Origin of the sequence: Tomitella fengzijianii (assembly GCF_007559025.1) — a bacterium.
Taxonomy (GTDB): domain Bacteria; phylum Actinomycetota; class Actinomycetes; order Mycobacteriales; family Mycobacteriaceae; genus Tomitella; species Tomitella fengzijianii.
The window spans coordinates 2,235,323-2,349,476 of the sequence record NZ_CP041765.1; the positions used below are offsets into that span (position 1 = coordinate 2,235,323).

Annotated in this window: 108 protein-coding genes and 1 pseudogene (1 of these 109 only partly in view); 30 read left to right on the plus strand and 79 right to left on the minus strand. The window is 71.3% G+C overall.

All coding sequences use genetic code 11. The features are described from left to right. On the plus strand, window positions 1-741 hold the end of the coding sequence (locus tag FO059_RS10140; RefSeq protein WP_143908483.1) for a DEAD/DEAH box helicase. It extends 1,785 nt beyond the left edge of the window; the window shows 741 of its 2,526 coding nt (coding positions 1,786-2,526); its start codon lies beyond the left edge, outside the window; the stop codon is at window positions 739-741. Between the two features lie 18 nt (window positions 742-759). On the opposite strand, the gene FO059_RS10145 is transcribed toward FO059_RS10140, so the two are convergent. Then, on the minus strand, window positions 760-1,137 hold the full coding sequence (locus FO059_RS10145) for a DUF5997 family protein (RefSeq protein WP_143908485.1): 378 nt from the start codon (window positions 1,135-1,137) through the stop codon (window positions 760-762). Between the two features lie 63 nt (window positions 1,138-1,200). On the opposite strand from FO059_RS10145, the gene FO059_RS10150 reads away from it, so the two are divergent. Further along, window positions 1,201-1,836: a DUF4203 domain-containing protein gene (locus FO059_RS10150; RefSeq protein ID WP_143908488.1), complete on the plus strand. Its 636-nt coding sequence runs from the start codon at window positions 1,201-1,203 to the stop codon at window positions 1,834-1,836. An 18-nt stretch (window positions 1,837-1,854) separates the two neighbouring features. Here the strand turns inward: FO059_RS10150 and FO059_RS10155 are convergent, their stop codons facing one another. Beyond that, window positions 1,855-2,658: an enoyl-CoA hydratase gene (locus tag FO059_RS10155; RefSeq protein WP_143908491.1), complete on the minus strand. Its 804-nt coding sequence runs from the start codon at window positions 2,656-2,658 to the stop codon at window positions 1,855-1,857. Between the two features lie 105 nt (window positions 2,659-2,763). On the opposite strand from FO059_RS10155, the gene FO059_RS10160 reads away from it, so the two are divergent. Then, window positions 2,764-3,729, plus strand: a complete 966-nt coding sequence (locus tag FO059_RS10160; protein ID WP_308339565.1) for a LysR family substrate-binding domain-containing protein — start codon at window positions 2,764-2,766, stop codon at window positions 3,727-3,729. Window positions 3,730-3,740: 11 nt separating this feature from the next. Here the strand turns inward: FO059_RS10160 and FO059_RS10165 are convergent, their stop codons facing one another. After that, the gene (locus FO059_RS10165) at window positions 3,741-4,727 is read right to left on the minus strand and encodes a hydrogen peroxide-inducible genes activator (RefSeq protein WP_282451427.1); all 987 of its coding nucleotides are present in this window, start codon (window positions 4,725-4,727) and stop codon (window positions 3,741-3,743) included. Window positions 4,728-4,896: 169 nt separating this feature from the next. Between FO059_RS10165 and FO059_RS10170 the strand changes: the two genes are divergently transcribed. Then, a complete protein-coding gene (locus FO059_RS10170) occupies window positions 4,897-5,484 on the plus strand; it encodes a peroxiredoxin (RefSeq protein WP_143908495.1) in 588 nt (195 codons plus the stop codon). 2 nt (window positions 5,485-5,486) lie between these two features. Further along, entirely contained in the window at window positions 5,487-6,011 is a 525-nt protein-coding gene (locus tag FO059_RS10175) for a carboxymuconolactone decarboxylase family protein (protein WP_143908496.1), read from the plus strand. Between the two features lie 57 nt (window positions 6,012-6,068). Here the strand turns inward: FO059_RS10175 and FO059_RS10180 are convergent, their stop codons facing one another. The 5 genes and pseudogenes from FO059_RS10180 to FO059_RS10205 form a co-directional block, all read right to left on the minus strand. Continuing rightward, a complete protein-coding gene (locus FO059_RS10180) occupies window positions 6,069-6,803 on the minus strand; it encodes a hypothetical protein (RefSeq protein ID WP_233266946.1) in 735 nt (244 codons plus the stop codon). 227 nt (window positions 6,804-7,030) lie between these two features. Next, complete coding sequence (locus tag FO059_RS18755; RefSeq protein WP_233266960.1) at window positions 7,031-8,104, minus strand: substrate-binding domain-containing protein; 1,074 nt, start codon at window positions 8,102-8,104, stop codon at window positions 7,031-7,033. A 147-nt stretch (window positions 8,105-8,251) separates the two neighbouring features. Next, window positions 8,252-8,590: pseudogene (locus FO059_RS18760) on the minus strand (ABC transporter permease); the annotation flags it as partial. Between the two features lie 73 nt (window positions 8,591-8,663). Next, window positions 8,664-10,040 (minus strand): sugar ABC transporter ATP-binding protein, encoded by a 1,377-nt coding sequence (locus FO059_RS10200; RefSeq protein ID WP_143908502.1) that lies wholly within the window; start codon window positions 10,038-10,040, stop codon window positions 8,664-8,666. Next, window positions 9,988-10,911 (minus strand): ribokinase, encoded by a 924-nt coding sequence (locus FO059_RS10205; protein ID WP_143908504.1) that lies wholly within the window; start codon window positions 10,909-10,911, stop codon window positions 9,988-9,990. The genes FO059_RS10200 and FO059_RS10205 overlap by 53 nt, the downstream gene beginning before the upstream one ends. A 446-nt stretch (window positions 10,912-11,357) precedes the next feature. Here FO059_RS10205 and hrpA point away from each other — a divergent pair, with 446 nt between their 5' ends. Continuing rightward, entirely contained in the window at window positions 11,358-15,254 is a 3,897-nt protein-coding gene (gene hrpA / locus FO059_RS10210) for an ATP-dependent RNA helicase HrpA (protein ID WP_233266959.1), read from the plus strand. A 15-nt stretch (window positions 15,255-15,269) separates the two neighbouring features. Here hrpA and nrdR read toward each other — a convergent pair whose 3' ends face one another. Further along, complete coding sequence (gene nrdR, locus FO059_RS10215; RefSeq protein ID WP_143910639.1) at window positions 15,270-15,761, minus strand: transcriptional regulator NrdR; 492 nt, start codon at window positions 15,759-15,761, stop codon at window positions 15,270-15,272. 193 nt (window positions 15,762-15,954) lie between these two features. Beyond that, window positions 15,955-16,242, minus strand: coding sequence for a LysM peptidoglycan-binding domain-containing protein (locus FO059_RS18370; RefSeq protein WP_158726614.1), 288 nt, complete (start codon window positions 16,240-16,242; stop codon window positions 15,955-15,957). 865 nt (window positions 16,243-17,107) lie between these two features. Between FO059_RS18370 and lexA the strand changes: the two genes are divergently transcribed. Together lexA and FO059_RS10230 are read left to right on the plus strand one after the other, a co-directional pair. Continuing rightward, window positions 17,108-17,818 (plus strand): transcriptional repressor LexA, encoded by a 711-nt coding sequence (lexA, locus tag FO059_RS10225; RefSeq protein ID WP_168226610.1) that lies wholly within the window; start codon window positions 17,108-17,110, stop codon window positions 17,816-17,818. 4 nt (window positions 17,819-17,822) lie between these two features. Next, the gene (locus FO059_RS10230; RefSeq protein WP_143908510.1) at window positions 17,823-18,335 is read left to right on the plus strand and encodes an acyl-CoA thioesterase; all 513 of its coding nucleotides are present in this window, start codon (window positions 17,823-17,825) and stop codon (window positions 18,333-18,335) included. On the opposite strand, the gene hflX is transcribed toward FO059_RS10230, so the two are convergent. Both hflX and dapF read right to left on the minus strand, forming a co-directional pair. Continuing rightward, window positions 18,332-19,699, minus strand: coding sequence for a GTPase HflX (hflX, locus tag FO059_RS10235; protein ID WP_233266958.1), 1,368 nt, complete (start codon window positions 19,697-19,699; stop codon window positions 18,332-18,334). The two genes, FO059_RS10230 and hflX, sit on opposite strands and share 4 nt — an antisense overlap. A 131-nt stretch (window positions 19,700-19,830) precedes the next feature. Further along, window positions 19,831-20,757 carry a diaminopimelate epimerase gene (dapF, locus tag FO059_RS10240; RefSeq protein WP_143908514.1) on the minus strand — a complete coding sequence of 309 codons (927 nt, stop codon included), beginning with the start codon at window positions 20,755-20,757 and terminating at the stop codon, window positions 19,831-19,833. Between the two features lie 217 nt (window positions 20,758-20,974). Here dapF and FO059_RS10245 point away from each other — a divergent pair, with 217 nt between their 5' ends. Beyond that, window positions 20,975-23,149 (plus strand): malate synthase G, encoded by a 2,175-nt coding sequence (locus FO059_RS10245; protein ID WP_143908517.1) that lies wholly within the window; start codon window positions 20,975-20,977, stop codon window positions 23,147-23,149. Between the two features lie 102 nt (window positions 23,150-23,251). On the opposite strand, the gene FO059_RS10250 is transcribed toward FO059_RS10245, so the two are convergent. From FO059_RS10250 to FO059_RS10260, 3 genes are all read right to left on the minus strand, one after another. After that, window positions 23,252-24,016: an IclR family transcriptional regulator gene (locus FO059_RS10250; RefSeq protein ID WP_143908519.1), complete on the minus strand. Its 765-nt coding sequence runs from the start codon at window positions 24,014-24,016 to the stop codon at window positions 23,252-23,254. A gap of 135 nt (window positions 24,017-24,151) precedes the next feature. Beyond that, window positions 24,152-25,087, minus strand: coding sequence for a tRNA (adenosine(37)-N6)-dimethylallyltransferase MiaA (miaA, locus tag FO059_RS10255; RefSeq protein WP_143910641.1), 936 nt, complete (start codon window positions 25,085-25,087; stop codon window positions 24,152-24,154). Window positions 25,088-25,131: 44 nt separating this feature from the next. Further along, on the minus strand, window positions 25,132-25,875 hold the full coding sequence (locus FO059_RS10260) for a class III extradiol ring-cleavage dioxygenase family protein (protein ID WP_143908521.1): 744 nt from the start codon (window positions 25,873-25,875) through the stop codon (window positions 25,132-25,134). 310 nt (window positions 25,876-26,185) lie between these two features. Between FO059_RS10260 and FO059_RS10265 the strand changes: the two genes are divergently transcribed. Further along, window positions 26,186-27,655, plus strand: a complete 1,470-nt coding sequence (locus FO059_RS10265; protein ID WP_143908524.1) for a DUF349 domain-containing protein — start codon at window positions 26,186-26,188, stop codon at window positions 27,653-27,655. A gap of 91 nt (window positions 27,656-27,746) precedes the next feature. Here FO059_RS10265 and FO059_RS10270 read toward each other — a convergent pair whose 3' ends face one another. Together FO059_RS10270 and miaB are read right to left on the minus strand one after the other, a co-directional pair. Next, window positions 27,747-28,367, minus strand: coding sequence for an Rv2732c family membrane protein (locus tag FO059_RS10270; RefSeq protein ID WP_143908526.1), 621 nt, complete (start codon window positions 28,365-28,367; stop codon window positions 27,747-27,749). 147 nt (window positions 28,368-28,514) lie between these two features. Continuing rightward, complete coding sequence (miaB, locus tag FO059_RS10275; protein ID WP_143908528.1) at window positions 28,515-30,089, minus strand: tRNA (N6-isopentenyl adenosine(37)-C2)-methylthiotransferase MiaB; 1,575 nt, start codon at window positions 30,087-30,089, stop codon at window positions 28,515-28,517. A 214-nt stretch (window positions 30,090-30,303) separates the two neighbouring features. On the opposite strand from miaB, the gene FO059_RS10280 reads away from it, so the two are divergent. From FO059_RS10280 to FO059_RS10295, 4 genes are all read left to right on the plus strand, one after another. Further along, window positions 30,304-31,032: an amino acid ABC transporter ATP-binding protein gene (locus tag FO059_RS10280; RefSeq protein ID WP_143910642.1), complete on the plus strand. Its 729-nt coding sequence runs from the start codon at window positions 30,304-30,306 to the stop codon at window positions 31,030-31,032. Between the two features lie 168 nt (window positions 31,033-31,200). Further along, on the plus strand, window positions 31,201-31,986 hold the full coding sequence (locus FO059_RS10285; RefSeq protein WP_199257092.1) for a glutamate ABC transporter substrate-binding protein: 786 nt from the start codon (window positions 31,201-31,203) through the stop codon (window positions 31,984-31,986). 46 nt (window positions 31,987-32,032) lie between these two features. Further along, entirely contained in the window at window positions 32,033-32,719 is a 687-nt protein-coding gene (locus FO059_RS10290; RefSeq protein WP_168226611.1) for an amino acid ABC transporter permease, read from the plus strand. Continuing rightward, window positions 32,716-33,648 carry an amino acid ABC transporter permease gene (locus FO059_RS10295; RefSeq protein WP_143908532.1) on the plus strand — a complete coding sequence of 311 codons (933 nt, stop codon included), beginning with the start codon at window positions 32,716-32,718 and terminating at the stop codon, window positions 33,646-33,648. Before FO059_RS10290 ends, FO059_RS10295 begins: the two co-directional genes overlap by 4 nt. A 15-nt stretch (window positions 33,649-33,663) precedes the next feature. Here FO059_RS10295 and FO059_RS10300 read toward each other — a convergent pair whose 3' ends face one another. From FO059_RS10300 to FO059_RS18375, 5 genes are all read right to left on the minus strand, one after another. Further along, entirely contained in the window at window positions 33,664-34,227 is a 564-nt protein-coding gene (locus FO059_RS10300; protein ID WP_143908534.1) for a regulatory protein RecX, read from the minus strand. Window positions 34,228-34,232: 5 nt separating this feature from the next. After that, window positions 34,233-35,273: a recombinase RecA gene (gene recA, locus FO059_RS10305; protein WP_143908536.1), complete on the minus strand. Its 1,041-nt coding sequence runs from the start codon at window positions 35,271-35,273 to the stop codon at window positions 34,233-34,235. Between the two features lie 362 nt (window positions 35,274-35,635). Next, entirely contained in the window at window positions 35,636-35,830 is a 195-nt protein-coding gene (locus tag FO059_RS10310) for a DUF3046 domain-containing protein (protein WP_143908538.1), read from the minus strand. A 72-nt stretch (window positions 35,831-35,902) separates the two neighbouring features. Beyond that, window positions 35,903-37,093: a glycosyltransferase gene (locus FO059_RS10315; protein ID WP_143910644.1), complete on the minus strand. Its 1,191-nt coding sequence runs from the start codon at window positions 37,091-37,093 to the stop codon at window positions 35,903-35,905. A 145-nt stretch (window positions 37,094-37,238) separates the two neighbouring features. Then, a complete protein-coding gene (locus FO059_RS18375) occupies window positions 37,239-37,415 on the minus strand; it encodes a hypothetical protein (protein WP_168226612.1) in 177 nt (58 codons plus the stop codon). A gap of 262 nt (window positions 37,416-37,677) precedes the next feature. Here FO059_RS18375 and FO059_RS10320 point away from each other — a divergent pair, with 262 nt between their 5' ends. From FO059_RS10320 to FO059_RS10330, 3 genes are read left to right on the plus strand one after another with little or no spacing between them, the layout of a single operon-like run. Next, window positions 37,678-38,298, plus strand: a complete 621-nt coding sequence (locus tag FO059_RS10320) for a biotin transporter BioY (RefSeq protein WP_233266944.1) — start codon at window positions 37,678-37,680, stop codon at window positions 38,296-38,298. Between the two features lie 5 nt (window positions 38,299-38,303). Continuing rightward, complete coding sequence (locus FO059_RS10325; protein ID WP_143908542.1) at window positions 38,304-38,984, plus strand: energy-coupling factor ABC transporter ATP-binding protein; 681 nt, start codon at window positions 38,304-38,306, stop codon at window positions 38,982-38,984. Then, complete coding sequence (locus tag FO059_RS10330; protein WP_143908544.1) at window positions 38,981-39,628, plus strand: energy-coupling factor transporter transmembrane component T family protein; 648 nt, start codon at window positions 38,981-38,983, stop codon at window positions 39,626-39,628. The genes FO059_RS10325 and FO059_RS10330 overlap by 4 nt, the downstream gene beginning before the upstream one ends. 56 nt (window positions 39,629-39,684) lie before the next feature. Here FO059_RS10330 and FO059_RS10335 read toward each other — a convergent pair whose 3' ends face one another. The 4 genes from FO059_RS10335 to pgsA form a co-directional block, all read right to left on the minus strand. After that, complete coding sequence (locus FO059_RS10335) at window positions 39,685-40,446, minus strand: PspA/IM30 family protein (protein ID WP_143908546.1); 762 nt, start codon at window positions 40,444-40,446, stop codon at window positions 39,685-39,687. Window positions 40,447-40,632: 186 nt separating this feature from the next. Next, entirely contained in the window at window positions 40,633-40,971 is a 339-nt protein-coding gene (locus tag FO059_RS10340; protein WP_143908548.1) for a helix-turn-helix domain-containing protein, read from the minus strand. A 29-nt stretch (window positions 40,972-41,000) separates the two neighbouring features. Then, the gene (locus FO059_RS10345; RefSeq protein ID WP_233266943.1) at window positions 41,001-41,564 is read right to left on the minus strand and encodes a CinA family protein; all 564 of its coding nucleotides are present in this window, start codon (window positions 41,562-41,564) and stop codon (window positions 41,001-41,003) included. Then, complete coding sequence (gene pgsA, locus FO059_RS10350; protein WP_143908551.1) at window positions 41,561-42,301, minus strand: CDP-diacylglycerol--glycerol-3-phosphate 3-phosphatidyltransferase; 741 nt, start codon at window positions 42,299-42,301, stop codon at window positions 41,561-41,563. The genes FO059_RS10345 and pgsA overlap by 4 nt, the downstream gene beginning before the upstream one ends. Window positions 42,302-42,420: 119 nt before the next feature. Here pgsA and FO059_RS10355 point away from each other — a divergent pair, with 119 nt between their 5' ends. Beyond that, window positions 42,421-42,996, plus strand: coding sequence for an amino-acid N-acetyltransferase (locus FO059_RS10355; RefSeq protein WP_143908553.1), 576 nt, complete (start codon window positions 42,421-42,423; stop codon window positions 42,994-42,996). 101 nt (window positions 42,997-43,097) lie between these two features. Here the strand turns inward: FO059_RS10355 and FO059_RS10360 are convergent, their stop codons facing one another. The 5 genes from FO059_RS10360 to thyX form a co-directional block, all read right to left on the minus strand. After that, window positions 43,098-44,249, minus strand: coding sequence for a TerC family protein (locus FO059_RS10360; RefSeq protein WP_143908555.1), 1,152 nt, complete (start codon window positions 44,247-44,249; stop codon window positions 43,098-43,100). A 256-nt stretch (window positions 44,250-44,505) separates the two neighbouring features. Then, window positions 44,506-47,148, minus strand: coding sequence for a DNA translocase FtsK (locus FO059_RS10365; protein WP_143908557.1), 2,643 nt, complete (start codon window positions 47,146-47,148; stop codon window positions 44,506-44,508). Window positions 47,149-47,262: 114 nt separating this feature from the next. Then, window positions 47,263-49,167, minus strand: a complete 1,905-nt coding sequence (locus FO059_RS10370) for a ribonuclease J (RefSeq protein ID WP_233266942.1) — start codon at window positions 49,165-49,167, stop codon at window positions 47,263-47,265. After that, window positions 49,164-50,072, minus strand: coding sequence for a 4-hydroxy-tetrahydrodipicolinate synthase (dapA, locus tag FO059_RS10375; RefSeq protein WP_143908559.1), 909 nt, complete (start codon window positions 50,070-50,072; stop codon window positions 49,164-49,166). Before dapA ends, FO059_RS10370 begins: the two co-directional genes overlap by 4 nt. Before the next feature lie 58 nt (window positions 50,073-50,130). Beyond that, window positions 50,131-50,883, minus strand: coding sequence for an FAD-dependent thymidylate synthase (gene thyX, locus FO059_RS10380; RefSeq protein ID WP_143908561.1), 753 nt, complete (start codon window positions 50,881-50,883; stop codon window positions 50,131-50,133). A 207-nt stretch (window positions 50,884-51,090) separates the two neighbouring features. On the opposite strand from thyX, the gene FO059_RS10385 reads away from it, so the two are divergent. After that, a complete protein-coding gene (locus FO059_RS10385) occupies window positions 51,091-51,525 on the plus strand; it encodes an SRPBCC family protein (RefSeq protein ID WP_143908563.1) in 435 nt (144 codons plus the stop codon). Between the two features lie 24 nt (window positions 51,526-51,549). Here the strand turns inward: FO059_RS10385 and FO059_RS10390 are convergent, their stop codons facing one another. From FO059_RS10390 to FO059_RS10420, 7 genes are all read right to left on the minus strand, one after another. Further along, window positions 51,550-52,008, minus strand: a complete 459-nt coding sequence (locus tag FO059_RS10390) for a flavodoxin family protein (protein ID WP_143908566.1) — start codon at window positions 52,006-52,008, stop codon at window positions 51,550-51,552. A 98-nt stretch (window positions 52,009-52,106) separates the two neighbouring features. Then, a complete protein-coding gene (locus FO059_RS10395; protein ID WP_143910647.1) occupies window positions 52,107-52,583 on the minus strand; it encodes a hypothetical protein in 477 nt (158 codons plus the stop codon). A gap of 55 nt (window positions 52,584-52,638) precedes the next feature. Further along, window positions 52,639-53,388, minus strand: a complete 750-nt coding sequence (dapB, locus tag FO059_RS10400; RefSeq protein WP_143908567.1) for a 4-hydroxy-tetrahydrodipicolinate reductase — start codon at window positions 53,386-53,388, stop codon at window positions 52,639-52,641. Between the two features lie 131 nt (window positions 53,389-53,519). Next, complete coding sequence (locus tag FO059_RS10405) at window positions 53,520-54,794, minus strand: M16 family metallopeptidase (protein ID WP_233266941.1); 1,275 nt, start codon at window positions 54,792-54,794, stop codon at window positions 53,520-53,522. An 85-nt stretch (window positions 54,795-54,879) separates the two neighbouring features. Continuing rightward, window positions 54,880-57,153, minus strand: a complete 2,274-nt coding sequence (locus tag FO059_RS10410; protein WP_143908571.1) for a polyribonucleotide nucleotidyltransferase — start codon at window positions 57,151-57,153, stop codon at window positions 54,880-54,882. 808 nt (window positions 57,154-57,961) lie between these two features. After that, window positions 57,962-58,231, minus strand: a complete 270-nt coding sequence (gene rpsO, locus FO059_RS10415; RefSeq protein ID WP_143908573.1) for a 30S ribosomal protein S15 — start codon at window positions 58,229-58,231, stop codon at window positions 57,962-57,964. A gap of 170 nt (window positions 58,232-58,401) precedes the next feature. Further along, a complete protein-coding gene (locus FO059_RS10420) occupies window positions 58,402-59,376 on the minus strand; it encodes a bifunctional riboflavin kinase/FAD synthetase (protein WP_199257084.1) in 975 nt (324 codons plus the stop codon). An 85-nt stretch (window positions 59,377-59,461) separates the two neighbouring features. On the opposite strand from FO059_RS10420, the gene FO059_RS10425 reads away from it, so the two are divergent. Next, the gene (locus FO059_RS10425) at window positions 59,462-60,268 is read left to right on the plus strand and encodes a metal-dependent transcriptional regulator (RefSeq protein WP_143908577.1); all 807 of its coding nucleotides are present in this window, start codon (window positions 59,462-59,464) and stop codon (window positions 60,266-60,268) included. A 46-nt stretch (window positions 60,269-60,314) separates the two neighbouring features. On the opposite strand, the gene truB is transcribed toward FO059_RS10425, so the two are convergent. The 10 genes from truB to rimP form a co-directional block, all read right to left on the minus strand. Continuing rightward, a complete protein-coding gene (truB, locus tag FO059_RS10430; RefSeq protein WP_143908579.1) occupies window positions 60,315-61,229 on the minus strand; it encodes a tRNA pseudouridine(55) synthase TruB in 915 nt (304 codons plus the stop codon). Window positions 61,230-61,238: 9 nt separating this feature from the next. Continuing rightward, complete coding sequence (locus FO059_RS10435) at window positions 61,239-61,931, minus strand: 4'-phosphopantetheinyl transferase family protein (RefSeq protein ID WP_143908580.1); 693 nt, start codon at window positions 61,929-61,931, stop codon at window positions 61,239-61,241. Then, on the minus strand, window positions 61,928-62,854 hold the full coding sequence (locus FO059_RS10440; protein WP_143908582.1) for a metallophosphoesterase family protein: 927 nt from the start codon (window positions 62,852-62,854) through the stop codon (window positions 61,928-61,930). Before FO059_RS10440 ends, FO059_RS10435 begins: the two co-directional genes overlap by 4 nt. Window positions 62,855-62,890: 36 nt before the next feature. Further along, window positions 62,891-64,264, minus strand: a complete 1,374-nt coding sequence (locus tag FO059_RS10445) for an MATE family efflux transporter (RefSeq protein ID WP_143908584.1) — start codon at window positions 64,262-64,264, stop codon at window positions 62,891-62,893. Further along, on the minus strand, window positions 64,254-65,252 hold the full coding sequence (locus FO059_RS10450) for a DHH family phosphoesterase (RefSeq protein ID WP_233266940.1): 999 nt from the start codon (window positions 65,250-65,252) through the stop codon (window positions 64,254-64,256). Before FO059_RS10450 ends, FO059_RS10445 begins: the two co-directional genes overlap by 11 nt. A gap of 3 nt (window positions 65,253-65,255) precedes the next feature. Then, entirely contained in the window at window positions 65,256-65,732 is a 477-nt protein-coding gene (gene rbfA / locus FO059_RS10455; protein WP_143908586.1) for a 30S ribosome-binding factor RbfA, read from the minus strand. 215 nt (window positions 65,733-65,947) lie between these two features. Continuing rightward, entirely contained in the window at window positions 65,948-68,782 is a 2,835-nt protein-coding gene (infB, locus tag FO059_RS10460; protein WP_143908588.1) for a translation initiation factor IF-2, read from the minus strand. A 198-nt stretch (window positions 68,783-68,980) separates the two neighbouring features. Then, window positions 68,981-69,352 (minus strand): YlxR family protein, encoded by a 372-nt coding sequence (locus FO059_RS10465; protein WP_143908590.1) that lies wholly within the window; start codon window positions 69,350-69,352, stop codon window positions 68,981-68,983. Between the two features lie 8 nt (window positions 69,353-69,360). After that, window positions 69,361-70,476, minus strand: coding sequence for a transcription termination factor NusA (gene nusA / locus FO059_RS10470; RefSeq protein WP_143908592.1), 1,116 nt, complete (start codon window positions 70,474-70,476; stop codon window positions 69,361-69,363). Next, on the minus strand, window positions 70,473-71,039 hold the full coding sequence (gene rimP, locus FO059_RS10475) for a ribosome maturation factor RimP (protein WP_143908594.1): 567 nt from the start codon (window positions 71,037-71,039) through the stop codon (window positions 70,473-70,475). The genes nusA and rimP overlap by 4 nt, the downstream gene beginning before the upstream one ends. Window positions 71,040-71,184: 145 nt before the next feature. Between rimP and FO059_RS10480 the strand changes: the two genes are divergently transcribed. Continuing rightward, window positions 71,185-71,805 carry a hypothetical protein gene (locus tag FO059_RS10480; protein ID WP_233266939.1) on the plus strand — a complete coding sequence of 207 codons (621 nt, stop codon included), beginning with the start codon at window positions 71,185-71,187 and terminating at the stop codon, window positions 71,803-71,805. 50 nt (window positions 71,806-71,855) lie between these two features. Then, on the plus strand, window positions 71,856-72,311 hold the full coding sequence (locus tag FO059_RS10485; RefSeq protein WP_143908596.1) for a ferritin-like domain-containing protein: 456 nt from the start codon (window positions 71,856-71,858) through the stop codon (window positions 72,309-72,311). A gap of 42 nt (window positions 72,312-72,353) precedes the next feature. Here FO059_RS10485 and FO059_RS10490 read toward each other — a convergent pair whose 3' ends face one another. Continuing rightward, complete coding sequence (locus FO059_RS10490; RefSeq protein ID WP_143908598.1) at window positions 72,354-74,114, minus strand: proline--tRNA ligase; 1,761 nt, start codon at window positions 74,112-74,114, stop codon at window positions 72,354-72,356. Between the two features lie 92 nt (window positions 74,115-74,206). Between FO059_RS10490 and yaaA the strand changes: the two genes are divergently transcribed. Next, the gene (gene yaaA, locus FO059_RS10495) at window positions 74,207-74,953 is read left to right on the plus strand and encodes a peroxide stress protein YaaA (RefSeq protein WP_143908600.1); all 747 of its coding nucleotides are present in this window, start codon (window positions 74,207-74,209) and stop codon (window positions 74,951-74,953) included. 60 nt (window positions 74,954-75,013) lie between these two features. Here yaaA and cobA read toward each other — a convergent pair whose 3' ends face one another. Further along, the gene (gene cobA / locus FO059_RS10500; protein WP_168226613.1) at window positions 75,014-76,285 is read right to left on the minus strand and encodes a uroporphyrinogen-III C-methyltransferase; all 1,272 of its coding nucleotides are present in this window, start codon (window positions 76,283-76,285) and stop codon (window positions 75,014-75,016) included. A 22-nt stretch (window positions 76,286-76,307) separates the two neighbouring features. Beyond that, a complete protein-coding gene (gene mqo / locus FO059_RS10505; protein WP_268892880.1) occupies window positions 76,308-77,804 on the minus strand; it encodes a malate dehydrogenase (quinone) in 1,497 nt (498 codons plus the stop codon). A 182-nt stretch (window positions 77,805-77,986) separates the two neighbouring features. On the opposite strand from mqo, the gene FO059_RS10510 reads away from it, so the two are divergent. Both FO059_RS10510 and FO059_RS10515 read left to right on the plus strand, forming a co-directional pair. Further along, window positions 77,987-79,156 carry an alpha/beta hydrolase gene (locus tag FO059_RS10510; protein WP_143908602.1) on the plus strand — a complete coding sequence of 390 codons (1,170 nt, stop codon included), beginning with the start codon at window positions 77,987-77,989 and terminating at the stop codon, window positions 79,154-79,156. Beyond that, a complete protein-coding gene (locus tag FO059_RS10515) occupies window positions 79,153-80,574 on the plus strand; it encodes a mycothione reductase (RefSeq protein WP_143908604.1) in 1,422 nt (473 codons plus the stop codon). Before FO059_RS10510 ends, FO059_RS10515 begins: the two co-directional genes overlap by 4 nt. A 32-nt stretch (window positions 80,575-80,606) precedes the next feature. Here FO059_RS10515 and FO059_RS10520 read toward each other — a convergent pair whose 3' ends face one another. Together FO059_RS10520 and map are read right to left on the minus strand one after the other, a co-directional pair. Next, window positions 80,607-81,221 carry an alpha/beta hydrolase gene (locus tag FO059_RS10520; protein WP_143908606.1) on the minus strand — a complete coding sequence of 205 codons (615 nt, stop codon included), beginning with the start codon at window positions 81,219-81,221 and terminating at the stop codon, window positions 80,607-80,609. Window positions 81,222-81,366: 145 nt separating this feature from the next. Further along, on the minus strand, window positions 81,367-82,224 hold the full coding sequence (gene map / locus FO059_RS10525) for a type I methionyl aminopeptidase (protein WP_143908608.1): 858 nt from the start codon (window positions 82,222-82,224) through the stop codon (window positions 81,367-81,369). A gap of 55 nt (window positions 82,225-82,279) precedes the next feature. Between map and galT the strand changes: the two genes are divergently transcribed. Together galT and FO059_RS10535 are read left to right on the plus strand one after the other, a co-directional pair. Next, window positions 82,280-83,356 carry a galactose-1-phosphate uridylyltransferase gene (galT, locus tag FO059_RS10530; RefSeq protein WP_143908610.1) on the plus strand — a complete coding sequence of 359 codons (1,077 nt, stop codon included), beginning with the start codon at window positions 82,280-82,282 and terminating at the stop codon, window positions 83,354-83,356. Continuing rightward, window positions 83,353-84,609: a galactokinase gene (locus tag FO059_RS10535; protein WP_199257083.1), complete on the plus strand. Its 1,257-nt coding sequence runs from the start codon at window positions 83,353-83,355 to the stop codon at window positions 84,607-84,609. The genes galT and FO059_RS10535 overlap by 4 nt, the downstream gene beginning before the upstream one ends. A gap of 34 nt (window positions 84,610-84,643) precedes the next feature. Here the strand turns inward: FO059_RS10535 and FO059_RS10540 are convergent, their stop codons facing one another. From FO059_RS10540 to dxr, 5 genes are all read right to left on the minus strand, one after another. Beyond that, complete coding sequence (locus tag FO059_RS10540; RefSeq protein ID WP_143908612.1) at window positions 84,644-86,485, minus strand: penicillin-binding transpeptidase domain-containing protein; 1,842 nt, start codon at window positions 86,483-86,485, stop codon at window positions 84,644-84,646. 106 nt (window positions 86,486-86,591) lie between these two features. Beyond that, window positions 86,592-87,428: a GNAT family N-acetyltransferase gene (locus tag FO059_RS10545; protein WP_143908614.1), complete on the minus strand. Its 837-nt coding sequence runs from the start codon at window positions 87,426-87,428 to the stop codon at window positions 86,592-86,594. A 132-nt stretch (window positions 87,429-87,560) separates the two neighbouring features. Then, window positions 87,561-88,730, minus strand: a complete 1,170-nt coding sequence (gene ispG / locus FO059_RS10550; RefSeq protein WP_143908616.1) for a flavodoxin-dependent (E)-4-hydroxy-3-methylbut-2-enyl-diphosphate synthase — start codon at window positions 88,728-88,730, stop codon at window positions 87,561-87,563. A gap of 159 nt (window positions 88,731-88,889) precedes the next feature. Continuing rightward, window positions 88,890-90,101 carry a M50 family metallopeptidase gene (locus tag FO059_RS10555; RefSeq protein WP_143908618.1) on the minus strand — a complete coding sequence of 404 codons (1,212 nt, stop codon included), beginning with the start codon at window positions 90,099-90,101 and terminating at the stop codon, window positions 88,890-88,892. Window positions 90,102-90,107: 6 nt separating this feature from the next. After that, the gene (gene dxr / locus FO059_RS10560; RefSeq protein WP_143908620.1) at window positions 90,108-91,274 is read right to left on the minus strand and encodes a 1-deoxy-D-xylulose-5-phosphate reductoisomerase; all 1,167 of its coding nucleotides are present in this window, start codon (window positions 91,272-91,274) and stop codon (window positions 90,108-90,110) included. 147 nt (window positions 91,275-91,421) lie between these two features. Between dxr and FO059_RS10565 the strand changes: the two genes are divergently transcribed. Continuing rightward, the gene (locus tag FO059_RS10565) at window positions 91,422-91,700 is read left to right on the plus strand and encodes a DUF2631 domain-containing protein (RefSeq protein ID WP_233266937.1); all 279 of its coding nucleotides are present in this window, start codon (window positions 91,422-91,424) and stop codon (window positions 91,698-91,700) included. A 105-nt stretch (window positions 91,701-91,805) separates the two neighbouring features. On the opposite strand, the gene rlmN is transcribed toward FO059_RS10565, so the two are convergent. Further along, on the minus strand, window positions 91,806-93,044 hold the full coding sequence (rlmN, locus tag FO059_RS10570) for a 23S rRNA (adenine(2503)-C(2))-methyltransferase RlmN (protein ID WP_143908622.1): 1,239 nt from the start codon (window positions 93,042-93,044) through the stop codon (window positions 91,806-91,808). Window positions 93,045-93,160: 116 nt separating this feature from the next. On the opposite strand from rlmN, the gene FO059_RS10575 reads away from it, so the two are divergent. Beyond that, window positions 93,161-93,556, plus strand: a complete 396-nt coding sequence (locus tag FO059_RS10575; RefSeq protein WP_143908624.1) for a LapA family protein — start codon at window positions 93,161-93,163, stop codon at window positions 93,554-93,556. A gap of 50 nt (window positions 93,557-93,606) precedes the next feature. Here FO059_RS10575 and FO059_RS10580 read toward each other — a convergent pair whose 3' ends face one another. The 5 genes from FO059_RS10580 to rpsB all read right to left on the minus strand — a co-directional run bounded on the left by FO059_RS10580 (window position 93,607) and on the right by rpsB (window position 97,874). Beyond that, window positions 93,607-94,506 (minus strand): phosphatidate cytidylyltransferase, encoded by a 900-nt coding sequence (locus FO059_RS10580; RefSeq protein WP_143908626.1) that lies wholly within the window; start codon window positions 94,504-94,506, stop codon window positions 93,607-93,609. A 50-nt stretch (window positions 94,507-94,556) separates the two neighbouring features. Beyond that, complete coding sequence (gene frr / locus FO059_RS10585; protein WP_143908628.1) at window positions 94,557-95,114, minus strand: ribosome recycling factor; 558 nt, start codon at window positions 95,112-95,114, stop codon at window positions 94,557-94,559. A 118-nt stretch (window positions 95,115-95,232) separates the two neighbouring features. Further along, window positions 95,233-95,952, minus strand: coding sequence for a UMP kinase (pyrH, locus tag FO059_RS10590; RefSeq protein ID WP_143908630.1), 720 nt, complete (start codon window positions 95,950-95,952; stop codon window positions 95,233-95,235). 135 nt (window positions 95,953-96,087) lie between these two features. Continuing rightward, window positions 96,088-96,912, minus strand: a complete 825-nt coding sequence (gene tsf, locus FO059_RS10595; RefSeq protein ID WP_143908632.1) for a translation elongation factor Ts — start codon at window positions 96,910-96,912, stop codon at window positions 96,088-96,090. A gap of 50 nt (window positions 96,913-96,962) precedes the next feature. Then, window positions 96,963-97,874 carry a 30S ribosomal protein S2 gene (rpsB, locus tag FO059_RS10600; RefSeq protein WP_143908634.1) on the minus strand — a complete coding sequence of 304 codons (912 nt, stop codon included), beginning with the start codon at window positions 97,872-97,874 and terminating at the stop codon, window positions 96,963-96,965. Between the two features lie 414 nt (window positions 97,875-98,288). Here rpsB and FO059_RS10605 point away from each other — a divergent pair, with 414 nt between their 5' ends. After that, window positions 98,289-98,918, plus strand: a complete 630-nt coding sequence (locus FO059_RS10605) for a M23 family metallopeptidase (protein ID WP_233266936.1) — start codon at window positions 98,289-98,291, stop codon at window positions 98,916-98,918. A 33-nt stretch (window positions 98,919-98,951) separates the two neighbouring features. On the opposite strand, the gene FO059_RS10610 is transcribed toward FO059_RS10605, so the two are convergent. From FO059_RS10610 to ffh, 15 genes are all read right to left on the minus strand, one after another. Then, the gene (locus tag FO059_RS10610; protein ID WP_143908638.1) at window positions 98,952-99,938 is read right to left on the minus strand and encodes a tyrosine recombinase XerC; all 987 of its coding nucleotides are present in this window, start codon (window positions 99,936-99,938) and stop codon (window positions 98,952-98,954) included. An 84-nt stretch (window positions 99,939-100,022) separates the two neighbouring features. After that, entirely contained in the window at window positions 100,023-101,231 is a 1,209-nt protein-coding gene (gene dprA, locus FO059_RS10615; protein ID WP_143908640.1) for a DNA-processing protein DprA, read from the minus strand. Beyond that, window positions 101,228-102,736 carry a YifB family Mg chelatase-like AAA ATPase gene (locus FO059_RS10620; protein ID WP_143908642.1) on the minus strand — a complete coding sequence of 503 codons (1,509 nt, stop codon included), beginning with the start codon at window positions 102,734-102,736 and terminating at the stop codon, window positions 101,228-101,230. The genes dprA and FO059_RS10620 overlap by 4 nt, the downstream gene beginning before the upstream one ends. Then, a complete protein-coding gene (locus tag FO059_RS10625; RefSeq protein WP_233266955.1) occupies window positions 102,736-103,071 on the minus strand; it encodes a YraN family protein in 336 nt (111 codons plus the stop codon). Before FO059_RS10625 ends, FO059_RS10620 begins: the two co-directional genes overlap by 1 nt. Window positions 103,072-103,534: 463 nt before the next feature. Further along, on the minus strand, window positions 103,535-103,858 hold the full coding sequence (locus FO059_RS10630) for a DUF2469 domain-containing protein (RefSeq protein ID WP_143908646.1): 324 nt from the start codon (window positions 103,856-103,858) through the stop codon (window positions 103,535-103,537). 83 nt (window positions 103,859-103,941) lie between these two features. Continuing rightward, window positions 103,942-104,586 (minus strand): ribonuclease HII, encoded by a 645-nt coding sequence (locus FO059_RS10635; RefSeq protein WP_143910654.1) that lies wholly within the window; start codon window positions 104,584-104,586, stop codon window positions 103,942-103,944. A 114-nt stretch (window positions 104,587-104,700) separates the two neighbouring features. Beyond that, complete coding sequence (lepB, locus tag FO059_RS10640; protein WP_233266954.1) at window positions 104,701-105,384, minus strand: signal peptidase I; 684 nt, start codon at window positions 105,382-105,384, stop codon at window positions 104,701-104,703. Between the two features lie 281 nt (window positions 105,385-105,665). Next, on the minus strand, window positions 105,666-106,007 hold the full coding sequence (gene rplS, locus FO059_RS10645) for a 50S ribosomal protein L19 (protein WP_143908650.1): 342 nt from the start codon (window positions 106,005-106,007) through the stop codon (window positions 105,666-105,668). Between the two features lie 295 nt (window positions 106,008-106,302). Next, the gene (locus FO059_RS10650) at window positions 106,303-108,879 is read right to left on the minus strand and encodes a Tex family protein (RefSeq protein ID WP_233266935.1); all 2,577 of its coding nucleotides are present in this window, start codon (window positions 108,877-108,879) and stop codon (window positions 106,303-106,305) included. Between the two features lie 60 nt (window positions 108,880-108,939). After that, the gene (gene trmD / locus FO059_RS10655) at window positions 108,940-109,719 is read right to left on the minus strand and encodes a tRNA (guanosine(37)-N1)-methyltransferase TrmD (protein ID WP_143910656.1); all 780 of its coding nucleotides are present in this window, start codon (window positions 109,717-109,719) and stop codon (window positions 108,940-108,942) included. Between the two features lie 62 nt (window positions 109,720-109,781). Beyond that, window positions 109,782-110,372, minus strand: coding sequence for a ribosome maturation factor RimM (gene rimM, locus FO059_RS10660; protein WP_143908652.1), 591 nt, complete (start codon window positions 110,370-110,372; stop codon window positions 109,782-109,784). Between the two features lie 96 nt (window positions 110,373-110,468). Next, window positions 110,469-110,714, minus strand: a complete 246-nt coding sequence (locus tag FO059_RS10665; RefSeq protein WP_143908654.1) for an RNA-binding protein — start codon at window positions 110,712-110,714, stop codon at window positions 110,469-110,471. Then, window positions 110,711-111,166: a 30S ribosomal protein S16 gene (rpsP, locus tag FO059_RS10670; protein ID WP_143908656.1), complete on the minus strand. Its 456-nt coding sequence runs from the start codon at window positions 111,164-111,166 to the stop codon at window positions 110,711-110,713. Before rpsP ends, FO059_RS10665 begins: the two co-directional genes overlap by 4 nt. Window positions 111,167-111,336: 170 nt before the next feature. Beyond that, entirely contained in the window at window positions 111,337-112,488 is a 1,152-nt protein-coding gene (locus tag FO059_RS10675; RefSeq protein ID WP_233266934.1) for an amidohydrolase family protein, read from the minus strand. Beyond that, window positions 112,485-114,080 (minus strand): signal recognition particle protein, encoded by a 1,596-nt coding sequence (ffh, locus tag FO059_RS10680; RefSeq protein ID WP_143908658.1) that lies wholly within the window; start codon window positions 114,078-114,080, stop codon window positions 112,485-112,487. Before ffh ends, FO059_RS10675 begins: the two co-directional genes overlap by 4 nt. Window positions 114,081-114,154 lie beyond the last annotated feature (74 nt).

Below are 114,154 nucleotides of genomic sequence, written 5' to 3' on the forward strand. Positions count from 1 at the left end.
CCCGCCTACGAGACCTACCGGGAGACGCACCCGTGGCTCAGCGAGTTCGCGCTGTCACCCAAATCGGTGGTGCGCGACATGATCGAGAACGCCATGACGTTCTCCGACCTGATCTCCCGCTACGGCCTCTCCCGTTCCGAAGGCACCGTGCTGCGCTACCTCGCCGACGCCTACCGGGCGCTGCGCCAGACGGTCCCCGTGGAGATGCGCAGCGACGAGCTCGACGACATCATCGAATGGCTCGGCGAGCTGATCCGCCAGGTCGATTCCAGCCTTCTCGACGAGTGGGAGGAGCTGGTGGACCCCTCCGCCGCATCCCAGGAGGCGGCGGAGAAGGCCTTCCACGGCGAGACCACGCGGTCGATCACCGCCAACCCCCGCGCGTTCCGGATCATGCTGCGCAACGCCATGTTCCAGCTGGTCCAGACGATCGCGCGCCGGGACTGGGCGGCGCTGGAGCAGTGGGAGTTCGACCCCACGGCCGACGAATGGGCCGAGGCGTTCGCCCCGTTCTTCGCCGAATACGGCGAGATGCTCACCGGCCCCGAGGCGCGCGGGCCGCAGATGTTCAACGCCACCGAGACCACGAACGAGGACGGCGAGCCCACCTGGCGCCTGCGGCAGACGCTCGACGACCCCGACGGAGACCACGGCTGGGCCCTGATCGCCGAGGTGGACCTGGACGCCTCCGAGGACGCCGGCGAGGTGGTGCTGGACACGCTGTCCGTCATCGCAGGGTGAGCGGACGGGCGCGGGTCGCTACTCGGCGTCGCGCCGGCGGCTGATCCGCCGGTTCTCGGCGCGCACGCCCGCCTGCACCTCGCGCTCCGCGCGCAGCCACTCGGGCCTGTCGGCGAGCAGCGCGTCGATCTGCTCGGTGGTGAGCACCTCGTCGACCCCCGCACGGGCCAGGCCCGCGATCGACACGCCCAGCTTCTCCGCGACCACCGGCCGCGGGTGCGGCCCCTGCGCACGCAGATCGGTGAGCCACTGCGGCGGGTTCTGCAGCAGCGCAGCCATTTCCTCACGCGAGACCGTGCCCTCCCGGAACTCGTCGGGCGTGGCTGGAAGGTGGATGCCGAGTTTCTTCGCGGCAGTCGACGGCTTGAGCATCTGGGGTTTCTTGCGCGCGGTCATACCGCAGAGCTTATCCGCCCGCTTCGATCCCGCCCGGGCGCCCGGCCCGGATATCCTCGCCCCATGGCCGACATCGTCGTGGGGATCCTCGCCCTGATCGTGGGCGCCGTGTTCTGCTTCCGCGGGCTCGCCGCCATGCGCGTGGTCATCGCGCTGTGGGGCGCGTTCGCCGGCTTCGCGCTGGGGGCCGGCGTGGTGGCCTCCGCCACCGGCGAGGAGTTCCTCGACACCGGGTGGGGGTGGGCGGTCGGCATCGCCGTGGGGATCGTGTTCCTGCTGCTCGCCTACCTCTACTACGCCGTCGCCGTGATCATCACGATGGCCGCCGTCGGATTCGCGATCGGCGCCGCGGCCATGGTCGCCGCGGGCGCGGAGTGGAATTGGGTCGTGATCCTCATAGGCGTCCTGCTGGGCCTGCTGCTCGCCGCGGTGGCGCTGGCGGTGAGCCTTCCGGCCATCCTTCTCGTGGTGGTCAGCGTGCTCAGCGGCGCGGTGACCATCGTCGGCGGCGTGTTGCTTCTCACCGGCACGCTCGACACCGCCGACTTCCACCAGGCCGCCATCACCGCCGCCATCGACGACGACTGGTGGTGGTTCGTGCTGTACGCGGCGCTGGTCGTGCTCGGTGGGATCGCCCAGGCGCGCGCCTTCAGCCGCTCCCCCGCCACGCGCGAGCAGTGGCGGTCCCGCCGCCCGTGACGGGCGGCGGGGACGCCGTCAATCCCGGAACACCGGCGCCCGGCCCTCTTTGCGCGCCGCCGTGGCCTCCTCGAAGTTCCCGGTGAGCAGGCGGATCAGCAGCTGGCCCAGCCCCTCCTGGTTCATGTGCCGGCCCAGGCTCCCGGCGTCCATGCCCGACCACAACGTGCGCTTGGTCAGCTCGATGCCCGGCCGCGAGAACCCGGCGATCGCCTCCCCCATCGCGAAGCACGTCTCGAGAAGGTCGCCGGGCGGAGTGAGACGCGAGACCAGACCGATCCGCTCGGCCTCCTCGGCGCCCACGTCGCGGCCGGTGAGCATGATCTCCGACGCGCGCGAGGTGCCGATCGCGCGCGGCAGCAGATAGCTCAGGCCGAGCTCGCTGGCGGTGAGCCCGTTGTTGATGCCCGCCGCGCGGAAGTACGCCTCCGTGGAGGCGACGCGGATGTCGGTGGCGAGCGACAGGCACAGTCCGCCGCCGATCGCGGCGCCGTTGATCGCCGAGATCACCGGCTGATGCATCGACCGCAACGTGTTCACCACCTGGTCGAGGATCTCCATGGACCGCAGCGCGATGGTGGCCCGCGTCAGTCCCTCGGTGTGCGGGATGCGGCCCGCGGACTGCTGGTCGGCGCCCGAGCAGAACCCCGTGCCGGCCCCGGTGAGCACCACCGCGCGCACCGAGTTGTCGTTGCTGATGCGTTCGAGCTCCTCCCGCAGCGGGACCATGACATCGAACGCCATCGCGTTCATGCGTTCCGGGCGATTGAGGGTGACGAGGGCGATCTCCGGGCGCGGGCGATCGACGAGGACGAATTCCATTCCCCGACACTACGAAAACGGGGCGCGGATGCGGGTGGTTTCGGCGGCCGGGGATGGCCCCGTCGCGCCCGAAGTCCGAACGCGACGCGGCGGTACGCTGGCCTGGTGCACGACGACACCTCGAGCCCGAGCGGCGGCGCCGCAGACGATGGATCGCTGGAGACGGGCGCCCCTGGCGGCAGCACGCCCGACTCCCCCGCCGGGCCGCGGTTCCGCCTCGCGTTCGTCCCCGGCGCCACCCCGGGCAAGTGGGCACGCGTGTGGGAGGCGCGCTTTCCCGACGTGCCCCTGGACCTGGCCCCCGCCGACACCGGCCCCGCAGTGCAGTCCGTCCGCGCCGGGGAGGCCGACGCCGCGTTGGTGCGCCTGCCCATCGACCGCGAGGGGCTGCACGTGATCCCCCTCTACACCGAGGCCACGGTGGTGGTGATGCCGAAGGATCACGTGCTGACGCTCGACGAGTCGCTCACCCCCGATGACCTCGCCGACGAGATCGTCCATCATCCGCTCGACGACGTGCTCGACTGGAACTCTCCGCCCGGGATCCCGTCGTATCAGCGCCCCGAGACCACACAGGACGCACTCGACCTGGTGCTGGCCGGTGTCGGCCTGGTGGCGCTCCCCCAGTCGCTCGCTCGTCTGCTCCACCGGAAGGGCCTCGTGCACCGCCCGCTCGAGGAGGACGCGAACCCAGTGCCGGACCTCGTGAGCGGCCCCGGAGACGCCGGCGGGGCGCCCGGCGACGATCGCGGACGTATTGCGCACTCCCCGGTGGCCCTTGTGTGGCGCGAGGACCGCTCGACGGAGTTGATGGACGAGTTCATCGGGATCGTCCGCGGACGCACCGCCAACAGTTCACGCGGCACCGGCGGCCGTGCCCAGCGTGCCCGCGACGACACCGGCGGCAAGGGCTCCACCGGCGGCACGGGCTCCGCCGGCCGTAAAAAGACCGGCGGCGGCAAGGCGGCCGCGGGCGGTGCCAAATCCGGAGGCGGAAAGCGGGCCACCGGCCCGCGGCGGGGCAGGCCGGCGGGGCGGCCGAAACGCGGTCGCCCGCGGGGACGCCGCTGAGCGGGATTCCGTCAGTCCACGCTGTGCGCCCGGCCCGCGGGCGTGCAGGAAGCCAATTCGGTTGCCAGAGAGCGGAAGTCGTCGTGTCTGCCGGTCGATTTCCGGTACACGAGCCCGACGGTGCGGCCCGGCGCCGGATGTGCGAACCGGGCCGTCGCCAGGCCGCCGCGCGTCGTCTCCGCCGACACCGCCGACTCCGGCACCAACGTGACTCCGAGCCCGCCCGCGACGCACTGCACGACGGTGGCGAGCGACGTGGCGCGGGTATCACCCAGCGCGGGTGTGGCGCCCACGAGCCGGCACAGGTCCAGCGTCTGATCACGCAGGCAGTGCCCCTCGTCGAGCAACAGCAGCGGCAGGTCGTCGAGCACGTCGGCGGACAGATCGTCCCGGCCCGCCAGCGGATGGTCCCGGGGAACGACGAGCACGAAGTCCTCGTCGAACAGCGGGATCTCCACCAGACCTGCGGCGCCGGACGGGAGGGCGATCACCGCGACGTCCAATCCGCCGCCCCGCAAGGCGTCGAGAAGCCGCTCGGTCTGGTCCTCCACCAGGTGCGGGTGCAGGTCCGGGTAGGCGGCACCGAGCGCGGGCAGCGCCGCGGGCAAGACGTACGGCGCCACCGTGGGGATCATCCCGATGCGCAGGCCGCCCACCATGCCGCTGCCGATCCCCGCGGCGGCGGTCACGAACCCGTCCACCGCCTCCAGCGCGGCGAGCGCCTTGCCGAGGAGCTCACGGCCCGCGTCGGTGACGAGGACTCTACGGGTGCTTCGTTCCATGAGCACAACGCCGAGACCCGCCTCCAGGGACGCGAGCGCCTGCGACAGAGTGGGCTGACTCACGCCCAGACGCTGTGCCGCTGTGCTGAAGTGGCGGTACTCGGCCACCGCGACGAACGCCCGTAGCTGGGCCACCGTGGGGCGATAGGATTCATCGATCACGCCAATGAGTGTACATGCACCTAGAGGCTTTACCTTTTCGCATTTCTGATGCATAGTGGTGAAGGGAGTTCGGAGCAGGTCGGACGACCAGGAAAGTCTGCGACGTGTTGTGCACGTCGCGGCGGACCCCGTCCTCCGATCCCGAACCTTCGCCCGGCGCACCCACGTCGGCACCGACGCGGCGGACACCCCGCCGCACCACAACGACAAAGGAGTTATCCCAGTGGCTCTCCTCACCATCGGCGACCAGTTCCCCTCCTACAGCCTCACCGCGCTCATCGGTGGCGATCTGTCCCAGGTCGACGCGCAGCAGCCCGAGGACTACTTCTCCACCGTCACCAGCGACGATCACGCCGGCAAGTGGCGCGTGGTCTTCTTCTGGCCCAAGGACTTCACCTTCGTGTGCCCCACCGAGATCGCCGCCTTCGGCAAGCTCAACGACGAGTTCGCCGACCGCGACGCGCAGGTTTTGGGCGCCTCGGTGGACAACGAGTTCGTTCACTTCCAGTGGCGTGCACAGCACGACGACCTCAAGACCCTCCCCTTCCCCATGCTCTCGGACCTCAAGCGCGAGCTGGTCGAGGCCACGGGCGTGCTCAACGCCGACGGCGTCGCGGACCGGGCGACCTTCATCGTCGACCCCAACAACGAGATCCAGTTCGTCTCCGTGACGGCCGGCTCGGTGGGCCGCAACGTCGACGAGGTTCTGCGCGTCCTCGACGCCCTGCAGTCCGACGAGCTGTGCGCCTGCAACTGGAAGAAGGGCGACCCGACCATCGACGCCGGCGAGCTGGTCAAGGAAGCGCTCTGAGCATGAGCATCGACAACCTGAAGAACTCACTGCCCGAGTACGCCAAGGACCTCAAGCTCAACCTGAGTTCCCTGTCACGTTCCACGGAGCTCACCGAGCAGCAGCTGTGGGGCACCATGCTCGCCACTGCGGCGGCGAGCAAGTCGGCCACCGTGTTCTCCGAGATCTCCGACGAGGCGCGCGGGCACCTCTCGGACACCGCGTTCGACGCGGCCCTCGGCGCCGCCACCATCATGGGCATGAACAACGTGGCCTACCGTGCCAAGTCGTTCCTCGGGAACGACTACACGCAGGTGAAGATGGGGCTGCGGATGAACATCATCGGCAACCCCGGCGTGGAGAAGGCCGACTTCGAGCTGTGGTCGCTCGCGGTCTCCACCATCAACGGCTGCCACGACTGCACTGCCGCGCACGACGCCACCGTCCGCAAGGAGGGGCTCACCAAGGAGCAGGTCTGGGAGGCCGTCAAGGTCGCCGCGACCATGGCGGGCGTCGCCCAGGCCATCGAGATCGAGGCGGCCAAGTAGCGCCTGCCGCGCGGCGCCGCCACCAGGCGTCGCGCACGGCGCCGACGGCCCCGCACCTCACGAGGGTGCGGGGCCGTCGGCGTCTCCGCGTCCGCCGCGACGTGTACGCGCCTCGTCGTCCGCGTCGGCCGGATCGACGGAGGTGACCCGCACCGCGATCTCCTCGCCCAGCTCCACGCCGGGCACCAACGGCAGCCTGTCCCCGCTCCAGAACCTCCCCGGGTCGTACCAGCCCGCGTCCCGCGCGCCGCGCAGCAGACCCATCTGCTCATAGGTGTGCGCGACGACCTGCGCGCAGTAGGCGCTCTCCCAGGTCGCGCTCTGCGAGTCCCCGCCGCTGCCGCGGAAAGGCCGGCGCGGCACGCGGCCGCGGAACCAACGCGAGGCCAACCGGGCCGTCGACGGGAACGGCGTGCCGTCGAGCCGTGCGATGGTGCGCAGCAGCGCATCCTCCTGCGTATCCGTCACGTCCACGCTGATCTGCCGGAGCCACGCGCGCTGCCCGTAGCGGTGCGCCCACACCCGGACGGCGTCCCGCAGGTCGTGCAATTGGACTCCGCGGTGGCGCGTGCCGGTCCACATGTCCGGGAGCGACCTGCCCATCTCGGCGTGCCACAGCAGCGGCGGAAGATCTTCGAGCACCACCGCCATGCCGACGTGATTGACCGGGCTGTTGGTGAGCGCGCGGATCGCTTTGTCCGCGCCGGAGGCGCCGCGGAAGATCCAGATGTCGCCGGTGCGGGCGGCCCCGGCGGCGTCCTCGACGGAGATGCCGTTCTCGTGCAGTGCCATTCCGCGATCCTGCCACGGCTCCGGGCCACCGGCGGCGTGGCGACCGGAAAACCTGCGGCCCCACGACCTGCGGTCCGGTTAACCTACGCATGCGGCAACGGCATCGGATTCGGATTCGGATTCGGCTTCGGCTTCGGCTTCGGCTTCGGCTTCATCGTCGACGGCCATCGACGGCCGGCGAGCACCACAGGAGGGCGGCAATGCGCAAGGGCACTGTGTGGAAGGCGCTAGGGCTGGCGGGCGCGGCCGGCGTCGTGGCGTCGGGCGTGCTGGTCGTCCGATCGGAACGGTCCCGGCGCGCCTACTCCCCCGACGAGATCCGCGAGCGCCTCCATCAACGGCACGCGCGTGCGGCGGCTTCGGAGACGGCCGCGGTGCCGCTTGTCGCCGAAAGGCGCCGGCCCCTGACCGCGGCGCGCCGGGCCCTGACCGCCCTGCGCCGGCGGCGCCGCTGACCAACGGCGACCTGCCGCGCTCCCCCGGTGATCACGAGTCCCCGGTGACCACGCGCACGGGGGGACCTTGTGCGGGGCGCCCGATTCCTCCGGCGGCTCCTCGCCCGCCGCGGCCACGGCCTGCCATATCGCCTCGGCGCCGAGCTCCTCCGGCTGCTGTGCGACGTCCGCGTTGATCGTCCCGCCTTCCACCGCGGCCAGCCCCTGCGGTGTGCCGTCGAATCCGACCACCTTCACGTCAGTCCCGGCACGCCCGCCCAGGGCCTTGACGGCGCCCAGCGCCATCTCGTCGTTCGCCGCGAACACGCCCCGGACATCCGGGTGCGCCTGCAGCAGGTTGGACATCACGTTGAGCGCCTTCGTCCGGTCGAAGTCCGCGGGCTGGCGCGCCACCACCTGGATCTGCGGGAACTTCGCGATCTCGGAGTCGAAGCCCTCGCTTCGTTCACGCGCGGCCGACGTGCCCGGCGTGCCCTCGAGCACCACCACCGGGCCCGACCCGACCACCCGTGCCAGCTGCTGCGCGGCCAGACGTCCGCCCTCGACGTTGTCCGAGGCGACGGTGGTGACCACGACCCCTCCGCTCGGAGCCCGGTCCAGCGCGATCACCGGGATGCCGGCGGCGCTGGCGGCGCTGACGGAAGGCACGACGGCGTCGGAGTCGACCGGGTTGACGATGATGACGTCGCTGCTACGGGCGATCGCATTCTGCACGTCGTTGGCCTGCCGGGTGGCGTCCGAGCCCGCATCGGTCACCGACAGCTCCACGCCCTGGGCCGCCGCCTCCCGCTGCGCGCCGTCCCGCACCCCGACGAAGAACGGGTTGTTGAGCGTGGACAGGGACATCGCGATCCGCACCTGGCCGCCCGCGCCCGAGCCCTGCCTGGCCACGGCTCCCCAGATCGCGCCGATCAGCACCAGCACCAGCACGATCGCGCCGCCGCGGCGGACCGCCTTGGTCCGCAGAATACCGCCGCGCGCGCCCGACCGACGGCGGCGGCGCAACGTGTCGAACAGCACCGCCAGAGCGATCACCGCGCCGATCACGAACTGCTGCCAGAACGCCGAGACCTCCAGCAGGTTCAGGCCGTTGCGGAGCACAGCGAGGATCAGCGCGCCGACCAGGGTGCCGATGGCCGTGCCCGCCCCGCCGACCAGGCTGGCGCCGCCGATGACCACGGCGGCGATCGCGTCGAGTTCGTAGCCGGTACCGGCCTCCGGCTGGGCGGACGCCAGCCTGGCCGCCAGCAGGATGCCGGCGACCGCGGCGAACAGCCCGGACAGCGCGTAGATGAGCAGCTGCTGGCGCGACACGCGGATGCCCGCCAGCCGCGGATCCGGTCCAGCGTCCCGCGCCCCGGGTCTGCGGGCGGAGCGGGGTCGTTCGGGTTCTCCGGCACCGTCGTCATCCTTCCGTCACCGCGAGCGCCATGACCCGCTCCTGGGTTGCGTCAGCGCCGGAGAGCTCCCCGCGGATGCGCCCGTCCGCCATCACGAGCACGCGGTCGCTGAGCCCCAGCAGCTCCGGAAGGTCGCTGGAGATCACCAGGATCGCTGCGCCCTGCGCGGCGAGCTCGCCGATGAGCGAATAGATCTCGGCCCGCGCGCCCACGTCGATCCCGCGGCTCGGCTCGTCGAGGATCAGCACGCGCGGGCGTGCCATCAGCCACTTGCCGATCACGATCTTCTGCTGGTTGCCGCCGGAGAGCGTCATCGCGGGCTGGACCATGCTGTGCACCTTGATGCCCATCCGCCGCACCGATGCGATGGCCTGACCGCGCTGCCCGCGGCGGTCCACCAGCCCCATGCGGGTGCGCTCGGCCAGCGTGGCCAGGCACAGGTTCTCCTGCACGGACGCGCCGAGCACGAGCCCCTGCCCGGCGCGGTCCTCGGGAACCAAGGCGATGCCCGCCCGGTAGGCGGCGACGACGTCGCCGCCGCGCACCGGAACGCCGGCCACGGAGACGCTCCCCTCGTCGTAGTGGTCGGCGCTGAAGACGGCACGCGCCACCTCCGTGCGGCCGGAGCCGACGAGCCCGCCGATGCCGACCACCTCACCGGCCCGCACCTCCAGTTCCACGCCCTCGAACCGGCCGGCGCTGGACAGCCCGGCGACCCGCAGCACCGGACCACCCACCGGGTTCTCCCGCGGCGGGTACTGCTGATCGATGGTCCTGCCCACCATCAGCCGCACCAGCTCGGCCACGCCGGTGTCGGCCGGCACCTCGCCCACCTTCCCCCCGTCCCGGAGCACCGTGACCCTGTCGCCGATCCGGGCGACCTCGTCGAGCAGATGCGAGATGAACACGACGCCGACGCCGCGCGCGCGGAGGTCCTCGACGATCGCGAACAGCGCGTCGACCTCGCCCGCGCTGAGGACCGCCGTCGGTTCGTCCATGACGAGGACGCGCGTGTCGATGCTGAGGGCCTTGGCGATCTCCACCAGCTGCCGCTGCGCCACGCCCAGGTCCGACACGGTGGCATCCGCGTCGATCGCCAGGCCGGCCTCGTCGAGGAGTTCCCGGGCCCGGCGGTGCATGGTCCGCACATCGATGATCCCCAGCCTGCGCGGCTGCCTCCCCAGAAAGATGTTCTCGGCGACGGTGAGCTGCGGGACCAGCGACATCTCCTGGTGGATCGTGGAGATGCCCAGCGCCTCGGCGTCCCCCGGCCCGCGCAGGCGCACCGGGCGCCCGTCCACACGCACCTCGCCCCTGTCCGGCCCCGCATCACGCCGTCTCCAGCTGCGCGGCGGTGGGCATGGCGGACTGCGCCCCGGCACCCGTCACCGCGAAGGCCGCCGCGCGCACCGCCCAGCGCACCGCGTCGTCCAGCGTCGCGCCGCGCACGAGGGCGTCGGTGAGGGCTCCGCAGAAGGTGTCGCCGGCGCCTGTCGGGTCCACCACCGCCGGGACCCGCACCGCCGGCACGTGCACCCGCGTGTCTCGCTCCACGAGCAGCGCACCGTCGGCGCCGAGCGTCACCACCACCGCGCGGGGGCCGTCCACGCCCGAGGCGAGCGCCGCGGCACCGTCGACGGACTCCGGTTCGGGCGCCCCGGCGATCGCGCCGAGCTCGGAGCGGTTGACGATGAGCACGTCCACCCGCGCCATCACCTCCGGCGGCACCGGCCGCACCGGCGACGGATTGAGGATCACCCGGCCCCCGGCGAGACGGACGGCCTCGACCACCGCTTCCTCCGGGATCTCCAGTTGGCACACGACCGCGGCCGCCCGCGCCAGCGACTCCCGCGCCGCGCGCACGTGCGACGCGGTGAGCAGGCTGTTCGCCCCCGGGGAGACGACGATCATGTTCTCTCCGGACTCGTCGACCACGATGAGCGCCGCCCCCGACCCGCTGCGCGCGGTGGAACCGAGATGGTCGACCTGGACGCCCTGCGCGGTCAGCGCCGCCCGGATGCGCCGGCCCGCCGGATCATCGCCGACGCTCCCCACGAGCGCGACGCGGCGCCCCAGCCGCGCGGCGGCGACCGCCTGATTGGCGCCCTTGCCACCGACCGACTCGCCGGTGTCCCCGCCCAGCACCGTCTCCCCCGGCGTCGGCAGCCTGGGCACGCGCGCCGTCGTGTCGAGGTTCGCCGAGCCGACGACCACGATCTCCGCTGTCCGTCCCGGGTGCTTGTTCTCGGCCATGCGGTGCACCTCCAGCCTCACCCCGTTCGGCGCGTGCTCCGCGGCCGCCCGGCGTCGGTAGACGAGTCGGCCGTAGTCAAACACGGATCCGGCTCCCGCGCGCGCGTCTCACGTCAGTTCGCATGCACCATGCACGCCGCCGCCCCGCCCGGCGCACGCGGCGCCGCGCCGATCACGTCACACGCGGGCACGGCCGATCACCACCGGTCGCCCGGCACCGTTAGCCTGGAATGGAGATGACTCCGAAGCAATCGCCGCCCGCCGGCGCCCCAGCATCACGCCGCCGCCGCGGCGGACGCCGGCGGCGCGGCCCGCAGGGAGCCTCCGGCGCCCCGGACGCCCCGTCCCGCGACCAGGGAGCCCGCGACCAGGGAGCCCAGCCCCGTGACGACGGCCCCGAGGCCACCGCGCTCAGGCGCGAGCTCCGCGCGCGACTCGATTCGGTGATGCTGCGCGACGAGCGCCGACTGCGCCGCCGCATCGATTCCGCGCCGGCCATCGCGGACCTGGCCGCCGCGGAAGAGCAGGTCACCGCCTCGCAGCACCGCGTCGAGCGCCGCCGCGCCTCGGTTCCCGCTGTCACCTACCCCGAGGCGCTACCGGTGAGCGCACGGCGCGAGGACGTCAAGAAGGCGATAGCGGACAACCAGGTGGTCATCGTCGCCGGCGAGACCGGCTCCGGCAAGACCACCCAGCTGCCGAAGATGTGCCTGGAGCTGGGCCTGGGCGTCCGCGGCCTGATCGGGCACACCCAGCCGCGCCGCATCGCGGCGCGCACGGTCGCGGAGCGGGTGGCCGAAGAACTGGACCGGCCGCCGGGCGACACCGTCGGATACACCGTGCGCTTCACCGACCACGTCACCGACGACACCCTGATCAAGGTGATGACGGACGGCATCCTCCTCAACGAGATCCAGCGCGACCGGATGCTGCGGCGCTACGACGTCCTCATCATCGACGAGGCCCACGAGCGCAGCCTCAACATCGACTTCATCCTCGGGTACCTCAAGCAGCTGCTGCCCCGGCGCCCCGACCTCAAGGTCATCATCACCTCGGCCACCATCGATCCCGAGCGGTTCGCCGAGCACTTCGCCGTCGATGGCGCACCGGCGCCCATCATCGAAGTCTCCGGGCGCACCTTCCCCGTCGAAATGCGGTACCGCCCGCTCACAGTGGAGCGCGGCACCACCGATGCACCGATGCTCGTCGACCGCGATCCGCTCGACGCGATCGGCGAGGCCGTGGACGAGCTCGTCGCCGCCGGGCCGGGCGACATCCTGGTGTTCCTCGCCGGGGAGCGGGAGATCCGCGACACCGCCGACGCCCTGCGCGACCGCCGATACCGCAACACCGAGATCCTGCCCCTGTACTCGCGGCTCTCGGCCGCCGAGCAGCACCGCGTGTTCTCCGCCCACACCGGGCGGCGCATCGTGTTGTCCACCAACGTGGCCGAGACCTCGCTGACCGTCCCCGGGATCCGGTATGTCATCGACCCTGGCACGGCCCGGATCTCCCGGTACTCGGTGCGGACCAAAGTCCAACGGCTGCCGATCGAGCCGATCTCCCAGGCATCCGCGCGCCAGCGCGCCGGCCGGTGCGGGCGCGTCGCGGACGGAATCTGCATCCGCCTGTACTCCGAGGAGGACTTCGAGGCGCGGCCGGCCTTCACCGAGCCGGAGATCCTGCGCACCAACCTCGCCGCGGTCATCCTGCAGATGACCGCGTTGGGCCTCGGCGACCTCGCCGCGTTCCCCTTCGTCGAACCCCCCGACCCCCGCGCCGTCCGCGACGGCTTGACGTTGCTGGAAGAGCTGGGTGCCATCGTCCGCACCACAGGGGCCGGGTCCGGGGCGCCGCAACGGCTCACCGACACCGGCCGTGCTCTCGCGCGGCTGCCGGTGGATCCCCGGATGGGCCGCATGCTGCTCGAGGCACAGCGCACCGGCTGCCTTCGCGAGCTGCTGGTCATCGTCTCCGCGATCTCGATGCAGGACGTACGGGAGAGGCCTGCGGACCATCAGCAGGACGCCGATGCCAAGCACGCCAGGTTCGCCGTCAAGGGGTCCGATTTCCTCGCCAGGCTGCGTCTCTGGGAGTACCTGGGTGAGCAGCGCAGAGCGCTCGGCTCGAGCGCATACCGCAGGATGTGCAAGTCGGAGTACCTGCATTTCATGCGCATCCGCGAATGGCAGGACCTGCACGGTCAGCTGCGCCAGATCGCGCGCGAGATGGGGTGGCAGGCCAACGAGGCACCCGCGTCGGAGGACACGATCCACCAGGCACTGCTGTCCGGCCTGCTCTCGCACATCGGCGCCCGCGACGGCGACAAGCGCGACTACCTGGGTGCCCGCGGAGCACGGTTCGCGATCTTCCCGGGGTCGAGCCTGTTCAAGGGCCAGCCGCGGTGGGTGATGGCCGGCGAACTGGTGGAGACGTCCCGGTTGTGGGCGCGCGAGGTGGCGCGCATCGAGCCCGAATGGGTCGAGAAGCTGGCACCGGACCTGGTCAAGCACGCCTACTCCGAGCCGCATTGGTCGATCAAGCACGCCGCGCCGATGGCCTACGAGAAGGTCACGCTCTACGGAGTCCCCCTGGTGGCGCGGCGGCTCGCCCCATACGGCCGCGTGGACCGGGAGGCCTCGCGCGATCTGTTCATCCGCCACGCACTGGTCGAAGGCGAGTGGCGGACCGATCACGCCTTCCTCGAACACAACAGGTCGCTGCTCGAGGACGCGCTGGACCTGGAGGACCGGGCACGGCGGCGCGACATCGTCGTCCGCGACGACGACCTCTTCGACTTCTACGACCGCAGGCTGCCCGCCGACATCGTCTCCGGACGCCATTTCGACTCCTGGTGGAAGAAGGCGCGGCGGACCGATCCGACGCTCCTGGACTTCACCGCGGACACCGTCACCAACGAGGACGCCGGAGCCGTCGCGGGCGCCGACTATCCCGACGCGTGGCAGCAGGGGCAGATCCGCCTGGACCTGGACTACAGGTTCGAGCCCGGCCACCCGGAAGACGGTGTGACGGTGCGGATACCCGTGGAACTCCTCCCCCAGGTCCGATCGGCGGGCTTCGACTGGCTTGTGCCGGGGATGCGCGAGGAACTGGCGACCACGCTGATCCGATCACTGCCCAAACAATTGCGGCGGTCCGTGGTACCCGCCCCGGACTTCGCCGCGGCGGCCCTCGCGCGTGTCAGGCCCCGGTCCGAACCTTTGGTCAATGCGCTGGCGCGGGAGCTCTCGCAGCTCGGATCCTGCCGTATCGCGCCCGGCGACTTCCGGACCGACTCCCTGCCGGACCACCTGCGCGTCAGCTTCGCCGCGGTCGACCGTCGGGGCCGCGAACTCGGACGTTCCACCAGCCTCGCCGAGCTGCGCGGCAGCCTGGCGGGCCACATCCGCGACACCACCGTGCGGGACGGCCAGGAACACGCCCGGCCGGCGGCGACGGTGTGGACGTCCGAGACTCTCGGCGAAGTGCCCGAGCAGGTGGTCAGCGAGGTCGCGGGCCAGAAGGTAGTCGGCTTCCCGACGTTGAGTGTCGACACCCCGGCGACGCCGGGCGCGCCCGCCGCGGTTGCGGTGACCGTGGTGTCGACTCGCCCGGAACAGGCGGCGGCGATGCGCACCGGTACGCGCCGGCTCCTGCTCAACTCCGTTCCGGGGCTGGGCAAGCGCCTGCTTTCTGTCTTGTCGACGGCGGACCGGCTGGTCGCCGGGCAGTACCCGTTCGGCGGGCCCGACGGGCTGGTCGACGATGTGCACGAGTGCGCTGTGGACGAGGCGATGATGCGCGCGGGCGGGCCGGTCCGTGATCCGGATGCGTTCGAACGGCTGAAGGCCGCCGTAGGACCGAGTGCGCGTGCGGCCGCGCCGGGGATCGCCGCGTCAGCCGTGGAGATCGTCCGCTGCTGGGGAAATCTGCAGTTGACGATCGACGAAGCGGCGGCTTCCCCGGCGGTGGCCGAGGCGACGGTGGAGGACGTGCGCCAACAGCGTGCCGATCTGGTCCGGCCTGGCTTTCTTCTGGAGGCGGGTAGTGCGCGGGCGGCGCAGATCCCGCGGTACCTGCGGGCCGCGGCGATGCGCCTGGAATCCGCGCCGTCCGCCGGTGGACGTGAGAACCAGGGCATGGACGTCCTCGACCGGGTCTACGGCGCGCTGGAACGCTACCTCGAGAGCTGCCCGCCCGGGGTCGCCGAGTCGTCGGCGGTCCAGGACGTGTTCTGGATGATCGAGGAGCTGCGCGTGGGTCTTTTCGCGCAGAAAATGGGGACTGCGCGGCAGGTGAGCGAGAAGCGCATCATGCGCGTCATCGGCACGCTGCCGCGGTGACGACCGCCGCCGGGGTCACCGCGCGGGCGCCGGCGCCTCGGTTGCGGAATCGCCGACGCCTTCACGGTGCTGCCGCAACTCTTCGATGGCGGTTTCGAAGTCTTCCGCCGAGCTGAACGACCGGTAGACGGACGCGAACCTGAGGAATGCGACTTCGTCGAGGTCGCGGAGCGGGCCGAGGATCGCCAGTCCCACTTCTTGGCTCGGGACCTCCGGCGAGCCGGTCGCACGGATCGTCTCTTCAACCGTCTGCGCGAGAAGGTGCAACGCGTCGTCGTCGACATGCCTGCCCCGGCAGGCGCTTCGGACGCCGCGCACGACCTTGGCCCGGCTGAACGGCTCCTTCACACCGCTGCGCTTCACGACGTATAGAACGGCGGTCTCCACAGTCGTGAACCGTCGTCCGCAATCCTGGCACTGCCGTCGGCGTCGAATGGCCTGGCCCTCGTCGGCTTCGCGCGAATCGACCACACGGGACTCGGGGTTCCGGCAGAACGGACAGTGCATGGGGGCTCCTTCGTCGCTGCACTCCATGCGCGACGCAGTCACACTGCCCCGGGGACGCCCTTCCTGGTGCACGCGCATATCAGCTAGCGGTCACTTTCTCCACGCCGATAATACGGGAAGGCCCGGAGCAGACCGACGCCGCCGATAGTCCGGGTGCAACGACACCGCCACGCACTGCACCCTGCATGCGGTTTCACTGCGCATGCGCCCACGGCACAACGAGGCTCTGGCCCGCACGGACCGCCGCACCGTCGAGTCCGTTGAGCGCGATGATGCGCTCCACCATCCGACCGACGGGGACCTCCGGCGCCGCATCCCGTGCTATCGAACTGAGCGTGTCACCGCCGGCGACCTCTACCGTGGTCACGTCGTCGGGCATCGTGGTCGCATCGATCGACCGCACCTGCGCCGCCACGAAGATGACCACAGCGAGCAGCAGTGCGATCGCAACCGCCGCCGCCAGCCCGCGCCTCTCCGTCACCCCGGCTGCCGGGGCATGCCGCGCCGTCGACATCCGAACGGCGCGCCGCGGCAACGCTGCCGGAGTACCGGCGGGACGCCGCCACGCATCCGTCCTGTCGATGCCCCGCCGGCGGCCGGTCCGCGGACGCTCAGGTGGTGCAGTCCGTACCGGCACCGGGTACCCGCCCAACACGCGCCCCGACGTACCCCGACGCTCCGCCACAGCATTCATGCCAGCCTCCCGTTTCCGCCGTAGGTGCATCCGCACCGGCTTCTGCGTACCGATCCGGTCGTCCATCGCCGCGAGTCCTGGGAGATCCTGCGTGCGACGCCGGAGATGTTTAGCACTGTCGTTCGTTCGCATGTGCATTCTATCGCCTTTGCATTCGATAGATCAACTGTTCGATCGGATTCGATGCCCACGCACCGCACACCGCGCACCGCGCACCCCGCCGCACGCCCGATCGCGCACCCCGCCGGACGCGGTCGCGACAGACGATTCGAGACTCCGTTCGATGTACACACGTTCGGGTTGTATCAGCCAGAGCCGACAGATCCTGACCTGCACGCCCGCCACCTGCAGCGACGCATACGAATCCGACGACGGACGACGGTCCCGCCGTAACGGGACACGCGTCGAACAGATGTTTGTCGATTCGAGCGATCGGCGCTACATTCGAATCAGGCCGGAGCTTCTCCGTGGGGCGAAATACTCCGTGGGGTCGAGCGGGGATCGACCGGAGGGATCCTCGCAATGGATCCGCAGCTGGGACCGCACGCCGCACCGAACACGTACGGACGCCGTGCGGAACCGGGGCGGATCCCGAACGGGAGCACACCGGCGGATTGGGATTGCCGCGAAACAGCAGGGAGGACCTGGATCAATGCCTAAGAGAGACTTCAATGTGGCGATGGACGGCGGGCGGCCGTCCATCGAATCACTCACCGACCGTCAGCGCCGGGTGCTCGAGGTGATCCAGACATCGGTCCGCGAGCGCGGCTACCCACCGAGCATCCGCGAGATCGGCGACGCGGTGGGGCTGGCCTCCACATCATCGGTGGCGCACCAGCTGCAATCACTCGAGAAGAAGGGCTTCCTGCGCCGGGACCCCAATCGTCCGCGCGCGGTGGACGTCCGAGGGATCACACCGCTCCGGTCGGCGGAGGATTCAGCGGACTCCGGCGGCGCGGCCGACGGCGCCGAGGCACCCTCGCGGCCCGAGCCCACCTTCGTTCCGCTGGTGGGCCGGATCGCCGCCGGCGGACCGATCCTCGCCGAGCAGAATCAGGAGGACGTCTTCCCGCTGCCCAAGGAGCTGGTGGGCAACGGAACATTGTTCATGCTCAAGGTCGTCGGCGAGTCGATGGTGGATGCGGCGATCTGCGACGGCGACTGGGTGGTGGTGCGTCAGCAGAGCGTCGCCGACAACGGCGACATCGTCGCGGCGATGCTCGACGGCGAGGCCACAGTGAAGACCTTCAAGCGGGACCGGAAGAACGTCTGGCTGATGCCGCACAATCCTCATTTCACCCCGATCCACGGCAACGACGCGACCATTCTCGGCAAGGTCGTCACCGTGATGCGGAAGGTGTGACCCGTTGACGAGATCGAGTGCATCGTCCGGCGGCGAGCCAGGCGACTCGGCAGTGGACGTGATCGAACAGGCCGCGCGCGAGGGCCGGCCCACGGTGACGATCCGCCGCCAGCTGCAGTGGCCGGACACCGACGCGTCGGGACACCAGCACTTTTCGATAGTGCGCCAGTGGGCGGAGGAGGCCGAGGGAGAGTTCCTCGAGTCGATCGGCCGTCCGGAACTGCTCAAACGCCTTCCGCGCGTACGGTATGAGGCCGACTTCCGGCAGCGCATGTGGCTGCGTGAAACCCTCGAGGTGCGCTTCGCCGTGGTCGCGGTGGGCACCACTTCGGTGACCTATCGATTCGCGATGACCGGGGCACGGGGAACGGCCGCCGACGGAACCATGATCGCCGTCCACACCGACGGAAGCGAGGGCGGCCCCGTGCCGTGGCCCGACGACCTGCGCGCGGCATTCTCCGGGCCCCACCGCGCGGACCGCGGCAGGACGGGGGTACCGGGAACCTCCGAAGGCTAGCCGCCGACGGAGTACTGTGCGAGAGCCGCCGCCAGTGCGCGCGGGACCTCCGCGCGCACTTCCGTCCCCTCGGCGCAATGCCGTTCCAAGCTCACCGTGCCCTCGGCGTGGATCCGTGCGACGAGGTCTCCGCGTGAATATGGGACCAGCACCCCGACCTCCACCCCCGGCCCCGGGAGCAGTTCCGTCAGGTTCGAACGCAGCGCCTCGACGCCCTCGCCGGTACGCGCGGAGACGAAGTGCGCGCGGTCGAGCACGCCGCGCAGCCGCGTGAGCTCCACCGGGTCCGCGGCGTCGATCTTGTTCACCACCAGCAGCTCCGGCGGCGCGTCCGCCCCCGCATCACGCAGGACGTCCGCAATCACCTCGTTGACCGCCTGGATCTGCTCGAGCGGGAATTCGTCGGACCCGTCGACGACGTGCATGAGCAGGTCGGCCTGATCGACCTCCTCGAGGGTGGAACGGAAAGCCTCCACCAACTGGGTCGGCAAGTGCCGCACGAAGCCGACCGTGTCGGTGAGTACGGCCTCGCGTCCATCGTCGAGCACGATGCGCCGCGTCGTCGGGTCGAGCGTTGCGAACAACGCGTTCTGCACAAGCACCCCGGCACCGGTCAGTGCATTGAGGATGCTCGACTTGCCCGCGTTGGTGTAGCCGACAATCGCCACGGAGGGCACGCCGGTGGTGTTGCGCCGGTGACGCTTGACGTCGCGGGCGTTCTTCATGTGCGCGATCTCGCGGCGCAGTTTCGCCATCCGCGATCGGATGCGGCGGCGGTCGGTTTCGATCTTCGTCTCGCCCGGACCGCGCAACCCCACGCCGCCGTTGCTACCGGCCCGGCCGCCCGCCTGGCGCGACATGGACTCGCCCCAGCCGCGCAACCGCGGCAGCATGTACTCCATCTGCGCGAGCGACACCTGCGCCTTGCCCTCGCGTGAGGTCGCATGCTGGGCGAAGATGTCGAGGATCAGTGCGGTGCGGTCCACCACCTTCACCTGGACGACCTTCTCGAGGCTCGTCAGCTGCGCGGGGCTGAGCTCGCCGTCGCAGATCACCGTGTCCGCGCCCGTGGCCTTCACGACGTCGCGCAGCTCGGCCGCCTTTCCGGAACCGATATAGGTGGACGCGTCGGGCCGGTCTCGTCGCTGGATCAGCGCCTCGAGCACCGTCGACCCGGCTGTCTCCGCCAGTGCGGCAAGCTCGGACATGCTCGTCTCCGCCTGCGCCGCGGTGCCCTCGGTCCACACCCCCACGAGCACCACACGCTCCAGGCGCAGCTGGCGCTGCTCCACCTCGGTGACGTCCGCCAGCTCGGTCGAGAGTCCCTCGACGCGGCGCAGCGAGCTGCGCTCCTCCAGCTGCATCTGGCCGAGAGAGGGCTCCCGCGCGCCGCTGCGTTCGCCTGCACCGTGTCCGGCGGCGTCGGGACTGTCGCGGTGCTCGGGCACCTGCTTCCCTTGTTCGTCCACACCGGGATCCTGTCGCTCCGAATCCGTCATCGCGCCGCTCCGAGACCGGCGGGGTGCGCGGCATCGACCGCGCGTTTCCACCAGCGATCGTCGACAGCCCCCGATGCCACCAGCATCGAGGGGCCTTCGAGTGTTGCGCGACCATCCGTCCCGATCGTGACCGTCACTTCACCGCCGGGCACCGTCACCTCGACTCTCCCGGCGGGCCGGCCGTCGGCGCACAGTGCCGCGTACGCGGCCGCCACGGTGCCGGTTCCGCACGACCGCGTCTCCCCTACGCCCCGTTCGTGCACGCGCATGGCGACGCCGCCGGCACGCAGCGGGGTCACCACCTCCACGTTGACCCCGCCGGGGAACAGCGAAGCATCGAACTCGGGGGCCGCCGCGATGTCGAGAGCCGCGAGGCCCGCGGCGTCGAGCCCGTCCACGACTGCAACCAGGTGCGGATTGCCCACGTCCACTGCAACTGCCGGGAACCTCGGGCGGTCGGCGCCGCCCAACTGCACTGCGGACTCGCCGAAGCCCGACACCGGCCCCATCTCGACGGACACGCGCGCCTCGGATGAGAAGTCATACGCGCCGGTCATCGTCACAGCCCTTGCTCCGGCGCGGGTCCCGACGACGAACGACTCCCGGTCTTCACGCCCCGACGCGCGCAGGTAATGCGCGAACACGCGGACGCCGTTGCCGCACATCTCCGCGACCGACCCGTCCGCGTTGCGGTAGTCCATGAACCAGTCCTGCTCCCCGACGCCGTCCGGGAGCCCCGCGGGGAGAACACCCCCGGCGACCAGCGCCCCGGCGCGGGCGACCCGCAGGATCCCGTCGGCACCCAACCCGCGGCGCCTGTCGCATAGCGCCGATACCGACGCGGGCGCGAGGTCGATACCCACGCCGTCATCCGGCAGCACCAGAAAATCGTTCTCGGTGCCATGCCCCTTGACGAAGTCCATGCTTCACAGCCTAGTTCGCCGCGAAGCAGGCGTACCTGCGCGGGATCGCCCGGGGATGGGAATCGCATGCGATCCGCGCTAGAATTTCACCAGGCAATCGGTGAGTTTCGCGATATGGAATCCGACACCGTCGGGCTCCATCCGCGGAGACGCCGCTCCGGAGCCCTCCGGGACGCGCACGCCGACCGCCCCGCCACCCCGAAAGCGAGGAAGCACCGTGACCGATCGCGAAACCATCGACGGAATCCAGGTCGACCGAGTCCTCTACGACTTCATCAACGACGAGGCCCTGCCCGCCGCCGGCGTCGGCAAGGACTCGTTCTGGCAGGGCACGGCGCAGATCTTCGCGGACCTCGCGCCGAAGAACCGCGCCCTGCTGGACACCCGCGCGCAGCTGCAAAAGCAGATTGACGAGTACCACGACGGCACGCCCGGCCCGGTGGATCCCGCCGCCTACAAGAAGTTCCTCACCGACATCGGCTACCTCGTCGACGAGCCGGCCCCGTTCTCGATCACCACCGCGGACGTCGATACCGAGGTCACCGAGACGCCCGGCCCCCAGCTCGTGGTGCCGGTGCTCAACGCCCGCTTCGCGCTCAACGCGGCGAACGCGCGCTGGGGTTCGCTGTATGACGCCCTGTACGGCACAAACGCCATCCCCGAGGACGGCGGGGCCGAGAAGGGCTCCGGATACAACAAGGTGCGCGGAGACAAGGTGATCGCGTGGGCTCGCGGCTTCCTCGACGACGTGCTGCCGCTGGCGGAAGGCAGCCACGCCGATGCCGTGAAGTACGCCGTGGACGGTGAGAACCTGCAGGCGACCCTGGGTGGAGGCGCCACCACCGGCCTGCAGAACCCGGGCGCCTTCGTCGGCTACAGCGGCGACAAGGCCTCGCCGACGGGCGTGCTGCTGCGCAACAACGGCTTGCACCTGGAGATCCAGATCGACCCCGCCGACCCGATCGGCAGCACCGATGCCGCGGGCGTCAAGGACATCGCCATGGAATCCGCGATCACCACGATCATGGACTTCGAAGACTCCGTCGCCGCCGTCGATGCGGAGGACAAGGTCCTCGGCTACCGCAACTGGCTGGGCCTGAACACCGGCGCACTGACCGAGCAGGTCGCCAAGGGCGGCAAGACGTTCGAGCGCACCCTCCACCCCGACCGCAGCTTCACCACGCCCGACGGCGGCCGGCTCGCGCTGCACGGGCGGTCGCTGAACTTCGTGCGCAACGTGGGACACCTGATGACGAATCCCGCCGTCGTCGACACCGATGGGAACGAGCAGCCCGAGGGGATCCTCGACGCCGTCGTCACCGCTTTGTGCGCCATCCCCGGCCTGGGGTCGGAGAACCCGCTGGGCAACAGCCGCACCGGCTCCGTCTACATCGTCAAGCCCAAGCAGCACGGCCCCGAAGAGGTCGCCTTCACCACCGAGCTCTTCGCGCGCGTCGAGCAGGTGCTGGGCCTTCCGGAGAACACCCTCAAGGTGGGCATCATGGACGAGGAGCGGCGCACCACGGTGAACCTCGCCGCCTGCATCAAGGCGGCGGCCGCTCGCACGGTGTTCATCAACACCGGCTTCCTCGACCGCACGGGCGACGAGATCCACACGTCGATGCACGCCGGCGCGATGATCCGCAAGGCCGAGATGAAGAAGTCCCACTGGATGACCTCGTACGAGGACTGGAACGTGGACAAGGGCCTGGCCAGCGGGCTCCCCGGGCATGCGCAGATCGGCAAGGGCATGTGGGCGATGACCGAGCTGATGGCCGAGATGCTCGAGCAGAAGATCGGCCAGCCCCGGGCGGGCGCCAACACCGCGTGGGTGCCCTCGCCCACCGGCGCCACCCTGCATGCCACCCATTACCACCGCGTGGACGTCTTCGAGCGGCAGAAGGAGATCGCCCCCACCGTGCCGCGCGTGGCCGTCGACGACATCCTGCAGCTCCCGCTCGCGCCCGCCACGGACTGGACCGACGAGGAGAAGCGCAACGAGGTCGACAACTCCTGCCAGTCGATCCTCGGCTACGTGGTGCGCTGGATCGACCACGGCGTGGGTTGCTCCAAGGTGCCGGACATCAACGACGTGGACCTCATGGAGGACCGTGCGACGCTGCGCATCTCCAGCCAGCTGCTGGCCAACTGGGTGCGCCACGGGATCGTCACGGCCGACTTCGTGGTCGAGTCGCTCAAGCGCATGGCGGAGGTGGTGGACCGCCAGAACGCCGGCGACGCCGACTACAAGCCGATGGCGCCGGACTTCGACACCAACATCGCGTGGCAGGCCGCCAAGGAGCTGATCCTCGAGGGCCGGGATCCCAACGGCTACACGGAGCCGATCCTGCATCGCCGCCGCCGCGAGTACAAGGCCGCCAACGGCCTGTGACCCGCCACTGACGGCAGGCACGTCACAGCGGCCCCCATCGCCTCCGGCGGTGCGGGGCCGCTGTCGCGATACCGGGCCGCCCGGCCCCGCTCACGCGGGAAGTCACTGGTCGGCGAGCCTCGTGACGGCCTTCCGCAACAGCGGAATCACCGCGTCCCGGCGCTCCTTGCTGAACCGCGACGCGGGCCCCGACACCGACAGCGCGACCGGCGCGGACGAATCCGTCGCCGCGGCAACACACCGCACGCCCATCTCCTGCTCGGCCTCGTCGAAGGCGTAGCCGAGCTCGCGGATCTGCCGCAACTGCGCGAAGAACTCGTCCTCGGTGGTCAACGTGTTCGGGGTGTACTTGGTCATGGCACTACGCCGCAGAATGCCCCGGACCGCCTCGTCCGGCAGCCCCGCGACCAGCGCCTTCCCCACCGCGGTGCAGTGCACGTCCACGCGCCGACCCACCTCCGTGAACATGCGCATCGAGTGTTTGGACGGCACCTGCGCCAGATACACCACCCGGTCGCCGTCGAGCATCGCCATGTTCGCCGTCTCGCCGGCCTCGTCGACCAGTGCGGCGAGAGTGGGCCGCACCCACGAGCCCAGCAACCTGCCCGCGCTGTCGCCCAAGCCGACCAGCTTGGCCCCCAACGCGTATCGCCGGGAAGGCTCCTGACGGACGTAACCGGCGTCCCGGAGCGTGGCCATCAGCCGATGGATCGTCGGCATCGGAAGACCGGTGCGATCTGCAAGGTCGCTCAACGTCGCGATGCCGCCCGCGTCCGCCATCTCCTCCAGGAGCCGCAGCGCGCGATCCACCGACTGCACGCGCCCGGGCGAACTCGCCGCCCCGCCGGCGTGCGCACCATCACTCATAGGGCAGATCCTATGCCGCGCTCCGCCGAAGGTCCCATGCCGCGCTCCGCCGAAGGTCCCATGCCGCGCTCCGCCGAAGGTCCCATGCCGCGCTCCGCCGAAGGTCCCACCACCACCGGCGTTCCCCAGCCCGGCTCAGGCGGGGCCGGCCGCCAGCACCGAGACCGCCCTGTCCGCCACGTCGGGCGCGGCACCGTCCAGCCACCGCACGCGCACGTCCCGGCGGAACCACGAACGCTGCCTCCGCACGTACCTGCGCGTGCCCGATTCGGTGAGCTCCATCGCCTGATCGATGTCGAGATCGCCGTCGATCAGCGCGATCACCTGCTGGTAGCCGATGGCGCGGCGCGCGGTCACCCCGTCGCGGAGCCCGGCCTCCAGAAGCCCCCGGACCTCGTCGACGAAGCCGGCAGCGAACATGGCCCGCGTACGCGCGGCGATCCGCGCATCCAGGTCGGCGGTATCGCGGTCGATGCCCAGCATCACAGTGCCCCACCGCGGGGCTCCGATGACGGGCTTGGACGCCGCATAGGGTCGCCCGGTGATCTCGACGACCTCGAGCGCGCGGACGATGCGCCGCCCGTCGGTGGGCAGGATATGCGCCGCCGCGTCCGGATCGGCCGACCGCAGTTCCTCGTGGAGCGCGGACACCCCCGCTTCGAGCAGCCGCTCCTCCCAGCGCCGTCGCACCGTGGGGTCCGTCTCCGGGAAGCGCCAGTCATCGATCAGCGCCTGCACGTACATCATCGAGCCGCCCACGATCACGGGAACCCGGCCGCGCGCCCGGATCCGCTCGACGTCGTCGCGCGCTGCGGACTGATAGGACGCCACCGACGCCGTGTCCCGCACGTCCAGCACGTCGATCTGGTGATGGACGATGCCACGGCGCTCCGCGTGCGGCGTCTTGGCGGTACCGACGTCCATGCCCCGATACAGCTGCATGGCGTCGATGTTGACGATCTCGCCGCCGAGCCGCTCGGCCAGATCCAGCGCGAGGTCCGACTTGCCGGTGGCGGTGGGCCCGACGACCGCCACCGGACGGGGGCCGCGCGCACTCCCCCACGATTCCAGTGCGGCACCGGGACCCGGCCGTCCTGCGGCGGACACCTCGCCCGTCACGCCGACCACAATCCGGTGTGATACCCCACGCCCAGCGGCCACTGCACGGACTGGTGCCGCACCTCCACCTGGCCGTCGCCCACGAGCGCCGCCATCACCTGCAGAGCGCCCCGGACATCGAGGCCCACCTGTGCGCACTGCTGCGGTTCCAGGCGGATGAGCGCCGCGGCGTCGCCGGCGGCGATGGCGGAAGCGACGGCCTCCGCCAGCGGCCGGGCTCGAGAGTCGAAGGCGCCGGGCGCCTTGGCGGTGAGCGTGGACGGCCCGTCCCCGATCACCAGGACTGCCGTCCTGCCCGGGCGCGCGTCGATCTCCCGACGCAATGCGCGCCCGGATTCCACGCACGCCTCGCGTGCGGCCGCGCGCCCCACTCGGATACCCGTCACCGGCCGCGTGGGGCACCGGTCATCGGGCATCTGGCCGCGCAACCAGCCGGCGATCAGCAGCGGAAGCGCCATCGATGACGGACGTGCACCATCCGGGCACGCACCGCAAGGGTGGCCCTCGCCCCCTCCGGCCGCCGGGGGGTCACCGTGATCAGGATCGCGACCGTCGAGCGTCACGCGCACGTCCACGCCGAAACCGGCGAAGCTGCCCTCCGACGGCGTCGCCGGATACCGCGTCACGCCGTCCTCGCCCAGCCCGTCACCCGCTTCGCCCGCACCGATGACGAACCACTCGTCCGCTCCGGCGGCCATTTCGCCGACCGCCGCCAGCACCCGCCCGCGGAGCTCCGTCATCTCACCCGTGGCGCCGCCCCCCAGGGAGGGAATCAACAGCGGGGTCGCAGGGACTATGCACACAGAGGTCAGCACGGTTGTTCACGCTAGCCGATCGCCCGCGGCGGCCACCGCGGCGCCGAAGCCGGTGCCCACACCGGCGCCGGCGCAAGCGTCTGCGCCGTCCGCGCCGCGGGATCGTTGCGGGATTCGATGGTCAGCGAGCGCCCGAGCAGGTTGAATGGTCACCGGAAACCCCACCGGCCCGAGCGGACGAAGCCCTCCGGCCGGCAGCATCGGCAGCCGTGACGCGCGGCAGAGACGAGGTCCCATGAACAGCAACGAGAACCCGCCCCGGCCGGGCGAGGATCCAGGCGCCGCGGCCCGCCCCGCACCGCGGCCCGGGACCACCGCACCTGGGGCCCCTGCCCCCGCTCCGTCGCGGGCGCCCAGGCCGGGCGCCGTTCCCCGGCCCGGCCCGGTCCCCGGGCGTTCGACGCCGACGCCCAACGCCGTCGCCGAACACCAGCTGCCGCCGCACCCGAATCCGGACTCCCACGTCGCACACGTGCCCACCGTGCCCGCCAACGACCCGGCGAAGTGGGGCCGGATCGACGCGGACGGCGGCGTCTGGGTCCGCACCGCGGGCGGTGAACGCAGAGTCGGCGAGTGGCAGGCCGGCGATGCGGAGGAGGGCCTGGCGCACTTCGGCCGCAAGTATCAGGACCTGGCCACCGAGATCGAACTGCTCGAGTCGCGGATCGAATCCGGCACCGCCGACCTGGGCAAGACCCGCGCCAGCGCGCAGGCACTGCTCGAATCGGTGCCCACCGCGGCAGTCGTCGGCGACGTCGACGCGCTGGCCGGTCGCCTCGAGACCGTCTGCGCGCACTGCGACATCGCCGTCGATGAGGCCCGCAGGCGCAAGGACGCGCGCCGCACCGAACAGATCGCCCGCAAGGAGGCGCTGGCTGACGAGGCCGAGCGCATCGCCGCCGAAGGCACGCAGTGGAAGCAGGCCGGCGACAGGCTGCGCGCGATCCTCGACGAGTGGAAGAGCATCCGGGGCATCGACCGCAAGACCGACGATCAGCTCTGGCGCCGCTACTCGAAGGCGCGTGAGGCGTTCAACCGGCGGCGCGGCTCGCATTTCGCAGAGCTCGACCGACAACGCGTCGGCGCCAAGCACAAGAAGGAGGACCTGGTCCAGCGCGCGGAGGCGCTCGCCGATTCCACCGACTGGGGGCCTACCGCCGGCGTATTCCGGGACTTGATGGCCGAGTGGAAGCAGGCCGGGCGTGCCCCCCGGGAGATCGACGACGCCCTGTGGGCGCGGTTCAAATCGGCGCAGGACACGTTCTTCGGCGCCCGCAAGCAGATGAACGCGGAGATCGACGCCGAGTACGCGGAGAACGCCGAGGCCAAGGAGCAGCTGCTCGTCGAAGCCGAACGGATCGACCCGTCCGTGGACCTGGACGCCGCGCGCGCCACGCTGCGCGGAATCCAGGATCGGTGGGAGTCCCTCGGCAAGGTGCCCCGCGACCGCATGCACGGCCTCGAGGCCCGGATCAGGGCGGTCGAGACCCGCGTGCACGTGGCCGCCGACGCGCGGTGGCGGCGCACCGACCCCGAGGCGCTCGCACGCGCCGCCCAGTTCCGCGAGCGTGTCGAACAGTTCGAGGCGCAGGCTGCGAAGGCCGACGCGGCAGGCCGCGCCGGCGACGCCGAGAAAGCGCGTGCACAGGCCCGGCAGTGGCGCGAATGGGCGGACGCGGCTGAGACTGCGGTCGACGACCGCTGACCGGGCGGCCGCACCGCCGAACACGGAACCGGCGTCCCCGCGCCTGATGGGCGGGGACGCCGGCGAGTGCAGGTATCGGCCGGTGGCGCCGTCAGTCCCTATCGGGGGTCTCGGGGCGCCCCAACCGTGCCTGGTGCATCCACGCGTCCTCGTCCTCGGCCGCGTGCTGACGGCGCTCCTCCTCCGCGGCGAGCTGCAGCGACGTCTTGGACCAGGCCACACCCACCCAGAGGTAGGTGAGCACGATCAACAGGATCAGCCCCACGACGATGCCGATGCCCGGTCCGGACAGGTTTGCCAGCGCGGCGTCCTGCGCGTTGAGGACCCCGCTGGGGGTCTGACGCGACCAGATCGCCAGCACACCGAGGAAGATTCCGACGGCGCAACCGGCCGCCGTCACCCACGCCAGCGTCCACCGCCGCGTGAGCAGCGTGATCATTCCGGTGAGCGCGCCGAAGACCAGCGCGAACCACACGAAAAGCTGCGAGGTGATCGCCACCGCCTCACCCTGCGCCGCGTCGCTGTGCACCAGGACATCCCAGCCGTTGACTGAGCCGGTGTGCGGAAGCAGGAAGGACGCCAGCAGCAGCAGGATGGCGACGGCGATCCCGACGCTGCGCATGCCGGGGTCGATCTCGCCGGCCACCTTCTTCTCGGCCTTTTCGAAGTCCTTCTGGAAATGCTGAAGGTCTTCGGGAATCTGATCGCTCATCGCCTCATCCTCATCCTCGCGCCGCCACCGGTCCACACGTCACTGTGACCGTGTACGAGCACGGCCGACTCCCCATCGTCCCACGCCCCCGCTCTCGCGGCCATGGCGCCGTGGCCCGGTGCCATGGCCCGGCCGGTCGGGGCACGCTCACATCCCGCATGCGGGAGCGGCGGGTGCCGCGGCCGGCTCCCCCACCGAGGGCAGCCCCAACCCCACCCCCACCGGAGCGGTCTTCGGCGACCGCCCCGCCGCATACGCGTCGCCCGCCCGCGTGCGGCGGTACGCGCGCACCCCGGAGTCGGCGATGAGGTGGTGGGGAGCCGCGTCGGTGACGGTGACCGTGACGAAGTCGCCGGGGCGGATCTCGCCGCTCCCCCCCTCGAGCCCGCAATGCCGCGGATCGAAGTGCACCAACCGGCCGTCGCGCGCCCGCCCGCTCATCCGCGCGGTGGCCGCATTCTTGCGTCCCTCTCCGGCGGCGACCAGAAGCTCCGCCTCTCGGCCGACGAGCGTGCTGTTCTCGCTCAGGCTCACCTGCTCCTGGAGCGCGATCAGACGCTCATAGCGCTCCTGGACGACCTCCTTGGGCACCTGGTCGGGCATGTCCGCCGCCGGGGTCCCCGGGCGGATGGAGTACTGGAAGGTGAACGCGCTGGAGAAACGGGCGCGGCGCACCACCTCGAGGGTCTCCTGGAAGTCCTCCTCGGTCTCGCCGGGGAAACCGACGATGATGTCGGTGGTGATCGCGGCGTCCGGCATCGCGGCGCGCACTCTGTCGATGATCCCGAGGAACTTCCTGCTCCGGTAGGAACGCCGCATGGCGCGCAGCACCCTGTCGGAGCCGGACTGCAGCGGCATGTGCAACTGCGGGCACACGTTGGGGGTTGCGGCCATGGCTTCGATGACGTCGTCGGTGAACTCGGCCGGATGCGGCGAGGTGAAACGCACGCGTTCGAGGCCGTCGATGCCCCCGCACGCGCGCAGCAGCGACGCGAACGCCCCGCGGTCGCGCGGCAGCTCCGGATCGGCGAACGACGCGCCGTACGCGTTGACGTTCTGCCCCAGCAGCGTCACTTCCTGCACGCCCTGGTCCACGAGTGCGCGCACTTCGGCCAGCACGTCGCCGGGACGCCGGTCCACCTCCTTGCCGCGCAGCGTCGGAACGATGCAGAAGGTGCACGTATTGTTGCACCCCACGGAGATCGAAACCCACCCCGAATAGGGGGAATCGCGGCGCGCCGGCAGCGTGGAGGGGAACGCCTCGAGCGACTCGCGGATCTCGACCTCGGCGCGCCGGTTGTGCCGGGCGCGCTCCAGCAGCGCCGGCAGCGAGCCGAGGTTGTGCGTGCCGAAGACGACGTCCACCCAGGGCGCCCGGTCGACGACGATCCCGCGGTCCTTCTGCGCCAGGCAGCCGCCCACCGCGATCTGCATGTCCGGGTTGGCGTCCTTCGCCGGCCGGAGGCGGCCGAGATTGCCGTAGAGCTTGTTGTCCGCGTTCTCCCGCACCGCGCAGGTGTTGAACACGACCAGGTCAGCCGTGCGGTCATCCGGGGACTTCACGTAGCCCGCGTCTTCCAGCAGGCCCGCCAGCCGCTCGGAATCGTGCACGTTCATCTGGCACCCGAACGTTCGGATCTCGTAGCTGCGTGCACGCGGCAGCTCCGCGCCCACCGTCGCCGCATCCGCAGGCAACACCTCACCGCTGGGAAGATCCGACATGGCCCGTGGTCCCTCGATTCCTTGATTCTTGGATTCTTCGCCGGCCGGACGCGCCGGCACCGGCGGGCGGTTTCCGCGGCCGGCCCCTGCCGTGGCGCGGGCAGGACGAGAGCGCGGCTTGTGCCGCGTCACGACCGGGCAGCCTCTAGTGTAAAGACCCATGACGACGACCGATCCGGCCACCGGTCCAGCGGGGACCACCCCAGCCACGCCGATGATCGATATGCGCTCCGTCGACAAGCACTTCGGCGATCTGCATGTGTTGCGCGACATCGACCTGCAGGTGCCCACGGGGCAGGTGCTGGTGCTCCTGGGCCCGTCCGGCTCCGGCAAGTCCACCCTGTGCCGCACGATCAACAGGCTTGAGACGATCGACTCGGGAACCATCAGCATCGACGGCACGCAGATGCCCCGCGAGGGCAAGGACCTGGCGCGCCTGCGCGCCGACGTCGGCATGGTGTTCCAGCAGTTCAACCTGTTCGCGCACAAGACGGTGCTGCAGAACGTCATGCTGGCCCCCATGAAGGTGCGGGGCACGGACAAGGCCACGGCCCGCGCCCGCGCACACGAGTTGCTGGCGCGTGTCGGGGTCGAGAACCAGGCGGAGAAGTACCCGGCGCAACTGTCCGGTGGCCAGCAGCAGCGGGTGGCCATCGCCCGTTCGCTGGCGATGGGCCCCAAGGTGATGCTTTTCGACGAGCCGACCTCGGCGCTCGACCCGGAGATGGTCAACGAGGTGCTCGAGGTCATGGTCGAACTGGCGGGTGAAGGTATGACGATGATCGTGGTCACCCACGAGATGGGCTTCGCCCGTAGGGCCGCCGACCGCGTGATCTTCATGGCCGACGGCGCCATCGTCGAGGACACCACCCCCGACGAGTTCTTCGACTCGCCCCGGTCCGACCGCGCCCGCGATTTCCTGAGCAAGATCCACGGCCACTAGTCCCCGGGCGGCGACGGTGCCCTACGCGGCGGTCGTTCGTTCCGCTCGACCGCCCAGCCACCCACACACGACCGCGTTCCCCGTGGACGAGAGGCACCTCCCATGCACCTGACACCTCGACGCCGTCGCAGGCTCGTCACAGCGCTGACCGCGGCGCTGACCGCCGTCATGCTCTCCGCGGTGGCCGGCTGCGGCAGCACCGAGCCGCGCGACCCGCTCGCGGACGCGAAGGCCGGCCATCTCACGATCGGTGTCAAGTACGACCAGCCGGGGCTCGGTCTACGCGAACCGGACAAGCAGATGACCGGCTTCGACATCGAGGTCGCCGAGTACATCGCGCAATACCTGGGCGTTCCCGCCGACCACATCACGTGGAAGGAGGCCCCGTCGCCGCAGCGCGAGACGCTGATCAAGAACGGCGAGGTGGATTTCATCGTCGCCACCTACTCCATCTCCGAGTCGCGCCTGCGGGCCGTCGACTTCGCGGGGCCGTACTACATCGCGGGCCAGTCGTTGCTGGTGCGCGCGGACGAAACCGACATCACGGGCCCGGAGTCGCTGGAGAAAGGCAAGAAGCTCTGCTCCGTCGCGGGTTCGACGTCGGCGCAGAACGTCAAGGAGATGTACCCGGGCGTGCAGCTGCAGCAGTTCGACAGCTATTCGTCGTGCGTGGAGGCGCTCTCCCGCGGCAAGGTGGACGCGCTGACCACCGACGACATCATCCTCGCCGGCTACGCGGCGCAGTACCCGGGCGAGTTCAAGCTGGCCGGCGAGCCGTTCACCACGGAGAAGTACGGCGTGGGCCTGGCCAAGGGCCAGGATGCGGCACGCGACGCCATCAACGACGCCATCGAGGACATGATCGTGACCGGCGCGTGGAGGGCGGCGCTGGAGCAGACGATGGGCAGATCCGGATTCCCGCTTCCCGACCCTCCGCAGGTGAACAGGTACTGATGATCCACCACCACATCCACGCACCCGTCCCGGGAGGTGAACCGCAGTGAACTCGCTCTTCGACACCTACGGCGATGCGATGCTCGACGCGTTCTGGGTGACGATCCGCCTGACGTTCTGGTCCGCGATCGGCGCCACCGTCTGGGGGACGATCCTCGCCGGCATGCGGGTCTCGCCCGTACCGGTCCTGCGCTTCTTCGGCACCTGGTACGTGAACCTGTTCCGGAACACGCCGTTGACGCTGATCATCGTGTTCTGCTCGGTGGGGCTGTACCAGAACCTGGGCATCCATTTCACCAGCGAGAGCTCGCCGACGTTCATCCGCGACAACGGCTTCTGGCTGTCGGTGCTCGGGTTCGTCCTCTACACCTCCGCGTTCGTCTGCGAGTCGCTGCGGTCCGGCATCAACACAGTGCCGATCGGGCAGGCCGAGGCGGCCCGCTCGCTGGGCCTCGGGTTCAGACAGACCCTCACTCTGGTGGTGCTGCCGCAGGCGTTCAGATCCGTGATCGCACCGCTGGGCAGCGTGCTGATCGCGCTCGTGAAGAACACGACGATCGCCTCCGCGATCGGCGTGGCCGAGGCCGCGCTGCTGATGAAGGAGATGATCGAGAACGAATCGGACCAGTTGTTCTCCGTGTTCGGCATCTTCGCCATCGGCTTCATGATCCTGACTTTGCCGATCGGGTTCGCCTTCGGCTACGCGAGCAAGAAGTTGGCGGTGAAGCGATGAGCAGCGAACCCAGCGTCCTGTACGACGTCCCCGGCCCACGCGCCCGATGGCGCTACCGCATAGTCGCCGTGGTGTTCTGCCTGCTGGTGGTGGTGCTGGTGGGCATCGCCGCGCGCACGCTGGCCGACAACGGCCAGTTCGAAGCGCGGAACTGGGAACCGTTCACGATCGGCACCACCTGGACCACGTATCTGCTGCCCGGGCTCAAGGGCACGTTGCTGGCCGCGGCCCTTTCGATCGTGTTCGCCCTGGTCCTCGGCGCGGTGCTGGGCATCGGCCGATTGTCGGTGCACCGCCCGATCCGATGGGTGTGCGGCGCGATCGTCGAGGTGTTCCGCGCGATCCCCGTGCTGATCATGATGATCTTCGCCTATCAGGTTTTCGCGTTCTACGGGGTGTTCCCTTCCGGGCAGCTGCCGCTGGCCGCCGTCGTGGTGGGGTTGACGCTCTACAACGGTTCGGTGATCGCGGAGATCCTGCGGGCCGGGATCCTTTCGCTGCCGCGTGGGCAGCGCGAGGCCGCATCATCGTTGGGTCTGCGCCGCGGCCAGGCGATGCGCCTGATCGAGCTGCCGCAGGCCGTGACGGCGATGCTGCCGGCACTCGTCTCGCAGATGGTGATCGCGCTGAAGGACTCGGCGTTGGGCTATCAGATCGGCTTCATCGAGTTGATCCGCAGCGGTCAGCAGTCCGCGTCCTATTACCGGAACTTCTTCGCCGCGTTGATCGTGGTGGGTGTGATCATGGTGGCGATCAACTTCGCTTTGACGACGTTCGCGACGTGGCTCGAACGGCGCCTGCGCACGCGCGGCTCCGGCGGTGGACGCTCGCAGGAGGTCACCCCTGTCGATGCCGACATGTTCGACGGGGCACCCGGTGTGGACGACTTCGCGCAGGATCGCACGACCGGGCGGCGTCCCGGGGACTGAGCCACTGTCGCCGGATCAGTCCCCGGCGGCAGCGCGTTCCGCCGCGACCGCTCGCCATTCGTCCATCACGACCGTGTAGGCGAGTTCGCTGCCGTAGCCTTTGCGCGCGAGCATGCCGACAAGCCGGCGCTGCTCGCGGCGCTCGGCGTCGCTCCCGGCTGCCGGTCGCCGACGCCTGAGCGTCCGACGTACCAGCTCGGTTGCGCGGGCGCACTCGTCGTCGTCGGAGATCTGGGCGACGGCCTCCTCGATCACCGCGCCATCCACGCCCTTGCTTCGCAGCTCCATCCCCAGGGCGCGGCGCGAACGCCCCCCGTCACGATGTCGGAAGTACACCCATTGGGCTGCGAAGTCGGCGTCGTCGATCAACCCGGCACGTTCGAGATCGTCGAGCAGCGGGCCGACCACCGCCTCCGGATATCCCTTGCGCTGGAGACGGTCCGCCAGTTCCGCACGGCTGCGCGCGCGTGCCGCGAGCAGGCGCAGCGACGCCTCGTAGGCACGGCTGCGCTCACTCCCTTCGCCGCCGCGGCGCTGAGCGTCCGCCCGGTCGCCGTGTGGTGCGCGCTCCGATTTCACCGCACTCAGAACTCGACGGGCGTCACGGCGGCATCCTCATCCGTCAGCACGGCGCCGATCCCGAGCTTCTCCTTGATCTTCTTCTCCACCTCGTCACGGATGTCCACGTTCTCGAGCAGGAACTTGCGCGCGTTCTCCTTGCCCTGCCCCAGCTGCTCCCCGTCGTAGGTGTACCAGGATCCCGATTTGCGGATGAAGCCCTGCTCCACGCCCATGTCGATCAGCGACCCTTCCTTGCTGATGCCGCGGCCGTAGAGGATGTCGAACTCCGCCTGTTTGAACGGAGGCGCCACCTTGTTCTTGACGATCTTGGCCCGAGTGCGGTTGCCGACCGCGTCGCCACCGTCCTTGAGCGTCTCGATGCGGCGCACGTCGATACGCACCGACGAGTAGAACTTGAGCGCCTTGCCGCCTGTGGTCGTCTCCGGCGAGCCGAACATGACGCCGATCTTCTCGCGGAGCTGGTTGATGAAGATCGCCGTGGTGCCCGAGTTGCTGAGCGCGCCGGTCATCTTCCGGAGCGCCTGACTCATCAACCGTGCCTGCAAGCCCACGTGACTGTCCCCCATCTCCCCCTCGATCTCCGCCCGGGGCACCAGCGCCGCCACGGAGTCGACGACGAGGATGTCCAGGGCACCGGAGCGGATGAGCATGTCCGCGATCTCCAGCGCCTGCTCACCGGTATCCGGCTGCGAGACCAGCAGGGCGTCGGTGTCCACGCCGAGCTTGCCCGCGTAGTCCGGATCCAGGGCGTGCTCGGCGTCGATGAAGGCAGCGATGCCGCCGGCGGCCTGCGCGTTGGCGACGGCGTGCAGGGCGACGGTGGTCTTACCCGAGGACTCCGGGCCGTAGATCTCCACGACGCGCCCGCGGGGCAGCCCGCCGATGCCCAATGCCACGTCCAGGGCGATCGACCCGGTCGGGATCACCGCGACAGGCTGACGCGCGTCGTCACCCAGGCGCATCACCGAACCCTTGCCGAAGTTCTTGTCGATCTGCGCGAGCGCCAGTTCGAGCGCCTTGTCGCGGTCGTTCGCCTGAGCCATCGTGCCTCCTTGTCGAACACGCCCCACGGGCATGTGCCTTTGCATGTGCCATACGTTCCAGGCCGGCCGTCGTCACGTGCCCCGCGGCCCGCGTCACCACCGATACCGAAAGGCTAAACGCCGGCACCGACAGCTCCGCTCCCCACGCGCCGCATCGCGGCCCGGATTGTGGAAAACCCGGCGGGCCTGTGGATGACCGCCGGATCGGGCGCGCCCTCAGCGCCGGCCCGTGATAGCGGGGCGTGCCGCAGACTTCTGTGCAGGTGTCCGCACGGGATCAAGCCCCATGCGCTGTAGACCTCAACCATATAAGAACGCGTGTTCGATGTCGATCACCGACGCCGCGACACGCCATGGCCCTCTCACCACCGGGCGCGGGGCACGTCGAAGTCCTTGCACAACGCGCGCCAGACCTCGCGCGGGGCCACGCCGTCTTCGATGGCCTGCGACGGCGTGCGGCCGTCCAGTTCGGTCAACACGTGATCGACCAGCATCGATGTCGCGGTGAACCTCCCGAACTCTTCGTCCACCAGTTCACGGAACTCCGAAAGTCGCACACCACACCGTAGCCCCCGCTCCGGCGGCCGGCGGCGCCGGACAGGACCGCCGGGAAACGTCTCCGCAGCGCGTCAGCCCCGCCGCGCCACCCGCAGGCACACTTCGACGGGATCCACGGTCCGGCGCGCGCCGGAGCGCGCGCGTTCGACGGCGGCCGAGAATTCCTCCCGCCGATCGAGGATCGAGGTCACCGCAGCGGTCAGCGCGTCCTCGGTGAGCGGCCGCACCGTCACCGCGATCCCCTGCCTCTCGGCTCGGCACGCGAGCTCCCACTGGTCGCCCCCGCCGGGCACCGCCACCACGGCGGCGCCCGCATCGACCGCCTTCGCCAGCATCCCGTGGCCCGCGCCGCAGACCACCACCGCGGCTTCGCGCAATGCCGCGTCCTGCCGTGTCCGGCCCGCACGCGCCCACTCGGGCAGATCTTCGGGGACCGCGCCGAAGGTCGTGATGACCACCCGCACGGGCCTGCCGCCCATCCGCTCGGGAGCGAGCGCACGCAGCGCCACCTCGGCCATCGGTGTGCCCGAGTTGGTCGCGGTCGACGGAGCAACGAGCACCAGCGGCCCCCACCCGGGCGGAAGCTCGGCCTCGTCCTCCGACGGGTCCCACACCAGCGGCCCCACCACGTACGCGGCGTCGGGCCAGTCCGGCCGGTGCGGCTCGAGGGCGGGCAGCGTAGCGACCAGCAGCGCGTCCGGGCCGGGTTCACGGTCGGGAAGCCCGATCCCGCGGCGCGCCGCCTCCCGCTGCCGTCGCCCGTTGCGCAGCTGCGGGCGTGTGGCGGCGCGCAGCAGAGCATCGCGCAGCCGTCCTCGCACTCCCTCACCCACTGCGAGCCCGCTGCCCAGCGGGGGCAACCCGCGTGAGGGGATGTAGAGCGGGTGCGGGATCAATTCCACCCAGGGGATCCCGAGCAACTCCGCGGCCATGCCTCCGGCCACCGTGATCGTGTCCGCCACCACGAGTTGGGGCCGCAGCACGCGCACGTCGTCGACGATCAACGCCGCCATTCGGGCCGCGCGGGAGTGCAGCTTGGTGCCCTCGTCCGCGTCGTCGTCGTCCGCATCCGGCGCCAGTCCCCGGAGGTGCGCGAACTCCACCGACTCGGCGCGGGCGGACCCGGCCCACCGTTCGCCGGTCATCAGCACGGGGCGCGCCCCCGCCGCCGCCAGCCTGCGGCACAGCTCCATCGCGGGGATCGCGTGACCGGCTTCCGGACCCGCGATCACGACGACGCGCTCGCCGCGGGCCTCCGCCATGCGTGGCGCCACGACTCCCGGGGCGGACGCGTCGTGCACGCCGGAACCCGGCCCGGACTCCGCGGACGCAGTGGTTTCCGTCACCCGGTAACCGTAGCCACGCCCGGCCGGCAGCACGCCGCCCCCATGCCCCACGGCCGAGGGTTCACCTGCCTCTGCCGGCCGTCTCGTCCGAGGAATCCGAGAACATCTTCACCAACAGATAGACGCCCGCGGCAATCACAGCGACGGTCACCAGCCAGAACAGGCCCTTGAGGATCACTCCCAGCAACACGAACAACAGCCATACTGCGACGACTCCGGCCAGCACCTTCCAGAACATCTTCCAACCACCTCTGCTCGATAGGGGCCAGGATATTCACAGCTCCGGCGGCCCACGACTCCAGCATGCCCGTTCGCCGCGACGGACCGGAACCTTCCGCGGCCGGTTCGGGGGAAAGATCAGGGACATCACCGAGGGGCCGGACAGGCCGCCGCGGCGTCGGCACCGGCGGGCACCGGGCCCGCGCCGGTGCCGACGCCATATGCTGGACGGGTCCGCCGGGCTGGGCCCGGGCCCGGCGTCACGACAGGAGCAGACAGCTGTGACCCGACGAACCTTCACCGCCCCGCGCCTCACCGCGCGGGATCTCGCGCAGATCGCCGTGTTCGCGGCGCTCATCGTCGCGTTGGGTCTGCCCGGTCAGCTTTCGATCGGATCCTCCGGGGTCCCCATCACGCTGCAGTCGATGGGCATCATGCTCGCCGGCGCGATCCTCGGCGCCCGCAAGGGCACGCTCGCAGTGCTGGTCGTTTTCGCGCTCTCCATCGCCGGACTGCCGGTTCTCGCCGGCGGCCGGACCGGCCTCACGTCGCTCTCGTCCCCCACCGCGGGATTCCTCATCGGATGGATTCCCGCCGCGCTCGTCATCGGCCTGCTCACCGCCCGAATGATGCCCCGGTACCGCTTCTTCACCGGATTCGCCGTCAACATCTTCGGCGGCATCGTGGTGATGTACGTCTTCGGCATCGCCGGCATGCTGCTGCGCACCGACATGGGCATCGGCGGCGCGCTGCTGGCCAACCTCACCTTCGTGCCCGGGGACGTCATCAAGGCCGCAGTGACCGCAGCCGTCGCCGCCCAGGTGCACCGCGCGTATCCGGGGGTCATCCCGGCGCCCGTCCGCCGCCGGAGCGAGTCCGCGTCCGCACTCGCCGCGCACTGACGCGCATGAGCGAGATCCGTTTCGACGGCGTCCACCATGACTTCGGCGAACGCCGGGTGCTCCGCGGCATCGACGTCACCCTGACGGAACACCGCGTGGGCATCGTCGGCTGCAACGGAAGCGGAAAATCCACGCTCGCCCGCATGATCAACGGGCTGCAGACCCCCACTCGGGGGCGCGTGCTCGTCGAAGGCCTCGACACCGCCAAGAAGGCGGCGGCGATCCGCCGTCGGGTGGGGTTCGTCTTCACCGACCCGGACAATCAGATCGTCATGCCCACGGTCGCAGAGGACATCGCCTTCTCGCTGCGGCGCAGCAAGCTCGGCAAGGACGAACGGCGCCGCAAGGTCGACGACGTCCTCGACGCCTTCGGGTTGCACGATCACGCCGATCACCCCTGCCATCTGCTGTCGGGCGGGCAGAAGCAACTGCTGGCGCTGGCCGCGGTCCTCGTCACCGAACCCGACATCCTCGTCGCGGACGAACCCACCACGCTGCTCGACCTGCGCAATGCGCGTAGGTTCGCCGACACGCTGGCCGCGCTGCGCCAGCAGGTCGTGGTGGTCACGCACCAGCTGGATCTGCTGGCGGATTTCGATCGGGTACTCGTCATCGACGACGGACGGGTCGTGGCCGACGACACGCCGGGGCCGGCACTACGCCACTACCGCGGACTGGCGGAATGAGCGCGCTCGGCGTCTACATCCCCGGCACGTCCGCGATGCACCGGATGCCCGCCGGGGTCAAGCTCGCCGGACTGGTCATCCTCATCGTCGCGATGTCGGTCCTGGTCCGCCGGCCTTGGGAACTCGTCATCCCCGCCGCCGTGCTCGCCTTCGCCGCCGCCGTCGCCCGGATCAGGCCGCCGACCCTGCTGCGGCAGGTGCGGCCCATGCTGTGGATGCTGCTCGTCATCGCGGTGTTCCAGCTCATCCTCACGGACTGGCGGCGGACGCTCGTCGTCTGCGGGGTGTTGCTGCTGTCGGTACTCGGCGCCGCGCTGGTCACCCTCACCACCCGCGTCACCGACATGCTCGACCTGACCACGCGCGTGGTCGGCCCGCTGCGCAGGTTCGGCGTGGACCCCGACAGGGTGGGCCTGGTGCTGGCGATGACCATCCGGTGCATCCCGCTCCTGGGCGAACTCGTCTCGTCGGTCTCCGAGGCCCGGCGCGCCCGAGGGCTCGGTTTCTCACTCCGTGCGTTCGCGGTGCCGGTGGTGGTGGGCGCCTTACGGCGCGCGGACGCGCTGGGCGACGCGCTCATCGCGCGCAGCCTCGACGATCCGGCCGCCACCGCGCGCGACGGCGGGGACGACGCACCATGCTAGATGTGCGGGCCCCGCGGCGCTGATACCGCCGCGGGGCCCGCACGTCTGCGCCCCGGTTACGAACCGGTCTTGTCCTCCGTCTTCCCCTGGCCGATCTCGCCCTGCATGGACGCGCGGATCTCCTGAAGACGGCTGTGGCCGGCCATCTGGACCGAGGCCTGCTTGACCTCCTCCATCCGGCCCTGCACCGAGCCCTTGGCCAGCTCGGTGGAGCCCAGCGCGGTCGCGTAGCGGCGTTCGATCTTGTCCCGGACCTCATCGAGCGACGGGGAGTTCCCCGGCGCGGAGAGTTCGGTCATCGAGCGCATCGAATCGCTGACCTTCTCCTGCATCTTCGCCTGCTCCAGCTGGCTGAGCAGCTTGGTGCGCTCGCCGACCTTCTCCTGCAGGCGCATGGCGTTCTGCTCGACCGCCTTCTTGGCCTCCGCAGCAGCGCTCAGGGAACTGTCGTGCAGACTCTTGAGGTCCTCGACGCTCTGCTCGCTGGAGACCAGCTGCGCCGCGAACGACTCGGCCGCGTTCTCATACTCGGTGGCCTTCGCCTCGTCCCCCGCACTGTGCGCCTGGTCCGCCATCGCCAGCGCCTGGCGCGCGTTGCCCTGCAGCTTCTCCACCTGCTCGAGCTGCCGGTTGAGCTTCATCTCCAGCTGGCGCTGGTTGCCGATCACCGAGGCGGCCTGCTGGGACAACGCCTGATGCTGGCGCTGCGCATCCTCGATGGCCTGCTGGATCTGCACCTTGGGGTCGGCGTTCTCATCGATCTTGGCGTTGAACAACGCCATCAAATACTTCCAGCCCTTGACGAATGGGTTGGCCATCGGTTAGTCCCCGTCTCCTCTAGGTTCAGTGCCGCCGCCGTGCGCGAATGCCGACGGCGATCGTGTGCAGCGCCGTAAGTACGGCGGGCCGGGATGCCCGGACGCGGCCGCCACCCTGCGAGGTGCCGCCCGCGCCGGACCCGGAATCTCCGGTGCCCAGCATATGCGCAAGCCGCCGCCTGCGCGCTACGCCGCGAACACCGGCACGTCGATCTTGCCCTGCGGGATGACCATCCTCGGCGCCGTCGCGCCCACGCCGTCCGCGACTTCCGTGGTCACCGGCACCGGCGCGTCGCCGGACATCGACACGCTCACCTCGAACAGGACATCGGAGATGGGCACCTCCAGGGCTTTGCAGATGGCGGCGAGGAGCTCGCTCGACGCCTCCTTGCGACCGCGTTCGACTTCAGAGAGGTAGCCCAGACTCACCTGCGCGGACGTCGACACCTCACGCAGTGTGCGGCTCTGAGTCGTACGCCGACGGCGCAGACTGTCGCCGATGGCTTCACGCAACAGCAGTGTCATCTCGCCCTCCACTCTGGACCCTTCACCTACTACAACGCATCCGCCGCGCCATCCGTTCCCGCCGGCCTCCCGCCGGCAGGTCCCGGAGCACTCGGCGACACCGCCCCCAGCAACCCCGCGAGCGCCGCGACGACCGCCGCCCGCCGGATCTGCCACCGGTTGCCGTGCAGCCGGAGGCGCACCACATTACTCGAACGCCGGCCGACGATACCGAGGAACACCGTCCCCGCCGGATGTCCGTCCTGCTCCGCCGGGCCGGCGACCCCCGTGAGTCCGATTCCCCAGTCCGCGCCGCAGCGATCCCTGGCCCCCACTGCGAGGGCACGGCCGGTCTGCGGCGAGACCGGCCCGAACTCGTCCAGCACCGCGCCGTCCACTCCCGCGAGAAGCGCCTTCAGCTCCGTCGCGTAGACGACGAGTCCGCCGCGCAGTACGACGCTCGCGCCCGGCACCCCCGCGATCGTCGCCGCCGCCAGGCCCGCCGTGAGCGATTCCGCGGTCGCCATCGTCTCGCCACGCCCGGTCAGCTCGCGCACCAGTTCCGGCGCGGCCGTGCCGGGCACCAGCGGGTCTGCGGTGGAGTGAACCGTCACGACGCCGCCACGTCCTCGTGCCCGGGCGCGGCGCCGGAGTCCCCCGCACCGCCCCCGCGCTCTCCTGCTCCGGTGTCCCCGGTTCCGCCGGCACCCGCGCGCAGCGCGTGCCCACGCCGGCGCAACCGGACGGCCTGCACCACGTAATCCGCACCCGTCGCCAGGGTCAGCGCCACCGCGACCCAGATCAGCGCCAGCAGGTATGGGCTCGCGGCCTCCGGCAGCGGAAGCAGATAGAGGAAGATCGCGGCCACCTGCACGAGGGTCTTGAGCTTCCCCCCGCGGCTGGCCGGGATCACCCCATGCCGGATGACGACGAACCGCAGCAGTGTCACGCCCAGTTCACGCGCCGCGATGAGCCCGGTTATCCACCAGCTCAGGTCGCCGAGCGCCGACAGTCCCACCAGTGCCGCACCGATGAGGGCTTTGTCGGCGATGGGGTCGGCGATCTTGCCGAAGTCCGTGATCAGGCCGCGACGCCGTGCCACCTCACCGTCGATGCGGTCGGTGAGCGCCGCGAGCGCGAACACCGCGGCAGCGCCGATCCTGGCCGCGGTGTCATGCCCGTCGCCCAGGAACAGCACGACGAGGAACACCGGAACCAGCAGGATCCGCAGCATTGTCAGCATGTTGGCGAGGTTGACCACCGGCACCTCCGACCGCACGCCGGCCGGCCCGGGCACGGTGGCCGGGCGCGACGCCGACGCCCCGGGCCGCGACGCATCCTCCGCAGTCATTCCCCGGCCTCCGGCACAACGCATGACCCGAACGGAATCGGGAGGCGACGACGCGTCATCGGCAACAGAACGGGCACGTCTGAGAGCCTATCGGGTGGGCCGGTCGCTACGCTGAGTGCATGACCACCAGTCGGCAGTCCCGCCGCGATGCCGCCGCGCCCGCCTCCGGCAGGCCGGCCCCGGGCGAGCCGCCCGGTGCGCGCCTGCACGTGCGGCGGGCGCGCACTGCCGACGTCCCGGGGATCAAGGCGCTGGTCGACTACTACGCGGGCCGGATCCTCCTGGAGAAGAACTTCGTCACGCTCTACGAGAGCGTGCAGGAGTTCTGGGTCGTCGAACACGACGGTGCGCTGGTGGGCTGCGGCGCACTGCACGCCATGTGGTCGGACCTCGGCGAGGTGCGCACCGTGGCCGTCGACCCCGTGGTCAAGGGCATGGGCGCGGGCCACCTGCTGATGGAGCGCCTGCTCGCCACCGCCCACGAGCTGGGCCTGACAAAGGTCTTCGTCCTCACCTTCGAGGTGGAGTTCTTCCGCCGGCACGGCTTCGACGTCATCGAGGGGACGCCGGTGACGGCCGAGGTGTACGAGGAGATGCGCCGTTCCTACGACACGGGCGTCGCCGAGTTCCTCGACCTGAGCTTCGTCAAGCCCAACACGCTCGGCAACACCCGCATGCTGGCCACCCTGGACTGAGCGGCCGGCCCAGGACGCCGTCGCATCGGCCGTTCTTGCGGGCCCCGGGCACTCCGCCGCGCGCCACAGGTCGTGGCGCGGGGCGGACGAGGGAGCCACGATCACTGCCCTGGGCCGCGGGTCCCGTCCCCGTCGGCGCCCGGCACCGCGTCGGATCCCTTGCCGGCAGTGGACCCCTCGCCGTCCGCGGTGTCCTCCGGGTCGGTGGCGTCCGGCCGGTCGCCCGGGCCGGCGGTTCCCGAGGCGGCCGCAGGGACCGCGCCGCCCGAACCGCCGCCGCGGCGGGACTTGATCAGGCTGGCCACCGTCGCCACCACCAACGTCGCGGCGATCACAGCGAGCGACAGGCCCGTGGAGATCTCCGGCACGTGGACCGATTCGCCGCCGTTGATGAACGGCAGCGTGTTCTCGTGCAGGGCGTGCAGGACCAGCTTCACGGCGATGAACCCCAGGATCACGGACAGGCCGTGCGAGAGGTACACGAGCCGGTCGAGCAGTCCGTCGAGCAGGAAGAACAATTGCCGGAGCCCCATCAAGGCCAGCGCGTTCGCGGTGAATACCAGGTAGGCCTCCTGGGTGAGGCCGAAGATCGCGGGGATCGAGTCCAGGGCGAACAGCACGTCGGTGACGCCGATGACCACCAGCGCGCCCAGCAGCGGGGTCGCCATCCGGTGCCCGTCGATCTTGGTGACCAGGCGGTCGCTGTGGAACTCCGTGGTGGTGGGCAGCACCTTGCCGACGATCCGCATCACGCGGCCGCCCTCGGGATCGGCGTCGTCGTCCGACTTGTCGGCGCCGAGCGACTCACGCATGAGGTTGATCGCCGTGTACAGGAGGATCGCGCCGAAGATGTAGAACACCCAGGCGTAGGCGTTGATCGCGGCCGAACCGAGCACGATGAAGATCCCGCGCAGCACCAGCGCGATGGCGATGCCCAGCAGCAGTGCCTTCTGCTGGAGTTCACGCGGGACGGAGAACTTGGCGAAGATGACCACGAAGACGAAGAGGTTGTCCACCGACAACGCCTTCTCCGTCACATAGCCCGCGAAGAACTCGCCGCCGTAGGTGCCGCCCCACACCCACCAGACCATGAGCCCGAACAGGCAGGCGAGGCCGATGTAGACCAGCGACCATGTGGCTGATTCACGCAGAGTCGGCGCGTGTGGAGTGCGCACGTGCGTGTAGAAATCGAACACGAACACGCCGATGACCGCCACGACGGTGATCGCCCAGACGAGTATGGAAACGTCCACGTAGATAGACCTCCGGTAATCCGTTCAAGACTGCCGGAGGTCTCTCCCGCCACTGCGGCCCTGGGCTGCGGCGACCGACCACGCCGGTCCGCATCCCCCCGGCACGTGGGTGCCGAGCGATACGAACGTGCTGACGACATGTTCGCGAGTCCGGGGATACTCCCCTCCATCGGATCCCGATCCTACAGGGTCGGCAGCGGCGGCACATTTCGTCGGGGCCACGCCTGCGCTGCACCGTCCGGATCGCAACGCCGACTCAGTGCACCCCTTCGTGCGCGGGCTCCTCGGCGGGCTCGGGGCCGCCGCCCTTGATCGACCACAGCAGACCGTCGAGTTCGTCGGGTTTGACCAGGACCTCACGGGCCTTCGAACCCTCGCTGGGGCCCACCACGCCGCGCGTCTCCATCAGGTCCATCAGCCGCCCCGCCTTGGCGAACCCCACGCGCAGTTTGCGCTGCAGCATCGAGGTTGAGCCGAACTGGCTGGTGACCACCAGCTCCACGGCCTGCACGAACGCATCGAGGTCGTCGCCGATGTCGGGGTCGACGTCCTTCTTCTCCCCGGCCTTCGCGGCCGTGACGCCCTCGGCGTATTCCGGCTCGGCCTGGTTCTTCGTGAAGTCGACGACCGCCTGGATCTCCTCGTCGGTGATGAAGGCGCCCTGCTGGCGTGTCGGCTTGCCCGCCCCCATCGGCAGGAAGAGCGAGTCGCCCATGCCGATGAGCTTCTCGGCGCCGGGCTGGTCCAGGATCACCCGCGAATCGGTGAGCGACGACGTGCCGAAGGCGAGGCGCGACGGCACGTTGGTCTTGATGAGGCCGGTCACCACGTCCACGGAAGGCCGCTGCGTGGCCAGCACCAGGTGGATCCCGGCCGCGCGCGCCTTCTGCGTGATGCGGACGATCGCGTCCTCGACATCGCGCGGCGCCGTCATCATCAGGTCCGCCAACTCGTCGACGATCGCCACGATGTACGGGTACGGCCGGTAGACGCGCTCGGACCCCAGCGGCGTCGTGATCTCGCCGCTGCGCACCTTCTTGTTGAAGTCGTCGATGTGCCGCACCCTGCTTGCCTGCATGTCCTGGTAGCGCTGCTCCATCTCCTCGACCAGCCACGCGAGCGCGGCGGCCGCCTTCTTGGGCTGCGTGATGATGGGCGTGATCAGGTGCGGCACCCCCTCGTAGGGCGTCAGCTCCACCATCTTCGGGTCGATGAGGATCAGCCGCACGTCGTCGGGCCGCGCCCGCGCGAGCAGCGAGACCAGCATCGAGTTGACGAAGCTCGACTTGCCCGAGCCCGTCGCGCCCGCGACCAGCAGGTGCGGCATCTTCGCGAGGTTCGCGCTGATGTAGTTGCCCTCGATGTCCTTGCCCAGGCCGATCAGAAGCGGGTGCCGGTCCTTGCGGGTGGACGGGGCCGCGAGCACGTCGGACAGCCGGACGATCTCCCGGTCCGCGTTGGGCACCTCGATGCCCACCGCCGACTTGCCGGGGATCGGCGCCAGCAGCCGCACGTTGTCGGTGGCCGCCGCATACGCGATGTTGCGGTGCAGCGCCGTGATCTTCTCGACCTTCACACCGGGGCCCAGCTCCACCTCGTACCGGGTGACCGTCGGCCCGCGGGTGAAGCCGGTGACGGCGGCATCGATCTTGAACTGCTCGAGAACGCCGTCGATCGCCTCGATCATCGCGTCGTTGGCCTTGCTGTGCACGGTGGGCGGATCGCCGGCCAGCAGCAGGTTCGCCGGCGGCAGCACGTAGTTCTCGTCGCCGTCCCGGGGCGGGTCGGGAATCAGCGGTCCCTCGTCGTCGGCATCGGCCTCCGCGGCCGGCTGCGGCGGCGGTGTCGGCGCGGGCCGGGGCCGTGCACGCGGCGGCGCGGGGGGCGTGGGCGCCGCGGACGGTGCGCCGCGCCCCCGGCCCGCGTCGGATCCGGTGTCGAGCTTGAGGGTCGGCTGCTCGTCGTCGTGCGCGAAACCTGCGTCGGCACCGTCGTCGATGTCGGGTTCGTCGAGGGGATAGTTGTCGTACGGCGAACGGTCGTAAGGCGACGGGCCGTCGTCGTACTCGTCGAAGTAGTCGTCGTCCGGGTCGCGCCGCCTGCGGCCACCCGCCAGCCCGGCCACCCCGGACATCGCCTCGCGGACGGTGAGACCCGCGATCAGCAGGACGCCGAAAACGCCGATGATCGCCAGCAGCGGGATGGACAACCACGCCGTGAGACCGGTCGTGAGCGGGCCGCCGGCCGCATACCCCGCGTACCCGGCCGCAGCGGCGCGGCCGTCGGCGTCGACGGGCATGCCCGCGGCGATGTGCCAGATGCCCAGCACCGCCCCGGCGATCAGGATCGAACCGATGACCAGCCGCGGGCGGGTGTCGGGCCGCGGCTCGGAACGCATCAGCGCCACCGACACGCCGACGAGGATCAGCGGCAGGAGTACCGCGCCGGTGCCGATGACGTACCGGACCCCGGTATCGACCCACTCCCCCACCGGGCCGCCCGCGTCGATCCACGACGCCGCGGCCACCACCAGTGCCGCCGCGATCAGCGCGAGCGCGATGCCGTCGCGACGGTGCCCGGCGTCGATGTCCTTCGCCCGGCTCACCGCGCGGGTGGTGGCGCCCACGCCGCGCGCCGTCGCCGACCACACCGAGCCGGCCGCCCTGCGCACGGCTCCGCCCGAACCCTTCCTGGCGGTTCCGCGCGACGCGCCGCGCGTCCCGGAGGCCCCCCGTCCCTTCGACGGACGGGAAGCCGAACGCGCAGCCGGCCGCGAACCCGACGCGCGGCTGCCGGGGGCCCGGCCCTTCGAGCCGCCCGAGCGAGACGCCGGCCGGGTCGCGGTGCGCGTGCCGGTCGACTTCTTTGCGGGGCTCGAGGTGCTCGACTTTCCTGCCATGCCCCTCAGGCTAGTCGCAGAGGCCCCACGACACCCATCCGCAACACGGCCGGGGACGCATCCCACACCCGCATCGCGCCCGACGGCGCACGCCGGATCATGCGGATCCGCAGGTCAGAGCTGACTTACGGCGACCACGTTCGGGACGATCATCGGCCGGCGGCGGTACTTGTCCGCCACCCACCGGCCCACCACGCGACGGACGGCCTGTGCGATGCGGTGCGTGTCCGTGATGGACTCCGCCGCGAGGTTCCCCAGCTCCGATTCGACCAGCTTGACGGCCTCGGCGAGGGCATGCGGGTTGTCGGAGAACCCGCGGCCCGAAAGTTGCGGGACGCTCACCGCACGGCCGGTGTCGCGGTCGACGACGACGGAAATGGAGATGAACCCGCCCTCGCCGAGCACCAGGCGGTCCGACAGGGTGGACTCGCCCACGTCGCCCACCGAGAGCCCGTCGACGTACACGTGCCCCACCGGCACCTGCCCGCTGATCGACGCCATGCCGTCGACCAGGTCGACGACGACGCCGTCCTCCGCGAGCACGATCCGATCCTCCGGTACGCCGGTCGCGGCGGCGAGCGCGGCATTGGCCCGCAGATGCCGCCACTCGCCGTGCACCGGCATGGCGTTGCGCGGGCGGACCGCGTTGTAGAGGTACAGCAGCTCGCCGGCGGACGCGTGCCCGGACACGTGCACCTTGGCGTTCTGCTGCGTCACCACCGTGGCACCGCGCTTGGCCAGCCCGTTCACCACCGTGAACACGGAGTTCTCGTTGCCCGGGATCAGCGACGACGCGAGCACCACCAGGTCCTCGCCGCGCACGTTGATCTGGCGGTGGTCGCCGCGCGCCATCCGCGACAGCGCCGAGAACGGCTCACCCTGCGAGCCGGTGGAGATCAGCACGAGCTTGTCGTCCGGCAGGCTCGCAGCGGTATCGATGTCCACCTCGATCCCGTGCGGCACCGTCAGGTATCCGAGCTCCTCGGCGATCGCCATGTTGCGCACCATCGACCTGCCGACGAAGCAGATGCGCCGCCCGTACCGGTGTGCCACGTCCACCACCTGCTGGATGCGGTGCACGTGGCTCGCGAACGATGCGACGATCACCCGCTGGCGGGCCTTGCCGATCACGGTGTCCAGCACCCCGCCGATGTCGCGCTCCGGCATCACGAATCCGGGCACCTCGGCATTGGTGGAATCCACCAGGAACAGGTCCACCCCCTCGTCCCCGAGCCTGGAGAACCCGCCCAGGTCGGTCAGGCGCCCGTCGAGCGGCAGCTGATCGAGCTTGATGTCGCCGGTGTGCAGCACCCGGCCCGCGGGCGTGTCGATGGCGACGGCGATCGCGTCGGGGATCGAGTGGTTGACCGCGTAGTACCGGCAGCGGAAGTTGCCGTGCGTCGTCTCCTCGCCCTCGGCGATCAGCACCAGGTTGGGGTGCTGGCGGTGCTCGCGGCACTTGGCGGACACGAGCGCGAGGGTGAACTGCGCGCCGACGATCGGGATGTCCTCCCGCAGCCGCAACAGGAAGGGGATCGCACCGATGTGGTCCTCGTGACCGTGCGTGAGGATGACCGCCTCGATGTCGTCCGCGCGGTCCTCGATGTAGGAGAAGTCCGGCAGGATCAGGTCGACGCCCGGCTGCGTGTCCTCGGGGAACAGCACGCCGCAGTCGACGATGAGCAGCTTGCCCCGGTACTCGAAGACCGTCATGTTGCGGCCGATCTCGCCGATGCCGCCGAGCGCCACGATGCGCAGCCCGTTCTTCGGCAGCTTCGGCGGCGAGCCCAGCCGGGTGGCCGGAGCGGTGCCGACAGCCCCCCGCGGACCGTCCGGCTTCGCCTGCGGGCGTCCCGTCCCGCGCCCCTGCGATTTGCGCGAAGGACCGCCCCTGCCCCGACTCTTGTTACCCGTGTTCACCGATTTCGTCCCGTCGGCCTTGGTGGCCTTGTTGTTGTTCTTCGCGTTGTTGTTCTTCGCGTTGTTGTTCTTCGCGTTGTTGTTCTTCGCGTCGCTCATGCCAGCACCCCCGCTGCACGCATGTCCGCCTCCAATGCCTCGATCTGCGGTGGTGTGGGGGGTATCTGCGGGAGCCTCGGCTCCCCCGCGTCGATACCCAGCAGGCGGAGCCCCGCCTTCGACGCCGACACGCCGCCGAGTGCGCTCACGGCGTGCACCAGCGGCAACAGCGACGCGTTGATCTCACGCGCCCGCGTCAGGTCCCCCGCCCGCACCGCGTTGTACAGGTCACGCAGCCGCCCGGCCGCGAGATGCCCGATGACGCTCACCATCCCGACCGCGCCCACCGCGAGCCACGGCAGGTTGAGCGGGTCGTCGCCCGAATAAAACGACAGCGAGGTGTTCGCGATCAGGTCGGCTCCGGCGTTCAGGTCGCCCTTCGCGTCCTTGACGGCGAGGATCTGCGGATGATCCGACAGCAGTCGGAGGGTGTCCGTTTCGATGGGCACGACCGACCGCGGCGGGATGTCGTAGAGCATGATCGGGAGGTCGGTGGCATCGGCCACCGCCATGAAATGTTCGTAAAGACCGCGCTGAGGGGGCCGCGAGTAGTAAGGCGTGACCACCAGCAGCCCGTGCGCGCCGGCCGCGGCCGCGTCACGCGCCAGCTCCACGCTGTGCGCGGTGTCGTAGCTGCCGGCCCCCGCCACGACGCGCGCACGGTCCCCCACTTCGGAGAGGACCACGTCGAGCAGCTGCATCTTCTCCGCTTCGGTGGTGGTGGGCGACTCCCCCGTGGTCCCCGCCAGCACGAGACCGTCGCAGCCGCTGTCTACGAGGTGCCGCGCCAGCCGCGAGCCCGCCTTGAGGTCCAGCGTGCCGTCCGCGGCGAAGGGGGTGACCATGGCGGTCAGAACCGTGCCGAACCGGGTTTCGGCGGCGCGCGACGCGCTAGCGGTGCTCATGGGCGTCAACGCTACCCGGTCCGCCCACGGCGACAGCACCCACACGCCGTGCCCGCGCTCACCCCTCGAGCACGAACGGACTCGTCGCGACCTCGGTTCCGTCGGGGAGCGTGGAAATGTCGAAATCGCCGAAGACCGTCGGGGCCATTTCGGTGAGCCGGCGCAGACACTCGATCGCAAGCTGCCGCATCTCCACGTCCGCGTGCTCGGTGGCGCGCATGGCGATGAAGTGCCGCCAGCTCCGCAGATTGCCTGTCACCACCAGCCGGGTCTCGGTGGCGTTCGGCAGGACCGATCGCGCCGCCTGCCGCGCCTGCTTGCGCCGCAGGATCGCGTTGGGGACGTCCGCGAACCGCTCCTCCAGCGCGTCGAGCAGCTCCGCATACGCCGCCCGGCTGGCCTCCGTCGCACGCAGGAAGACGGCCTCCAGGTCCGGGTCGTCCCGGATCGCGGGCGGTGGCACCACGTTGGAGTCGTGCTCCGGCACGTACCGCTGCGAGAGCTGGGAGAACGAGAAGTGCCGGTGCCGGATCAGCTCGTGGGTGCACGAACGCGACAGCCCCGTGATGTAGAAGCCCGCGGACGCGTGCTCGAACACGGAGAGGTGACCCACCTCGAGAATGTGCCGGAGGTAGCCGGCGTTGGTGGCGGTCCGGGGGTTCGGCTTGTCCCACGTCTCGTAGCAGGCGCGGCCCGCGAACTCCGCGAGGGCCTCCCCGCCCTCGGCGTCGGTCTCCCACGGTACGTTCGCCGGCACGAAGAAATCCGTCTTCGAGATCAGCTGCACGTTGAGCGGAACAGTTCGGGGCACATGTCCTCCTCACGGGATCGGAACCCAGCCTATCGGCGCGCCGGCGGGCCCCTGCACTCCCCCGCCGCGTTTCGGCACCCGGAATCGGACGATCGTTGGCATGATGATCGGGCGACGGCGGGCGGGGCGCCCGCGGCAGGCGTACGGACCGGGCTGCGGGCCGGACCGGCGACGGTGCGCACAACTACGACGAGAGCAGGGAAGACCATGGCAGTCACGGGCCACTCCGAGATCGAGATCGCAGCCACGCCCGCCGAGGTGATGGACGCCATCGCGGACGTGGAGGCGCTGCCCTCGTGGTCGGCGTCGCACAAGTCGGTGACCGTGGAGGAGCGCCACGAGGACGGCCGGCCCAAGCGCGTGCGCAGCACCATGAACGTGATGGGGATCAACGACGAGCAGGTGGCCGAGTACACCTGGAACGGCGTCGAATCGGTCTCCTGGTCGTTGCTCGAGAGCGCACAGCAGAAGTCCCAGGAGGGCAAGTACGTCCTCGAGCCCACGGACAAAGGCACGAAGGCGGTCTTCGACCTCGCGGTGGAGACGAAGATCGCGATCCCGGGGTTCATTGTGAAGAAGGCGCAGAAATCGGGCGTGGAGACCGCCACGAAAGGTCTCAAGAAGTTCGTCGAGAAGAGCTGAGCCGGCCCTCCCCGGCCGGGCCCGCTACCCGTCCATCAGCTGCGCCGCGACGGTGGCCCCCAGCTCCCAGCAGGCCTCCAGCTCGTCCTTGCCGGGCTTGGCCGAGCACACCACGAACTCGGCCGCCTTGGTCCAGCCCATGCCCGTGGTGATCCTCTCCACCGCGGACTCGGCGCCCTCGGTCCCCTCGTTGCCGTGCACGTACAGCCCGTACGGCCGGCCGCGGGTGGAGTCCAGGCACGGGTAGTAGCAGGTGTCGAAGGCATGCTTGAGCGCGCCGCTGATGTAGCCGAGGTTCGCGGGCGTGCCCAGCAGGTAGCCGTCGGCCTCGAGCATGTCGGTGGGGGTCACCGCCAGCGCGGCGCGGCGCACCACCTCGACGCCCTCGATCTCCGGGTCGGTGGCGCCGCTGACCACCGCCTCGAACATCGCCTGCATGAACGGGGACGGGGTGTGGTGGACCACCAGCAGCGTCGAGCTCATGGCCCCACACTAGTGGACCGGCGAGTGCGCGCTCGGCTATCGAACGGCGTGGATGCGCGCGAGCGCACACCTCCCGGGCGGCGGCCCGGGACCCGCGCTCAGCCCGGTGAGTGCCCCGGCGGCGGCCCGGCGGACTCACCGGCTTCGCCGGCTTTGCGTTCCAGGCCCTCCAGCGCCACCGCGCGCTTCATGATCTCGCGCGCACGCTTGCGATCACCGGCGACGTCGTAGGCGCGCGCCAGCCGGTAGTTGCATCGCCAGTCGTCCGGGTCCGATTCCCACTCCGTCTTGATCTCGGCGAACAGCTCGTCGGCCGCATCCCGCTCGAACCGCCCCGAGGGGCGGCGGGGCAGACCGCCGGTGTCGAGCTCGAGCCCTTCGCCTGCGATCCGGCGCGCCAACCTGTCATGCGCGAAGGCGGAACGCAGCGTGGAATAGATCATCCACACGCCCATCAGCGGCAGGATCAGCACCGCCACGCCCAGCACGACCATGCCCGCGCCGCCGTCGCTGATCAGCTGGACCGCCCGCTGCCCGAGTACGACGAAGTAGACGGCCAGCGCCACGACGATCATCGCGATGGCGGACTTGACCTTCACCGCGGTGCCCCCTGGGCCGATGCCGCGCTGTTCACAGGTCCAGCAGGTTCTCGAGGCCCACGGTGAGCCCCGGACGCGACTGCGCCCGGCGCACACCGAGGAGGACGCCCGGGGCGAAGGAGCCGCGGTCGATCGAATCGTGCCGGATCGTCAGCGTCTCCCCCTCTGTGCCCAGCAGAACCTCCTGGTGCGCCACCAGCCCGGCGAGGCGCACCGAGTGGACCCGGACCCCGTCGACGTCCGCGCCCCGCGCGCCCTCGAGCGCCTTGGTGGTGGCGTCGGGCGACTCCGCGGGCAGTCCCGCCTCCCGACGGGCCTGCGCCACCAGCCGCGCCGTGCGGTCGGCGGTGCCGGAGGGGGCGTCGGCCTTATGCGGGTGATGCAGCTCGATGACCTCGACGGAGTCGTAGAAGCGCGCCGCCTGCTGCGCGAAGAGCATCGACAGCACCGCGCCGATGGCGAAGTTGGGGGCGATCAGCACGCTCACCCGGGGGGCGTCCGCGAGCCAGGCGCGCACCTGCTCGAGACGCGTCTCGTCGAAACCGGTGGTGCCCACCACCGCGTGGATGCCGTGGGCGACCGCGAACTCGAGGGTGCCCATCACCACGTCCGGGTGCGTGAAATCCACGATGACCTCCGCACCGGAGTCCACCAGCCCTTGCAGCGCGTCGTCCTTGTCGATGCGCGCCACGAGCTCCAGGCCGTCCGCCTTGTCGACGGCGTGGCAGATCGCCTGCCCCACCCGTCCGTCCGACCCCACAACGCCGACGCGAATCGCCACCAGTCCACCTTTCCGTGCCCTGTCCACCGGGGACACGCCTCTGTTCCCACCAGCGCGGCCGCGGATACCCCGACGAGCCTACGCAGTGCCCTCGTGCCGCGTGCACGCCCCCGCCGTGTGCCGGGGCCGGTTCACCGCCGGGGAGACGGGCGCGCCCGGCCGACCGCGGCGAACAGCTCGGCGGGCAGCTCCGCCTCATCCTCGAACGGGCCCACCACCACCGCGCTGCGCGGCCGGCGCAGCAGCTCCGCGGCGACGGCCCGGACGTCCTCACGGGTGACGGCCGCGATCCTGTCGAGGCTCTCCGAGAGCGGCACGTGGTATCCGCGGGCGAGTTCACCGGCACCGAGCCTGTTCATCCGCGCACCGGAATCCTCCAGCCCCAGCACCATTCCGCCCCGCAGGGCGCCCCGGCTGCGGGCGCATTCGTCCTCGCCGAGCCCGTCGCGGCCAATCGACTCGAGGATCCGCCGCACCTGGTCCGCGACCGCGGCCAGGTTGTCCGGCCGGCACCCTGCATACACCGAGAACACCCCGGCGTCCGCGTACGTCTCGATGCTCGAGTACACCGAGTACGCCAGGCCCCGGGACTCGCGGATCTCCTGGAAGAGCCGCGAGCTCAGGCCGCCGCCGACGGCGTGGTTGAGAACGGCGAGCGGCCAGCGCAGCTCCCCCTCGCTCCGGCCGAAGGTGGGGATGCCGATCGCCAGATGCACCTGCTCGCCGTCGTGCGGATGGACGACGAGCCGCCCGCTGTCCGCCGCCGCAGCGCGTCCGGACCGGACCGGCGCCGGGGCGGCGGACGCCGCGGCGTCCGCACCGGTGGCCGCGCGCGCATGCCGGACCACTTCGTCGTGCGTGATGTTGCCCGCCACCGCCAGCACCATCGACTCCGGCCGATAGCGTCCCCGGTGGAATCCGCGGATCCGGTCGGCGGTCATCGACTCGATCGAGCCGTCGGAGCCGATGACCGGCCGGGCCAGCGGGTGCCCGCCCAGGACGGCCTCGACGAGCAGGTCTCCCGCGAGGTCCTCGGGGTCGTCCTCGCGCATCGCGATCTCCTCGAGCACCACCTCGCGCTCGAGGTCCACGTCGGCCGCGGCGCATTCTCCGCGCAACGCGACGTCGGCGACCACGTCGATGGCCAGGGCTGCGTCCTCGTCCAGCACATGCGCGTAGAAGCACGTGTACTCCTTGGTGGTGAACGCGTTGAGCTCGCCGCCCACGGCGTCCATCTCCACCGCGACCGACTGCGCTGTGCGCGTGGGCGTGCGCTTGAACAGCAGGTGCTCGAGGAAGTGCGCCGCGCCCTCCTCGTCGGGCCATTCGTCACGCGAACCGACCCCCACCCACAGCCCCACCGCCGCCGACCGGACGCCGGGCAGCCGCTCGGTCACCACGCGCATGCCCGAGGGCAGGACCGTCCGCATAACGCCCTGAGGGGCTTCCCGGCCGTCGTCCGGAAAGCCCCTCAGGGTGTCTGCCGTCGTGCTACTCAGCGGAGGCCTCCGCGGTTGCCGCGCCGGCCGCCTGATCGGCGTCGGTCTCGTCGACCGGGACGAGGCTGATCTTGCCCCGGTTGTCGATGTCGGCGATCTCCACACGGATCTTGGTGCCCACGTTCACGACGTCCTCGACCTTGTTCACGCGCTTGCCCTGGCCGAGTTTGGAGATGTGCACCAGGCCGTCGCGCCCCGGCAGCAGCGAGACGAACGCGCCGAACGCGGTGGTCTTGACCACCGTGCCGAGGAAGCGCTCGCCCACCTTGGGCAGCTGCGGGTTGGCGATCGCGTTGATCTTGTCGATCGCCGCCTCCGCGGACGGGCCGTCCGCGGCACCGACGTACACCGTGCCGTCGTCCTCGATGGAGATGTTGGCGCCGGTCTCCTCGGTGATCGAGTTGATCATCTTGCCCTTGGGCCCGATCACCTCGCCGATCTTGTCCACCGGGACCTTGACCGTGGTGACGCGCGGCGCGTACGGGCTCATCTCGTCCGGGGCGTCGATGGCCTCGGCCATCACGTCCAGGATGGTCATGCGCGCGTCCTTGGCCTGCGTCAGCGCACCGGCCAGCACCTGCGACGGGATGCCGTCGAGCTTGGTGTCCAGCTGCAGTGCGGTGACGAAGTCCTTCGTGCCGGCGACCTTGAAGTCCATGTCGCCGAACGCGTCCTCGGCTCCGAGGATGTCGGTGAGCGCCACGTAGCGGGTCTCGCCGTCGACCGTGTCGGACACCAGGCCCATCGCGATGCCCGCGACCGGCGCCTTCAGCGGCACGCCCGCGTTGAACAGGCCCAGCGTCGACGCGCACACCGAGCCCATGGACGTCGAACCGTTGGACCCGAGAGCCTCGGAGACCTGACGGATGGCGTACGGGAACTCCTCGACGCTGGGGAGCACGGGGATCAGGGCCCGCTCCGCCAGCGCGCCGTGGCCGATCTCGCGGCGCTTGGGCGACCCGACCCGGCCGGTCTCACCGGTGGAGTACGGGGGGAAGTTGTAGTGGTGCATGTACCGCTTGGACTTCTCCGGTCCCAGCGAGTCGATCTGCTGGGCCATCTTGACCATGTCCAGCGTGGTGACGCCCATGATCTGCGTCTCGCCCCGCTCGAACAGCGCGCTGCCGTGCGCCCGCGGCACCACCGCGACCTCGGCGGACAGCGAGCGGATGTCGGTGACGCCGCGGCCGTCGATGCGGAAGTGGTCGGTGATGATCCGACGGCGCACCAGCTGCTTGGTGAGCGAGCGGAACGCCGCGCCGACCTCCTTCTCGCGGCCCTCGAACTGCGGGCCCACGGCCTCGAGCAGCTCCGCCTTGATCTCGTCGGTGCGGTCGTCGCGGTCCTGCTTGCCGGCGATGGTCAACGCCTGCGACAGCTTGTCGGCGGCGGCGGACTCGACCGCGGCGAAAACGTCGTCCTGGTACGCAGGGAACAGCGGGTAGTCGCCGGTGGGCTTGGCCGCCGACGCTGCGAGCTCCTGCTGGGCGCGGCACAGCTCGGCGATGAACGGCTTGGCCGCTTCGAGCCCCTGCGCGACGACGGACTCGTTGGGCGCCTGCGCGCCGGCCTCTATCTGGCTGATCGCGTGGTCGCTCGCTCCGGCCTCGACCATCATGATGGCGACGTCCGCCGGGGTGGACCCGCTGGCGGGCGTGACGATGCGGCCCGCGACCACCATGTTGAACACGGAGCTCTCGAGCTGCTCGACGGTGGGGAACGCGACCCACTGCCCCGCCGGGTTGGACTCCGAGGTGACGAGCGCGACGCGCACGCCGCCGACGGGGCCGGAGAACGGCAGGCCGGCGATCTGCGTCGACGCGGACGCGGCGTTGATCGCCACCACGTCGTACTGGTCCTGCGGGTTCAGGCTCATCACGGTGATGACGACCTGGATCTCGTTGCGCAGCCCGTCGGTGAAGGTGGGGCGCAGCGGACGGTCGATCAGGCGGCAGGTGAGGATCGCGTCGGTCGACGGACGCCCCTCGCGGCGGAAGAACGAGCCGGGGATGCGGCCCGCCGCATACATGCGCTCCTCCACGTCCACCGTGAGGGGGAAGAAGTCGAGGTTGTCCTTGGGCTGCTTGGAGGCCGAGGTGGCCGACAGCAGCATCGTCTCCTCGTCCAGGTACGCCACGACCGAGCCGGCCGCCTGCTTGGCCAGCCGCCCCGTCTCGAAGCGGATGTTGCGGGTGCCGAAAGCACCGTTGTCGATGACGGCGGTCGCCTCGTACACGCCCTCATCGAGGTATTCGTTTTCGCTCATGAACTCTCTTCTCGTGTGGTGTCCACCGGCAGGCTCTCCGCGTGCGGTGGACAGGATGCTGCGCGTGCGCAACCGGATGCTGTATGCCGATCCCCGGGCACCCGTTGCGGTCTGAGCGGAGGTCGTCGATCGAAGCCGTCGGAGCCGGTGCTGTGCGCGTTCCGGCGGCGGGCACCGTGTGCCCCGCCCCTTCCCGGCGCGCGACGCATCGCGTCCGGCGGCCACTACCGAGGACCAGCCGCACGCGACCGGGTCTCCGAGGGCTCGGAAAACCGGTGCTCGCCGCACCGCGGGATGACTCTCCCGACGGCGGTCGCCCGGCGCCGCCCGCCCCTGCGCGGGGCCGCGCGGCCAGGCTGCCTGTTCGGCGTACGCGCTGGTGTCCAGTGTTCGGTCGATGAAATTATGGTCGGCTCGTATCGTATCCAGGCCGACTCATCATCGAGCGGCCGCAACTTCCGGGTCCGTTCGCCGCGCGTCCGACGCCGGTGATGTCGGAGACCGGACGACCCGATCCCCGGACCGGCCGACTCGACAAGATTCACCGATACAACAGTTCCACCGTGACAACAGTCTGACCGTCAAAACAGTTTCAAGCCGGTATCGAACGCGGCACGTGCCGAAGACCGGCCGAACCTGGCCCAACGTTACCACCGCCGCCCCCCATGCGGGACGCCGCGCCGTGGACGGCGATTCGCAGCGGGCGCCCCCACCGCCGGCGGCGAACGGGGGCATCGGCACGCATAGACCGCGGGCCCGCCACCGGATGGCGGCGGGCCCGCGGTCTATGCGATCCGTCCGGGGCGTCTCAGCGACGCAGTCCCAGGCGCTCGATCAGCGCGCGGTACCGGTTGATGTCCACCTGCTGGAGGTACTTGAGCAGACGGCGACGGCGGCCGACCAGCAGGAGCAGACCACGACGCGAGTGGTGGTCGTGCTTGTGCTCCTTGAGGTGCTCGGTGAGTCCGACGATGCGCTTGGTCAGCAGCGCGACCTGCGCCTCAGGCGACCCGGTGTCCGTCTCATGCAGGCCGTACTCGGTGAGGACCTGCTTCTTCTCATCGGTGGTCAATGCCACGGAGATGCTCCTGATCACTAAATGTCCGCGCACGTCAACCCGGCCCGTCGCACGGGCCGGCGGCGCAGCCACCACGAACCGCAGCCACGCCAGCGCAGAAGTCTACCACCGCGTTCCGCGCGGCTCGGCCGGGCCGATCGGGTCGGCCCCGCCGGGGCGGACCCACCGGGTCAGCGTGCCGCGCCGTCGTCTGCGAGCGCGTCGCGCGCGCGCTCCACGTCGCCGCCCATGGCCTCGATGAGCGCCTCCACCGAGTCGAAGGGCTCCATCGGGCGGATCCGCGCGACGAAGTCGACGGCGACATGCTGGCCGTAGAGGTCCACGTCTTTGTCCAGCACGAAGGCCTCGACCGTCCGCACCTGCCCCGAAAATGTGGGATTGGTGCCCACCGACACCGCGGCCGGGTACGGCACGCCGGCCGCCAGCGCGTCGTCGCCGGTGTCGTACCCGTACCGCGTGAACCAGGCGGCGTACACCCCGTCGGCGGGGATCGCCGTGAACGGTGCACTGTCGACGTTCGCCGTCGGGTAGCCGAGGTCGCGTCCGCGCCGCTGCCCGCGCACCACGACGCCCTCGACCCTGTGCGGACGCCCCAGTGCCGCGCGCGCGGCCTCGACGTCCCCCGCCGCCACGCAGGAACGCACGTACGTCGACGACACCGTGACCTCGTCCTCCGAGAGCAGCGGCACGCCGCGGACGGTGAAGCCGAAGCGCTCGCCGAGCTCGGTGAGCACCGCGACGTCGCCCGCCGCTTTGTGGCCGAACCCGAAGTTGTCGCCCACCACGACCTCTGTGACGTGCAGGCGCTCCACCAGCAGCTCGTGGACGAAACGTTCCGGAGACAGCTTCGAGAGCTCCTGCCCGAAGGGCAGCACGAAGAACACGTCTATGCCGAGCTCGCCCGCCAGTTCCGCCCGCCGGGCGAGGGTGCTCAGCTGTGCCGGGTGGCTCCCCGGCCGGATCACCTCCGACGGGTGCGGGTCGAAGGTCATCAGCACCGAACGGATGCCGCGCCGCCGCGCCGCCTCCACGGCCGCGCCGATCAGATCGCGGTGCCCACGGTGCACTCCGTCGAACACGCCGATCGTGACCACGCACCGGCCCCAGTCCGCCGGGATGTCGTCGAGTCCTCGCCACTTCAACACGGCTCGAATCCTACGACGGTGCGCGCCCGCCGCTCGTGCGGCCTGCGGTGGGCACGGGGGCCGCCACCGCATAGGCTCGACTCCGATGACCGACGACGCCAGTGCACCCACCCCCGCAGTCCCGCCCGTCAAGCCGGGCGTCGGGGACCCCGCGGCGCAGGCCGCGCCCGCAGTGCGCAACCCGGCCGCGGCGCTGACGCCGGTGGCGCAGGACTACCTGAAGGTCATCTGGACGGCCACCGAATGGGACGACGAGCCGATGTCCACGAAGCTGCTCGCCGAGCGGCTCGGGTCCGCGGCGTCGACGGTGTCGGAGACCGTGCGCAGGCTCGCCGACCAGCACTTGGTGGACCACGTGCGCTACGGCGCGATCACCCTCACCGCCGACGGCCGCGCCGCCGCGCTGGCGATGGTGCGCCGCCACCGGCTGATCGAGACCTTCCTGGTACGCGAGCTCGACTACAGCTGGGCGGAGGTGCACGACGAGGCCGAGGTGCTCGAGCACGCGGTGTCGGATGTGCTGGTCTCGCGCATCGACGCCAAGCTGGGGCATCCCGAGCGCGACCCGCACGGCGACCCCATCCCACGAGCGGACGGCACGTTGCCCCGGATCCCCGGCCTGCGCCTGGCGGACCTGGCCGGCGGCGCGGCGGGGTCGATCACCCGCATCTCGGACGAGCATCCCGACATGCTCCGCTACTTCGACGGACTCGGAATCGCGCCCGGCGTGGTGCTGCAGGTGCTCGAGCACCGGGATTTCGCCGGCACCATCTCCGTGCGCGTGCACGGCCCGGGCGACGCGCAGGAGGTCCGCACCGTCGAGCTGGGCCGCCCCGCTGCCGACGCGATCTGGCTGGTCCAGCTACCGGAGGCCCCGCAGGCCCCCCGGTAGGCGGCGCGCAGCCCCGCCGCACGATGACCACAGCGCCGCCGCCCGATCACCGCAGCGTCGCCGGGCGCACCACCAGCACGGACGCGGCCCGCCGCCCGCTTTCCTTGACCAGCGCGATCACGCGCCCGTCCGGGTCGGCCACCCCGTACGTGCCCTTCATTCCGACCGGCTCGAGCCACCGGCCCTGGCTGATCGACTCGGCCTCGTCCGCGGAGATGTCCCGCAGGGGGAATGCCGTGCGGACCGCGGCGTCCATGCCGAGCCCCACGGACGGAGCGGCCTGGACATCGGCGAGCGGGCGCGCGTCCTCGACCCGAAACGGCCCGACCCGCGTGCGCCGCAGGGCGGTCAGATGGCCGCCCACGCCCAGCGCGGCGCCGAGGTCGCGGGCAAGGGCGCGCACATAGGTTCCGGACGAGCACTCCACCTCCACGTCGAGGTCCAGCACGTCGCCGATGCGTCGCTCCGCGACGATCTCGAAGCGCTGCACCGTCACCTGCCGGGCGGGGATGGAGACGTCCTCGCCGTCGCGGATCAGCGCGTGCGCCCGCCGCCCGCCGATCTTGATGGCGGACACGCTCGACGGGACCTGCTGGATGGTCCCCCGTAACGCGTCCACCGCGGACTCGCCCGCGGAACGGTCCACGCCGTGCGCCGGCGCCCCGCCCACCCGTTCGCCCATCGCGTCGTCCGTGCTCGTCGCGTAACCGAGCCGGATGGTGGCGGTGTAGGCCTTGGTGGTGAGCGCCAGCAGGCCGAGCAGCTTGGTGGCCCGCTCGATCCCGATCACCAGCACGCCGGTGGCCATCGGGTCCAGCGTTCCCGCATGGCCCACCCGGCGCGTGCTGAACGCTTTACGGCACCGCGCCACCACGTCGTGGCTCGTCGCCCCCTCGGGTTTGTCGACGATGACCAGCCCGGCATCGGCCAGGCTCGCCTGAGATTTCCCACGCTTGGACACAGCGCAGAATTACATCACGACGATGGCGGTGACCACCAACCCGTGTGCCGCGATCCACCGCCCGTCGAGCGTTTCCAGGCGTGATCCGTCGACGGTGTGCCCCGGCACGAGGATCCGCGATCGGAACGTCCCCGTCACTGCGCCGTCGTCGCCGCCCGCCCCGTCAGCGGGAGCGTCGGCCGTGACGGTGATATCCGCGTCCTCGAACCCGAGCCACCGCCGGGTGAGCGGATACCACGCCTTGTACGTGGCCTCCTTGGCGCTGAACAGCAGCCTGTCCAACCGCACCTGCGGGACGGCGGCGCCGTCCCGTGCGATCCGGTCGCGCTCCGCGGCCAGGCTCACGGACGCGAGGACCCCGTCCGGCAGGGGCCCGTTCTGCTCGGCGTCGATGCCCACCGACCGCACCCCCAGCGCGAAACCCACTGCGGCGGCCCGGTACCCGGCAGTGTGCGTCATGCTGCCCACGATGCCCCGAGGCCAGCGGGGCGCGCCCTTGTCGCCCTTCGGCAGGGCGACGGGCTCCACGCCGAGCCGCCCCATCGCCGTACGCGCGCAGTGTCGGACACTCGCGTACTCGGCCCGCCGGCGCTCCACCGCCCTGGATATCTGCTGCTGCTCCTCGGGGAACAGGGTGATGCCCGGCGGGTCCGTGAACAGCTCCGCGGCCTCCACACCCCCCGGCAGGATCGCCTCGATCATCCGCGCAGCCTGGCCCTGAGCCGTTCGAACTCGGCCTCCTGCGCGGCGCTGACCGGAAAATGGCCACCCCACTTGTTGAGATCGCCGGGGCGGTATTCCGGATCGGGCAGGATCTGCCGCAGCACCGGTTCCTGCAGACCGCGCCTGCGCCATTCCCGCGGGTACCCCACCGACACCTCCTCGAACCGGACTCCGTCGTAATAGGTGGTGCGTGGAATGTGCAGATGCCCGTAGACCATGCACGCGGCCCGGTAGCGCCGATGCCAGTCCGCCGTCGCGTCCGTGCCGCACCACATGGAGAACTCCGGGTGCATCAGCACATGCGTGGGCTCACGCACCAGCGGGAAGTGGTTGATCAGGACCGTCGGAAGGTCCGGGTCCAGCGCGTCGAGGCGGCGTCGGGTCTCCCGCACGCGTGCCGCACACCAGGCCTCTCGGGTGGCGTACGGCTGCGGAGAGAGCAGGAACTCGTCGGTGGCGACCACGCCGCGCTCGCGGCCCGCCGCCAGCCCCGCCGCCTTGTCGGACGCGCCGGTGGGCAACCAGCTGTAGTCGTAGAGCAGGAACATCGGCACGACGACGGCGGGGCCGCCCTCGCCTTCCCACACCGGGTACGGGTCCTCCGGGGTGACGACGCCGATCTCGCGGCAATCGCGCACCAGGCGTTCGTACAGGTCCACCCCGTGCAGCTGAACCGGGTCCTTGGCGGTGGTCCACAGCTCGTGATTGCCGGGCGTCCAGACGACCTTGGCGAACCTGCCAGCCAGGAGCTCGAGGGTCTCCGCCACCTCGTCCGTGCGTTCGGCCACATCCCCGGCGACGATCAGCCAATCGTCGTCCGATCCCGGCCACAGCCCGTCGGTCACCGGCCTGTTGCCGCGGTGCCCCACGTGCAGATCACTGACCGCGAGCAATCGCCCCACGCGTCCTCCTCCGTTCGCCGTGCTCCCTACTGCGCGCTAGGCCGGCACTGCACCGGGCACCGCCCACCGGCCCGTCGCCGCCCGGGCCACCACCGCGCCCAACCGCACCACCAGGAACGCCACCAGCCCACACCATATGCCGCGCAGGCCCCAATCCCAGACGAGGGATGCCCAGATGATCGGCAGAAAGCCGGCCAGCGCACCGATCAGCGTCGCCGTGCGCAGGAAGCGTGCGTCTCCGGCGCCCAACAGCACTCCGTCGAGCGCGAAGACCACGCCCCCCAGCGGGATGAGCGCGACGAACAACCACCACACGCTCCCGACCTGACCGAGGACCGCCGCGTCGTCCGTGAACACCGCGGGCACCGCCGAGAATCCCGCCGCGAACAGGGCTGCCAGCATCACCGACAGCAGCGTCGACCAGCGCGTGATACGCCAGGCGAGTGCGCGGGCGCCCGCCACGCGGCCGCCGCCGAGCGCGGCCCCCACCAGCGCCTGCGCCGCGATGGCCAGCGAGTCCAGAACCAGGGTGAGGAAGTTCCACAGTTGCAGCACCACCTGGTGCGCCGCGAGAGCCGGTGCGCCGAACCGGGCCGCGACGGCGGCCGCCGACAGGAAGCAGGCCTGGAAACCGAGGCTGCGCAGGATCAGGTCGCGCGCCATGCCCATCTGCGCGCGCATCACCGCCCACTGCGGCCTCAGCCCGATGCCCACCGCCCGCCGTTCCCGCCAGAGCAGGACGAGGAAGGCTGCGGCCGCCACCGTCTGCCCGACGAGATTGGCCACCGCCGAGCCCACCAGCCCCATGTCCGGCATTCCGGCGGCGCCGAACACGAGCATCGGACACAGCACCGCCGACACCGCGAATCCGGCGACCACGCACACGAGTGGGCGGACGGTGTCCTGGACCCCGCGCATCCACCCGTTCCCTGCCATCGACACGAGGATCGCGGGCACGCCCAGAAGGGCGATCCGCAGCCACAGCACCGCGTCGCCGGCGATGGCGGCGTCTCCCGCGAGCAGCTGCAGCAGCGGGTCCTCCAATGCGAACACCGCAGCCGCCAGGACCACGCCGACTCCGACGGCCAGCCAGGTAGCCTGCACGCCCTCCCCCACCGCGCCAGCGCGGTCGCCCGCCCCGTGCAATCGGGCCGCGCGCGCCGTGGTGCCGTAGCTCAGGAAGGTCAGTTGGCTGCCCACCACGCTGAGCACCAGCGCGCCCAGCGCAAGCCCCGCCAGCGCGTCCGCACCCAACCGGCCCACCACCGCCACGTCCAGCAGGAGATACAGCGGCTCGGCCGCCAGCACGCCCAGCGCGGGCAGTGCGAGCGCGAGGAACCGCCGGACGGTCACCCCGCCCGGGCCGCCCCCGGGCGCCCGTGGATCCGCGGGCTCACGTTCATCCGCCAAGGGCCGCACGCAGTTCCACCAGAACGTCGTCGTGGGTACCGGCCGCCGAATAGCCCGCCGCCGCCCGGTGGCCGCCGCCGCCCAGGCTCCGTGCCACCGCGGCGACGTCCACGGAACCGCGGGATCGCAGCGACACGCTCCATCGCGTTCGCGGGGCAGCGGCCGAGGACGCCCGCTCCTTGAGCACCACGGCGACCTCGGCCTCTTCGCTCGTCCGCACGATGTCGATGACGCTCTCCACCTCTTCCCACTCCACGCCGCGTGCATCCTCGACGTGGATCGCCGTGTGGACCATGCCGCGTCCGCCCACGGCCTCGGGGTCCAGCCGCGCGCGGCCGAGCACGGTACCGAGCATCGGCAGCCAGGCGAACGGGTGCGAATCCATCAGTCCCCGCAGCAGCTCCGGGCCGTCGAAGCCGGTCTCCAGCAGGTCGGCCGTCATTCGCAGCGACGTGGTGTCGGCGCGCCGCAAACCGCCCGTGTCGGTGACGAGCCCGGCGTAGAGGCACTTCGCGATATCCGCGTCGACCGGCGCCCCCCACGCGCGCAGGATCCGCTCGACGATGACAGTGGTGGACTGGGCGTGCGGGTCGACGACGGCCGCGTCACCGAATCCCGTGTTGGTGCTGTGGTGGTCGACCACGAGCGCGGTTCCCGCGGCATCGAGCACTCCGGCCAGTTCGCCGAGGCGATCGCTGCTGCTGCAATCCACCGCCACCGCCACCTCGCTGTCCGCGGGAACCTCCTCGGGCGGGCACAGCAGGTGCCTCCCCGGCAACAGCCTCAGCGACCGCGGCAACTGGTGGGGCGCCGGGAACGAGACGCGCACAGGCGTTCCGGCACGTTCCAGCGCGAGCGCCAACGCCAGCGCGCTGCCGATCGTGTCCGCGTCCGGGTTGATGTGCGAGAGCACAGTGACCGATGCCGCGCCGCGCAGCAACCGCGCGGCGTCGTCTGCTCCGACCTGCCGCGCCACCTCAGAGCCCACGACTCAGACCGCGTCGCCGGCCGGACCGGCGCCGTCGTTGCCGTCCTCCGCCGAGTCCCTGCGGTACGGGTCGGGATCACCGGCCGGTCGCGCGCCGGCCGCGTTGCGCGCCACTTCCTCGTCCGCCTCGCGGGCGCGTGCCAGCAGCTCCTCCATGCGCCGCGCCGTGTCCGGGACCGTGTCCGCCACGAACGAGAGGGTGGGGGTGAATCGCACCCCCGTGCCCGCGCCCACGCGAGTGCGCAGCTGCCCCTTCGCGCGTTCCAGCGCCTCGGTGGCCGCCTGCACGTCCGGCTCCGCGTCCACCGACTCGCCGCGCACGGTGAAGTACACGGTGGCGTCGTGCAGGTCGTTGGTGACCCGGGTGTCGGTGATGGTGACGAACTCGAGCTGCGGGTCCTTCACCTCGTGCTGGATCGCCGTGGCCACGATCGCGCCGATCCTCTTCGCCAGCCGCCTGGCACGTGCGTGATCTGCCATCACCCTCACCCTTCTCGTGCTGATAACTGCACCACCGGCCAGCCCGTGGGCAGGCTCGCCGCCGCAGCGGCAGCAATGTACTTGATGTTCTACTCCCGGCGCGGCCGAAGCACTACTCCGGCTGTGCCGGCGGCGCGACGGGACGCCGCCCCGGAAAACACCGGTGCGGGTGCCGCGCCTCGCGTCACCCGCACCGGTTCCTGCTCATCCGCAGATCAGTCCCGCGGCTTCTCCCGAAGCTCGTAGGTGTCGATGATATCGCCCACCTTGATGTCCGAGTACGACAGCGTCATGCCGCATTCGAACCCGTCGCGGACCTCGGTGGCGTCGTCCTTCTCGCGCCGCAGCGACTGGATGGTGACGTTCTCCGAGACCACCGTGCCGTCGCGGACCAGCCTGGCCTTGCCGTTCCGGCGTACCGAGCCCTCGGTGACCATGCAGCCCGCGATGTTGCCGATCTTGGACGACTTGAAGATCGCGCGGATCTCCGCCTTGCCCAGCTCGACTTCCTCGTAGACGGGCTTGAGCATGCCCTTGAGCGCCGACTCGATCTCGTCGATCGCCTGGTAGATGACCGAGTAGTACCGGATGTCCACGCCCTCGCGGTTGGCCAGCTCGGTGGCCTTGCCCTCCGCACGCACGTTGAACCCGAGAACCACCGCGTCCGAGGCCGAGGCCAGGTTGACGTTGGTCTCCGTCACCGCGCCCACGCCGCGGTCGATGACCCGCAGCTGGACCTCGTCGTCGATCTCGATCCCCAGCAGCGCCTCTTCGAGCGCCTCCACGGTGCCCGAGTTGTCGCCCTTGATGATCAGGTTCAGCTGGCTGTGCTCCTTGAGCGCCGAATCCAGATCCTCGAGGCTGATGCGCTTGCGGCCGCGTGCGGCGAGCGCGTTGCGCTTGCGTGCGTTGCGCTTGTCCGCGATCTGACGCGCCACCCGGTCCTCGTCGACCACCAGCAGGTTGTCGCCGGCACCCGGCACGGAGGTGAAGCCCACCACCTGTACGGGGCGCGACGGCAGCGCCTCGGCCACGTCGTCGCCGTTCTCGTCGACCATGCGGCGGACGCGTCCGTAGGCGTCCCCCGCGACGATCGAGTCGCCGACCCGCAGCGTTCCGCGCTTGATCAGGACGGTGGCGACCGGGCCGCGGCCGCGGTCCAGGTGCGCCTCGATCGCGACGCCCTGGGCGTCCATGTGCGGGTTCGCCCGCAGGTCCAGCGACGCGTCCGCGGTCAGCAGGACGGCGTCGAGCAGCTCATCGATGTTCAGGCCCTGCTTGGCGGAGATGTCGACGAACATGCTCTCGCCGCCGTACTCCTCCGGGATCAGTCCGTACTCGGTCATCTGGCCGCGGATCTTGGCCGGGTCCGCGCCCTCCTTGTCGATCTTGTTGACCGCAACGACGATGGGCACTTCCGCAGCCTGGGCGTGGTTGATCGCCTCGACCGTCTGCGGCATGACCCCGTCGTCCGCCGCCACCACGATGATCGCGATGTCGGTGGCCTGCGCGCCGCGGGCACGCATCGCGGTGAACGCCTCGTGACCCGGGGTGTCGATGAAGGTGATGACGCGGTCGCTGCCCTCCAGGTGGGTCTCCACCTGGTAGGCACCGATGTGCTGGGTGATGCCGCCGGCCTCGCCCTCGCCCACGTTCGCCTTGCGGATCGTGTCGAGCAGGCGGGTCTTGCCGTGGTCGACGTGACCCATGACGGTGACCACCGGGGGACGCTGCTCGAGGTCCTCGTCGCCGCCCTCGTCCTCCCCGAACGTGAGGTCGAAGCTGTCGAGCAGCTCGCGGTCCTCGTCCTCGGGGCTGACGACCTGGACGACGTAGTTCATCTCCGAGCCGAGCAGCTCCAGCGTCTCGTCCGCCACGGACGCGGTCGCCGTCACCATCTCACCGAGATTGAACAGCGCCTGGACGAGAGCGGCCGGGTTCGCGTCGATCTTGTCCGCGAAGTCCGACAGCGACGCGCCGCGGGCGAGACGGATGGTCTCGCCGTTGCCGCGCGGCAGCCGGACGCCGCCTGCGGCGGGCGCCTGCATCGAGTCGTACTCTTGCCGCTTCTGCCGCTTCGACTTGCGCCCACGGCGCGGTGCGCCGCCCGGACGGCCGAAGGCGCCGGCGGTGTTGCCGCGGCCACCGCGGCCCCGGCCGCGGAAACCGCCGCCACCGCCACCGCCGCCGGGACGGAACCCGCCGCCGGCACCCGGACGACCGCCGCCACCTGCGCCGGGACGACCGGGGCGCCCGCCCTGCGGACGCGCCGCGCGCTGCGGCATCGCGCCCGGGCTCGGGCGCTTGGGCATCGCGGACGGAGACGGACGAGGACCGCCCTGGCCCGCGGGCGGACGATTGCCGCCCGCGCCGCCCTGCGGCGGCCGCGGGCCGCCCTGGCCCGGGCCCGGGCGGGGGCCGCCCGGACGCGGGGCCGGACGCGGCGCCGTCGAATAGGGGTTGTTGCCCACACGCGGGGCGCGCGGCCCCGGCTTGGGCCCGGCACCCGGCTGTCCGGCCGAGGCGGCCGGTGCCTGCGGAGTCGCACGACGCGGCGGCACGGGCTTCGCGTGCTGCTGCGCCGGGCCGCCCGGCTTGGGTACGGGCTTCGCATGCTGCTGGGCGGGAGCGGGCGTGCCCGGCTGCTTCGGCGCGGGCTTGGGCTCCTGCGCGGGCTTGGGCTCCTGCGCGGGCTTGGGTTCCTGCCGCGCCGCCGGCTTGGGCTCCTGCCGCGCGGCGGGCGCCGCAGGCTTGGCCGCCGGCTTGGGACCGGGCTTGGGCGCCGACGACGGCGCGGCACCGGGCTTCGGAGCCGCAGGGGTGGCCGCGGGCGCGGCGTCCTTCGGCGAGGCGGACGGCTTCACGGCCCCGCCGGCGCCGTCGCCGGCCGGAGTGTCGAATGATTGACGAAGTCGTCGCGCGACGGGTGCTTCCACCGTCGACGACGCGGACTTGACGAACTCGCCCTGATCTTTCAGACGTGCGAGTACTTCTTTGCTTGTGACACCGAGTTCTTTGGCCAACTCGTGCACGCGGGCCTTGCCTGCCACTGCTCTCCTCACTGGTGAGGCCGAGCGGCTAAGGCCCGCACGACCCCGGGTTACCGATGGACGTTCATCGCTGGTACTTCACGGTGTGCTCATGAGTTTCAGTCAGTCCTTCTCAAGAGGTCCTACTTCTTGCCGTCGCCGCCGCGGCGGTATCGCTCCACCCCGGCCGTCCGGCGCCGACTCCCGCGCGGTCAGCGGTCACCGACCGTCCGCACCGCCGCGTACCGGCGCGATCTGCGCCATGTACTCGGCCAGCGGACGCGTATCCGGGTTTCCCCGCACACGCAGAGCCCGAGCGAATGCACGCCGCCGCTCCGCCGCGTGCACGCATTCCCACGAGGGGTGGATCCACGCTCCGCGTCCCGGCAGCCTGCGCCGCGGATCAGGGACGACGCTCGCGGCAACCGCGTCCTGCGGTGCGCTCACGCCTGCCTTCGACTCCTGCGCCGGGCGGCTTACCACCCGGAGCAGATCGGTTCTGAACCCGCGGCCGCGACACCCCACACAAGTACGCACCGGCGCGACGCTACTGCCACTCCGGTGCCGTGCTTCCGTGCCGAATCGGGCCATCAGCGAGTCTACCGCTCCCGATCGGTCAGAGGCGAACCCGGCTCGGATCTGCGCGCCCCGGCGACACCCGGACCGGCGTCCGGGGACTGTTCCGGCCGGCCCGCACCATCGTCCGCGTCCGCCGTCTCGGCGTCGCTGCGGATGTCGATCCGCCACCCTGTGAGCCGGGCGGCCAGCCGCGCGTTCTGCCCTTCCTTGCCGATCGCGAGCGACAGCTGGTAGTCCGGGACGACCACGCGCGCCGCTTTCGCCGCGGCGTCGACGACGGTCACCGAGACGACCTTGGACGGTGACAGCGCGTTCCCGACGAACGCTGCCGGGTCCTCGTCGTAGTCGATGATGTCGATCTTCTCGTCGCCCAGCTCGCGCATGACGTTGCGCACGCGCTGCCCCACCGGCCCGATGCACGCGCCCTTCGCGTTGAGCCCGTCGGCCTTGGCGTACACCGCGATCTTCGAACGATGCCCGGCCTCCCGGGCCACGGAGAAGATCTCGACCTCTCCGCGGTCGATCTCGGGGACCTCCAGCGCGAACAGCTTGCGCACGAGGTTCGGGTGCGTGCGGGAGAGCGATATCTGCGGGCCGCGCTGCCCCAGCGAGACGCCCACGACGTAGCACTTGATGCGGTCACCGTGTTCGTACGTCTCGCCCGGGACCTGTTCCGCCTGCGGCAGGATCCCCTCCACTGCGCCGGTGTCGTCACCGATGCGCACGATCACCATGCCGCGCGCGTTCGCTCCCGAATCGCGCTGCACCACGCCGCCGACGATCTCGCCCTCGCGGGCCGAGAACTCCCCGTAGGTCTTCTCGTTCTCCGCGTCCCGCAGCCGCTGCAGGATCACCTGCCGGGCGGTCGTGGCCGCGATCCGGCCGAAACCCTCGGGCGTATCGTCCCATTCCGAGACGAGGTTGCCGTCGTCGTCGGCCTCCTTGACGAGGACCCGTACCGCACCCGTCTTCTCGTCGATATCGATGCGCGCGTCCGGGTGCGCGCGGGTGTCCTGCCGATCCGCGGTGTGCTTGTACGCCGTCAGAAGGGCCGTCCGCAGGGCATCGAGAATCGCGCCGCGGGGAATCTCCTTCTCCTGCTCCAGCGCGTTGAGCGCACTCAGGTCGATATTCATTTGTCCTTCTCCTTCGCTGCAATGCCCGGCACGGCCCGCTGCGGGCCTTCGGGCGCCGGCCCCCCGGAAAGCGCGATCTCCCGCGGGTCCGGCTTCGAGAACTCCACTTGCACGACTGCGCTGTCGACACGGTCCAACGGGATCTGCCGCACGGCCGGTCCCGCGCGGCCGGGGATGACCAGGTCGACCACGGCGGGGTGGCTGCGAGTGTCCAGGGCGCCGACGCGTCCCACGAGCGTCTCCTCGCCTGTGCGCACCTCCGCACGGCGCCCGCGGGCGCGGCGCCAATGCCGTGGCAGAGTGAGCGGGCGATCGACCCCCCGGGATGTCACCTCGAGCGTATACGGGCTGTATCCCGCATCCGCACCGTCGAGGATCCCGGAGACGACGTCGGTGAACTCCACCACATCGTCGAGTGACAGGCCGCGCTCCGAATCCAGTACGACGCGCACCACGGACTTGGCGCCCGCCGAGGTGACCTCCACGTCCTCCACCTCCGCCCCGTCGCGCCGGACGGGGGCGGTCAGCAGCTCCATCACCTGCTCGCGTGTCGGGACCGGCATCGCCTCGTTCTCCTCACTCGATCCGCGCCGCGGCCGCCCGTCCGGGCTGCCGCATCCCGCGTTCACCTGCCGGACGCGGACGCGGCGGCGCGGTACACGCTACGGGTGTCCAGACTATCGCGCCAATACTGGCAGACTGTGCCGCGTGCGTCTGCTTCCCACACGATCCCTGCGCGGCGCGGCCCGCCCCGCCGACGGCCCGCCGCCCCATGCCGACGGCCCCGTGAACAGCGACGGCGGCGCAATGGCGGCCGCTGCCCCGCTGTCGCGCCGGTCCGTGCTGCGTTCGTCCGGCGCAGTCGTGCTCGGCGGCGGCGCGCTCGCGGTGGTCGGCGTCACCAGCGCCGCGTGCACCGTCGGCTCCCCGGCCCCCGAGCCGGACCCGCTCGAGCCCCTCGCGGACCAGGCCGGGGCCGACGCCGCGCAGGCCGAGCGGCTGGCAGCGGCAGACCCGGGCCGGGCAGCGCCGCTCGGGGTGATCGCGGCCGAGCGGCGTGCGCACGCCGCCGCACTGAAGACAGAGATCCACCGCGCTGCCGGGACCACTCCGGACGCCGACGACGCCGGCGCCGCCACCACGGCCCCCACCGCCGACACATCCCCCACCGCGCCTCCGCCGCCGACGCTCGACGGGCTGCGCGCGCAGCTCGCAGACTCCCGGCGTTCCGCCGCCGACGCCGCACGGGACCTGGCCGGATACCGCGCCGGCCTCGCCGGCTCCGTCGCCGCGGCCTGCGCCGCAGAATTGAAGGTGCTGATCCCGTGACCGACACGCCCGTAGCCACAAGCACTCCCGCTCCCTCCACATCTGCAGCCGTGGACGGAGCGCAGCTCACCGACGCCGACGTCGCCGCACTGACGACCGCCCTGGGCGCCGAGGACGGCGCGCTGTACGCGTACGGCACCGCCACCGCGTTCGCGCAGCCGGACCGGCTTCCGCAGATCGCCGAGCACGCCGCCGCGCACCGCGCGCGGCGCGAGTCGGTGATCGCGATCCTCACCGCCGCGGGCGCCGGCGTGCCGCCGTCCGCCGCCGGCTACACGCTGCCGTTCCCGGTGGACGATCCCGTGTCGGCGGCGCGCCTGGCCGCAACGTCCGAGCACGACTGCGCAGTGGCCTGGCGCTCGGCGCTGGAGCACGCGAAATCCCCCGAGGTACGGGATTTCTCGGCCACCGCCCTGGCCGACGCCGCCGTCCGGGCCGGCAAATGGCGGGTGGCGCTGGGGATCACGCCCGCCACGGTCGCCTTCCCCGGCACGCCCGAGGCCTGACGGCCGGGGCCGCCACCGGCGGGGCGGCTACGGGTGGGCCGGCTACCGGCCGACCGCGGCCCTGATCTCCGCGAGCGACTGATCCACCGGGATCGTGCGGGTCTCACCGCTCATCCTGTCGCGCAGTTCCACTGTGCCTTCGGCCCATCCGCGCCCCACGACGACCACCACGGGCACGCCGAGCAGCTCGGCATCCTTGAACTTGACGCCCGGCGACGCCTTGCGGTCGTCCAGGATCAGGGTGACGCCGACCGCGTCGAGCTGCGCGGCCAGGTCTTCGGCGCCCGCCCGCGCCTGCTCGTCCTTGTTCGCGATCACCAGGTGCACGTCCGCCGGAGACGCCGCCGCCGGCCAGCGCAGGCCCTTGTCGTCGTGGTGCTGCTCCGCGAGTACCGCCACCAGCCGCGAGATCCCGACGCCGTACGAGCCCATCGTGGGCCGAACGGGCTTGCCGTTCTCGCCCAGCACGTCGACGGCGAAGGCGTCGGTGTATTTGCGCCCCAGCTGGAAGATGTGGCCGATCTCGATGCCGCGGGCCGCGCGCAGCTGCCCGCCCCCGTCCGGAGACGGGTCGCCGTCGCGCACTTCGGCCGCCTCGATGGTGCCGTCGGGGGTGAAATCGCGCCCGGCCACCAGGCCCACCACGTGCCGCCCGTCCTCGTCGGCGCCGGTGATCCACCGGGTGCCCTCCACCACGCGCGGGTCCACCAGGTACCGCACCCCGTGCTCGGCCAGCACCCGCGGACCGATGTAGCCGCGCACCAGGAAGGGGTTCGACGCGAAGTCGGCGGCGCCCAGCATCTCCACCTCGGCCGGCTCCAGCGAGGCCTCGAGGCGCTTGCCGTCCACCTCGCGGTCGCCGGGGACGCCCACCGCCAGCAGCTGCCACTCGCCGCCCGGCTCGCGCACCTTCACAAGGATGTTCTTGAGCGTATCGCCCGCGGTGACGGCGCCGCCGTACTCGTCCGCGACGCCCCCCGGCCCGTTCGCCCAGTCCACGAGCGACTCGATGGTCTCCGTTCCGGGGGTGTCCATGACCCGCGCCTCGGGCGCGTCGCCCCAGGCGAGCACGGGCGGCGCGGGGGTGGTCACGGCCTCCACGTTGGCGGCGTACCCGGTCTCCGCACAGCGCACGTAGGTGTCCTCCCCGGCCTCGCTGACCGCGAGGAACTCTTCGGATGCACTGCCCCCCATCGCACCCGAAGTGGCGGAGACGATCACATACTCGACGCCGAGCCGCTCGAAGATCCGCTGATACGCCCCCCGGTGGGCCTGATACGACGCGTCCAGCCCGGCCTCGTCGAGGTCGAACGAGTACGAGTCCTTCATCACGAACTCGCGCCCGCGCAGGATCCCGGCACGGGGCCGTTCCTCGTCGCGGTACTTCTCCTTGACCTGGTACAGCGTGACGGGGAAGTCCTTGTAAGAGCTGTACTCGCCCTTCACGGTGAGCGTGAACAGCTCCTCGTGGGTGGGGCCCAGCAGGTAATCGGCGCCCTTGCGGTCCTGCAACCGGAAGAGGCTGTCGCCGTATTCGGTCCAGCGGTTGCTGGTCTCATAGGGGTCGCGAGGCAGCAGCGCCGGCAGTGAGATCTCCTGCGCGCCGATGCCGTCCATCTCCTCGCGGACGACCTGTTCGACCTTCCGCAGTACCCGCAGACCCAGCGGCAGCCACGAGTAGACGCCCGGGGCGATCCGGCGCACGTAGCCGGCGCGCACCAGCAGCTTGTGGCTCGCGACCTCGGCGTCGGCGGGGTCGTCGCGCAGCGTGCGCAGGAACAGGTGGGACAGGCGAATGATCACGGGTACCCAGCCTAGTAGGCGTGCGCATGTTCCTCGCATCAGCCACCGGCGCGCCGCGGTGCGCGCCGCGGGGTGCACTATCGTCGTCTCTCGTGTTCGTGCTCCTGCCCCCGTCCGAAACCAAGGCGCCCGGCGGCGACGGCCCCGCCCTGGACCTGTCGGCGCTGTCCATGCCGGCGCTGACCGACACCCGCAAGCGCCTGGTGACCGCCCTGGTGGAGCTCGCCGAGGATCGCGACGCGGCGATGGCGGCGCTCAAGCTGGGCCCACGGCAGTCCGGGGAGGTCGACCGCGACCGGATGCTGTGGGAATCCCCCACGATGCCGGCGCTCGACCGCTACACGGGCGTGCTGTTCGACGCGCTGGACGCGTCGTCGTTCACGGCCGCCCAGCGCCGCCGCGCGGCGCGCCGCCTGGGCGTGGGTTCGGCGCTGTTCGGCGCGCTGCGCGCCGACGACAGGATCCCCGCATACCGGCTTTCCGCCGCCTCGCGGCTGCCGGGGATGGGCACGCTGGCGGCGCAGTGGAAGCCGGAGCTGGCCGACGCGATCCGCTCCGCCGCGGACGGCGGCCTGATCGTGGACCTGCGCTCGGGCGGATACCGGGCCCTGGGTCCGGTGCCGGAGGCCGTGACCGCCACCGTGCTCACCGAGATGCCGGACGGCACCCGCAAGGTGGTGAGCCACTTCAACAAGCACCACAAGGGCCTGCTGGCCCGGGCCCTGGCCACTGCGTCGACGGCGCCATCGGACCTCGACGGGGTGGCGCACGCCGCGGAGACCGCCGGCCTGCGCGTGGAGATCACGGGCGCACGGGAACTGGCCGTGATCACCGGCTGAGCGAGCTCACGACCGCACTGTGCTCACGGCTCGGCAGCGCTCTCGGCCCGGACGGGCCGATCACGCGTCGAACGACCCGCGCGTCCGCACGGACGCACCGACGTCCACCACCGGGCCGATCACGGTGACCGCCGGCGGCCGCACCCCGGCCTCCTCGGCGCGCCGGGCGATCTCCGACAGCGGAGCCCGCACCACCCGCTGATGCGCCGTGGTGCCCTCCTGGATGATCGCCGCGGGCGTGCCTGCGGGGCGACCGGCCGCGATGAGCGCCTCCGCGAACGCCTGCAGCCGGCGCACGCCCATGAGGATCACGACGGTGCCGGAAAGCCTGCCCAGCGCGTCCCAGTCCACCAGCGAGTCGGCGTGACCGGGCGGAAGGTGCCCGCTGACGACCACGACCTCGTGGGCGACACCGCGGTGGGTCACCGGCACGTCCGCCGCCGACGGCACCGAGAACGCACTCGTGATGCCGGGGACGACGGTGACCGGGACGCCCGCGTCCGCACAGGCCAGCAACTCCTCGAAGCCTCGGCCGAACACGTACGGGTCGCCGCCCTTGAGCCGCGCCACGAACCGTCCGGCGCGGGCATGCTCGATCAGCAGCGCATTGATCTGCTCCTGCTGCATCGATCGGCCGTAGGGCAGCTTGGAGGCGTCGACCACTTCGGTGCCGGGGGCGAGCTCCGCGAGCAGTTGCGCGGGAGCCAGGTGATCCGCGACCACCACGTCCGCACGCGCGAGAAGCCTCCGCCCGCGGACGGTGATCAGCTCGGGATCGCCGGGGCCGCCGCCGATCAGCGCCACCCCTGCGCGCGCCGGCCCGTCCCCCGCCGCGGCCAGGCCCGACTGCAGCGCACCCCGCAACGCCGTGCGCAGGGCCGCCGAGCGCCGATGATCGCCGTGCGCCACCACGCCGACCGTCACATCGCCGTGCCGCGTCGTCGCGGGCGTGACCGCGCTGCCCCGCGTTCCGGCGTCCGAGCGCACACAGAAGGTCCGGCGCTCCTCGGCCTCGGCGGCGGCGGCCGCGTTGACCGCCGGATCGTCGGTGGCCACGATCACGTACCACGCGTCGGCGAGGTCGCCGGGACGGTAATCCCGGGCAACGTGACGCACCCGGCCCGCCGAGACCAACGCCTCGACCGCCGCGGTCACTACCGGCGACACCACCGTCACCAGCGCGCCGGAATCGAGCAGCAGGGGCAGACGGCGCTGTACCACCGAGCCGCCGCCGACCACCACCACCAGCCGGCCGCGCAGGCGCAGACCGGCCAGGTAGGCGGGTTCACCGGCATCCGCGCCCGGGCGGCCAGGCACCGTGCCGTCAGTCACTGCGTCGTCAGACACCGGGCCGTCAGACACCGACGGGGTGCGCCGGCACGGGCGCCGGCACGTCGAGCTGGAGCGCGGAGTCGGTCCACTTCCAGATCTCGTCGAACAGCGCCTTGTCGTCTGCGAGCGCCACGCCCAGCGACGGCACCATCTCCTTGAGCTTGGTCTGCCAACCCGTGAACCGCTTGGGGAAGCACCGCTCGAGCACGTCCAGCATCGCGTGCACTGCGGTCGACGCGCCCGGCGAGGCGCCCAGCAGGCCGGCGATAGTGCCGTCCGACGAGTTGAGGACGGCAGTCCCGAACTCGAGGGTTCCGCCCATTCCGTTGCGCTTGATCACCTGCACACGCTGGCCCGCGGTGATCAGCTCCCAGTCCTCGGACTCGGCGGCGGGCACGAACTCGGAGAGCGTCTCGATACGGCCTTCCTCGGACTTGGCGAGCTCGCCGATGAGGTACTTGGTCAGGCCGAACTCGGTCAGCCCCACGCCCAGCATCGACATGAGGTTGTTCGGCTTCACCGACAGCGGAAGGTCGGTGAACTTGCCGTTCTTGAGGAACTTCGGCGACCAGCCCGCGTAGGGGCCGTAGAGCAGCCCCCGCTTGCCCCCGATCACCCTGGTGTCCAAGTGCGGCACCGACATCGGCGGCGCGCCGACGCCCGCCTTGCCGTACACCTTGGCGGCATGCTGGGCGATGAGGTCCTCGTTGTTGCAGCGCAGGAACTCGCCGCTGACGGGGAATCCGCCGTACCCCTTGGCCTCGGGGATGCCCGACTTCTGCAGCAGGGGAAGCGCTCCGCCGCCCGCGCCGACGAAGACGAAACGTGCGTTGATCGTGTAGTCCTCGCGGCTGCGCAGGTTGCGCACGCCCACCTTCCAGCTGCCGTCGGACAGCTGCGTGAGACCGGTCACCTTGGACCCGAACGCGAGCGTGGCGCCCTCGCTGCCCAGGTTCGCCAGCAGTTGCTTGGTGAGCGCGCCGAAGTTCACGTCGGTGCCCGCATCGGTCCAGTTGATCGCGACGGGGTCGGAGAAGTCGCGCCCCCGCGCCATCAGCGGAAGCCGGCGGGAGAACTCGTCCTCGCTGGTGGAGAACTCCATGCCCTGGAACAGGGGATGCCCGGCGAGCGCCTCATACCTCTTGCCCAGGTACTCCACGTCGTCCGCGCCGTGCACGAAGCTCATGTGCGGGATGGGGTTGATGAACTCGCGCGGCTCCGGGAGGATGCCGCGCTCCACTGCGTAGGACCAGAACTGGCGCGAGAGCTGGAACTTCTCGTTGACCCCCACCGCCTTGGCGATGTCCACCGAGCCGTCCGCGGCCTGCGGGGTGTAGTTGAGTTCGCACAGCGCCGAATGCCCGGTGCCCGCGTTGTTCCACGGGTCGCTGCTCTCGGCGCCGGCGGCATCGAGCTTCTCGACGAGCGTGATCGACCACTCCGGCTGCAGCTGCCGCAGCAGCACGCCCAACGTCGCGCTCATGATGCCCGCCCCGACGAGCAGGACGTCGGTCTTCACTCCTTGGGGGCTGCGCTTTGCACCTGAGGGATTCGCCACGGGAACTCAACTTCCTCGGTCTGTATGAGACATGGATCGTCCCCGAGGTTACTCGGGGGTCGCGGCAATCCTGCACCGGACCGCACCCGCGCAGCGACCACCATCACGTCCGGCGCGGCGCCGCGCCCCGATAGCCTGAACCCATGACGACTCCAGCGTGGCACCCTGACGTGCTCGGCCCCGGCTTCGAGGCGCTCGGGATCCCGCTGGGCGACGACCCCGACGGTGAGGGCGAGATCACTGCGACCCTGGTGCGCCACTCCCCCGCGCAGGCGTCGTCGACCCCCGGGCACGCCACCGCGGGGGCGTCCAGGGCCGCATCGCCGGCCACGGGACGGGCCGTGCTGTACGTGCACGGGTTCACCGACTACTTCTTCCAGCGTCACCTGGCCGAGCACTTCACGGCCCGTGGCGTCGCCTTCTACGCACTGGACCTGCGCAAGTGCGGGCGCTCCCTGCGCCCCGGCCAGACGCCGCATTTCACGCGCGACCTGGCACTGTACGACGCGGAGCTCGCAGGCGCCCTCGCGCGGATCCAAGGGGACACCGGCGCTCGGGTGCTGCTGATGGGCCATTCCACGGGCGGGCTGATCCTGCCGCTGTGGCTCGACCGGATGCGCCGCGCCGCCGCGCCCCCGCCCGCTCCGGTCAGCGGCCTGGTGCTGAACAGTCCGTGGTTCGACCTGCAAGGCCCGTCCTACCTGCGTTCGGCGGGCACCGTCGCCGTCGACGTTCTCGGCCGCGCCCGCCCCACTGCGGTCATCCCCACCGCGCTGTCCGAGGTCTACGGCGCGGCGCTGAGCGCCACCCACGGCGGCGAGTGGACCTACGACCTCGACTGGAAGCCGCTCACCGGCTTCCCGGTGACGGCGGGGTGGCTGCGCGCCGTGCGCCACGGGCATGCCCGGCTGCACCGGGGACTCGACGTCGGCGTGCCGTCGCTGGTGCTGCGGTCGACGCGCAGCGTCTTCACCACCACGCCGTCGCCGGCGACGCGCTCCGCCGACACCGTGCTGGACGTGGACCAGATCGCCCGCTGGTCGGGCTGCCTGGGCGGGCAGAACACCGTCGTGCCGATCGACGGCGCGCTGCACGACGTCTTCCTGTCCGCGCCGCCCGTGCGCGCCCACGCCTTCCGGGTGCTCGACCGGTGGGTCGACGCCATCCTCCCCGACGCCGTCCCGCCCGGAGCGGGCCGTTCCCGCGCCGGCGCCGCCGACCCGGACCGCACCGCCCCCGGGGCCGCCCCGGGCGCGTCGGACCGCCACCAATGCAACGAAAGCCACGAACACGCTGAGGAGAACGCCCGATGACCGACTCCGCCCATTCAGACTCCGCCGGCGCCGAGCACTTCGACGTCGCGGTGATCGGCACCGGATCCGGAAACACCTTCCTGGACGAGCGCTACGCCCACCTGAAGGTCGCGCTGCTCGAGGAGGGGGTGTTCGGCGGCACCTGCCTGAACGTCGGCTGCATCCCCACGAAGATGTTCGTCTACGCGGCGGACGTGGCCGAGTCCGCGCGCGGCGCCGCCCGCTACGGGGTGGACGCCCACGTGAACGGGGTGCGCCGGGCGGACATGGTCGACCGGGTCTTCGGCCGGATCGATCCGATCTCCGCGGGCGGCCGGACGTACCGCGTCGAGGACTGCGACAACGTCACCGTCTTCGAGGGGCACGCACGGTTCGTCGCCCCCCGCACCCTCGACACCGGCACGGGCGCGATCATCACCGCCGACCAGGTCGTGCTGGCCACCGGATCCCGGCCCGTCGTCCCCGACGCCATCGCGCGCTCCGGGGTGGAATACCTGACCAACGAGGACGCGATGCGCCTCGAGGAGGCGCCGGAGCACCTCATCATCGTGGGCACGGGGTTCATCGCCGCCGAGTTCGCGCACATCTTCGCCGGACTCGGGTCGCGGGTGTCGATCGTCGGCCGCAGCGGCCGCATGCTGCGCCACCTCGACGACGAGATCTCGGCGCACTTCACCGGGCTCGCCGGGGGCCGGTGGGACCTGCACCTGACGGCCCCTGTGCGTTCGGCCCGACGCAGGCCGGACGGCACCGGCGCGGACCTGGAGCTCGACGACGGCACGCGCCTGTCCGGCGACGCGCTGCTGGTCGCCGTCGGGCGCGCGCCCAACGCCGATCTGGTCGGCGCCGCCGCCGGCGGCATCGACCTCACCTCCGACGGCCGCGTGCGCGTCGACGAGTATCAGCGCACCAGCGCCGCCGGCGTCTACGCGCTGGGGGACGTGTGTTCGCCGTACCAGCTCAAGCACGTCGCCAACCACGAGGCGAGGGTGGTGGGCGGCAACCTGCTGGCCGAACGCGCCGCCGGGGAACGGCCCGCGGAGCTGCGCGCCGCAGACCACCGTTTCGTGCCGTCCGCGGTGTTCACGCACCCGCAGATCGCGACCGTAGGGCTCACCGAGGCGCAGGCGCGCGCGCAGCACCCGAACGTCACCGTCAAGGTGCAGCGTTACGCCGACGTCGCCTACGGCTGGGCGATGGAGGACGACGAGGGGCTGTGCAAGGTGATCGCCGACCGCGACACCGGCGCGCTGCTGGGCGGGCACATCATCGGCGCCCAGGCCTCCACGCTGATCCAGCCGCTGATCCAGGCGATGTCCTTCGGGCTGGGCGCCGCCGAGATGGCGCACGGTCAGTATTGGATCCACCCGGCGCTCACCGAGGTGGTCGAGAACGCGCTGCTGGGGCTCGACGTCTAGGAAGCCCGCCGACGTCGCCGGCGGCCGCTACCTCACCAGGGGTTGCTGCGCAGAATGATCTCCATGGCCAGCCCGGCCGCCAGGGCCTCGCCCCACTGCGCGGCTTCCCCGGACTGCGCGTCGCCCCGCGATTGCGCGCCGCCGCCGGCCGGCTCCACCACCCGGAAGTCCGAGTAGACGTGGCGACCGCTCGCGTACGCCTGAGTCCGGGCGTCGGCCGTGGTCAGCACCAGGGTCGTCGCCACGTCCACCGCAGGGCACCCCTGGTCCAGCACGGCGCCGTCGGCGTCCGCCACCGCGGGGTGGCCGCCGTCGAGCACCACCAGGCTGCTCACCCGGCCGAAGTGCCGCGCGGCGGTCTCCCACGCGGCCGGGGCCGCGTCGCCGATCCCGACCAGGTTGACCCAGTGCAGGCCGAGTTGGTCGAGCGCCGCCGCCACCTCGTCGTGCGCAGGCGCCTGGTCGCCCGTGTCCCACACGAAGCTCTGCAGCCCGGAGGCCACCAGCCGCTCGGTCAGCGGCTCGATCCGCGGCACCGGCGCGCCCTGCGCCGCACCCGCGAGGATCAACACGCCGGGCGAGCCGTCCGCGCCGCCGACTACTACCGTGCGGGGCTGCCCGCTGATCGTGATGCTCCGTTCGGTCATGGGAGAACACGGTACGCGGTGAAAGCCTGTCCGGGGGCGTGTCCCGGCGTGCGGCGCGCCACTCCGAAACGGCCGGCCCGCGGTCCGCCACGACGCCCCCGGGCGCAGATCCACGCACCCGTCCCCGCTGGGCCGCGCGCGGCGCTCAGGGCAGCGTGAGGATCTCCGCACCGGAGTCCGTGACCACCAGGGTGTGCTCGAACTGGGCGGTCCATGAGCGGTCGGCGGTGACCACCGTCCAGCCGTCGTCCCAGATCTCGTAGTCCACCCCGCCCAGGGTGATCATCGGCTCGATGGTGAATGTCATGCCGGCCTCGATCACGGTGTCCACGTTCGGCTCGTCGTAGTGCAGCACCACGAGGCCGTTGTGGAAGGTGGGACCCACTCCGTGCCCGGTGAAATCGCGCACCACGCCGTAACCGAAGCGGTTGGCGTAGGACTCGATGATCCGGCCGATGATGTTGAGCTCCCGGCCCGGCTTCACGGCCTTGATCGCCCGCATGGTGGCCTCGTGCGTGCGCTCGACGAGCAGGCGCGCCTCCTCGTCCACCTCGCCGGCGAGGAAGGTCGCGTTGGTGTCGCCGTGCACCCCGTCGATGTAGGCGGTGACGTCGATGTTGACGATGTCCCCGTCGCGGATCAGCGTCGAATCGGGGATGCCGTGGCAGATGACCTCGTTGAGCGACGTGCAGCAGGACTTGGTGAATCCGCGGTATCCCAGCGTGGAGGGGTAGGAGCCGTGGTCGCACATGTACTCGTGCGCGATCCGGTCGAGCTCGTCCGTGGTCACCCCGGGCGCCACGGCGGCGCCCGCCTCCGCCAGCGCCGCGGCTGCGATCTTCGAGGCGGTGCGCATCGCCTCGATGGTGGCGGCGTCCTGCACCCAGGGCTCGCTGCCCTCCTGCGCTGTGGGCTTCCACGCGTACTCGGGACGCTCGATGTCCTTGGGGACGGAGCGTACGGGGGTGGGTTCGCCGGGTGTCAGCGGTGCGCGTCGTGCCATGGGTCCCAGCTTATCGCCGCGCCGCGGTGGCGGGCCCACCGGACGCTCCGCCACGATGGGAGCCGTGACCGACGCCCCTCTCGTACGCAAGACCTCCACCAGGCTGTCCGACGGCCGCGTCCTGCACTACTTCGACGACTCCGGGCCGTACCCGTCCGACAGAGCCACCCGCGCGCTCACCGACCCGCGGCCGCCGTCCCCGCGCGTCCCCCCGGGCGAGCCGCGGTGGGATGCGCGCACCGGCGAGTGGGTGACGATCGCCGCGGCGCGCATGGATCGCACCCACCTCCCCGGCCCCGGGTCCAACCCGCTCGCGCCCTCGACGGGACTGCAGCACACGGAGATCCCGGCGCACGATTACGACGTGGTGGTGTTCGAGAACCGTTTTCCCGCGCTTCCGCGCTGCGAGGTGGTCTGCTACTCGCCCGACCCGGCGATGACCGTCGGGTCGCTGCCCCCGCGGCGGATGCGCACGGTGATCGAGGCGTGGGCGGACCGCACCGCCGTCCTCGGCGCGGCCCCAGGCGTCGAGCAGGTGTTCTGCTTCGAGAATCGCGGCGTGGAGACGGGTGTGACGCTCACCCACCCGCACGGGCAGATCTACCCGTACCCGTTCGTGCCCCGCGAGGCGGCGACGGTCGTGCGGCGGATGCGCGAGCACCGCGCGGCCACCGGCGGGAACCTGCTGCGCGAGCGGATGCTCGACGAGCTCGCCGCGGGCACCCGCGTCGTGGTGTCCGGTCGGCACTGGGCGGCCTACGTCCCGCGGGCGGCCCGCTGGCCGGTGGAGGTGGAGGTGGCGCCGCTGCGGGACGTGCCGGACCTGTGCGCGCTCGGCGACGACGAGCGCGCCGAGCTGGCGGTCCTGTACCCGGAGCTGATGGCGCGGCTGGACCGGTACTTCGCCGCCGACGACGGCACGCCGATCCCCCTGCCGTACATCGCCGCCTGGTACCAGGCCCCCACCACCGCCGACGACCGTGACTTCCGGCTGCACCTGCGGATCATGTCGATGCGCCGCTCCCCCGGCAAGCTGAAGTACCTGGCCGGATCCGAATCCGCCATGGGCGCGTGGATCAACGACGCCGTGCCGGAGGAGATCGCCGCCCGCCTGCGCGAGGCGGCGCGGTGACGCCCGGCGACCCGCCCCGCGCGGCGGTGACGGAGCCCTGGCCTGCCGACGAGGGTGCGCGGCGGGCCGACGCGCTGTTCCGGCGCGCGTTCGGCGGCGCGCCCGACGGCGTCTGGTCCGCGCCCGGCCGGGTGAACCTGATCGGCGAGCACACCGACCACAACGGCGGGCTGTGCCTGCCGGTCGCCATCGGACACCGCGCCTACGTCGCGTTGCGTGCCCGCAAGGACGGCTCGGTGCGCGTCGTTTCCGCCCAGCACCCGGGCGACCGGCCCGCGACGCTCGCCGCACCGATCACGCCGGCGCGCGCGGCCGCCGAACCGGGTTGGCCGGCGTACGTGTTCGGCGTCGCCGCCATGCTGCGCGCACGCCTCGCCGGGACCGATCCCACGGCAGACGCCCATCCCCCTGCGGCCGTGCCGGGCGCCGACATCACCGTCGACTCGTGCGTGCCGCAGGGCGCGGGCCTCAGTTCGTCGGCCGCCCTGGAGTGCGCCGCGGCCTGCGCCCTGGCGGACGCGGCGGGCGCGGACATCGGGGACCCGAGCCTGCGCCGTGCCCTCGTCGACGCCACCCGGACCGCCGAGAACGAGGTCGTCGGGGTCCCCTCGGGCGCGATGGACCAGTCCGCGGCTCTGCTCGCGTCCGCCGGTCACGCGCTGCTGCTCGACTGCGGCGACGGCTTAGCGACGCCGGTACCGTTCGACGTTGCAGCCCTGAGCGCATCCCTCCTGATCATCGACACCCGCACGACGCACGCCCTCGTCGACGGCGGTTACGCCACCCGGCGCGCCGAGTGCGCCGCCGCGGAGCGGGCGCTGGGCGTCCGCAATCTGAGCGGAGCGGTCGACGCCGACGTCGCGGGGCTCGCCGACCCGCTCCTGCGGGCCCGAGCACGGCACGTGCTCACCGAGAACGCCCGGGTACGCGCTTTCGTCCGCGAGCTGGCGTCGACGACGCCCTCGGCGCAACGACTCGGCGCACTGCTCGACGCCTCGCACGCGTCGCTGCGCGACGACTTCGCCGTCTCCACCCGCGAACTCGACCTCGCGGCCACTGCGGCGCGGGAGGCCGGAGCGTTCGGCGCCCGCATGGTGGGTGCGGGATTCGGCGGCGCGGTGCTGGCCCTCGGGCCCGACGGCGACGCCGCCCGCATCGCCGCGCGGGTCACGGTCGCCTTCCGCGCCGCGGGCCTGCCCGCCCCCGCCTGCTACCCGGCGCAGGCCTCGGCGCCGGCCGGCCGGGAGCGCTGAGCGGCGGTACGACCGTCCCCCTCCCCCCGGACGGTCAGGCCATGTACCCGTCGGGCAGGCCCAGGAACATCTCGCGCACCACCGCGACGGCGTTGTCGGAGCTGCCGCCGCCGACGATCAGCGACGCGAAGGCGATGTCGCCGCGATACCCGGCGAACCAGGCGTGCGATCCGCCCTCGTACTCGGCCTCGCCGGTCTTGCCGTACACCTCGCCCTGGTCGGCGATCCGCGATCCCGTGCCGCTGGTGACCACCTGGCGCATCATCACGCGCAGGCCGTCCACCATTTCCGGCGTGATCGGCTCGCCGGCGCCCTCCAACGTGGTCGGATGCCCGCCGATGAGCTGCGGGACCGGCGTCGAGCCGTGCGCCACCGTCGCCGCCGACAACGCCATACCGAACGGGGTCACCAGGTCCCGCCCCTGACCGAAGCCGTCCTCGCTGCGCTGGACGATGTCCGCGGCGGGCTGGATGCGGCCGGTCAGGGTCGTGATGCCGTCGACGCCGTAGTTCACCCCGATGCCGTACATCGCGGCGGCGTCCGGCAGCGAGTCGGCCTGCATGCGGCTCGCCAGCTCGGCGAAGGTGGTGTTGCAGCTGGCAGCGAACGCGGTGCGCATCGGCACCGTGCCCAGCGAGAAGTTCGCGTAGTTGGGGATGGTGCGCGTCCCGATCGTCACCTCGCCCGGGCATGCGAGCATCGTCCCGGGCGTGGCCAGCCCCTCCTCGATCGCGGCTCCGGCGGTGACGATCTTGAAGGTGGAGCCCGGCGGGTACAGGCCCTGCAGCGCGATGGGCCCCTTCGCGTCGGCCGCGTCGTTCTGGGCCACCGCCAGGATCTGGCCCGTGGACGGCTGGATCGCCACCAGCACCGCGGGCTTGTCGGTGATCCCGACCGCGGTCTGCGCCGCCATCTGCACCGACTTGTCCAGGCCCACGCGGACCGCGGGCGCGGGCACCGGGGCGGTCTCGGTGAGCACGTCCACCGTCACCCCGTCGCGGTTGATACTGACGACCCGCCAGCCCGGCGTGCCGTACACGTCGTCGCGCACCACCGATTCCAGATTGCCGACCACGTCGTTGGCGAGCAGCGGGTCGGAGGGCACCAGGTCCGGCTGCTCGGACAGCACAACCCCGGGCAGCGCCTCCAGCTGCGGTCGCAGCGCATCGGCCTGGTCGGAGGTCAAGCGCGTGATCGCATAGTTCCCGTCCAGCGACGACGCCTGTTCCGCGATCGACTGGGCCGAAACCGACGGATCGGCGGGTTTGAGCAGGCGCTCGAGCGCCGCCGCCGTGGTGCCGAGCGCGCGGCCGGCGTCCGTCGCGGACACCAGTACCTGCACGCTGATCCCCGGCTCCAGCACCGGCGCGCCGTCGTGCCCGATCACCGGCGCGCGCGGTGCCGCGATGGTGCGCAGCGCCATGGTCTGGTCCCCGCCCAGCCCCGGGTTGACGACGGCGGGGACCCACCGGACCGCCCAGTCGCCTTGCGTGCGCACCAGCGGCAGCGTGCCCGAGTAGCGCCACACCTGGTCTTCCGGAAGCGTCCATTCGTAGGTGTATTCGACCCGAGCCGTCGCGCCTTCGGTGCGCACCGCCCCGATGGTGGCGGTCATCGACTCGGCCTGCAGGCCGTCCCACGCCGCCGACAGTCCCGCACGCGCCTCATCGGGGGCATCGGTCTGCCCCGCTGCACGGTCCAGTTCGTGGTCCGCGAATCCGGCGACGAAGTCGCGAGCCGCGGATCCCGCCGTCTCCGGCCCGTCCGCGCACGCCACCGACCCCAGTAGCACCAGAATGGACGCCACGCACGCCCCGACCAGGCGGACGCGCGGCGCCCGGCGGGTGCGGTCCGTCCGGCAGCGGTGAACAGTCATCGCGGCAATGATATGCGGCCGCGCCCATCGGGCACGGATCCGCCGCCGCGCGCCGCCGGTCGATGAGCAGCGTCAGTCGATGAGCAGCGTCAGTCGATGAGGACCGTCAATCGATGAGGACCGTCGAGAAGGTCGCCACCTGCCGGAAGCCGATCCGCGCGTAGGACGCCCGGGCCGGCGCATTGAACGAGTTGACGTACAGGCTGGGTGTGCGCCCCGCCGCGCGAAGCTCCGCGCACAGTGTCGCCGTGCCCCGGGTGCCGAGACCTCGGGCGCGCTCTCCTGGTCGCACCCAGACGCCCTGGATCTGCCCCACCCGGTCCGAGTACGAGCCCACCTCGGCCTTGAAGAGCACTCGGCCGTCGGCGATACGCGCCCAGGCGCGGCCCGCACGGATCGTCGCGGCGACGCGCTCGCGGTACCCCTGGCCGCCGTCGTGCAGCCGCGGGTCGATGCCGACCTCCTCGATGAACATGGCGATCGCGGCCTCCAGATACGGCGCGAGGTCGTCCATCGTCACCCGCCTGACCAGCGCGTCGGGCTTCACTGCGGGCTCGGCGTCCAGTGCGAGCAGCGGCTGGTCGGGTCGGACCTCGCGCGCGGGACCCCACCGGGACTCGAGGAGCGTCCACATGGGCATGGTCAGCTCGCTCCGCCCGACCAGCGACGTGCACAGGCGCGGACCGCGCAGTGCGCGGTCCGCGAAGGCCTCGATGTCGTGACGGGTGCCGGCCAGCGGAACGAGGTTGCCGCCGGAGAAGCACAGCGCCCGTTCCGCGCCGCCCCTGGTCCACAACTCGCCGCCCAGCGCGCTGCGCCCGATGCCGCGCTGCTGCACCCGCGCCGCGATCATGCAGCCCGCGACCGGGTCGGCGTCGAGGGCGCGCAGGACCGCGTCGCGCTCACGCGTCCCCAGGACCCTGGTCCCCAGCAGCTTCAGCACCGGCCCACTCCGCCGCTCGCATCCAGGCCGCCGGTCCGTTCGGGCGGCCCCGTCATGTCAACATTGCCACGCGCGGACGCCATCCGCCCGGGAACCGTGCCCTGGCGGCACGGCAAGGCCCTGCCGCGGCGCTCAGGACACCGTGACCGAGGGACCGCCCGCCCCTGCCTCGGCCTCAGCGCCGTCGCCCATCTCCTCGGCGATGCGCATGGCCTCCTCGATGAGGGTCTCGACGATCTGCGCCTCCGGCACCGTCTTGATCACCTTGCCCTTGACGAAGATCTGGCCCTTGCCGTTGCCGGACGCCACGCCCAGGTCGGCTTCGCGCGCCTCGCCGGGGCCGTTGACCACGCACCCCATCACGGCGACCCGCAGCGGCACCTCCATGCCCTCGAGTCCGGCCGTGACCTCGTCCGCGAGCTTGTAGACATCCACCTGTGCGCGGCCGCAGGACGGGCAGGAGACGATCTCGAGCTTGCGCGGCCGCAGACCCAGCGACTGCAGGATCTGCGTACCCACCTTGATCTCTTCGACCGGCGGCGCGGACAGCGAGACCCGGATCGTGTCGCCGATGCCCTGCGAGAGCAGCGCCCCGAACGCGACGGCGGATTTGATGGTGCCCTGGAACGCCGGACCCGCCTCGGTGACGCCCAGGTGCAGCGGGTAGTCGCACTGCTCGGCCAGCTGCCGGTAGGCCTCGACCATGACCACCGGGTCGTTGTGCTTGACCGAGATCTTGATGTCGTGGAAGCCGTGCTCGGCGAACAGCCCGGCCTCCCACAGCGCCGATTCCACCAGCGCCTCCGGGGTGGCCTTGCCGTACTTCTTGAGCAGACGCGGGTCCAGGGACCCGGCGTTGACGCCGATACGGATGGGGATCCCGGCGTCGCCTGCGGCCCGCGCCACCTCGGCGACGCGGCCGTCGAACTCCTTGATGTTGCCCGGGTTCACGCGGACGGCCGCGCACCCGGCATCGATGGCGGCGAAGATGTAGCGCGGCTGGAAATGGATGTCGGCGATCACCGGGATCTGGCTCTTACGCGCGATGGTCTCGAGCGCGTCGGCGTCCTCCTGCCGCGGGCACGCCACGCGGACGATGTCGCACCCCGAGGCGGTCAGCTGCGCGATCTGCTGCAGCGTGGCGTTGACGTCGTGCGTCTTGGTGGTGGTCATCGACTGGACGGAGACCGGGTAGTCGCTGCCCACGCCCACGCTGCCCACGTGCAACTGGCGCGTCTTGCGGCGCGGCGCCAGGACCGCGGCCGGCCCGGACGGCATTCCGAGACCCACGGGGCTCGTCACAACTATCATCCTCTCGATGGTGAGCACCTGCGCTCCGGCGCCATCCGCCGGGGCTCCGCTCCGATTGTCCTCCACTGCGGCGCCGGGCTCCACGTTCACCCGCGAAAGTGACGCTCGCCACGGGGCGCGGCGTGCTCGGCGGCCGCCGGATCCGGCCGCTCAGAACAGCCGGATCGGGTTGACGATGTCGGCCGTCACGGTCAGCAGCATGAAGCCGCCGAGCAGCACGGCGATCGCCAGGGTGACCGGCATGAGTTTCATGTAGTCGACCGGGGCGCCGGCCGCCTTGCCCCGCAGCCTGCGTACGCCGTCGCGGATCTTCTCGTAGATCACGACGGCGATGTGGCCGCCGTCGAACGGCAGCAGCGGCAGCACGTTGAGCAGCGCGAGGAAGAAGTTCAGCTGCGCCAGCAGCATCACGAACATTTGCCACATGTCGCGCTCGACGAATTCGCCGCCGAGCCTGCTCGCCCCGACGACGCTCATCGGGGTCTCGTCGCTGCGCTGCCCGCCGAAGATCGACTCGACCAGGTTGGGCACCCGCGACGGGAAGTCCAGCAGCGCGTTCCAGCTGAGCACGGCGATCTCGCCGGTGAACTCCAGCGAGCCGGGCACCGCGGTGAGTGCGTTGAAGTGCAACAGCCCCGCGGCGTCGTTCGCGGCGCCGATCGAACCCACCGACTCGGTGCGCTGCGCGCCGGTGGCGGGGTCGGTGACCTGCCGCTGCACCTGCTCCACCTGCACCGGGATCGTCAGGGTCTCCCCGTCCCGCTCGACGACGAAGGGCACCGTGCCGGAGCTGTCCCGCACCGCGTTGACCAGGTCCCGCCAGGTCTCCACGTCGGTTCCGTCGACCTTCTTCACGACGTCGCCGGATTCGAGGCCGGCCTGCTGCGCCGGCCCGGCGCCCGCGCAGGGCACCAGCGTGCCGTCCGCCCGCTGCTCCGGCGACGAGCACGACAGCGCGCCGAGCTTCGTCTGCGGGGCGTCGATCTGCGGCAGCCCCGAGCCGAGCGCCAGCCCGTAGATGAGCACCAGCCCGATGAGGATGTTCATCACCACGCCGCCGAGCATCACGACGATGCGCTTCCACGCCGGGAACCGGAACATCGCCCGGTCCGCCTCGTCGGGCTCGAGCTCGTCCATCGCCGTCATTCCGGCGATCTCGCAGAACCCGCCCGCGGGCACGGCCTTGAGCCCGTACTCGGTCTCCCCCCTGCGGAAGGAGAACAACTTGGGTCCGAAGCCGATGAAGTACCGGCGGACCTTCATGCCGAACATCTTGGCCGCGCCCAGGTGGCCGAACTCGTGCAGAGCGATCGAAATGCCGATGCCGAAGGCGAACAGGATCACGCCCAGTACGAAATCCACTGTCCGTCAGCCCTCCTGCCCGATCAGTTCGGCCGCGCGGACGCGGGCCCACTCCTCCGCGGCCAGCACCTCGTCGACGCCGGCGGGGTCGGCCGCCCACCGATCTCCGTCGGCCAGGACCTCCGAGACCGTACCCACGATCCGGGGAAAGCCGATGCGGCCGGCCAGGAACGCGGCTGCCGCCTCCTCGTTGGCCGCGTTGAACACGGCCGGCATGCACCCGCCGGCCACGCCCGCCGCGCGGGCCAGTTCCACCGCGGGGAAGACGTCGGCGTCGAGCGGTTCGAACTCCCAGGTGGACGCCGTGGTGAAGTCGCAGGCGGGCGCCGCGCCGGCGATGCGCTCCGGCCAGCCCAGCGCCAGCGCGATCGGCAGGCGCATGTCCGGCGGGCTGGCCTGCGCGATGGTGGAGCCGTCGTGGAAGGTCACCATCGAGTGCACGATCGACTGCGGATGCACCGTGACGTCGATCCGGTCGTAGGGGACGCCGAACAGCATGTGGGCCTCGAGCAGCTCGAGACCCTTGTTGACCATCGTCGCCGAGTTGAGCGTGTTCATCGGGCCCATCGACCACGTGGGATGCGCGCCCGCCTGCTCGGGAGTGACGTCCGTAAGCTGTTCCGTCGTCCAGCCGCGGAAGGGTCCGCCCGACGCGGTGAGCACCAGGGCCGCCACCTCCTGCGCGCGGCCCGCCCGCAAGCACTGCGCCAGCGCGGAATGCTCGGAGTCGACGGGCACGATCTGCCCCACCGCCGCGGCGGCCAACACCAGCGGCCCGCCCGCGATGAGCGACTCCTTGTTCGCCAGCGCCAGGCGCGCACCCGTCTCCAGCGCCGCCAGGGTGGGCCGCAGGCCGAGCGAGCCGACAAGGCCGTTGAGGACCACATCGGCCTCCACGGAGCGCACCAGCTCGTCCGCCGCCGCCGGCCCCGAGCGGACCGGGAACCCCAGGACATCGGACAGACGGGCCGCCGAGGCGGGATCGGCCACGGCCACCTCGCGAACCCCGGTGGCGCGGACCTGCCGGGCCAGCAGCTCGACGTCGGCGCCGCCGGCGGCGAGACCCACCACCTCGAACCGCTCGGCCGCCGCGGCCATCACCTGCAGCGCCTGGGTGCCGATGGAACCGGTGCTCCCCAGGAGCAGTACACGCGTTCTCGTCACCGCGCCCATTGTTCCCGACGCCCCGCTCCGCGGCCACCTCCGGGCCCGGCGCGCGCTCCGCACGGGCCGGTCCGGGCCGATTACGACCCCCTGTCGTATCCGGCCCCGGAATGTGCCAGGATTGGGGCCGACACAGTGACACCAGGAGGTTCGGCCGTGGCCACACAGCAGCAGGTGCATCCCTCCCTCGAGAAGGCCATCGAGGAATCCCGCATCGACCCCGCGGACGAGCCGTCGGTCGGCTGGGGCTGGCACGGTCAGGCCACCAAGACCTTCCGCATCTTCGGCTGGTTCTTCGCGCTGTTCCTGCTCCTGATGATCTTCAACAACATCGAGACGGCCACGGCGATCATCTACCTGTGCGTCTCGGCCGCCATCGTCGTCGGCTTCCTGCTGATCGATATCTACACGCGGCACAACCGCTGGAACCGCTAGAGCGGTCGCAACGGCTTCACAAGGGCCGGCCCCGGTACTCCCGGGGCCGGCCCTGACGTTTCCGCCCCGGGCACCTGCCCCCTCTGCGCCCCGGTCTGCGGTGGACTACTTCTCCGTGGCCGCCAGCTGGCCGCAGGCCGCGGCGATCTCCTGGCCACGCGTGTCGCGCACCGTGCAGGAGACACCCGCAGCGCGGACCCGCCGCACGAATTCGCGTTCGACGGGCTTCGGCGCCGCATCCCATTCGCTTCCCGGGGTGGGGTTGAGCGGGATCAGGTTCACGTGGACGAGCGCGCCCAGCGCGGCGCGGAGCTTCTTGGCCAGCAGGTCGGCCCGCCACGGCTGATCGTTGACGTCGCGAATCAGCGCATACTCGATCGACACCCTGCGGCCCGTGCGGTCAGCGTAGTACCGGGCCGCGTCGAGCACCTCGGCCACCGACCACCGGTTGTTCACCGGAACGAGGGTGTCGCGCAGTTCATCGTCCGGAGTGTGCAGCGACACGGCCAGGGTCACCGCGAGCCCCTCGTCCGCGAGCTTGCGGATCGCCGGGGCGAGGCCCACCGTCGACACCGTCACAGACCGTTGCGAGAGCCCGAAACCGTCGGGCGCCGGGTCGGTGATCCGCCGGACCGCGGCCACGACCCTCTTGTAGTTGGCGAGCGGCTCCCCCATGCCCATGAAGACGATGTTCGACAGCCGCCCCGGGCCGCCGTGCACCTCGCCGTCGCGCATCGCCGCCGCAGCCGCGCGCACCTGGTCGACGATCTCCGCGGTCGACAGATTACGGTCGAGCCCGCCCTGACCGGTCGCGCAGAACGGGCAGGCCATGCCGCAACCGGCCTGGCTGGAGATGCACAGGGTGGCGCGGTCCGGGTACCGCATCAGCACGCTTTCCAGCAGGGTGCCGTCCCCGGCGCGCCACAAGGTCTTACGCGTCGTACCGTCATCGCATGCGATGTTCCGCACCGCGGTGAGCAGCGGCGGGAACAGGGCTTGGGACACCGACTCGCGCATGGCGGCCGGCAGGTCCGTCATCTCCGCCGGGTCCGCCACGAGACGGCCGTAGTACTGGCGGGCGATCTGGTCAGCGCGGAACTTCGGCAGCCCCAGCTCCCCCATGGCGGCCTTGCGGCCGTCCGCATCCAGATCCGCGAGGTGCGTGGGGGGCAGCCCGCGGCGCGGCGCCGAGAAGACCAGGCGGACCGGTTTGCTGCCGCCGGTCGTGCCGGGGCTCTCCGGCGACGGCGCATTCCGAGCCGAATCGGCGGACCGCGCGTCCTGCGGGGCGCTGCGCCCCGCCGACGGGTCCTGCGTGTTCACGTGCTGCGTACGGCCGGCCATGATCACCGATTGTCCCAGATCCCCGGCCCGATCGCCGACCCGCCCCGTGTGATCCGTGACCCGCCCGTCGCACGGAGAACCGTGCAGCCGTCGGCTCCGTGAGGGATCATCGGAGCATGAGCACCGACGACCAGTACGGCACACCGTCGACGGACACCGACGACACCGCCACTCCCGCCGTCGAAACCCCGGCCGCGCCGGACAGCGCGCAGGCCGGGACCACGGCGACGCACTCCGGCCGGCGGGGACGCAAGCGGGTCGACCTGGCCAAGAACTCGCGCACCGCCCGCGCCTGGATCGCGTGGATCATCGGCGCGATCATCCTGATATTCCTGCTCGTCTTCATCATCCAGAACTCGGATTCGACGCCGGTGCAGCTCTTCGGCTGGGAGTTCTCCCTGCCGCTGGGAGTGACGATCCTGCTCGCGGCGATCGGCGGCGCGCTGATCACAGCGCTGCTCGGCGCAGCACGGATGTTCCAGATGCGCAGGGCGGCACGCAAACAGCGCTAGGGTTCGCTCCTGCACCCGCCCCCACGGCAGGTGGTGTTCCGTGAGCACGGTCAGAACGCCAGCCCGAGCACCACCCAGACCGCCACGGCGGACGGCAGCGCCGAGTCGAGCCGGTCCATGATCCCACCGTGCCCGGGCAGCAGCGAACCCATGTCCTTGATGCCCAGGTCGCGTTTGACCTGGGATTCCACCAGGTCGCCCAGCGTCGATGTCACCACGATCACCGCCCCGAGAATCGCACCGACCCACCACGTCTCGCCGAGGATCAGCGTCACGGTGAGAACCCCGCCGACGACGCCGAACAGGAGGGATCCGCCCAGGCCCTCCCACGACTTCTTGGGGCTGATGGCCGGAACCATCGGGTGCTTTCCCAGCAGGACGCCGGCGGCGTAGCCGCCGACATCGGAGCACACGACGCCGATCATCAGGCAGAACACCTTGCCGGCGCCGTTGTCACCGTCGAAGACGAGCAGCGTGCCGATCGACGCGAACAGTGGAATCCACGCCGTGACGAAGACGCCGACGGCCATGTCCCGCGTGTAGTTCTGGGGTGTCGCGTCCAGCCCGGCGCTCACCAGGCGCCAGATCATGATGACCAGGACCGTCACGGCGAACGCGCCGAACGCCGCAGCCGCACCGTACGGCCAGGTCAGCCAGATCATCGCCTGACCGCCGATCAGCATCGGCGGCAGCGGTACGTCGATGCCGCCCTGCCGCAGACGCCCGCACACCTCCCAGGTGGCGATCGCGGCGGCGACGGCCACGACGGCGACCCAGGCCGTGGGCGCGAACAGCAGAACGCAGATGACGAGCGCGCCGAGGGCGACTCCGACTCCGATCGCCGCAGGCAGATTGCGCCCGGCCTTCGACGGCGGCTTGTCCGGCTGCTTCCGCGTGGCTTCGCCGCCTGCCGTCACTGGGCCTCCTGGTGTGGTCTCGTGGTCACGCATATCGTCGAACCGCCCCGCGTCCACCGCGCGAGCGGCGGCCCCACCGGCGATCAGACCTCCAGGAGCTCGGATTCCTTGTTCTTGACCATCTCGTCAACCTGCCCGACGTACTTGCCGGTCGTCTTGTCGAGTTCCTTCTCCGCACGGACGACTTCATCCTCGCCCGCGTCTCCGTCCTTCTGGATCCGGTTCAGTTCGTCCATCGCCTTGCGGCGCACATTGCGCACCGCGACCCGCGCCTCCTCGGCCTTCGCCTTGGCCTGCTTGACGAACTCGCGGCGGCGCTCCTCGGTGAGCTGCGGAACCGACACCCGGATGACAGTGCCGTCGTCGGTGGGATTCACGCCGAGGTCCGAGTTGCGGATGGCGGTCACGATGGTGCCGAGCATCGACATCTCGTACGGCTTGATCACCACCATGCGCGGCTCCGGGACCGAGATGCTGGCAACCTGGGTGATGGGCGTGGGGCTGCCGTAGTAGTCGACGACGACCCGGGCGAACATGCCCGGGTTCGCGCGGCCCGTACGGATGGAGCCGAGATCGTCCCGGGCGACCTCGATCGCCTTCTCCATCTTCTCCTCGGCCTCGAAGAGAGCTTCGTCGATCACGGCATTCCTCCGTCGGTTATGGGTGTGCGCCGGGCGTTCTCCGGCGCCGTCGCTACGTCGGCCTGCGGTGTCCGACCGGCACGACTTTCCGGCCCCGGCCGCGCCGGGGTATCGGCGATCACGATCGAACCAATGTACCGATCTTCTCACCTGACACCGCGCGTGCGATATTGCCCTCGGTCAGGAGATTGAATACCAGCAGCGGCATGGCGTTGTCCATGCACAGGCTGAACGCCGTCGCATCCGCGACCTTCAGCCCGCGACGGATCACCTCTTCGTGCGTGATCCGGTCGAACATCGTCGCGTCCGGATCCTCGCGCGGGTCGGCGGAGTAGACGCCGTCGACCGCCTTGGCCAGCAGAACGACCTCCGCGCCCACCTCCAGCGCCCGCTGCGCGGCGGTCGTGTCGGTGGAGAAATAGGGCATCCCCATGCCCGCCCCGAAGATGACGACGCGCCCCTTCTCCAGGTGCCGCACCGCCCGCCGCGGGATGTAGGGCTCCGCGACCTGGCCCATCGTTATTCCGGTCTGCACACGGGTGTCGATGCCCCGCTGCTCCAGGAAGTCCTGGAGGGCCAGCGAGTTCATCACCGTGCCCAGCATGCCCATGTAGTCCGAGCGGGACCGTTCGAGCCCCCGCTGCTGCAGTTCGGCGCCGCGGAAGAAGTTGCCGCCGCCGATCACCACGGCCACCTGCACTCCGTCGCGGACGATCTCGGCGATCTGCGTGGCCACGGCCTCGACCACATCGGGGTCCAGACCCACTCGTCCGCCGCCGAACATCTCGCCGCCGAGCTTGAGCAGCACGCGGCGGTAGCCGTTGGGATTGTTCGCCATGTTCAGTCCTGACTTCTTCCCGGCCCCGCGGACCATCTCATCCGACTTCCCACCGGATACGCCGGGACGGGACCGTCCGCGGGCCACAAGGGCCCGGGACGGTCCCGCCGGCGCATCATCATCGGCTCCAGCCGATCAGGCCTGCCCCACCTCGAAGCGGCGGAAGGCCGTGACCTCCGCGCCCGCCTCGGCGAGCACGGCCTTGACCGTCTTCTTCGAATCGGACACGGACGGCTGATCGAGCAGCACGACGTCCTTGAAGAACCCGTTCACCCGGCCCTCGATGATCTTGGGCATGGCCTGCTCGGGCTTGCCCTCCTCACGAGCCGTCTCCTCGGCGATGCGGCGCTCCTTGGCGACGATCTCCTCGGGCACCTCCTCGCGGGTGGTGTACTTGGCCTTCATGGCCGCCACCTGCATCGCGGCTCCGCGAGCGGCCTCGGCCGCCGCGTCGCCGTCGCCGGTGTACTGCACGACCACGCCCACCGCGGGCGGCAGGTCGGTGCTGCGGCGGTGCATGTAGACGGCGACCTGCCCGTCCAGGGACGCGACGCGCCGCAGTTCGAGCTTCTCGCCCAGCTTGGCGGACATGGCCTGGACCACCTCGCCGACGGTGCTGCCGTCCAGCGGCAGCGCCTCGAGCGCGGCGACGTCGGCGGGGCGGCCCTCGGCAGCGGAGGTGACGATCTTGTCCGCCAGCTCCTGGAACTGCTCGTTCTTTGCGACGAAGTCGGTCTCGCTGTTGAGCTCGATCAGCACACCGCCCTTCTCGGCGACCAGGCCCTCGGCCGTGGCGCGCTCGGCACGCTTGCCCACGTCCTTGGCGCCCTTGATGCGCAGGAACTCGACGGCCTTGTCGAAATCGCCGTCGTTCTCCTCGAGTGCCTTCTTGCAGTCCATCATTCCGGAGCCGGTGAGCTCCCGGAGCCGCTTGACATCAGCGGCGGTGTAGTTCGCCATCGAGGCGAGCCTCCTCGGTGATTGGGCCCTCGGCCGGGCCGTGCGGGTCTCTACTGCTGGGCGTCGGCCGGGGCCTGGGCCGCCTCGTCGGCGGGCTTGGCAGCCTCGTCGGCGGGCTTGGCAGCCTCGTCGGCGGGCTTGGCAGCCTCGTCGGCGGGCTTGGCGGCCTCGTCGGCGGGCGCCTTCTCCGCGTCACCGGAGAGCAGCTCCTGCTCCCACTCCGGCAGCGGCTCGCCGGCGGCGGCCTCGGGCTTGTCGTCGCCGGCGTTGCGGGCGGCGCGCGACTGCACACCGTCCGCCGCTGCGGTGGCGACGACCTTGGTCAGCAGCGCGGCGCTGCGGATGGCGTCGTCGTTGCCCGGGATCGGGTAGTCCACCAGATCCGGATCGCAGTTGGTGTCGAGGATGGCGACGACCGGGATGTTGAGCTTGCGCGCCTCGGAGACCGCCAGGTGCTCCTTGTTGGTGTCGACGACCCACACGGCGGACGGGATCTTCGCCATGTCGCGGATGCCGCCGAGCGTGCGCTCGAGCTTGTTCTTCTCACGCGTCAGCATGAGGATTTCCTTCTTGGTGCGCCCATCGAAGCCGCCGGTCTGCTCCATCGTCTCGAGCTCCTTGAGGCGCTGGAGGCGACGGTGCACAGTCTGGAAGTTGGTGAGCATGCCGCCGAGCCAACGCTGGTTGACGTACGGCATGCCGACGCGGGTGGCCTCCGCGGCGATGGACTCCTGCGCCTGCTTCTTCGTGCCGACGAACAGGATGGTCCCGCCGTGGGCGACGGTCTCCTTGACGAACTCGTACGCCTTGTCGATGTACGTCAGCGTCTGCTGCAGGTCGATGATGTAGATGCCGTTGCGGTCGGTGAAGATGAACCGACGCATCTTGGGATTCCACCGGCGGGTCTGGTGCCCGAAGTGGGCGCCGCTGTCGAGCAGCTGCCTCATAGTCACTACGGCCATGGTGATGCCATTCCTTTGTTCACGGTTGCCGCGGCGACCGGCCGGTCGCCGCCCTGGCGCCCGCGGATCCACCGAACCCGCATCGGTCGGACGTGACGTCCGTCCGCTCTGCGGGACCGTCGGCGGTCCTGGTACCGGCACCGGAGGGTGCCGGGGATGCGGACGCGCGAAGTCAATCCGCCCTGGGACGGATTGCCGGTCCAGTGTACGTCGTCGGCGCCCCGGCAGAAAACCGAGTCCGCACCGGCGCGGAATGTCAACCGATCCCGTGTTCGATGTGGACGGCGGACGGGTTGTCCACAGGGTCCCCCGGCGGCGGCGCGCAGCGCTCCCCGCGCGGCACACACTGGGCGCATGCCCGCTCAACGCCGCCCGTCACCGGCGCGATCCCCGGCCGCGCACACCCGTCCGCCCTTGACCGGCACGCACACCCGCGGCGCGGCCCGGCTGCGCGCGGCCGGGCGGATCGCGGCCGCGTTGTGCATCACCGCGGCATGCGCCGCCCCCGCGGTCGGCCTGCCTTCCGGCCGGGGCGGACCCGGAACCGGCACATCCGCACCCCCGGTCGTCTCGGCGGAACCCGCGCCCGGCTCCGGCGCATTCGCGCCTGAGCGCCGGGAGCGCGCACAGACATCCCGTTACGACTGGCCGCTGCCCCGCATACCGGAGGTCACGCGGGGATTCGACAAGCCGGAGTTCCGGTACGCGCCCGGCCACCGGGGCGTGGACCTTGCGGCGGCTCCGGGTGCCCCGGTTCTCGCCGCCGGTCCGGGGGTCGTCGCATTCGCCGGCCCCGTGGCGGGACGCGGCGTGGTCTCGATCGACCACCCTTCCGGACTGCGCACCACCTACGAGCCGCTGACCCCGACGGTCGGTGCGGGCGACACCGTCATCACGGGCACGATCATCGGCAGGCTGTCGGCGGGACACGCCGGGTGCCCGCGTGCGGCATGCCTGCACTGGGGCCTGCGCGACGGAAGTGACGATTATCGCGATCCGCGCTCGTTGCTGGGCACGATCACGATCCGCCTGCTGCCTGTATAGCCCGCTGCGGCGCTCCCGCCGCGCCGGATGCCGTCAGGCCCTGGGGTGCGCCCTGTCGTGCACCGACCGCAGGCGGGCCACCGACACGTGCGTGTACAGCTGGGTCGTGCTGAGGCTGGCATGCCCGAGCAGCTCCTGGACCACGCGCAGGTCCGCTCCGCCCTCCAGCAGGTGTGTGGCGGCGGAATGGCGCAGCCCGTGCGGGCCCATGTCCGGCGCACCGGGAATCGCGGCGAGCACCTCGTGCACCGCGGTACGGGCCGCCCGCTGGCCGAGCCGACCACCGCGCACCCCCAACAGCAACGCCCCTCCGGAGGCCCCTGTGGCCAGGGCGGGCCGGCCGTGGTCCAGCCATTCACCGAGCGCGGCCTGCGCGGGCACCCCGAAGGGCACCACGCGCTCCTTGTCGCCCTTGCCGATGACGCGCAGCACGCGGCGCTCCGCGTCGATCGAGCCGATGTCGAGGGAGCACAGCTCACCCACACGTATCCCGGTGGCGTAGAGAAGCTCGACGATGAGACGGTCGCGCAGGGCCACCGGATCACGTTCACGCGCGCCGGATTCGGCCGCGGCCAGCGCATCGGCCGCCTGATCCGCAGCCAGCACCGGCGGAAGCGTCCGATGCGGCCGGGGAGCCACCAGCCGCGTGCCGTCGTCTGCGGCGACCAGCCCCTGGCGGGAGGCCCACGAGACGAACGTCCGCGCCACCGACGTGCGCCGCGCCAGCGAACTGCGTGCCGCGCCCGCGGACGCCAGCTCCGCCAGCCACCCGCGCAGGTCCGCCAGCGACAGCGCCCGCAGCAGCGCCCGTCCGTCACCCGCACCCCCGTCGTGGACGCGGATCGCGTGATCGAGGATCGACTCGACGTCACGCAGGTAGGCGCGGCGCGTGTGCGGCGACAGGCCCCGCTCGTACTCCAGGTGCGCGGCGAAATCGTCCAGCACACCCGCCAGGTACGGCGGCAGCTGTTCCGCGGCCGCGCCCGGCCGCGCCGGACCGGAATTCGAGGGCGACGCCATGGGCACAGCATGCCACCGGACGCGCCGGCGACCTGTGAGGCGTGACCGCGATCCTGCGGCGGGCCGGGCCGTGTGCCGCGCCGCTCAGCCGGGGCGGGGCGCGCGGCCGACGGCGCGCGCCAGCGCCCATCCCTCGTCGGAGCGGAACGCAAGCCCACCGAGCTCGAGCACCGCGAGCGCCGCCATCGTCTCGTCCAGGCCCACCCCCGCCTCCGCGGAGATGTCGGCGCTGGACCGCGCGCCCCGGGCCGGCAACCCGTCGTGCACGGCCAGCTGCACCGCGGTGAGGCCGTCGGTCGGCCGGGGCGCCGGGCCCGCGGACGGCGCGGCGCCCAGCGCGCCGAACGGTCCCGCCACCTCCATCACGTCCTCGGCGTCCACTGCCAGGTTCGCCCGGTCCTGCCGCAGGAGCATGTGGCACCCGGCGGAGGCGGCCGAAGTCACCGGACCCGGCACTGCAAGCAGGTACCGGTTCATCCTTTCGGCCCAGCCCGCCGTGTTCAAGGCGCCGCTACGGCGGCCCGCCTCGACCACGACGGTGGCGTCGGACAGCCCCGCCACCAGGCGGTTGCGCGCCAGGAAACGGTGCCGTCCCGGCACGACCCCGGGCGGATACTCCGAGAGCACTGCGCCGTTCTCGGCGATCGCGCGCAGCAGCCGGGCGTGGCCCGCCGGGTAGGCGCGGTCGACGCCGCAGGCGAGGATCGCCACGGTCTTCCCGCCCACCCCCAGGGCGGCGCGGTGCGCCGCACCGTCCACCCCGTAGGCCGCGCCGGACACCACCACGTATTCCTGCGCCGCGAGGTCTCCCGCCAGTTCCGCTGTGACGTGCTCGCCGTATCCGCTGGCGGCACGGGTGCCGACGATCGCCACCGCACGCGTTTCCAGGCGCGCCAGGTCCAGGGTTCCCACCGTCCACAGCGCCACCGGCGGCGATCCGTCCGGCGTGACGTCCGGCAAACCGAACTGCTGTGTGCGCAGCAACGGCCATTCGTCGCTGTCGCGGGTCACCAGCCTCCCGCCGAGGCTCCCGATCAGCGTCAGGTCACGCTGGGAGACGTCGGTGGCGTATCGGGCGCGCGTCGCCGACGCCACCGCATCCGGGAGGGCCGTCCGGGAACGGACCGCCGCCGCGGCGGCCACCGGGTCACCGCCGTGGTCGCGCTCGATGAATGCCAGCAGCGCGGCGCACGGCGCCTCCGCCACGCGGGACAGGTACGCCCACGCCCGCAACCGCCCGTGCGCGGCCGGCCCACCGCCGGAGGCGGCCGCGGGGTCCGTGACGATGCTCATGCCGCACTCCTGTCCCGCAGGTAGAGCGCGGTGGCGGTGTCGTCGACCGTCGGGACCGTGTGCCCTGCCAGGTCGGCGAGGGTCCACGCCACCCGCAGGCACCGGTCGACGCCGCGCGGCGTCAACCGCCCACGCCGCAGCGCCGTCTCGATGGGCGCCCGGGCCGCGGCAGCGGGCCGGAACTCCCTGCGCAGCACCGAGCCGGGAACCTCGCTGTTGGTCGACCACCCGTGCCCGCGCCAACGGGCGGCGGCCGCAGCCCGCGCCGCGGCGACCCGCCCCCGGACCCGGCCGGACGTCTCACCGGCCTCCCCGGTCAGCATCCCCGACACCGGACGGCGCAGCGCCAGGCGAAGATCCACCCGGTCCAGCAGCGGCCCGGAAAGCCTGCCGAGGTACCGACGACGGGCCGTGGGGGTGCAGACGCAATCGACGTCCTTGGCCGGGGCGCACGGGCACGGGTTGGCCGCCAGCACCAGCTGGAACCGCGCGGGGTAACGGGCGACCCCGTCGCGCCGGGCGATCCTGACCTCCCCGTCCTCGAGCGGGGTGCGCAGCGCCTCGAGGACCCGCGGCGGCATTTCGGGGCACTCGTCGAGGAACAGGACGCCGCGGTGCGCGATGCTCACCGCGCCGGGCCGTGCGAAGCCGGACCCGCCGCCGACCATGGCACTGACACTCGTCGTGTGGTGCGGGGCGACGAAGGGCGGATGCACGACCCGCGGCGCGTCCGGGGTGAGCAGCCCGCCGGTGGAGTGGATCGCCGTCGCCTCGAGGCTCTCTTCCTCCGTCAGCATCGGGAGGATCCCCGGCAACCGCTGCGCCAAAAGGGTTTTGCCGACCCCCGGGCTCCCGGTGAGCATCAAATTGTGCGCGCCGGCCGCGGCGATCTCCAGTGCACGGCGGGCCTCGGGCTGGCCGACGACGTCCGTCAGGTCCGGCACGCCCGGCCGACTGGGGACGGGCACAGGACCGGGGCTCGCGAGTGCGGTGCGACCCCGCAGCCACGCCGCGAGCTCGGCCAGATGCACCGTGCCGTGCACCGCGATCCCTCGCACGGCCGCGGCCTCACCGAGGTTCGCCGACGGGACCACCACTGCGCGCCGGCCCGCATCGCGCGCGGCGAGGACGGCGGGCAGGACGCCCCGGACCGCCCGGACACGGCCGTCGAGGGCGAGTTCGCCCAGGAGCACCGTCTCACCGAGCCGGCCCGCGGGAAGCATCGACTGTGCGTCCAGGACCGCACACGCCAAGGCCAGGTCGTAGAGCGAACCGACCTTGTGCAGGGTCGCCGGCGAGAGTGCCAGCACAACCTTGGTGCGGGGCCACTCCTCCCCTGCATTGGCCACCGCGGCGCGGATCCTGTCGCGCGATTCCTGCAGGGCGGTGTCGGGCAGACCCACCAGGTGCACCCCCGGAAGCCCACCGCCGACATCGGCCTCCACCTCGACGATGTGACCCGCGAGCCCGGTCAACGCCACGGAGTACGCCCGGCCGAGCGCCATCAGACCGCCCCCTCGTAGTGCTCGACATAGGCGGTGTCGTCTGTGACGACCACGCCGATCACGTCGAGCCGCACCTCGCCGGCGGACCAGGACTGTTCGCTGAGCCACCGTGCGGCGAGCCGGCGCAACCGGCGCGCCTTCGCCACCGTGACCGCCTCCGCCGGCGCGCCGAACCCCTGGCCGCGCCGGGTCTTGACCTCGACGAACACCACCGCGTCGCCGTCGAGCGCGATGAGGTCGAGTTCCCCCTCGCGGCAGCGCCAGTTGCGGGCGAGCAGCGTCATCGCATCCTCTTCGAGGTACGCGGCAGCGACGTCCTCGCCGAAGTCCCCCAGTTCACGCGTGGTCCATGCCGCCGCTCCCGGCGCCGGCGTGTGCCAGGGCGACGGACGCCCGGCCGGCCCGCCCCCTGCGCAGTCCGCTGCCGCCCGCGCCCTGTGCGGGCGCCCCCCGGCCCCGCCGTCGATACGCCGGGCCTGTGTGCTCCCCGAAACCTGAATGCGGTTCATCCGCCCCCCTTGTCGCACGCGGCCGGCGCGTGGCCCCGCCGGCCGGCGGCATCATCGGACGATGCCGCCTGCGACAAGCCTGCCCTCCGCCGGCGCCCGATTCCGAGGTGAACGCACACCGGGGCGAAATCTGTGGAGTACCGGAAAAGATGTGGACAACCGGCCGTTCGCGGGGGTTGCCGCGACCGCGATGTGGTAGGGGATCCTCAGGCTCGCGGGCACCCCGCCCCGACACGCCGCCTCGACGCGCGGCCCCGTCACGCCCGCAGGGGCGCGCCGGCGAGGGCGGTCACCGTCCGAAGTCGCCGCTCTCGGGCAGGTCGAGGTCCGGCTTGTCGACCTCTTCGATGTTGACGTCCTTGAATGTGAGCACGCGGACGTTCTTAACGAACCGCGCGGGACGGTACATGTCCCACACCCAGGCGTCCGACATGCGCAATTCGAAGTAGACCTCGCCGTCCGCGTTGCGCGGCAGCAGTTCCACCGAGTTGGCGAGGTAGAACCGCCGCTCGGTTTCCACCACATAGGTGAACTGCCCGACGATGTCCTTGTACTCCCGATACAGCGAGAGCTCCATCTCGGTTTCGTACTTCTCGAGGTCCTCGGCACTCATGGGTGCTGCTGCGCTCCTCCCGTGACTCCGTGTGCGGCACGGCCGCCGGCCGCCCGTGACGCTGCACAGGCTCGGCCTCCAGACTAGCCTTGCGCCCCGCGCGTTCGGGCCGCGGCAGCCTCCGTGGCGCGGTGCGACGGCAACGACGCGATGTTGGCGTAGGAGAAGCGGTGCACCCTGCTGGGGCCGTGCTCCTCGAGCGCGGCGCGGTGCGCCGCCGTCGCGTACCCCTTGTGCACGGCGAATCCGTACCCCGGCACAGCGCCGTCGAGCTCCGCCATCGCCCGGTCGCGCGCCACCTTGGCCAGAACGCTGGCGGCCGCCACGCATGCCGCGGCCCCGTCGCCGCCGATCACCGACAGCGATGCGGACGGCATTCCGGCCACCCGGAAGCCGTCGGTGAGCACGTACCCGGGTGCCGGACTGAGCCCTGCGACCGCACGGCGCATCCCCGCGATGTTCGCGGCGTGCACCCCGGAGTCGTCAACCTCATCCGGGCCGATGAACACGATGCTGTGTGCGAGGGCGAGCCGCTGGATCACCGGGAACAGCGCCTCGCGTCTGCCCGCCGTGAGCCGTTTCGAGTCGTCGAGCCCGGCCAGTGCGCTGCGGCGCCGCGGACCCAGGATGCACGCCGCGACGACCAGCGGCCCGGCGCACGCGCCCCGGCCCGCTTCGTCGACGCCGGCGACCGGGCCCAGGCCCGCCCGGTAGAGCGTGGATTCCATGACGCGCAACCCGGACGCGCCGCGCACTGCGGTCCGCGGCGGCCACTGCGCGTCCCGGCCGCCCGCGCGGCGCACAGCCCGCGTCACGATCGCTCCGTCGTCACGGCCGCCTCGTCACGACTGGGGATCGGGTGACGGGATCGAGCCGATACGGCTGAACGGCAACACGATCCACCGGGCCTTGCCGATGATGTTGTCGACGGGCACGGTCCCCGACGCGGCATCGCCCATGTGGTAGCGCGAATCCGCCGAGTCCGTCCGGTTGTCCCCCATCACCCAGACGTGGTCCTTCGGCACTGTCACAGGCCCGAAGTACGGGCCCTGGCACGCCGAGTCCGCGCCGGGCAGCGGAGACGGCGGATTCTTCAGGTACGGCTCGTCCAGAAGCGTGCCGTCCACGGTGACGCCCTTGTCCTGCGGAAGACACTGGACCGTCTGCCCCTCCACGGCGATCACTCGCTTGACCAGGTCGTTCTCGTCCGGCGGCACGAGGCCGATGAACGAACCGACCTCCTGCAGCCCCCGGATGAACGTGTTGGACGAGCGGTTGGAGTCGAAGTGCTCGTTCCATGACGGCGGCCCCTTGAACACCACCACGTCGCCCGGCTTCGGATCGGTGAACCGGTAGGAGATCTTGTCCACGACGATGCGGTCGCCGGTGCAACCGGGGCACCCGTGCAGGGTGGTCTCCATCGACTGCGACGGGATCAGATAGACGCGGGCGACGAAGGTCTGCAGCAGAACGCTGAGCACCACCGCCACGACGACGAGGATGCCGATCTCGCGCAGTCCGCGCACGAAACGGCTGGGCTTCTTCTTGCCGTCTCCGGCCTCGTCGTCCGCGCCGCCCGGCTCCTTCGCCGACCCGTCACCGGACGGAGCGTCGTGCCCCGCCGCCGCACCGCCCGGCGTGGCCGCGGCAGCACCCTCGGCGGCGTCCGGCCGGTCCTGATACGCGCCATCCGCAGCACTCGCGTGCTGCGGATGGTCGTGTGGCCCGTTACGGGCGGATCCGTGGGGCGTCGTTTCGTCGGTCACTAGGTCAGGCTAGACGACGCTCCACCGGAGGACGGCGCGCGTCAGCGCTTCTCCTTGATCTTGGCGGCCTTGCCGTGCAGATCACGCAGGTAGTAGAGCTTGGCGCGACGCACGTCACCGCGGGTGACGACCTCGATCTTGTCGATGTTGGGGCTGTGCACCGGGAAGGTGCGCTCCACGCCGACACCGAAGGAGACCTTGCGGACGGTGAAGGTCTCGCGGATGCCGCCGCGCTGACGCCGGATCACGACGCCCTTGAAGACCTGCACGCGCTCCTTGGAGCCCTCGATGACCTTGACGTGCACATTGAGGGTGTCGCCGGGGCGGAAATCCGGGATGTCGTCACGCAGCGACGCGCTGTCGATTGAGTCCAGGGTGTTCATCGTCGATCCATCCTTGTCAGATGCGCTCGAGCAGAGGAACCCGGCGGCCGCGGCTCGACCGGTTCATGCTCCGAATCAGTATGTGCGCCGCTGCGCGCGCCCTGCGGCCCGGCGCCCCATCGGAGGCGAGCGGCGGGCACTGCAGAAACGTGCAGCAGCAAGCAGCGGGGACGGGCACACCGCACCCACCGCAGGCAACCACGTCATTGTGCCAGAACGGCCGCCCGCCCGCGAAATCCGCCCCCCGGTGGCCTCGAGTCCCGCCCGGTGGCGGCCTGCGCGGTGCAGCACAGTCTCAGTGCAGTCCTGCACGGCGGAGCGCGTCGGCCATCGCGCCGCCGGCATTGCCGCGCCCGTTTCCGCCGCCGGAAGGACGCTTGCCGCGGCCCCCGCTTCCACCGGAGCCGCGGCCGCCGGTCCCGCCCTGCGCGCCGCTGTTGCCCGCGCCCTTCCGCCCCGCCGCCTTCTGCCCCGCGGCCTTGTTCCCGGCCCCCCTGCCACCTGCCCGCGGGCCATCCGCACGGCCGCCGCCGCGCGTTCCGGCCTCGTCGTCGAGGCGCAGCGTGAGACTGATGCGCGAGCGCTGCTCGTCGACGTCGAGGACCTTCACCTTGACGACCTGCCCCGAGGACACGACCTCGTGCGGGTCGGAGACGAAGCGGTCCGACATCGCGGAGACGTGCACGAGCCCGTCCTGGTGCACGCCCACGTCGACGAACGCGCCGAACGCGGCCACGTTGGTCACGACCCCCTCGAGGACCATGCCGGGACGCAGGTCCGTCAGCTTCTCGACGCCGTCGGCGAAGGTCGCGGTCACGAACTCGGGGCGCGGGTCGCGCCCGGGCTTCTCCAGCTCGGCGAGGATGTCGGTGACGGTGGGCACGCCGAAGCGCTCGTCCGCGAACTCCTGCGGCCGCAGCCCGCGCAGCAGCTCGGACCGCCCCATCAGCCCCGGGACGTCGTGTCCGGTGGCCTCGAGGATGCGCCGCACCACCGGGTACGCCTCCGGGTGCACCGCCGAAGCGTCGAGCGGGTCGGTTCCCGCGGGGATCCGCAGGAACCCCGCGCACTGCTCGAACGCCTTGGGCCCCAGCCGGGCCACGTCGAGGATCTCCTTGCGCGTGCTGAAGGGCCCGTTGGCCTCGCGGTGCGCGACGATGTTCTCCGCCAGGGTCCCGGCGATCCCCGAGACCCGGCGCAGCAGCGGCACCGAGGCGGTGTTGACGTCGACGCCCACCGCGTTCACCGCGTCCTCGACCACTGCGGCGAGGCTGCGGGCCAGCTTGGTTTCGGACACGTCGTGCTGGTACTGCCCCACGCCGATGGACTTCGGCTCGATCTTGACCAGCTCGGCCAGCGGATCCTGCAGCCGCCGGGCGATCGAGACCGCCCCGCGCAGGGACACGTCCAGGTCCGGGAACTCGCGGGCGGCGTACTCCGACGCCGAGTACACCGACGCCCCGGCCTCGGACACCACGACCTTGCGCAGGGCCGCGTCCCCGGTGCGCCCCCGCATCGCGGTGAGCAGTTCCGCGGCCAGCGCATCGGTCTCCCGGGAGGCGGTGCCGTTGCCGATGGCTATCAGCTGCACACCGTGTTTCTCGACCAGTGCGGCGAGCGTCGCGATCGCGGCGTCGTACCGCCGCTGCGGAGGGTGCGGGTAGATGGTCGACGTCGCCAGCAGCTTGCCGGTGCCGTCGACCACCGCGACCTTGACGCCGGTGCGGAAGCCCGGGTCCAGTCCCATCGTCGCGTGGTTGCCGGCGGGGGCCGCGAGCAGCAGGTCCTTGAGGTTCTGCGCGAACACGTCCACCGCGGCGGTTTCGGCGTTCTGGCGCAGCCGCAGCCGCAGGTCGATGCCCAGCGACAGCATCAGCTTGGTCCGCCACGCCCAGCGGACCGTGTCGGCGAGCCAGCCGTCCGCGGCCCGGCCACGCCCGGCGATTCCGAACCGCGCCGCGATGGCGGTTTCGTACACCGACGCGGGTCCTGCCGCCGTTTCGGTCTCCCCCGGTTCGGGATCGAGGGTCACCCGCAGGATCTCCTCCTTCTCGCCGCGGAAGACGGCGAGGATCCGGTGCGAGGGCAGCGTGGTGAACGGCTCGGAGAACTCGAAGTAATCGGAGAACTTCGCCCCTGAGGTCTCCTTGCCCTCGCGTACCGCGGTGGTCAGGCGACCGCGGCCCCACATGGTCTCGCGCAGCTCGCCGACCAGGTCCGCGTCCTCGGCGAAACGCTCCACCAGGATGGCCCTCGCGCCGGCGAGCGCGGCCGCGGCGTCGTCGACGCCCTTGCCGGCGTCGACGTACTGCGCGGCGGCCGTATCCGGATCGTTGCCGGGTTCCGTGAGCAGCAGCTCGGCGAGCGGGCCGAGCCCCGCCTCCCGCGCGATCTGAGCCTTGGTGCGCCGCTTGGGCTTGTAGGGCAGGTAGATGTCCTCCAGCCGCGACTTCGTGTCCGCGGCGACGATGGCGTCCTGCAACGCGGCGGTGAGCTTGCCCTGCGACGCGATCGATTCGAGCACGACGGCGCGGCGCTCGTCCAGCTCGCGCAGGTAGCGCAGGCGCTCGTCGAGGCGCCGCAGCTCGGTGTCGTCCAGGCCCTCAGTGGCCTCCTTGCGGTAGCGCGCGATGAACGGCACCGTGGCACCGTCGTCGAGCAGCGCCACCGCCGCCGCCACCCGGGACTCCGCCACCCCGAGCTCGGCCGCCACCCGCGCGGTCACCTTCGGCAGGCCGCGCAGGGCGGCCGCCGCCTGCGCGGCCGCGTCACCCGCCCCGTCGCGCGTCGCCGACGCTGCCGCGGTGCCGGACTGCGTCTTGCCGGGCATGTCGGATGCGGTCACCCGGGCCCCCTTCGTGTCGTCGGTCATGTTCGAATCGTCGGGTCCGCGCCCCGGCGGTCCCGGTGGATCGTGGGCAGCGGGTTCGGCTCACACGCCCCGCGCGGACCGTGGTGCCGTCACCGCGGCACTCCCCGCGCCGCCGTCGACGGCGAGCAGGTCCTGTTCGGCCGGGGTCAGCTCAGCGGACGCGAGCAGATCCGGGCGCCGCTCCGCGGTGCGCAGCAGCGACTGTTCCCGACGCCAGCGATCGACACGCGCATGGTCGCCGGACAGCAGGACCTCCGGCACGTCGAGTCCCCGCCACGAGTGTGGTCGCGTGTAGCTGGGCCCTTCGAGCAGCCCGTCGGAGAAGGAATCGTCCTCGTGAGAGCGCGCATTGCCCAGGACCCCGGGCCGCAGGCGGGCGACCGCCTCGATCATCACCATGGTGGCGACCTCGCCGCCGATGAGAACGTAATCGCCGATGGAGACCTCCTCCACCCGCACGCGGCGCGCCGCATCGTCGATCACCCGCTGGTCTATGCCCTCATACCGGCCACAGGCGAAGACGAGGTGCTTTTCCCGCGCCCACCGCTGCGCCGTCGCCTGTGAGAACGGCCTGCCTGCGGGGCTGGGCACGACGAGCAGCGCGTCGCCCGGGCAGACGTCGTCGAGGGCCGCCCCCCACACGTCCGGCTTCATCACCATGCCCGGGCCCCCGCCGTAGGGTGACTCGTCGACGGTCCGATGGACGTCGTGGGTCCAACCGCGCAGGTCGTGCACGCGGACATCCACCAGCCCCCGCGCCGACGCCTTGCCGAGCAGCGATGCCCGCAGCGGCTCGAGGTACTCCGGGAAGATGGTGACGATGTCGAACCGGCCGGCCACGTCGTGCCGGTGCCCGCCCTGCTGGTCTGCGCCGTTCTCGACTGCGCTGTTCTCGACTGCCGTCACCGCCGATCCTCCGGCGGCGCATCCGGCGCGGCCGAATCCGCCTCGGCGAAATCGAGCAATCCCCGCGGCGGATCGACGAGGACGAAGCCCTCCGCGAGGGACACCTCGGGGACGATCGCGGAGACGAATGGCACGAGCACCTCGCCGGGGGATCCGGCCGCGGCATCTCCGCCGGAATCGCGGCGGATCGCGAGCAGTTCCCCCGCGGCCGTGTGCACCACCTCGGCGACCGTCCCCAGGCGTCCTCCGCCCGCCAGCCGCGCCTCGAGGCCCTCGAGCTCATGGTCGTAGTACTCGTCGGGGTCCGGCGAAGGGGGCAGGTCGGCGCTGTCGATGATGAACAGCGTCCCGCGCAGTGCGTCCGCCCCCGCCCTGTCTGCCACGCCCTCCAGGCGCAGCAGAAGCCGCCCGGCGTGTTCCCGGGCGGCTTCCACCGTGTACTCCTGTGCGGCCGATTCGCGCGGCCGACGCCCGCGCAGAACCGATCCCACCGCGAAACGTTCGTCCGGCGAATCGGTGCGGATCTCGACGGCGAGCTCCCCGCGGATGCCGTGCGACTTGGCGACGCGCCCGATCACAAGCTCCATGACAGTGTCCGTCCTCTGCTGCTCGGCTCATGCGGGCGCCTGTGCACCGCGCCGGGCGCCGACGGCGACCCGCCGACGCCCGCCGGTGCCGCGGTCTCAGCGGTCGGTGTCGACGACGTCCACCCGGATGCCGCGGCCCCCGACGCTCGAGACGACCGTTCGCAGCGCGGTGGCCGTGCGCCCGCCCCGCCCGATGACCTTGCCCAGGTCATCCGGGTGGACGTGCACCTCGACCGTCTGTCCGCGACGGTTGCTGACGAGGTCCACCTGGACGTCGTCAGGATTGTCCACGATGCCGCGCACCAGGTGGTCCACGGCGTCGGCGACGAGTTCGGTGTTCACTTGTCCGCGGCCTCGGCGGAGTCGTCGGACTTCGCCTCGTCGGCTGCGGCCTCGTCGGACTTCTTGGCGGGCTTCTTCTTGGCGGTGACGGCCTCGTTGGCGGGGGCGCTCTCGGCCTCGGCCAGCGCGGCGTTGAACAGGTCCAGCTTCGAGGTCTTGGCCTCGGCGACCTTGAGGGTCCCCTCGGCGCCGGGCAGCCCCTTGAACTTCTGCCAGTCGCCGGTGATCTTCAGCAGACCCAGCACGGGCTCGGTGGGCTGCGCGCCGACGCTCAGCCAGTACTGCACCCGCTCCGAGTCGATCTCGATCAGGCTCGGCTCCTGCTTGGGCTGGTACCGGCCGATGGTCTCGATGGCGCGGCCGTTGCGGCGCGTGCGGGCATCGGACACGATCACGCGGTACTGGGGGGAACGGATCTTGCCGAGTCGGGTGAGCTTGATCTTGACAGCCACTGTTGTGGTCTCCTTGGTGATGTCACGTGCAATTCAGCGACGCCCCACGGCTCGGGGCGCCCGGTTTTGCCTCTTTCCTGTGACCGCCGCGCGGCACGTGACCGGAAGCGGCGAGCGCATGACATTCTGCCAGACCCCCCGTGCACGGGAAAATCCGACCGCCCGTTTCTCTACGCGGGCACGGCGGGTATGACAGGCACCCCGCCGGCGACCACGAGTGTCGGCTCGCGGAGGACCCGCGGATGCACGCGCGGGTCCTCGGGATAGAGCACGAGATCCGCACGCGCGTCGGCCCGGTCCACCCCGTAGAGCCCCGGATTCGACTTGTCCGCACCGGTCAGCCACCGGCGCCCGCGCCAGGACGCCGCAGCCACCGCTCCCTCGGCGCCGAGCCCGGCCGCGGCCAGCGCCTCGACCTCGTCGACGATGCGGCCGTGGTCGATCATCCCGCCGGCGTCGGTGCCCGAATACACGGGGATGCCCGCGTCGACGACCGCGCGCATCGTTTCGCCCAGCCGTGCGTGCAGTGCCCGCATGTGCCGCGCGTAGTCCGGATAGCGTGTGGCGCCGTCGGCGATCTCAGGGAAGTTGGCGATGTTGATCAGCGTGGGGACCAGCGCGGTGCCCCGGCTCCGCATCATGTCGATGGTCTCCGCGGTCAACCCGGTGCCGTGCTCGATGCAGTCGATCCCCGCGCGCAGCAGCCCCGGCAGCGCGTCCTCGCCGAACACGTGCGCGGTGACCCGCGCCCCGGCGGCGTGGGCGCGGGCGATGGCCTCCACGAGGATGTCGTCGTCCCAGAGCGGCGCCAGGTCGCCGACGGAGCGGTCGATCCAGTCGCCCACCAGCTTGACCCAGCCATCGCCCGCACGCGCCTGTTCCTCGACCGCTTCCGGAAGCTGCGCCGGGTCGTCGAGGGCGAGCCCGAGCTCCCGGAGGTACCGCTTGGGCCGCGCCAGGTGCTGTCCGGCGCGGATGATCCGGGGCAGTCCGGCGACCGCGTCGAGGCCGCGCGTGTCGACTGGGACGCCGCAGTCGCGGATGAGAAGGACTCCGCGGTCGCGTTCGAGACGCGCCTGGGCGAGGCACTCCTCGCGGCCGACGCCGCGGCTGCCGCGTCCGATGCCGACGTGGCAGTGCGCGTCCATCAGTCCGGGAAGCAGCCAGCCCCCGTCTCCGAGGTCGCGCGCCCCCGGCACCGGCGCGGTGGTGAGCCGTCCGTCGTGCAGGTACCACTCGACCGGATCGCCGCCGGGCAGCGCGGTGCCCCGGATCCGCCACGGCCCCGCGTCCAGGGATTGCGACGCGACGGGGCCGGTCACTCGGACTTGCCTTCCTTCCCCGGCAGATCGAGCTGGGACATGTCGATGCCCTCCAGCCCCGGGGGCAGCTTGTCGAGGCCCTTCGGCATCGACGACAGGTCCGGCATCCCGCCGGGCATCCCGCCCGGCATGCCAGGGAAGCCGCCCGGCATGCCGCCGGGGAATCCGCCCTTGACCTTGGGCGGCGTGGGTCCGCGCCCGCCCTTCTTGCCCTTCTTCCCCTTCTTGCCCCGCTTGCCCTTGCCCTTGCCGCCCGGTCCCCCCATGCGCCCGGCCATCGCCGACATCATCTTGCGCGCCTCGAAGAACCGGTCGACGAGCTGATTGACCTCGGTGACCGTCACGCCGGAGCCGTTGGCGATCCGCAGTCGGCGCGAGCCGTTGATCATCTTCGGGTTGTCACGCTCGGCCGGTGTCATGCCGCGGATGATCGCCTGGACGCGGTCGAGCTGCTTCTCGTCGACCTGGCCCAGCGCCTCCTTCATGTCGCCGGCGCCGGGGAGCATGCCGACGAGGTTGGCCAGCGGCCCCATCTTGCGGATGGCCATCATCTGCTCGAGGAAGTCCTCGAGCGTCAGCTCGCCGCTGCCGATCTTCTGCGCGGTGGCCTCGGCCTGCTGCGCGTCGAAGACCTGTTCCGCCTGCTCGATCAGGCTGAGCAGGTCGCCCATTCCCAGGATGCGGCTGGACATGCGGTCCGGGTGGAACACGTCGAAGTCGCCGAGCTTCTCGCCGGTGGAGGCGAACATGATCGGCCGTCCGGTCACCTGCCGGACGCTCAGCGCCGCGCCGCCACGCGCGTCGCCGTCGAGCTTGGTGAGGACCACGCCCGTGAATCCGACGCCTTCGCGGAAGGCGTCCGCGGTGCTCACCGCGTCCTGACCCACCATGGAGTCGAGCACGAAGAGGACCTCGTCCGGCTGCACGGCGTCACGGATGTCCGCGGCCTGCTGCATCAGGACCTCGTCTACGCCCAGCCGGCCGGCGGTGTCGACGATGACGACGTCGTGGACCTTTGTCCGGGCCTCCTCGACACCCGCGCGTGCGACCGCGACCGGGTCGCCGACGCCGGCCCCCTGCGCCTCGCCCGCACTGCTGGCGCCGGGGTGCGGCGCGAACACGGGCACACCGGCCTGCTCGCCGACCACCTTCAGCTGGGTGACGGCGTTGGGCCGTTGCAGGTCGCACGCGACGAGCATCGGGGTGTGCCCCTGCTCGCGCAACCACACGGCGAGCTTGCCCGCGAGAGTGGTCTTGCCCGCGCCCTGCAGCCCCGCGAGCATGATCACGGTGGGCGGCGTCTTCGCGAGGTTCAGCCGCCGCGTTTCACCCCCGAGGATGCCGATGAGCTCCTCGTTGACGATCTTGACCACCTGCTGGGCCGGGTTGAGCGCGCCGGAGACCTCCGCACCCTTGGCGCGTTCCTTGATGTTCTTGATGAACTCGCGGACCACGGGGAGGGCGACGTCCGCTTCGAGCAGGGCGAGGCGGATCTCGCGGCAGGTGGCGTCGATATCGGCGGGCGACAGCTTGCCCTTGCCGCGCAGGTCTTTGAGCGACGAGGTGAGTCTGTCGGAGAGGGATTCGAACACCGGTTGCGCTCCCGTTCGCTTGCTCTGGTGGTGTGTCGGGGTGCCGCACGCAGGACTGCGGCACCCCGACAGCC

What these genes read in the sequence shown, in the direction of transcription:
- FO059_RS10150 (WP_143908488.1), top strand. Translation starts at nt 1,201, where the DNA reads ATGGCCGACATCGTCGTGGGGATCCTCGCCCTGATCGTGGGCGCCGTG.
- FO059_RS10540 (WP_143908612.1), bottom strand. Translation starts at nt 86,485, where the DNA reads ATGACTGTTCACCGCTGCCGGACGGACCGCACCCGCCGGGCGCCGCGC.
- FO059_RS10390 (WP_143908566.1), bottom strand. Translation starts at nt 52,008, where the DNA reads ATGAGCTCGACGCTGCTGGTGGTCCACCACACCCCGTCCCCGTTCATG.
- FO059_RS10325 (WP_143908542.1), top strand. Translation starts at nt 38,304, where the DNA reads ATGAGCGAGATCCGTTTCGACGGCGTCCACCATGACTTCGGCGAACGC.
- FO059_RS10435 (WP_143908580.1), bottom strand. Translation starts at nt 61,931, where the DNA reads ATGATCGAGGCGATCCTGCCGGGGGGTGTGGAGGCCGCGGAGCTGTTC.
- nusA (WP_143908592.1), bottom strand. Translation starts at nt 70,476, where the DNA reads ATGAATATCGACCTGAGTGCGCTCAACGCGCTGGAGCAGGAGAAGGAG.
- FO059_RS10580 (WP_143908626.1), bottom strand. Translation starts at nt 94,506, where the DNA reads ATGCGTGACCACGAGACCACACCAGGAGGCCCAGTGACGGCAGGCGGC.
- rbfA (WP_143908586.1), bottom strand. Translation starts at nt 65,732, where the DNA reads ATGGCAGATCACGCACGTGCCAGGCGGCTGGCGAAGAGGATCGGCGCG.
- FO059_RS10260 (WP_143908521.1), bottom strand. Translation starts at nt 25,875, where the DNA reads ATGACGGAGCTCCGCGGGCGGGTGCTGGCGGCGGTCGGCGAAATGGCC.
- map (WP_143908608.1), bottom strand. Translation starts at nt 82,224, where the DNA reads ATGGCACGACGCGCACCGCTGACACCCGGCGAACCCACCCCCGTACGC.
- FO059_RS10365 (WP_143908557.1), bottom strand. Translation starts at nt 47,148, where the DNA reads ATGGCAGGAAAGTCGAGCACCTCGAGCCCCGCAAAGAAGTCGACCGGC.
- FO059_RS10315 (WP_143910644.1), bottom strand. Translation starts at nt 37,093, where the DNA reads ATGGCGGAGGCCCGCGGCGAGCGCGTCGTCGTGATCGCGGGTCCGGAA.
- tsf (WP_143908632.1), bottom strand. Translation starts at nt 96,912, where the DNA reads ATGGCGAACTACACCGCCGCTGATGTCAAGCGGCTCCGGGAGCTCACC.
- pgsA (WP_143908551.1), bottom strand. Translation starts at nt 42,301, where the DNA reads ATGACTGCGGAGGATGCGTCGCGGCCCGGGGCGTCGGCGTCGCGCCCG.
- dapF (WP_143908514.1), bottom strand. Translation starts at nt 20,757, where the DNA reads ATGGACTTCGTCAAGGGGCATGGCACCGAGAACGATTTTCTGGTGCTG.
- rplS (WP_143908650.1), bottom strand. Translation starts at nt 106,007, where the DNA reads ATGAACACCCTGGACTCAATCGACAGCGCGTCGCTGCGTGACGACATC.
- rimP (WP_143908594.1), bottom strand. Translation starts at nt 71,039, where the DNA reads ATGCCGGTCCCGACACGCGAGCAGGTGATGGAGCTGCTGACCGCCCCC.
- FO059_RS10155 (WP_143908491.1), bottom strand. Translation starts at nt 2,658, where the DNA reads ATGGAATTCGTCCTCGTCGATCGCCCGCGCCCGGAGATCGCCCTCGTC.
- pyrH (WP_143908630.1), bottom strand. Translation starts at nt 95,952, where the DNA reads ATGGCGAACAATCCCAACGGCTACCGCCGCGTGCTGCTCAAGCTCGGC.
- FO059_RS10370 (WP_233266942.1), bottom strand. Translation starts at nt 49,167, where the DNA reads ATGAGCGACGCGAAGAACAACAACGCGAAGAACAACAACGCGAAGAAC.
- FO059_RS10620 (WP_143908642.1), bottom strand. Translation starts at nt 102,736, where the DNA reads ATGGCGCTCGGCCGGGCGTACTCCGTGGCGTTGACCGGGCTCGCGGGT.
- FO059_RS10285 (WP_199257092.1), top strand. Translation starts at nt 31,201, where the DNA reads ATGCTCTCCGCGGTGGCCGGCTGCGGCAGCACCGAGCCGCGCGACCCG.
- FO059_RS10515 (WP_143908604.1), top strand. Translation starts at nt 79,153, where the DNA reads ATGACCGACTCCGCCCATTCAGACTCCGCCGGCGCCGAGCACTTCGAC.
- FO059_RS10250 (WP_143908519.1), bottom strand. Translation starts at nt 24,016, where the DNA reads ATGAGTGATGGTGCGCACGCCGGCGGGGCGGCGAGTTCGCCCGGGCGC.
- FO059_RS10270 (WP_143908526.1), bottom strand. Translation starts at nt 28,367, where the DNA reads ATGAGCGATCAGATTCCCGAAGACCTTCAGCATTTCCAGAAGGACTTC.
- lexA (WP_168226610.1), top strand. Translation starts at nt 17,108, where the DNA reads ATGCCTAAGAGAGACTTCAATGTGGCGATGGACGGCGGGCGGCCGTCC.
- FO059_RS10355 (WP_143908553.1), top strand. Translation starts at nt 42,421, where the DNA reads ATGACCACCAGTCGGCAGTCCCGCCGCGATGCCGCCGCGCCCGCCTCC.
- FO059_RS10205 (WP_143908504.1), bottom strand. Translation starts at nt 10,911, where the DNA reads ATGGCCGAGAACAAGCACCCGGGACGGACAGCGGAGATCGTGGTCGTC.
- FO059_RS10180 (WP_233266946.1), bottom strand. Translation starts at nt 6,803, where the DNA reads ATGGCACTGCACGAGAACGGCATCTCCGTCGAGGACGCCGCCGGGGCC.
- FO059_RS10630 (WP_143908646.1), bottom strand. Translation starts at nt 103,858, where the DNA reads ATGAGTGCCGAGGACCTCGAGAAGTACGAAACCGAGATGGAGCTCTCG.
- FO059_RS10650 (WP_233266935.1), bottom strand. Translation starts at nt 108,879, where the DNA reads ATGACCGACGACACGAAGGGGGCCCGGGTGACCGCATCCGACATGCCC.
- dapA (WP_143908559.1), bottom strand. Translation starts at nt 50,072, where the DNA reads ATGAGCACCGCTAGCGCGTCGCGCGCCGCCGAAACCCGGTTCGGCACG.
- FO059_RS10330 (WP_143908544.1), top strand. Translation starts at nt 38,981, where the DNA reads ATGAGCGCGCTCGGCGTCTACATCCCCGGCACGTCCGCGATGCACCGG.
- FO059_RS10575 (WP_143908624.1), top strand. Translation starts at nt 93,161, where the DNA reads ATGAGCACCGACGACCAGTACGGCACACCGTCGACGGACACCGACGAC.
- FO059_RS10280 (WP_143910642.1), top strand. Translation starts at nt 30,304, where the DNA reads ATGATCGATATGCGCTCCGTCGACAAGCACTTCGGCGATCTGCATGTG.
- FO059_RS10335 (WP_143908546.1), bottom strand. Translation starts at nt 40,446, where the DNA reads ATGGCCAACCCATTCGTCAAGGGCTGGAAGTATTTGATGGCGTTGTTC.
- FO059_RS10385 (WP_143908563.1), top strand. Translation starts at nt 51,091, where the DNA reads ATGGCAGTCACGGGCCACTCCGAGATCGAGATCGCAGCCACGCCCGCC.
- miaB (WP_143908528.1), bottom strand. Translation starts at nt 30,089, where the DNA reads ATGTCGGATCTTCCCAGCGGTGAGGTGTTGCCTGCGGATGCGGCGACG.
- FO059_RS10510 (WP_143908602.1), top strand. Translation starts at nt 77,987, where the DNA reads ATGACGACTCCAGCGTGGCACCCTGACGTGCTCGGCCCCGGCTTCGAG.
- FO059_RS18375 (WP_168226612.1), bottom strand. Translation starts at nt 37,415, where the DNA reads ATGTTCTGGAAGGTGCTGGCCGGAGTCGTCGCAGTATGGCTGTTGTTC.
- dxr (WP_143908620.1), bottom strand. Translation starts at nt 91,274, where the DNA reads ATGGGCGCGGTGACGAGAACGCGTGTACTGCTCCTGGGGAGCACCGGT.
- dprA (WP_143908640.1), bottom strand. Translation starts at nt 101,231, where the DNA reads ATGAGCATCGTCACGGACCCCGCGGCCGCCTCCGGCGGTGGGCCGGCC.
- FO059_RS10295 (WP_143908532.1), top strand. Translation starts at nt 32,716, where the DNA reads ATGAGCAGCGAACCCAGCGTCCTGTACGACGTCCCCGGCCCACGCGCC.
- FO059_RS10165 (WP_282451427.1), bottom strand. Translation starts at nt 4,727, where the DNA reads ATGCATCAGAAATGCGAAAAGGTAAAGCCTCTAGGTGCATGTACACTC.
- hrpA (WP_233266959.1), top strand. Translation starts at nt 11,358, where the DNA reads ATGCTGCGCGACGAGCGCCGACTGCGCCGCCGCATCGATTCCGCGCCG.
- rlmN (WP_143908622.1), bottom strand. Translation starts at nt 93,044, where the DNA reads ATGGCCGGCCGTACGCAGCACGTGAACACGCAGGACCCGTCGGCGGGG.
- recA (WP_143908536.1), bottom strand. Translation starts at nt 35,273, where the DNA reads ATGGCTCAGGCGAACGACCGCGACAAGGCGCTCGAACTGGCGCTCGCG.
- galT (WP_143908610.1), top strand. Translation starts at nt 82,280, where the DNA reads ATGGGAGCCGTGACCGACGCCCCTCTCGTACGCAAGACCTCCACCAGG.
- FO059_RS10405 (WP_233266941.1), bottom strand. Translation starts at nt 54,794, where the DNA reads ATGCGCGTGGTGACCGAGCGGCTGCCCGGCGTCCGGTCGGCGGCGGTG.
- FO059_RS10265 (WP_143908524.1), top strand. Translation starts at nt 26,186, where the DNA reads ATGAACAGCAACGAGAACCCGCCCCGGCCGGGCGAGGATCCAGGCGCC.
- FO059_RS10520 (WP_143908606.1), bottom strand. Translation starts at nt 81,221, where the DNA reads ATGACCGAACGGAGCATCACGATCAGCGGGCAGCCCCGCACGGTAGTA.
- FO059_RS18755 (WP_233266960.1), bottom strand. Translation starts at nt 8,104, where the DNA reads ATGTCCCTGTCCACGCTCAACAACCCGTTCTTCGTCGGGGTGCGGGAC.
- FO059_RS10635 (WP_143910654.1), bottom strand. Translation starts at nt 104,586, where the DNA reads ATGGAATCCACGCTCTACCGGGCGGGCCTGGGCCCGGTCGCCGGCGTC.
- FO059_RS10610 (WP_143908638.1), bottom strand. Translation starts at nt 99,938, where the DNA reads ATGGCGTCGCCCTCGAATTCCGGTCCGGCGCGGCCGGGCGCGGCCGCG.
- FO059_RS10340 (WP_143908548.1), bottom strand. Translation starts at nt 40,971, where the DNA reads ATGACACTGCTGTTGCGTGAAGCCATCGGCGACAGTCTGCGCCGTCGG.
- FO059_RS10465 (WP_143908590.1), bottom strand. Translation starts at nt 69,352, where the DNA reads ATGGCCCGATTCGGCACGGAAGCACGGCACCGGAGTGGCAGTAGCGTC.
- FO059_RS10145 (WP_143908485.1), bottom strand. Translation starts at nt 1,137, where the DNA reads ATGACCGCGCGCAAGAAACCCCAGATGCTCAAGCCGTCGACTGCCGCG.
- FO059_RS10425 (WP_143908577.1), top strand. Translation starts at nt 59,462, where the DNA reads ATGACCGACGACGCCAGTGCACCCACCCCCGCAGTCCCGCCCGTCAAG.
- FO059_RS10395 (WP_143910647.1), bottom strand. Translation starts at nt 52,583, where the DNA reads ATGATCGTCGTGGCGCTGGCCGTCTACTTCGTCGTACTCGGGCAGCGG.
- rimM (WP_143908652.1), bottom strand. Translation starts at nt 110,372, where the DNA reads ATGGAGCTTGTGATCGGGCGCGTCGCCAAGTCGCACGGCATCCGCGGG.
- hflX (WP_233266958.1), bottom strand. Translation starts at nt 19,699, where the DNA reads ATGCAGCTGGAGGAGCGCAGCTCGCTGCGCCGCGTCGAGGGACTCTCG.
- rpsB (WP_143908634.1), bottom strand. Translation starts at nt 97,874, where the DNA reads ATGGCCGTAGTGACTATGAGGCAGCTGCTCGACAGCGGCGCCCACTTC.
- FO059_RS10175 (WP_143908496.1), top strand. Translation starts at nt 5,487, where the DNA reads ATGAGCATCGACAACCTGAAGAACTCACTGCCCGAGTACGCCAAGGAC.
- FO059_RS10410 (WP_143908571.1), bottom strand. Translation starts at nt 57,153, where the DNA reads ATGAGCGAAAACGAATACCTCGATGAGGGCGTGTACGAGGCGACCGCC.
- nrdR (WP_143910639.1), bottom strand. Translation starts at nt 15,761, where the DNA reads ATGCACTGTCCGTTCTGCCGGAACCCCGAGTCCCGTGTGGTCGATTCG.